The 88,047-nt window shown below is 72.6% G+C and carries 79 protein-coding genes and 1 pseudogene; 45 read left to right on the top strand and 35 right to left on the bottom strand.

Annotation, left to right across the window (positions count from 1 at the left end; all coding sequences use genetic code 11):
- Positions 1-465: 465 nt before the first annotated feature.
- Complete coding sequence (locus tag ACFWWU_RS32425; protein ID WP_317594027.1) at positions 466-1,248, bottom strand: hypothetical protein; 783 nt, start codon at positions 1,246-1,248, stop codon at positions 466-468.
- Between the two features lie 217 nt (positions 1,249-1,465).
- Here ACFWWU_RS32425 and ACFWWU_RS32420 point away from each other — a divergent pair, with 217 nt between their 5' ends.
- The 3 genes from ACFWWU_RS32420 (at position 1,466) to ACFWWU_RS32410 (ending at position 5,053) form a co-directional block, all read left to right on the top strand.
- Positions 1,466-2,164, top strand: coding sequence for a transglycosylase family protein (locus ACFWWU_RS32420; RefSeq protein WP_384151048.1), 699 nt, complete (start codon positions 1,466-1,468; stop codon positions 2,162-2,164).
- Between the two features lie 510 nt (positions 2,165-2,674).
- Entirely contained in the window at positions 2,675-3,970 is a 1,296-nt protein-coding gene (locus ACFWWU_RS32415; protein WP_384151045.1) for a glycosyltransferase family 4 protein, read from the top strand.
- 72 nt (positions 3,971-4,042) lie between these two features.
- Entirely contained in the window at positions 4,043-5,053 is a 1,011-nt protein-coding gene (locus ACFWWU_RS32410) for a helix-turn-helix transcriptional regulator (RefSeq protein ID WP_384151042.1), read from the top strand.
- Here ACFWWU_RS32410 and ctaD read toward each other — a convergent pair.
- Positions 4,968-6,704 (bottom strand): cytochrome c oxidase subunit I, encoded by a 1,737-nt coding sequence (ctaD, locus tag ACFWWU_RS32405; protein WP_384151039.1) that lies wholly within the window; start codon positions 6,702-6,704, stop codon positions 4,968-4,970. The genes ACFWWU_RS32410 and ctaD overlap by 86 nt on opposite strands.
- Positions 6,705-7,081: 377 nt before the next feature.
- Here ctaD and ACFWWU_RS32400 point away from each other — a divergent pair, with 377 nt between their 5' ends.
- Positions 7,082-7,297, top strand: coding sequence for an I78 family peptidase inhibitor (locus tag ACFWWU_RS32400; protein WP_384151036.1), 216 nt, complete (start codon positions 7,082-7,084; stop codon positions 7,295-7,297).
- 95 nt (positions 7,298-7,392) lie between these two features.
- On the opposite strand, the gene ACFWWU_RS32395 is transcribed toward ACFWWU_RS32400, so the two are convergent.
- Positions 7,393-8,208: a phosphatase PAP2 family protein gene (locus ACFWWU_RS32395; protein WP_384151033.1), complete on the bottom strand. Its 816-nt coding sequence runs from the start codon at positions 8,206-8,208 to the stop codon at positions 7,393-7,395.
- Positions 8,209-8,680: 472 nt separating this feature from the next.
- On the opposite strand from ACFWWU_RS32395, the gene ACFWWU_RS32390 reads away from it, so the two are divergent.
- The gene (locus ACFWWU_RS32390; RefSeq protein WP_384151030.1) at positions 8,681-10,405 is read left to right on the top strand and encodes an MFS transporter; all 1,725 of its coding nucleotides are present in this window, start codon (positions 8,681-8,683) and stop codon (positions 10,403-10,405) included.
- A 40-nt stretch (positions 10,406-10,445) separates the two neighbouring features.
- Here ACFWWU_RS32390 and ACFWWU_RS32385 read toward each other — a convergent pair whose 3' ends face one another.
- Positions 10,446-10,880 (bottom strand): cell division protein SepF, encoded by a 435-nt coding sequence (locus ACFWWU_RS32385; RefSeq protein WP_384151027.1) that lies wholly within the window; start codon positions 10,878-10,880, stop codon positions 10,446-10,448.
- Between the two features lie 311 nt (positions 10,881-11,191).
- Between ACFWWU_RS32385 and ACFWWU_RS32380 the strand changes: the two genes are divergently transcribed.
- A complete protein-coding gene (locus ACFWWU_RS32380; protein WP_384151025.1) occupies positions 11,192-12,502 on the top strand; it encodes a DUF5685 family protein in 1,311 nt (436 codons plus the stop codon).
- 50 nt (positions 12,503-12,552) lie between these two features.
- On the opposite strand, the gene ACFWWU_RS32375 is transcribed toward ACFWWU_RS32380, so the two are convergent.
- Positions 12,553-13,572 carry an ABC transporter substrate-binding protein gene (locus tag ACFWWU_RS32375; RefSeq protein WP_384151022.1) on the bottom strand — a complete coding sequence of 340 codons (1,020 nt, stop codon included), beginning with the start codon at positions 13,570-13,572 and terminating at the stop codon, positions 12,553-12,555.
- Positions 13,569-14,048 carry a GNAT family N-acetyltransferase gene (locus ACFWWU_RS32370; RefSeq protein ID WP_384151019.1) on the bottom strand — a complete coding sequence of 160 codons (480 nt, stop codon included), beginning with the start codon at positions 14,046-14,048 and terminating at the stop codon, positions 13,569-13,571. The genes ACFWWU_RS32375 and ACFWWU_RS32370 overlap by 4 nt, the downstream gene beginning before the upstream one ends.
- A gap of 408 nt (positions 14,049-14,456) precedes the next feature.
- Here ACFWWU_RS32370 and ACFWWU_RS32365 point away from each other — a divergent pair, with 408 nt between their 5' ends.
- The 8 genes from ACFWWU_RS32365 (at position 14,457) to ACFWWU_RS32330 (ending at position 22,882) form a co-directional block, all read left to right on the top strand.
- Positions 14,457-15,305, top strand: a complete 849-nt coding sequence (locus tag ACFWWU_RS32365) for an amino acid ABC transporter permease (RefSeq protein WP_384151017.1) — start codon at positions 14,457-14,459, stop codon at positions 15,303-15,305.
- Positions 15,302-17,215: an FAD/NAD(P)-binding protein gene (locus tag ACFWWU_RS32360; RefSeq protein ID WP_384151014.1), complete on the top strand. Its 1,914-nt coding sequence runs from the start codon at positions 15,302-15,304 to the stop codon at positions 17,213-17,215. The genes ACFWWU_RS32365 and ACFWWU_RS32360 overlap by 4 nt, the downstream gene beginning before the upstream one ends.
- Before the next feature lie 55 nt (positions 17,216-17,270).
- Positions 17,271-18,173: an amino acid ABC transporter permease gene (locus tag ACFWWU_RS32355; protein WP_384151011.1), complete on the top strand. Its 903-nt coding sequence runs from the start codon at positions 17,271-17,273 to the stop codon at positions 18,171-18,173.
- Positions 18,170-18,973 (top strand): amino acid ABC transporter ATP-binding protein, encoded by an 804-nt coding sequence (locus ACFWWU_RS32350; RefSeq protein WP_384151008.1) that lies wholly within the window; start codon positions 18,170-18,172, stop codon positions 18,971-18,973. The genes ACFWWU_RS32355 and ACFWWU_RS32350 overlap by 4 nt, the downstream gene beginning before the upstream one ends.
- A gap of 69 nt (positions 18,974-19,042) precedes the next feature.
- Complete coding sequence (locus tag ACFWWU_RS32345) at positions 19,043-20,017, top strand: ABC transporter substrate-binding protein (RefSeq protein ID WP_384151006.1); 975 nt, start codon at positions 19,043-19,045, stop codon at positions 20,015-20,017.
- A gap of 50 nt (positions 20,018-20,067) precedes the next feature.
- Positions 20,068-20,856 (top strand): DUF1684 domain-containing protein, encoded by a 789-nt coding sequence (locus ACFWWU_RS32340; RefSeq protein ID WP_384151003.1) that lies wholly within the window; start codon positions 20,068-20,070, stop codon positions 20,854-20,856.
- Positions 20,857-21,156: 300 nt separating this feature from the next.
- Complete coding sequence (locus ACFWWU_RS32335) at positions 21,157-22,065, top strand: S1 family peptidase (RefSeq protein ID WP_384151000.1); 909 nt, start codon at positions 21,157-21,159, stop codon at positions 22,063-22,065.
- A gap of 106 nt (positions 22,066-22,171) precedes the next feature.
- Positions 22,172-22,882, top strand: coding sequence for a hypothetical protein (locus ACFWWU_RS32330; RefSeq protein ID WP_384150997.1), 711 nt, complete (start codon positions 22,172-22,174; stop codon positions 22,880-22,882).
- Here the strand turns inward: ACFWWU_RS32330 and ACFWWU_RS32325 are convergent.
- From ACFWWU_RS32325 to ACFWWU_RS32315, 3 genes are all read right to left on the bottom strand, one after another.
- Positions 22,864-23,766, bottom strand: a complete 903-nt coding sequence (locus tag ACFWWU_RS32325; RefSeq protein ID WP_384150994.1) for an alpha/beta fold hydrolase — start codon at positions 23,764-23,766, stop codon at positions 22,864-22,866. The genes ACFWWU_RS32330 and ACFWWU_RS32325 overlap by 19 nt on opposite strands.
- 38 nt (positions 23,767-23,804) lie before the next feature.
- Complete coding sequence (locus ACFWWU_RS32320) at positions 23,805-24,002, bottom strand: hypothetical protein (protein ID WP_384150991.1); 198 nt, start codon at positions 24,000-24,002, stop codon at positions 23,805-23,807.
- Between the two features lie 174 nt (positions 24,003-24,176).
- Positions 24,177-25,214, bottom strand: a complete 1,038-nt coding sequence (locus ACFWWU_RS32315; protein WP_384150988.1) for a DUF3533 domain-containing protein — start codon at positions 25,212-25,214, stop codon at positions 24,177-24,179.
- A gap of 182 nt (positions 25,215-25,396) precedes the next feature.
- Here ACFWWU_RS32315 and ACFWWU_RS32310 point away from each other — a divergent pair, with 182 nt between their 5' ends.
- From ACFWWU_RS32310 to ACFWWU_RS32295, 4 genes are all read left to right on the top strand, one after another.
- Entirely contained in the window at positions 25,397-28,870 is a 3,474-nt protein-coding gene (locus ACFWWU_RS32310; RefSeq protein WP_384150985.1) for a DNA polymerase III subunit alpha, read from the top strand.
- Positions 28,867-29,826: a hypothetical protein gene (locus tag ACFWWU_RS32305; RefSeq protein ID WP_384150983.1), complete on the top strand. Its 960-nt coding sequence runs from the start codon at positions 28,867-28,869 to the stop codon at positions 29,824-29,826. Before ACFWWU_RS32310 ends, ACFWWU_RS32305 begins: the two co-directional genes overlap by 4 nt.
- Positions 29,827-29,993: 167 nt before the next feature.
- Positions 29,994-30,872 (top strand): esterase/lipase family protein, encoded by an 879-nt coding sequence (locus ACFWWU_RS32300; RefSeq protein ID WP_384150980.1) that lies wholly within the window; start codon positions 29,994-29,996, stop codon positions 30,870-30,872.
- 128 nt (positions 30,873-31,000) lie between these two features.
- Entirely contained in the window at positions 31,001-31,753 is a 753-nt protein-coding gene (locus tag ACFWWU_RS32295; protein ID WP_384150977.1) for a D-Ala-D-Ala carboxypeptidase family metallohydrolase, read from the top strand.
- Between the two features lie 19 nt (positions 31,754-31,772).
- Here ACFWWU_RS32295 and ACFWWU_RS32290 read toward each other — a convergent pair whose 3' ends face one another.
- Entirely contained in the window at positions 31,773-32,825 is a 1,053-nt protein-coding gene (locus ACFWWU_RS32290) for a lytic polysaccharide monooxygenase (protein WP_384150974.1), read from the bottom strand.
- A 648-nt stretch (positions 32,826-33,473) separates the two neighbouring features.
- Here ACFWWU_RS32290 and ACFWWU_RS32285 point away from each other — a divergent pair.
- Positions 33,474-34,385, top strand: coding sequence for an immunity 49 family protein (locus ACFWWU_RS32285; RefSeq protein ID WP_384150971.1), 912 nt, complete (start codon positions 33,474-33,476; stop codon positions 34,383-34,385).
- Positions 34,386-35,025: 640 nt separating this feature from the next.
- Here the strand turns inward: ACFWWU_RS32285 and ACFWWU_RS32280 are convergent.
- Positions 35,026-35,259: pseudogene (locus ACFWWU_RS32280) on the bottom strand (tyrosine-type recombinase/integrase); the annotation flags it as partial.
- 171 nt (positions 35,260-35,430) lie between these two features.
- Positions 35,431-36,099 (bottom strand): response regulator, encoded by a 669-nt coding sequence (locus ACFWWU_RS32275; RefSeq protein ID WP_317593995.1) that lies wholly within the window; start codon positions 36,097-36,099, stop codon positions 35,431-35,433.
- A gap of 133 nt (positions 36,100-36,232) precedes the next feature.
- Between ACFWWU_RS32275 and ACFWWU_RS32270 the strand changes: the two genes are divergently transcribed.
- The 5 genes from ACFWWU_RS32270 (at position 36,233) to ACFWWU_RS32250 (ending at position 40,168) form a co-directional block, all read left to right on the top strand.
- On the top strand, positions 36,233-37,216 hold the full coding sequence (locus ACFWWU_RS32270; protein WP_384150968.1) for a Bug family tripartite tricarboxylate transporter substrate binding protein: 984 nt from the start codon (positions 36,233-36,235) through the stop codon (positions 37,214-37,216).
- The gene (locus ACFWWU_RS32265) at positions 37,213-37,719 is read left to right on the top strand and encodes a tripartite tricarboxylate transporter TctB family protein (RefSeq protein WP_384150965.1); all 507 of its coding nucleotides are present in this window, start codon (positions 37,213-37,215) and stop codon (positions 37,717-37,719) included. The genes ACFWWU_RS32270 and ACFWWU_RS32265 overlap by 4 nt, the downstream gene beginning before the upstream one ends.
- 3 nt (positions 37,720-37,722) lie before the next feature.
- Positions 37,723-39,219 (top strand): tripartite tricarboxylate transporter permease, encoded by a 1,497-nt coding sequence (locus tag ACFWWU_RS32260; protein WP_384150963.1) that lies wholly within the window; start codon positions 37,723-37,725, stop codon positions 39,217-39,219.
- Positions 39,216-39,680 (top strand): GNAT family N-acetyltransferase, encoded by a 465-nt coding sequence (locus ACFWWU_RS32255; protein WP_384150960.1) that lies wholly within the window; start codon positions 39,216-39,218, stop codon positions 39,678-39,680. Before ACFWWU_RS32260 ends, ACFWWU_RS32255 begins: the two co-directional genes overlap by 4 nt.
- 77 nt (positions 39,681-39,757) lie before the next feature.
- Entirely contained in the window at positions 39,758-40,168 is a 411-nt protein-coding gene (locus ACFWWU_RS32250) for a DUF6299 family protein (RefSeq protein WP_384150957.1), read from the top strand.
- A 17-nt stretch (positions 40,169-40,185) separates the two neighbouring features.
- Here ACFWWU_RS32250 and ACFWWU_RS32245 read toward each other — a convergent pair whose 3' ends face one another.
- Positions 40,186-40,683 carry a DUF402 domain-containing protein gene (locus ACFWWU_RS32245; RefSeq protein WP_384150954.1) on the bottom strand — a complete coding sequence of 166 codons (498 nt, stop codon included), beginning with the start codon at positions 40,681-40,683 and terminating at the stop codon, positions 40,186-40,188.
- Positions 40,664-41,587: a GNAT family N-acetyltransferase gene (locus ACFWWU_RS32240; RefSeq protein ID WP_384150951.1), complete on the bottom strand. Its 924-nt coding sequence runs from the start codon at positions 41,585-41,587 to the stop codon at positions 40,664-40,666. The genes ACFWWU_RS32245 and ACFWWU_RS32240 overlap by 20 nt, the downstream gene beginning before the upstream one ends.
- A gap of 74 nt (positions 41,588-41,661) precedes the next feature.
- On the opposite strand from ACFWWU_RS32240, the gene ACFWWU_RS32235 reads away from it, so the two are divergent.
- Positions 41,662-42,036, top strand: a complete 375-nt coding sequence (locus tag ACFWWU_RS32235; RefSeq protein ID WP_384150948.1) for a GntR family transcriptional regulator — start codon at positions 41,662-41,664, stop codon at positions 42,034-42,036.
- An 8-nt stretch (positions 42,037-42,044) separates the two neighbouring features.
- On the opposite strand, the gene ACFWWU_RS32230 is transcribed toward ACFWWU_RS32235, so the two are convergent.
- The 4 genes from ACFWWU_RS32230 to ACFWWU_RS32215 form a co-directional block, all read right to left on the bottom strand.
- Positions 42,045-43,163 carry a DUF5925 domain-containing protein gene (locus tag ACFWWU_RS32230; protein WP_384150946.1) on the bottom strand — a complete coding sequence of 373 codons (1,119 nt, stop codon included), beginning with the start codon at positions 43,161-43,163 and terminating at the stop codon, positions 42,045-42,047.
- A 95-nt stretch (positions 43,164-43,258) separates the two neighbouring features.
- The gene (locus ACFWWU_RS32225) at positions 43,259-44,023 is read right to left on the bottom strand and encodes a polysaccharide deacetylase family protein (protein WP_384151168.1); all 765 of its coding nucleotides are present in this window, start codon (positions 44,021-44,023) and stop codon (positions 43,259-43,261) included.
- A 44-nt stretch (positions 44,024-44,067) separates the two neighbouring features.
- A complete protein-coding gene (locus ACFWWU_RS32220; protein WP_384150943.1) occupies positions 44,068-45,159 on the bottom strand; it encodes a glycosyltransferase family 2 protein in 1,092 nt (363 codons plus the stop codon).
- Positions 45,156-45,986, bottom strand: a complete 831-nt coding sequence (locus ACFWWU_RS32215; protein WP_384150940.1) for a glycosyltransferase family 2 protein — start codon at positions 45,984-45,986, stop codon at positions 45,156-45,158. The genes ACFWWU_RS32220 and ACFWWU_RS32215 overlap by 4 nt, the downstream gene beginning before the upstream one ends.
- A 655-nt stretch (positions 45,987-46,641) precedes the next feature.
- Between ACFWWU_RS32215 and ACFWWU_RS32210 the strand changes: the two genes are divergently transcribed.
- Complete coding sequence (locus tag ACFWWU_RS32210; protein WP_384150937.1) at positions 46,642-47,448, top strand: SGNH/GDSL hydrolase family protein; 807 nt, start codon at positions 46,642-46,644, stop codon at positions 47,446-47,448.
- Here the strand turns inward: ACFWWU_RS32210 and ACFWWU_RS32205 are convergent.
- Complete coding sequence (locus tag ACFWWU_RS32205; RefSeq protein ID WP_384150934.1) at positions 47,432-48,427, bottom strand: protein kinase; 996 nt, start codon at positions 48,425-48,427, stop codon at positions 47,432-47,434. The genes ACFWWU_RS32210 and ACFWWU_RS32205 overlap by 17 nt on opposite strands.
- Before the next feature lie 314 nt (positions 48,428-48,741).
- On the opposite strand from ACFWWU_RS32205, the gene ACFWWU_RS32200 reads away from it, so the two are divergent.
- Positions 48,742-49,014, top strand: a complete 273-nt coding sequence (locus ACFWWU_RS32200) for a hypothetical protein (protein WP_125749544.1) — start codon at positions 48,742-48,744, stop codon at positions 49,012-49,014.
- Between the two features lie 158 nt (positions 49,015-49,172).
- Here ACFWWU_RS32200 and ACFWWU_RS32195 read toward each other — a convergent pair whose 3' ends face one another.
- The 3 genes from ACFWWU_RS32195 to ACFWWU_RS32185 all read right to left on the bottom strand — a co-directional run bounded on the left by ACFWWU_RS32195 (position 49,173) and on the right by ACFWWU_RS32185 (position 52,148).
- Complete coding sequence (locus tag ACFWWU_RS32195) at positions 49,173-50,369, bottom strand: CaiB/BaiF CoA transferase family protein (RefSeq protein WP_384150931.1); 1,197 nt, start codon at positions 50,367-50,369, stop codon at positions 49,173-49,175.
- A gap of 67 nt (positions 50,370-50,436) precedes the next feature.
- Positions 50,437-51,213: an ABC transporter permease gene (locus tag ACFWWU_RS32190; RefSeq protein ID WP_384150928.1), complete on the bottom strand. Its 777-nt coding sequence runs from the start codon at positions 51,211-51,213 to the stop codon at positions 50,437-50,439.
- Positions 51,210-52,148 (bottom strand): ATP-binding cassette domain-containing protein, encoded by a 939-nt coding sequence (locus ACFWWU_RS32185; protein ID WP_384150925.1) that lies wholly within the window; start codon positions 52,146-52,148, stop codon positions 51,210-51,212. The genes ACFWWU_RS32190 and ACFWWU_RS32185 overlap by 4 nt, the downstream gene beginning before the upstream one ends.
- 62 nt (positions 52,149-52,210) lie before the next feature.
- On the opposite strand from ACFWWU_RS32185, the gene ACFWWU_RS32180 reads away from it, so the two are divergent.
- On the top strand, positions 52,211-52,942 hold the full coding sequence (locus ACFWWU_RS32180; protein ID WP_384150922.1) for a TetR/AcrR family transcriptional regulator: 732 nt from the start codon (positions 52,211-52,213) through the stop codon (positions 52,940-52,942).
- A 20-nt stretch (positions 52,943-52,962) separates the two neighbouring features.
- Here ACFWWU_RS32180 and ACFWWU_RS32175 read toward each other — a convergent pair whose 3' ends face one another.
- The 3 genes from ACFWWU_RS32175 to hmgA all read right to left on the bottom strand — a co-directional run bounded on the left by ACFWWU_RS32175 (position 52,963) and on the right by hmgA (position 56,366).
- The gene (locus ACFWWU_RS32175; protein ID WP_384150919.1) at positions 52,963-54,195 is read right to left on the bottom strand and encodes a type ISP restriction/modification enzyme; all 1,233 of its coding nucleotides are present in this window, start codon (positions 54,193-54,195) and stop codon (positions 52,963-52,965) included.
- A 14-nt stretch (positions 54,196-54,209) separates the two neighbouring features.
- Positions 54,210-54,959: a GntR family transcriptional regulator gene (locus ACFWWU_RS32170; RefSeq protein WP_356680331.1), complete on the bottom strand. Its 750-nt coding sequence runs from the start codon at positions 54,957-54,959 to the stop codon at positions 54,210-54,212.
- A 93-nt stretch (positions 54,960-55,052) separates the two neighbouring features.
- Positions 55,053-56,366, bottom strand: a complete 1,314-nt coding sequence (gene hmgA, locus ACFWWU_RS32165; RefSeq protein ID WP_384150916.1) for a homogentisate 1,2-dioxygenase — start codon at positions 56,364-56,366, stop codon at positions 55,053-55,055.
- A gap of 153 nt (positions 56,367-56,519) precedes the next feature.
- Between hmgA and ACFWWU_RS32160 the strand changes: the two genes are divergently transcribed.
- The 10 genes from ACFWWU_RS32160 to ACFWWU_RS32115 all read left to right on the top strand — a co-directional run bounded on the left by ACFWWU_RS32160 (position 56,520) and on the right by ACFWWU_RS32115 (position 73,818).
- Positions 56,520-58,652 (top strand): right-handed parallel beta-helix repeat-containing protein, encoded by a 2,133-nt coding sequence (locus ACFWWU_RS32160; protein WP_384150913.1) that lies wholly within the window; start codon positions 56,520-56,522, stop codon positions 58,650-58,652.
- Positions 58,649-59,491, top strand: coding sequence for a hypothetical protein (locus ACFWWU_RS32155; RefSeq protein WP_384150911.1), 843 nt, complete (start codon positions 58,649-58,651; stop codon positions 59,489-59,491). Before ACFWWU_RS32160 ends, ACFWWU_RS32155 begins: the two co-directional genes overlap by 4 nt.
- A complete protein-coding gene (locus ACFWWU_RS32150) occupies positions 59,488-60,801 on the top strand; it encodes a hypothetical protein (protein ID WP_384150908.1) in 1,314 nt (437 codons plus the stop codon). The genes ACFWWU_RS32155 and ACFWWU_RS32150 overlap by 4 nt, the downstream gene beginning before the upstream one ends.
- A 374-nt stretch (positions 60,802-61,175) precedes the next feature.
- Positions 61,176-66,080, top strand: coding sequence for an RICIN domain-containing protein (locus ACFWWU_RS32145; protein WP_384151165.1), 4,905 nt, complete (start codon positions 61,176-61,178; stop codon positions 66,078-66,080).
- Positions 66,081-66,229: 149 nt separating this feature from the next.
- Positions 66,230-67,582: a hypothetical protein gene (locus tag ACFWWU_RS32140; RefSeq protein ID WP_384150906.1), complete on the top strand. Its 1,353-nt coding sequence runs from the start codon at positions 66,230-66,232 to the stop codon at positions 67,580-67,582.
- 46 nt (positions 67,583-67,628) lie between these two features.
- Positions 67,629-68,333 carry a TetR family transcriptional regulator gene (locus tag ACFWWU_RS32135; protein ID WP_384150904.1) on the top strand — a complete coding sequence of 235 codons (705 nt, stop codon included), beginning with the start codon at positions 67,629-67,631 and terminating at the stop codon, positions 68,331-68,333.
- A 102-nt stretch (positions 68,334-68,435) separates the two neighbouring features.
- Positions 68,436-70,637, top strand: coding sequence for a molybdopterin oxidoreductase family protein (locus ACFWWU_RS32130; protein ID WP_384150901.1), 2,202 nt, complete (start codon positions 68,436-68,438; stop codon positions 70,635-70,637).
- A gap of 157 nt (positions 70,638-70,794) precedes the next feature.
- Positions 70,795-72,198, top strand: a complete 1,404-nt coding sequence (locus ACFWWU_RS32125) for a CitMHS family transporter (protein ID WP_384150898.1) — start codon at positions 70,795-70,797, stop codon at positions 72,196-72,198.
- Between the two features lie 218 nt (positions 72,199-72,416).
- On the top strand, positions 72,417-73,070 hold the full coding sequence (locus tag ACFWWU_RS32120; RefSeq protein ID WP_384150895.1) for a hypothetical protein: 654 nt from the start codon (positions 72,417-72,419) through the stop codon (positions 73,068-73,070).
- Positions 73,057-73,818: a class F sortase gene (locus tag ACFWWU_RS32115; RefSeq protein WP_384150892.1), complete on the top strand. Its 762-nt coding sequence runs from the start codon at positions 73,057-73,059 to the stop codon at positions 73,816-73,818. Before ACFWWU_RS32120 ends, ACFWWU_RS32115 begins: the two co-directional genes overlap by 14 nt.
- On the opposite strand, the gene ACFWWU_RS32110 is transcribed toward ACFWWU_RS32115, so the two are convergent.
- Positions 73,793-74,230, bottom strand: coding sequence for a hypothetical protein (locus tag ACFWWU_RS32110; protein ID WP_384150889.1), 438 nt, complete (start codon positions 74,228-74,230; stop codon positions 73,793-73,795). The two genes, ACFWWU_RS32115 and ACFWWU_RS32110, sit on opposite strands and share 26 nt — an antisense overlap.
- 528 nt (positions 74,231-74,758) lie before the next feature.
- Here ACFWWU_RS32110 and ACFWWU_RS32105 point away from each other — a divergent pair.
- Both ACFWWU_RS32105 and ACFWWU_RS32100 read left to right on the top strand, forming a co-directional pair.
- Positions 74,759-76,150: an aldehyde dehydrogenase family protein gene (locus ACFWWU_RS32105; protein ID WP_384150887.1), complete on the top strand. Its 1,392-nt coding sequence runs from the start codon at positions 74,759-74,761 to the stop codon at positions 76,148-76,150.
- A gap of 155 nt (positions 76,151-76,305) precedes the next feature.
- The gene (locus ACFWWU_RS32100; RefSeq protein ID WP_384151162.1) at positions 76,306-77,388 is read left to right on the top strand and encodes a Zn-dependent alcohol dehydrogenase; all 1,083 of its coding nucleotides are present in this window, start codon (positions 76,306-76,308) and stop codon (positions 77,386-77,388) included.
- 76 nt (positions 77,389-77,464) lie between these two features.
- Here the strand turns inward: ACFWWU_RS32100 and ACFWWU_RS32095 are convergent, their stop codons facing one another.
- Genes ACFWWU_RS32095 through ACFWWU_RS32085 form a run of 3 tightly spaced genes read right to left on the bottom strand, consistent with a single transcriptional unit; the run spans position 77,465 to position 79,604 of the window.
- On the bottom strand, positions 77,465-78,226 hold the full coding sequence (locus tag ACFWWU_RS32095) for a DsbA family protein (protein WP_384150884.1): 762 nt from the start codon (positions 78,224-78,226) through the stop codon (positions 77,465-77,467).
- Positions 78,227-78,260: 34 nt separating this feature from the next.
- A complete protein-coding gene (locus ACFWWU_RS32090; protein ID WP_384150881.1) occupies positions 78,261-78,617 on the bottom strand; it encodes a hypothetical protein in 357 nt (118 codons plus the stop codon).
- A 48-nt stretch (positions 78,618-78,665) separates the two neighbouring features.
- Positions 78,666-79,604, bottom strand: coding sequence for a DMT family transporter (locus ACFWWU_RS32085; protein ID WP_384150879.1), 939 nt, complete (start codon positions 79,602-79,604; stop codon positions 78,666-78,668).
- Positions 79,605-79,726: 122 nt separating this feature from the next.
- Here ACFWWU_RS32085 and ACFWWU_RS32080 point away from each other — a divergent pair, with 122 nt between their 5' ends.
- A complete protein-coding gene (locus tag ACFWWU_RS32080) occupies positions 79,727-80,392 on the top strand; it encodes a TetR/AcrR family transcriptional regulator (RefSeq protein WP_384150876.1) in 666 nt (221 codons plus the stop codon).
- Positions 80,393-80,403: 11 nt separating this feature from the next.
- On the opposite strand, the gene ACFWWU_RS32075 is transcribed toward ACFWWU_RS32080, so the two are convergent.
- From ACFWWU_RS32075 to ACFWWU_RS32060, 4 genes are all read right to left on the bottom strand, one after another.
- Entirely contained in the window at positions 80,404-81,222 is an 819-nt protein-coding gene (locus ACFWWU_RS32075; protein WP_384150873.1) for a TetR family transcriptional regulator, read from the bottom strand.
- Positions 81,223-81,436: 214 nt separating this feature from the next.
- On the bottom strand, positions 81,437-82,354 hold the full coding sequence (locus ACFWWU_RS32070; protein ID WP_384150870.1) for a DMT family transporter: 918 nt from the start codon (positions 82,352-82,354) through the stop codon (positions 81,437-81,439).
- Between the two features lie 395 nt (positions 82,355-82,749).
- On the bottom strand, positions 82,750-83,445 hold the full coding sequence (locus ACFWWU_RS32065) for an ArsR/SmtB family transcription factor (protein WP_384150867.1): 696 nt from the start codon (positions 83,443-83,445) through the stop codon (positions 82,750-82,752).
- A gap of 18 nt (positions 83,446-83,463) precedes the next feature.
- Entirely contained in the window at positions 83,464-84,144 is a 681-nt protein-coding gene (locus ACFWWU_RS32060; RefSeq protein WP_384150864.1) for a TetR/AcrR family transcriptional regulator, read from the bottom strand.
- Positions 84,145-84,214: 70 nt separating this feature from the next.
- Between ACFWWU_RS32060 and ACFWWU_RS32055 the strand changes: the two genes are divergently transcribed.
- The 3 genes from ACFWWU_RS32055 to ACFWWU_RS32045 all read left to right on the top strand — a co-directional run bounded on the left by ACFWWU_RS32055 (position 84,215) and on the right by ACFWWU_RS32045 (position 86,480).
- Positions 84,215-85,366, top strand: a complete 1,152-nt coding sequence (locus ACFWWU_RS32055; RefSeq protein ID WP_384150861.1) for an acyl-CoA dehydrogenase family protein — start codon at positions 84,215-84,217, stop codon at positions 85,364-85,366.
- Between the two features lie 96 nt (positions 85,367-85,462).
- A complete protein-coding gene (locus ACFWWU_RS32050) occupies positions 85,463-85,750 on the top strand; it encodes a YiaA/YiaB family inner membrane protein (RefSeq protein WP_384150858.1) in 288 nt (95 codons plus the stop codon).
- Between the two features lie 103 nt (positions 85,751-85,853).
- Positions 85,854-86,480, top strand: coding sequence for a TetR/AcrR family transcriptional regulator (locus tag ACFWWU_RS32045; protein WP_384150855.1), 627 nt, complete (start codon positions 85,854-85,856; stop codon positions 86,478-86,480).
- On the opposite strand, the gene ACFWWU_RS32040 is transcribed toward ACFWWU_RS32045, so the two are convergent.
- Positions 86,471-86,932 carry a MaoC family dehydratase gene (locus ACFWWU_RS32040; protein WP_384150852.1) on the bottom strand — a complete coding sequence of 154 codons (462 nt, stop codon included), beginning with the start codon at positions 86,930-86,932 and terminating at the stop codon, positions 86,471-86,473. The genes ACFWWU_RS32045 and ACFWWU_RS32040 overlap by 10 nt on opposite strands.
- 153 nt (positions 86,933-87,085) lie before the next feature.
- Here ACFWWU_RS32040 and soxR point away from each other — a divergent pair, with 153 nt between their 5' ends.
- Positions 87,086-87,559 (top strand): redox-sensitive transcriptional activator SoxR, encoded by a 474-nt coding sequence (gene soxR, locus ACFWWU_RS32035; protein ID WP_384150849.1) that lies wholly within the window; start codon positions 87,086-87,088, stop codon positions 87,557-87,559.
- Between the two features lie 7 nt (positions 87,560-87,566).
- Here the strand turns inward: soxR and ACFWWU_RS32030 are convergent.
- Positions 87,567-88,047, bottom strand: a 481-nt coding sequence (locus ACFWWU_RS32030) for a hypothetical protein (protein ID WP_384150846.1), incomplete at its 5' end; no start/stop codon positions are given.

Raw genomic sequence — 88,047 nt, 5'->3', positions numbered from 1 at the left:
CGGGTCCGCTGAGCCCGGCGGGTGCGTTCAGCCCGGTCAGACCGCTGAGCCCGGGTGGTCCGGCCAGCCCGGGTGATTCACCTAGCCCGGCTGATCCGCCCAGCCCCGGCGGTCCGGCCAGCCCAGCGGATTCGCTCGGCCGCGCGGGTCCGCTGAGCCCGGCGGGTGCGTTCAGCCCGGTCAGACCGCTGAGCCCGGGTGGTCCGGCCAGCCCGGGTGATTCACCTAGCCCGGCTGATCCGGCCAGCCCCGACGGTCCGCTCAGCCCGGCGGATTCGCTCGGCCGCGCGGGTCCGCTGAGCCCGGCGGGTACGTTCAGCCCGGTCAGACTGCTCAGCCCGGGTGATCCGCCGAGCCCGGCCGGTCCGTTCAGCCCCGGCGGTCCGCCGAGCCCGGCCGGTCCGTTCAGCCTCGCCGGTCCGTTCGGGGCCCGCGTGGGCCCTATGCCGGGCCGGCCGTCGTCCATCAGGTACCGGCCAGCGGCATCGCGGCCGCCACCAGGCGTCCGTTCGCCGCGGCCTTCTCCAGGGCGTCGCGCAGCAGGTCCTCGCGCGGCTGCTGGCCGATGGAGCCCACCGGGGCGGCGAAGACCAGGACCGTGTGCGACTTGTTGGCCGCCGCGCGCCAGCCCTCGGTGACCTGGAGGGGCTGGTGCGCCTGCCACCAGGCGGCCTGACCGGCGCCGTTCGGCCCCGGCTGGAGGACGGAGTGCAGCTGGCCCATGGCGACCAGGACCGACCAGCCCGGCAGGGCGGCGGGCTTCTCGTTGAGGTCGGTGACGGGCCGGAAGCCCTGCTCCGCGAGGAGCGGCAGGAACTCGTCGACGAGGCCGTCCGTGCCCGGGCGGGCCACGGGGGCGGTCGGCTCCACGACCAGCGCCGGGTGCAGCTCGCCCTCGATCAGGACGAGACCGCTGGTGACGCCGAGCACGGCCTGCTCGGGGTGGGCGGCGGACAGCGCGTCGGCGGCGTCCGACGCCGTGATCGAGGCGACGGCGCCCTGGAGCTGCGCCTCGGCGACCTTGACGACCTGCGACGGGATGCAGCTGGCGTGGGCGAACGCGAGGACCGCGGTCTCCTCACCGACGAACAGCACCGTGCTGGTGCGCTCCTGCTCGGAGTCTCCCGGCGTGCGGCAGGAGGTGCAGTCGTAGCTGCCCGGGGCGTTGTCGCCGGCAAGCAGCCGGTCGGCTTCTTCGTCGCCGATCTCGGCGCGTACGTCCTCGTGAACGTCGAGCATGCGCGGCACGGGGGGCTCCCTGGACTCGGTACGGGGGGACGCCGGGCCGATCCCGGGCGTCTCATGCCGAGCTCAACGGGTCAGGATCGGCCGGGGTCACGCGTGGAAGCGAGGCAACTTGCCGTTGGCTCTTGCGGCGGGGCCCGTGACTCCGACCGGGTGGGGTGTGAACAGTGTTCCGCGCGGCACGGGCCGGGGGTGCCGGGCGGCTGCCTAGCCTGCCCCGATGTCGAAGATCCGATTTTGGACGGCCGGTCCCGCGGTGGCCGCGGCGGCGGCGCTGATCACTCTCACGCCGGTCTCCGCGCAGGCCCGGGACGCGTCCGAGGGGCCGTGGGAGACCGCCGTCGCGCCGACGGCGGGGGCGGTGGCGGGAGCGGCGCCGGGGGCCGTGCCGGAGCCGGTGGCGGAATCGGTGGCCGGGGTGGTGGCCGAGGCGGTCACCGGAGCGGTCTCCTCCTCCGCCGACGCCGTGCGCGCGGCGGCCGCGGTGCCCGGCTACGCCTGCGCCGCCGACCAATGGCCGTGGGGATGCGTCGCCGAGTGCGAGAGCAGCGGCCGCTGGCACGTCAACACCGGTAACGGCTTCTACGGCGGGCTCCAGTTCTGGCAGCCGACCTGGGTCGAGCACGGCGGGACGAAGTACGCCCCGCGCGCCGATCTGGCCACCCGCCCGCAGCAGATCACGATCGCGGAGGAGGTCCTGCGCACGCAGGGCTGGGGGGCCTGGCCCGTCTGCTCCAAGCGGTACGGGCTGAGCGGCCGCGTCCACACCGTCCAGCCGGGGGACTCGCTCGGCTCGATCGCCCGGCGCTTCGCCGTCAAGGGCGGCTGGCAGGCGCTCTACGCGGCGAACCGGAGCCTCATCGGGCCCGACCCGAACCGGATCGTCGTCGGCACGATGCTGCGGATCGCGCCGCTCTGACGTCAGGCCGCCGTGCCTCCGGCGTACTCGACCCGCTCTTCGACGCGATGGACACCCACGGCGACGTGCGGCTCTGCGAGGCGATGGAGGCGCTCGGGGTCCGCCTCGACGCCAAGGCCACCAACGTCCAGAACGGGTCCTCGTCCGTCGCCCGCGACTACGCCCGCGCCTCCGGCTGCCTGAGCGCCCTGTGGGTGACCGGGAGCCGGCGCGCGGGGACTGCTGCTGCCCGTCCGCTTCGAGCACCTCACCGCTCCGCCCGAGACCCGTCACACCTGTCCGTCCGTGGCCCGTCGGGAGGACGGCCGGGGCCGGGTGAGCCGGGGCGACATGACGGAGAAGTGCGCGACCGTGCCCCAGCTCGGCAACCGCCCGTGAAACGGGGGCCGTGAACACCGGCCGTGAAACGGGGGTCCGGGGAACATCGGCCGTGAAACGGACGTCCGTCCCGGCAGTACAGTCGGCGCGACCGACCGACCGACAGACCGACCGGGGGGAACGGGCAGCGCGATGCGTATCTCCTTTCTGCTTCACAACGGTTACCACTACGGCGGCACGATCCGGACGACGTTCACGCTCGCCGAGGAACTGGCCACGCGCCACGAGGTCGAGATCGTCTCGGTGTTCCGCCACCGCGACCGGCCGCTCCTCGGCCTCCCCTCGGACGTGACGCTGCGTCATCTCGTCGACCTCCGCGCGGACAGCCCGGGCTACGACGGGGACCACCCCGACCTCCACCGGCCCGCCGAGGTCTTCCCGCGCGGCGACGGTCGCTGGAAGCAGTACAGCGCGCTCACCGACGCCCGGATCGGGGAGTACCTGCGCGGGGTCCAGGCCGACGTCCTCGTCGGCACCCGCCCCGGGCTCAACGTGCACCTGGCCCGGCAGGCCCGGCGCGGGCCGGTCCTCGTCGGCCAGGAGCACCTGGTCCTGGCCGGCCACAGCCGCCGGCTCCGGCGGGACATCCGGCACGAGTACCGGCTCCTCGACGCCGTCACGACGGTCACCGAGGCCGACGCCCGCGCCTACCGGGAGCTGGGGCTGCCCGGCGTACGGATCGAGGCCGTGCCCAACAGCGTGCCCGCGCCCGTCACGCCGCCCGCCGACCCCGCGGCGCGGACCGTCGTGGCGGCCGGCCGGCTGACCCGGGTCAAGCGGTACGACGTGCTCATCGACGCCTTCGCCGAGGTGGCCGCCGACCACCCGGAGTGGACCCTGCGGATCTACGGCACCGGCGACGCGGTCCAGGACCTCACGGGCGCGCTGGCCCGGCAGATCGAGGAACGGGGTCTCGGTCGGCAGGTCTTCCTCATGGGCGCCGTCCATCCGATGGAACCGGAATGGGCCAAGGGCTCGATCGCCGCGGTGACCTCGCGGCGGGAGTCCTTCGGGATGGCGATCGTGGAGGCGATGCGCTGCGGGCTGCCGGTGGTCTCGACCGACTGCCCGAACGGGCCGCGCGAGATCATCGAGGACGGGGTCGACGGGCGGCTCGTGCCGGTCGACGACGTGGCCGCGGTCGCGGGCGCCCTGCGCGGTCTCGTCGAGGACGACGAACTGCGCGCGAAGACCGCGCGGGCGGCACTGGCCTCCTCGGAACGCTTCGACCCCGTCCGGATCGCCGCCCGCCACGAGGCGCTCTGGACGGAACTCGTCGACCGGGGCGCGAGCCGGCGCACGTACGCGGCGGGGCGCGCGAAGCGGCACCGCGACATCGGGCGGGCCGTCGACGCGGTCTACGTCCTGAAGGCGAAGGCCGGCCGCCTGGTCCGCGGCCTGCTCCGGCGACTCCGGCGTGTCCGCTGACGGCCTTCGTCCATCGCCTCCGCCGTCGTATCGAGGACCGTAACTGTCCGCGAGGGCTGAGAGACTCGGGGCATGTTGGAGACCTCCGCACGGCTGCTGCGTCTGCTCTCGCTGCTCCAGGCCCACCGGGAGTGGTCCGGTGCCGATCTCGCCGACCGGCTCGGGGTGACCTCGCGTACGGTACGGCGCGACGTCGACCGGCTGCGCGAGCTCGGCTACCCCGTGCACGCCAGCCCCGGGACCGGCGGCGGCTACCAGCTCGGGGCCGGGGCCGAGCTGCCGCCGCTGCTCCTCGACGACGAGGAGGCCGTGGCGGTGGCGGTCGGCCTGCGCACCGCGGCCGGCCAGGGGGTCGAGGGCATCGGCGAGACCTCCGTACGCGCCCTCGCCAAGCTGGAGCAGGTCCTGCCGGCCCGGCTGCGGCGGCGGGTCGGCGCGCTCACCGAGTTCACCGTGCCCATGCTCCGTACCCCTCGGGAACGGGTGGACCCGGAGGTGCTCACCGAGCTGGCCAACGCCTGCCGGGACAGCGAGCGGCTCCGCTTCGCCTACCGCGACCACGGCGGCACCGCCACTCGCAGGACCGTCGAACCGCACCGGCTGGTCTGCACCGAGCGGCGCTGGTACCTGGTCGCCTGGGACGTGGACCGCGACGACTGGCGGACGTTCCGGGCCGACCGCATCGAGCCCAAGCCGCCGCACGGCCCGCGCTTCCCGCCCCGCGAACCGCCTGCCGACGACCTCGCCGCGTACGTGTCGAAGGGGGTGTCAGGCGCGGCCTACGCGACGGAGGTCACCGTCCGGCTGTTCGTCCCGCTCGACGAGGCCGCCGCGATCGTCGGCCCGATGGACGGGGTCCTGGAGCCCGAGGGCGAAGGGAGCTGCCTGCTGCGGGCGGGCGCGCACAACCTCCATGTGGCGGTGGTGCACGTGATGCTCATGGGCCTCGACTTCGAGGTGATCGAACCGCCGGAGCTGACGGAACGGGTCCGCGAGCTCAGGGACCGGCTGTCCCGCGCTCTTGATCGGACGGACCGTCGGTCGGACGGCCGGACGGCGGGGGAGACGGCGGGGGGCTCGTGATCCGCATCCACTCGTAGGTCGCGAACTCCGGGTGGTGCAGGTCGAAGGCGGGCGACTCGGAGCGGATCCGCGGCACGGCCTCGAAGTTGTGCCGGGGCGGCGGGCACGAGGTCGCCCACTCCAGCGAGCGCCCGAAGCCCCACGGGTCGTCCACGTCGACCTTCGCGCCGTACCGGTGGGTCCACCACACGTTGTAGAGGAACGGCAGCGTGGAGGCGCCGAGCAGGAAGGCGCCGATCGTCGACGCCGTGTTGAGCGCCGTGAACCCGTCCGCGTCCAGGTAGTCGGCGTACCGCCGGGGCATGCCCTCCGCGCCGAGCCAGTGCTGCACCAGGAACGTCAGGTGGAAGCCGACGAACAGCGTCCAGAAGTGGACCTTCCCGAGCCGCTCGTCGAGCATCCGGCCGGTGAACTTGGGCCACCAGAAGTAGAAGCCGGCGAAGGTCGCGAAGACGACCGTGCCGAAGACCGTGTAGTGGAAGTGGGCCACGACGAAGTACGAGTCGGTCACCTGGAAGTCCATCGGAGGCGAGGCGAGGATCACCCCGGTCAGCCCGCCGAAGAGGAACGACACCAGGAAGCCGACCGACCACAGCATGGGCGTCTCGAAGGAGAGCGAGCCCCGCAGCATCGTCCCGGTCCAGTTGAAGAACTTCACCCCGGTCGGCACCGCGATCAGGAACGACAGGAGCGAGAAGAACGGCAGCAGCACCGCGCCCGTCGCGAACATGTGGTGCGCCCAGACCACCACCGAGAGGCCGGTGATCGCCATGGTGGCCGCGATCAGCGTCGTGTAGCCGAAGATCGGCTTGCGGGCGAAGACCGGGATGATCTCGCTGACGATCCCGAAGAACGGCAGCGCGATGATGTAGACCTCGGGGTGGCCGAAGAACCAGAAGAGGTGCTGCCACAGCAGTGCCCCGCCGTTCTCGGGCTGGAAGATCACGGAACCGAGGCGCCGGTCCGCCTCCAGGACGAGCAGCGCCGCCGCGAGGACGGGGAAGGCGACGATCACCAGGACCGCGGTGAAGAGGACGTTCCAGGTGAAGATCGGCATCCGGAACATGGTCATGCCGGGGGCCCGCATCCCGACGATCGTGGCGAGGAAGTTCACCGAGGCCAGGATCGTGCCGAAGCCCGAGAGCGCGAGCCCCATGATCCACAGGTCGACGCCGATGCCCGGTGACCGCTCCAGGCTGTTGAGCGGGGCGTAGGCGGTCCAGCCGAAGGCGGCGGGGCCGCTCGGGGTGAGCAGCGAGCCGATCACCATCAGGCCGCCGAAGAGGAACAGCCAGTACGAGAACATGTTCAGCCGCGGGAAGGCGACGTCGGGGGCGCCGATCTGCAGCGGCACCAGCTCATTGGCGAAGCCGGCGAAGGTGGGCGTGGCGAACAGCAGCAGCATGATCGTGCCGTGCAGCGTGAAGGCCTGGTTGAACGTCTGGTTCGACACGAGCTGGAGCCCCGGGCGGGCCAGCTCGGCCCGCATCAGCATCGCCATGAGCCCGGCCAGCAGGAAGAAGGCGAACGAGGTGACCAGGTACAGGTGGCCGATCTTCTTGTGGTCGGTCGTGGTGACCCAGTCGATCAGGACGCGGCCGTGCCTCTGCCGGGCCGATTCGACGGTCACGGTCGCTGTCTCGGTGCCCATCGCTGCCTCCGCCTGCCCTCAGGGGTGTCGGGCGTCCGGACATGATGCGTGCGGCGGGCCGACGGGAGAGGGAGGCGGAAGGGGCGGCTGCTCCGGTCGGCGGACACTGCCCCGGCGGAGTCCGCGTAAGCATTGTGTAAGGGAAGCGTGAGGGTGCGGCGTGCGAGGTCCGGGTAATTCGTCGTGCGACGTGGGGGAACAGGGAATTCCCCGGGACTTATCGGCGCTGTGATCCTCTTCGTGTGAACTGCCGGAGGGTCTTCGGAATTGCTGGAGAATCGGCCGGAAAGTGTCCCATCGAGTGACCGTGGGCGTGTCAAACATATGTCGAGAACTTGTGACACAAGCGTGACCGCAAAGAGGCTAACGTGAGTCCCATGTCACCCACATCACGCACTCCCGAACCGCCCCGCGACGCTCCCGAGTCCTATGTGGGACTCGACTCGGGCGGTGCCGAGCGGCTAGCCAGGACACGGGGCTGGAAGGTCGTCAGGTCCCTGCCGCCCGGCTCGATCATCACGATGGAATACCTGTCGGGGCGCATCAACTTCGAGGTGGAGGACGGCGCCGTCACCCGCTGCTGGCTGGGCTGACAGGGCGGGGGCGGACAGGGGAAGGGCCCCGGCCGAGGACGGTCGGGGCCCTTCTCTTCTCCGACGCGGGGGCGGGTCGGCCGCGGGTCGCTGGGTCAGCCGCGGGTCGCCGGGGCGCGACCGCGGGCCACTCCCACGGTCTCGCGGACGGGCTCCTCGGCCCCGGCGGGACGCTGTGGGAAGAAGCCCGGGCGCGGGCCGCCGGAGGCCACGGGCAGGGAGGGCACCAGCCGGCGACGGTCGCGCAGCCGGTCGAGCAGCCGGTCGCGCAGCGCGAGGATCCAGGACTCCGCCACCGCGAGGGCCGGCTCGCACCAGGGCAGGGCGAGCAGGATCAGGAGTCCGGCGGCCCAGCCGAGGAGCACGTCGCTCAGCCAGTGCGTGCCCAGATAGACGGTGGTGAGACCGACGCCGAGCGCGACCACGGCGGAGAGCGCCGACAGGTAGCGCCTGGCCCGCGGGGTGGTCGCGAGATAGGCGAGGATGCCCCAGGTCACGACCGCGTTCGCGGTGTGGCCGGAGGGGAATATATCGCCGCCCGCGAAGAGTTCGGCGGAGCCGACCTGCGTCGCGTAGTGCGGGCCGAGACGGCCGAGGCCGAGCTTGACCGCGCCGACCGAGACGTTCAGCAACAACAGCGCCGCGCCGAGACACAGCAGTGGCCGCAGGGTGTGCTGGCGCCAGGAGCGCCAGCCCAGCCATGCGGCCACCATGACGGCCGTGGGGCCGCGCTGACCGAGGACGACGTAGTAGTCGAGGAAGCCATGGATCCCCGGCCACTGCTGATAGGGCCGGAACAACATGATCTTCCAGTCGAGGGTCACCAGCCAGGTCGACAGCAGCACCGCGACGACAATGCCCAGATAGAACGCCGACGTCCCGCCGAAGAGCGCGAGACGCGTGCGGGTCATCCGAGGGACCTCTATCTTCGGCGGTTCCGGCTCCCGGTCCAGCCGGGCAAAGATGTCGGTACGCACCCAATCGACGTTACAGGGAGTGAGAAGCCGTCCCGGTCGATCCGCTGTCTTCGTGATGACCATGTGATGTGGAGTAGGTCTCAGTCGCCGGACCATTCCCGACGTCCGTCGGTATATCCGATGACCTTCAGCCCTATTGGCGGCGTGGCTCTTTCCGGAAGAGTGTTTGAACGCAAGGGAATTGCTTCAAACAGATATACGTACGGAATTCCATGCGACGCGCGGCCCCCGCCGAGTGGCGTACGCCACACCCGGAGGCCTGTCGGGGTGAGAGCTGCACCACGCGCTCGGGGCGTGAACTCGCGTACGCTGACGGCTCACTCGCCCGTCGATGTCGGGCCGCCCCAGGGGCATACGCCCTGGTCGGCGCCTGCCGAGCGCGAGAGCTTCACTGGGAGGTACGTACATGTCGCGGACGATCACGGCCCGAGCACGAGAGCGTGCCGCCGACGGCGGAACCAATCGCTGGGTCGTCCTGGTCGTCCTCTGCGTCAGCCTTCTCCTGGTCGCCCTCGACGCGACCATCCTCCACGTCGCCGTCCCCTCGCTCACCGAGGACCTGCGCCCGAGCTCCACCGCGCTGCTCTGGATCGTCGACGCCTACCCACTGATCTGTGCCTCGCTGCTGATCCTCTTCGGCACCCTCGGCGACCGGATCGGCAGAAGGCGCGTCCTCCTCCTCGGCTACGCGCTGTTCGGTGTCGCCTCGGCGGTCGCCGCCCTCGCCACCGAGCCGGGGGTCCTCATCGCGGCCCGCGCGCTGCTCGGTGTCGGCGGCGCCATGATCATGCCCGCGACGCTCTCCATCCTCCGGGCGGTCTTCCCCGACCGCAGGGAACGTGCCACCGCCATCGGCGTCTGGACCGCGGTCGCCGCGATCGGGGCCGCCACCGGACCGGTGCTCGGCGGCTTCCTCGTCGAGCACTACTGGTGGGGTTCCGTCTTCCTCATCAACATCCCGCTCATGGCGCTGATCCTGCCGCTGGGCCGCCGGCTCCTCCCCGAGTCCCGCGGAGACTCCGACGGTCCCTGGGACGTCCTCGGCGCCCTCATGGCAGCCGCCGGAGTCCTCGGCTGCGTCCTCGGGGTCAAGCGCGCCGGGGCCGGCGAGCCGTTGCTCGCCCTGCCGACCGCGGGCCCGCTGCTCGTCGGCGTCGCGCTCCTCGTCCTCTTCGTCCGCCGGCAGAATCGGCGCCCGCACCCGCTGATCGACATGCGGCTCTTCTCCCGGGCGGCCTTCACCACCTCGGTCGGCTGCATCGTCCTCGCCATGCTGGCGCTCGTCGGCCTGGAACTCATCGCCGTCCAGTACCTCCAGCTCGTTCTCGGGCTGAGCCCACTGGAGACCGGTCTGCGGCTCCTGCCGCTCACCTTCGCCGCCATGGCGGCCGGCGCCACCGGCTCGTACACCCTGCGCAGGATCGGCCCGCGCCGGATGGTCGGCTGGGGCTTCGTGCTCACCGCCGCCGCGGTGCTGCTGCTCACCCTCATGGGGCAGGACGACCGGCCGCTGCTGCTCACGGTGGGCTTCGTGCTGCTCGGTTTCGGCCTGCAGACCACGCTCTTCTCGGCGTACGAGTCGATGCTCAGCGAGGCACCGCAGCGGAGTGCGGGCGGCGCCGCCGCGATCGGCGAGACCTCGTACCAGCTCGGTGCCGGCATGGGCATCGCGCTGCTCGGCAGCGTCATGAACGCCGCGTACGCGCCCGGTCTCGACTCCGTCCCGGGTGTGCCGACGGCGGCGAGCAGTGCCGCGTCCAACTCCCTCGGCGAGGCCTACCTGGTCGCCGACCAGCTCGGCGGCACGGCGGGCGCGGCCCTGTACCAGGCGGCCCGGCACGCCTTCGTGGACGGCCTGCACATCACGCTCTGCGTGAGCGCCGTGCTGCTGCTCGTCGGCGCGGTGATGGCCCGGCGGCTGCCCCGGGTCATGGATTGTCCGGCGGAACCGGACGAGTCGTTCGAGCCGTACGAGTCGTGTGAAGCGATCAAGACACGTGAAGCGATCAAGACACGTGAGGCGATCGAGAGGTGCGAGCCGGTGGCCGAGGCCCGTGAGCCCGCCGAGCCGCGGGTGCCCGCGACCCGGGAAGCGATCGAGCCCGCCGGCTCAGGTCGCCCGACGCACTGACCCGACCTTCGGAAGGTGCCCGGTCGGGCCGGCGGACCGCTCAGCTCTGGTTGAAGAAACCGTCCTGCGGACGCCGACGGCTCTCTCCGCCGATGATCTGGGTGTCGGCGGGGGTGAGCAGGAAGACCCGCGTCGCCACGCGCTCGATCGAGCCGCGCAGGCCGAAGGCGAGACCGGCGGCGAAGTCGACCACGCGCTTGGCGTCGTTCGGCTCCATCGCGGTCAGGTTCACGATCACCGGAACACCGTCCCGGAAGAGCTCTCCGATGCCCCGGGCGTCCCGGAAGCCGTCCGGGGAGACGGTGGCGATCCGGCGGCCCTGCTCCTGGGCGGTGTCCGTGGCCACCCGGACACGGGGGTCCGTCACCCAGGCGTCGCCGTTCTCGGCACCGTCGGCGTACTCGTCGTCGTAGTAACGCTCGTCGTTGTCCTCGACGAGTCCCAGCCAGGCGCTCGCCTTGCGCACCGATCCCATGGACGCCTCCTTTCAGCGCGGTCACTTGTGGTTCCGCAATCCCTATCGTCGTCCATGATGCGGATCGCGCGCCAAGTGGATACACGGCGCGCAGGGGATTCGTGACGGTACTGGTGCAGAACGTGAGCGTCGATTTCTGGCGATACGTCAGGAAACTTGCGGTATGCGGGGCCTGACGGAGGGGCGCGCAACTTAAAATATGAAAGTCGGGCCAGAAGGGTGACGGTGGGCGCGTACGGGTGAACGGCCCGGCTCGCTACGATGCCGCGAAGCCGCTCGACGGCACTTCGTACGGCTCACGGGGGCACCTCATGTTCGGAATCGTCAGACCCTGCACGCACCGGCTCACCGACGCGCTCAAAGTCGAGTGGATGGCCCACCTCTGCGGCCTCTGCCTGGCACTTCGCGCGGACCACGGGCAGTTCGCCCGGGTCGTCACCAACTACGACGGGCTCATCGTCTCGGTTCTGACGGAGGCTCAGACCGGCGCGGTGGCCAGCGGACGGCGCACCGCGGGACCCTGCCCGCTGCGCGGGATGCGGACCGCGCCCGTGGCGCAGGGGGAGGGCGCGCGCCTCGCCGCCGCCGTCTCGCTCGTCCTCGCCTCGGCGAAGGTACGGGACCACGTCGCCGACCGGGACGGCCTGTTGGCGCGCAAGCCGGTCGCCGCGGCGGCCCGCCGGGTCGCCCGCTCCTGGGACCGGGCCGGCGCCAGGACCGGCCGCGCCCTCGGCTTCGACACCGCCGTCCTGGTCGACGCGGTCGACCGGCAGACCGGGATCGAGTCCCTCGCCGGCCTCGGGACCCCGCTGCTCGCCGTCACCGAGCCGACCGAGACGGCGACCGCGGCCGCCTTCGCGCACACCGCGGTCCTCGCGGGGCGCCCGGGGAACGCGGCGCCGCTCGCCGAGGCCGGCCGGCTCTTCGGCCGCCTCGCCCACCTCCTCGACGCCGTCGAGGACCAGACCGCGGACGCGGCGGCGGGCGCCTGGAACCCGCTCACCGCGACCGGAACCTCCCGGGAGGAGGCCCGCCGGCTCGCCGACGACGCCCTGCACGGGATCCGCCTCGCGCTGCGGGACGCCGAGTTCGCCGACGGCAAGCTCGTCCACGTCCTCCTCGCCCACGAGCTCCGGACGTCGGTGGACCGCGCCTTCGGCACGACGAGCTGCTCGCACGGGACGCCGGGTCCGGGGCACGGGCCGGGGGCGGGGTCGGTGCACGGGCAGGGCCCGGTGCCGGGGAACCCGTACGCGCCCCAGGGGCCGGGACCCGTCCCGGACAACCCGTACGCCCCCGGCCCGGGTGGGCCCGGCGGGCCCTACGCCCCCGGCCCCGGCGGCCCGGGCGGCCCCGGCGGGCCGTTCCCGCCCGGGCCGCCGAACCGGCGCGGCCTGATAGCCGGGTGCGCCCTCTGGGTCGGTCTGGCCTGCACCTGCCAGATGTGCTGCGGGACCTTCGAGGACCCCTGGAGCAGGCAGCGTCGCGAGGGGCTCTGCCAGCAGTGCGACCCCGGCGCCTGCTGTGACTGCTGTGACTGTTGCAGCAACTGCAGCAACTGTTGCTCCTGCGGCGAGGGAGATGGCTGCTGCGGGGACTGCGGCTGCGGCTGCGACTGCTGACGCCCCGTCGGGCCCGGCGGGGCCCCCCGCCCCGCCGGAGGCACCCGTCGCTACTTCGTCGGCGCCGGGATCTCCGGCGGGGTGATCCGCGACTCCGCGATGCCCGACTCCGTCACCCCCCACTTCTTCACGATCCGGTCGTACGTCCCGTCGGCCTTCAGGCCGTTCACGGCCGCCTGGAAGGCGGGGGCGAGCGGGGTGCCCTTCTTGAAGGCGAAGCCGACGTCGAGCCGCCGGTACTCGTTGAGGAACTTCACGTTCTTCTGCTGCGTCACCGCGTACCGCACGCCGTTGATCGTGCTCATCACGACATCGCTGCGGCCCTGCTGGAGCGCCATCCAGACCGCTCCCGTCTCGTTGAAGACGTTCACCTCGTACGGCTGTTTCCCGGCCTCCGCGCACCGGCCCTTGTTCTGCTCCAGGGTCCGTTCGAAGGTGGTGCCGGCGCCCGTCGCGACCTTCAGGCCGCACAGCTGCGTGAGGTCGGTGACCGCCTTCAGCGGGCTGTCGGACCGGGTGGCGAAGCCCTGGCCGTCATTGACGTACGTGACGAAGTCGATGGTCTTGCGCCGCTCCTCGGTCACCCCGAAGTTCCCGGTGCCGACGTCGTACTTGCCGCTGCCCAGCGCCGGCAGGATCGCTTCGAAGCCGACGACCTCGCGCTTCACCTCCAGGCCGAGGGCCTTCGCCACGGCGCCCGCGAAGTCGGCGTCCACCCCGACCACGGTCCTGCCGTCGGGCAGATAGGCCGAGCTGGGCGGGGTCCCGACCGAGGCGGCGACCGTGAAGCTGCCCCGCTGCCGGACGTCGGCGGGGAGCAGTTTCGCCGCGGCCTCGTTCTTCTTCACCGCCGACACCACGTCCTCGCTCGGGAGCGCGCCCTTCGCGGCGCCCGGTGCTCCGGAGGCGCCGGCCGGCGCGGTCGTGGGCTCGCCCCCGGCGCAGGCGGTGAGCGTGAGCGCGGCGGCGGTGATCAGCGCGAAGCCGAGGGCCGTGCGGGTGGTGCCGGAAGGGGTGCGGGTGGTGCCGGAAGTCGTGCGGGTGGTGCCGGAACTCGTACGCGTACTCATGGTTTCGGGTTCTCCAGGAGCTTCTCGAACGGCAGGGGGCCGAGCGACTCAAGGTCGGCGGACACGTCGAAGAGCGGCCGGTAGCCGGTCGCCAGGTAGAGGCCCCTGGCCTCCGGCTGGCGCGCCCCGGTCGTCAGATGGATGCGGGTGTAGCCGCGGGCGGCGGCCTCGCGTTCGAGCACGGTGAGGACGCGGCGGGCGAGCCCGCGTCTGCGGTGCGCCGAGTGGGTCCAGATCCTCTTCAGCTCGGCGGTGTGTTCGTCGTAGCGGCGGTACGCGCCTCCGGCCACGGGCCGGCCCTGCTCCAGGAGGAGCAGGAAGGCGCCGTCGGGAGGGGCGAACTCCGTCGCCGGGTAGAGGCTCAGGTCGTGCGCGGAGCCGTACCGGGTCGTGTACTCGTACGCCAGCTCATCGAGGAGCGGGCGCGCCAGGGGGTCGGTGGTCGTGGTCCGGTACACGGACAACGCGAAGGTCATGACGGTCCTTCAGGACGAAGGAGAACAGCGGGGCAGGGCGAGGGGAGGGGAGAGCTCAGGCGCTCACGAGGGGCCTGTGTGTGAAGGCGCCGCGGAAAACAGCACGCGGGCAGGGGCAGAGCGGAGGGTCAGCTCAACAGGAAGAGGACCACACGCGACCGAAGTCGATGTGGGAGCGCGTGACCAGCTGCTGCTGCGGATGCATGGCCCCAGTGGAACAGGCATCCGTTTCCGCGTCAACCACGATGAGACGCTCGGCTCACCCTGTGGACACCCTTGACAGCGGGGCGTGTTGACCGCATAGCCTCGAAGGGCGGATCGGGCTGAGGGGCCCGGATCCGTGCTCTCTGCGCGTGTGAAGGCGCATCCCCGTGTTCGATCCGCCTCTGGCATCCACGGAGCCTTCGCATGTCCGCGACCCTCGTCAAAACCCCCTCCACGGCCCCGCCGACCGGGCCGCCTCCCCGTGTCGTCCCCACCCGTCGCGCCGGCCAGTGGGCCGCCGCGGCCGCCGTCCTCGTCCTCCTCGGCCTCGGACTCCTCTCGGTCGTCCGCAACAAGGCCTTCCAATGGGACGTCGTCGCCGAGTACTTCACGTCCGCGTCCGTCCTGCGCGGCCTCGGCCTCACCCTGTGGCTGACCGCCCTCGTCATGGCGCTGGGCTTCGTCCTCGGCACCCTGCTCGCCGTCCTCCGCCTGTCCGCCAACCCCGTCCTGCGCGCGGTCAGTTGGGGGTACGTCTGGTTCTTCCGGTCCACCCCGATCCTGGTCCAGCTGCTGTTCTGGTTCAACATCGGCGCGCTCTATCCGACCGTCCTCGGCGTGCACACGGTCAACCTCCTCGGTCCCGTCGCCGTCGCCGTCATCGGCCTCACCCTGCACGAGGCCGCCTACGCCGCCGAGGTCGTGCGCGGCGGCATCCTCTCCGTCGACCGCGGCCAGATCGAGGCCGCCCAGTCCCTCGGCCTCGGCCGGTGGCGCCGGCTCACCCGGATCGTGCTGCCCCAGGCGATGCGCTCGATCGTCCCGCCGGCCGGGAACATGCTGATCGGCACCCTCAAGGGCACCTCGATCGTCTCCGTCATCGCCGTCCAGGACCTGCTCTACTCGACCCAGCTCGTCTACCACCGCACGTACGAGGTCATCCCACTGCTCCTCGTCGCCACCCTCTGGTACGTCGCCGTCACCTCGGTCCTCAGCCTCGGACAGCACTACGTCGAGCGGTACTACGCCCGCGGCACGGGCAGCGCCCGATGAGCCCCCGTCCGTCCCTTGCCATCGTGGGCGCCGGGCCGCGGGGGACCGGTTTCCTCGAACGGCTCGCCGCCAGCCTGCCCGAGCTGTACGGCGACGACCCCCTCGACCTCCATCTCGTCGACCCGCACCCGCCGGGCCCGGGCCGGATCTGGCGCACCGAACAGTCCCCGCTGCTGTGGATGAACTCCCAGGCCGAGGACGTCACCATGTTCACCGACGAGACCGTGCGGCTCGACGGGCCCGTCCGGCCGGGCCCCACCCTCGCCGACTGGGCCGCCCTCGACGGCCGCGCCTTCCCCACCCGTCCCCAGCAGGGCGCCTACCTGCGCTGGGTGTACGAGCGGGCCCTCGCCGCCCTGCCCGCCTCCGTCACCGTCCACGAGCACCGCACCACCGCGCTGCGGATCGGCGGCCCCCGCGACGGACGCCAGCGGGTCTGGCTGGAGGCCGGCGCCGAGCCCCTCCTCGCCGACCTCGTCGTCCTCACCGTCGGCCACCTCGACGCCGAACCCGACCCGGAGCAGCGGGCACTCGCCGACTTCGCCGCCCGCCACCGGCTCGTCCACCTACCGCCCGACTTCACCGCGGACACCGACCTCTCCGCGCTGCCCGCCGGCGAGCCCGTCCTCGTACGCGGCTTCGGCCTCGCCTTCGTCGACCTGATGGTGCTCCTCACGGAGGGCCGCGGCGGCCGGTACGAGGGCGAGGGCGACGACCTCGTCTACGTACCCTCCGGCCGGGAGCCCGTGCTGCACGTCGGATCGCGGCGAGGCGTCCCGTACCACTCGAAGATCGGGTACGTCCTCGACGGCGAACGGCCCCCGCTGCCCCGGTTCTTCGGGGTCGAGCAGACCGACGCCCTGCTCGGACGGGCCGGGCCGCTCGACTTCCGGCGCGACGTGTGGCCGCTCGTCGACAAGGAACTCGGCTGGGCCCACTACCACCGGCTCTTCTCCACCCACCCCGAGCGGACCTCCCTCGCCTGGGGCGACTTCGCGCAGGCCTACGCGGAGGCGCCGCCGCGCGGGGCGGAGGTCGCCGCGCTCGTCGCCGCGGCCGTCCCCGACCCCGCCGACCGGTTCGACCCGGACGCCCTCGACCACCCCCTCGACGGGGTCCGCTTCGGCTCCGCCGAGGAGCTCCAGCACGGCCTGCGCGACTACGTCACCGCCGATCTGACCCGCCGCCACGACCCGGCCCACAGCCCCGACGCCGCCGTCTTCGCCGCGCTGCTCTCCGTCTACGCGCAGCTCCTCAGGCTCGGCGACCGGATCGACACCGGCGGCTGGTGGCACGGCTTCTTCAGCTACCTCGCCTCCGGCCCGCCCGGCCCCCGGCTGCGGCAGCTCCTCGCGCTCTCCCGCGCGGGCGTGGTCCGCTTCCTCGGACCCCAGGTCACCGTCGAGGCCGACGAGGAGCGCGGGGTCTTCCGGGCCGCGTCCACCGCCGTCCCGGGGGAGTGGACCGAGGCGCGCGCCCTCGTCGAGGCCCGGCTGCCCGACCCGACCCTGGAACTCACCGGCAGCCCGCTGCTGCGCGCCCTGTACGAGGACGGGGCCCGGGCCACCGCCAGCGGCCTCCTCGTCGTCGACCCCGCCGACGCCCGGATCCTGGAGCGCGACGGGCGCCCGCACCCGCGCCGCTTCGCGCTCGGCCCGCACACCACCGCCCGGGCCGGCGGGGCCTTCACCCGGCCCCGTACCGGCGGGATCGCCTTCGGGCAGAACGACGTCGCCGCGCGGGCCGCACTGACCTTCCTGCGCGAGCGCGGTGAGAGCAGCGACCGGAGTGACCGGAGTGACCGCAGTGACCGGAGTGACCGGAGCGACCGCAGTGGTCAGAGCGATCGGAGTGACGGCAGTGACCGCGGCGACCGGAGCTGTCGTCTTCCGGCCCCGCTGAGCGCCTGATCCGCGCCCTCCCCTCCCTCCCCTCTGCTTCCCGACCCGTTCCCGAGGAACCGCCATGGCTCTCACCAGCGATCCGCCCTCCACCGCCGCCCTCACGAAGGACCCGACCACCACTCGCGTCCCCTCCGCGTCCGCCGATCTCGTGGTCGTCCCCGTGCGCCACCCCTGGCGCTGGGTGGCCGTCGCCGCCACCGCCGTCCTGCTCGTGCAGTTCGCCCACGGGCTCATCACCAACCCCGGCTGGGAGTGGGACGTCTTCGCCGCGTTCTTCACCACCGAGACGATCCTCCAGGCCGTCTGGGTCACCCTCCAGCTCACCTTCTACGGCACGGCCCTCGGCTTCGCGATCGGCATCGTGCTGGCCTTCATGCGTCTCTCGGCCAACCCGTTCCTGCGGTCGGTCGCCTTCGCCTACATCTGGGCCTTCCGCTCCATCCCGCTCATCGTCCAGCTGCTCTTCTGGTTCAACCTCGCCTATCTCTACAAGGAGTTGAGCATCGGCATCCCCTTCGGGCCGGGCTTCCTCTCCTTCGACACGATGGGCCTCGTCGGCGAGATGAGCGCCGCCGTCCTCGGGCTCGCCCTCCACCAGGCGGCCTATGCGGCGGAGATCGTCCGGGGCGGCGTACTCGCCGTGGACGAGGGCCAGTCGGAGGCGGCGGCCTCCCTCGGCATCCCGAAGCTCCGGCAGCTGCGACGGATCGTGCTGCCGCAGGCGATGCGCTCGATCCTGCCCAACGCCGCCAACGAGATCATCTCGCTCTTCAAGGGCACCTCGATCGTCTCGGTCATGGCGATCGGCGAACTCTTCTACCAGGTGCAGGTCGTCTACGGCCGTAACGGACGGGTCGTCCCGCTCCTGATGGTCGCCACCGCCTGGTACGTCCTGCTCACCACCGCGCTCTCCGTCGTCCAGTACTACGTCGAACGCCACTACGCGAAGGGGAGCGCCCGATGAGCTCCGCGACCACCACCGTCCCCCAGACCACCGAGGCCACCACCACCAAGGTCGAGATCCGCTCCGTCCACAAGAACTTCGGCCCGCTCCACGTCCTGCGCGGCGTCGACCTCGACGTCCGGGCGGGTGAGGTCACCGTCGTCCTGGGCCCCTCGGGTTCCGGCAAGTCGACCCTCCTGCGGACCATCAACCACCTGGAGAAGGTCGACAGCGGCACGGTCAGCGTCGACGGCACCCTCGTCGGCTACCGCCGCTCCGGGAACAAGCTCTACGAGCTGCGGGAGCGCGACATCCTCAAGCAGCGCACCCGCATCGGCTTCGTCTTCCAGAACTTCCACCTCTTCCCTCACCTGACCGTCCTGGAGAACATCGTCGAGGCGCCCGTCTCCGCGCTGAAGCGCCCCCGCAAGGACGCCGAGGCCGCGGCCCGGAAGCTCCTGACGCGCGTCGGGCTCGCCGACAAGGCGGAGGCGTACCCCAAGCAGCTCTCCGGCGGACAGCAGCAGCGGGTCGCCATCGCCCGCGCGCTCGCCCTGGAACCGGGGCTGCTCCTCTTCGACGAGCCGACCTCCGCGCTCGACCCCGAACTGGTCGGCGAGGTCCTCGACGTCATCAAGGACCTGGCCGCCTCCGGAACCACCATGATCGTCGTCACGCACGAGATCGGCTTCGCCCGCGAGGTCGCCGACACCGTGGTCTTCATGGACGAGGGCCGGATCGTCGAGCAGGGCCCGCCGGCCGCGGTGCTGGACAGCCCGCGCCACGAGCGCACCCGCGCCTTCCTCTCCAAGGTCCTCTGACCCACCGCAAGTTCCTCTGACCTTCCCTGTTCTCCCTCTCACCCACACCACCGGCACAGGAGCACCGTCATGAAGTCCCGCCGCACCGTCCTCACCGCCCTCGCCTCGCTCACCGCCCTCGGGCTCCTCACCGCCTGCGGCTCGGGGGAGGCCGCCACCGGCGAGATCAAGCCCGAGGGGCAGCAGGGGAACGGCATCAACGTGGGCCCGGACCAGAAGCGCGTCCACACCGCCAAGGTCGACGCCATCGCCGCGCAGGTGCCCGAGGCCGTCCGCAAGAGAGGCACGCTCGTCGTCGGCGTCTCGGCGAACAGCAGTCCGCCGCTCGCCTTCCGCGCCACCGACGACAAGACGCTGATCGGCGCCGAGGTCGACCTCGCGACCCTGGTGGCCGACGCCCTCGGCCTGAAGCCCGAGTTCGACCCGGTCTCCTGGGAGAACCTCTTCGTCGGCCTCGACAGCGGCAAGTACGACGCCGTCTTCTCCAACGTCACCGTGACCGAGGAGCGCAAGGACACGTACGACTTCGCCACCTATCGCCTCGACGACCTGGCCTTCGAGGCGAAGAAGGGCTCAGGGTGGACGGTGAAGGGGCCCGAGGACGTGGCGGGGAAGAAGATCGCCGTGGGCTCCGGCACCAACCAGGAGAAGATCCTCGTCGAGTGGTCCGAGCGGAACGAGAAGGCGGGCCGGAAGGGCGTCGACATCACGTACTTCCAGAACACCAGCGACTACTACCTGGCCCTCCAGTCCGGCCGGATCGACGGATACCTCGGCCCCCATCCCGTCGTCGCCTACCACGTGGCCTCGGCAGGAGAGACCGAGGTCGCCGGGAAGTTCTCCGGCGCGGGTGCCGGGCTCCAGGGCAAGATCGCGGCCACCACGAAGAAGGACAGCGGTCTCGTCGCCGCCTACGCGGCCGCGATCGACCACATCGTCGGGAACGGCACCTACGCCCAGGTGCTCAAGCGGTGGGGCCTGGACGGCGAGGCAGTGCGGAAGTCGGAGATCAACCCGCTCGGCCTGCCCCGCACCAAGAACTGACCCACGCCGCGCCACGGGCTTCCCGAGCCCGTATGGAAAGGTGGAACACCATGAGTACGGATCCCCTGCAGGACTGGCAGCACTGGCACGAGCACCGTGAGGCCGCGGTCGCCTCCTCGTACGGCCCGCTCTCCCTCACGGGCACGCACTGGCTCTCGGATCACCCGGAGGGTCGAATTCCGGCCGTTCCCGGCGAGTGGCGGGAGGACGGCGACGAGGTGGTCCTGACGGCGGACGCCGAGGACGCGATCACCGTCGACGGGAAGCCCTTCGCCGGCACCGTACGGCTCACCGCCGACCACGCCCCGATCCACGAGTCCCGGGTCGAGTCGGCCGGCCGGCGGCTCGTGGTCCTGCGGCGCGAAGGGCTCTGGGCCGTACGGGACTTCGACCCCGGCTCGGCGGCCCGCCGCGCCTTCGCGGGCATCGAGGCCACCCCGTACGACGAGCGCTGGGCCGTGCGCGGCGTCTTCAGCCCGTACGAGGAGACGCGCAGCGTGCGGGTCGAGAACGCCGACGGACGGGAGCGCGGCCTCGGGCTCGCCGGGGAGCTGGCCTTCGAGCTGCACGGCGGCGAGCACACCCTCCAGGTGGCCGTCGAGGACGACGGCTCGCTGTGGGCGGTCTTCGCGGACGCCACCAGCGGCCGGGACAGCTACCGCTTCCGGTTCCTGCGACCCGAGGCCCCGGCGGCGGACGGCTCGGTGACGGTGGACTTCAACCGGGCGCTGCTGCCGCCGTGCGCCTTCGCCGACCACTTCATCTGCCCGTTCCCGCCGCCGGGCAACACGCTCGACACCGCGGTCCCGGCGGGGGAGCGGCGGCTGAACCCCTCGTGACCCCCTTCTGATTCCGGGAAGACGGGCGCCCCCGGCCATGACGGCCGGGGGCGCCCGTGCGTGCGGCGGGTCGTGAGGAGCGGGTCGTCCGGATAGGGATGTCCGGTGCGGGATGTCCGGAGATGCGTACCCGAACTTCCTTACGGCAAAGGCGCGTTGAGGGGAACGTACGGCCGAAACGCGCCCTTGCGGCCTGAAGTCGTACGGCCCGAGACTCCCCCACAGCGCAGGCCTCGTGCCGCGCCTCACGGGCCCGGCACCCCACGGCGGGCCCCCGATTCCCCTCTGGAGGAACGAGAAGTGAGGACCACGCGCACCACCCCCACGAGAACCATCCCCACCAGAACCGTCCGGATGCTCGCCGTCGCCGCCGGACTCGCCGCCGTCGCGGCGCTCGCCGTCCCCACCGCGAGTGCCGGCTCCACGCAGACCTTCGGCGCCGAGCGGCTCGCGGCGGCGAGCGACGCCGTGCTCGCCGCCGACGTGGCCGGCACCGCCTGGCACGTCGACACCGCCACCGGCGCGGTCGTCGTCACCGCCGACTCCACGGTCTCCGCCGCCGAGATCGCGAAGATCAAGCGGCAGGCCGGCGCCGACGCGGGCGCGATCCGGGTCGAGCGGACCCCCGGAAAGTTCACCAAACTGATCTCCGGCGGCGACGCGACCTACGCCGACGCCGGCTGGCGCTGCTCCCTGGGCTTCAACGTCCGGGACAGCTCGGGCGCCTACTACTTCCTCACCGCCGGTCACTGCACCGACGGCGCGGGCACCTGGTACTCCAACTCCTCGCGGTCGACCGTCCTCGGCTCCACCGCCGGGTCGAGCTTCCCGACCAACGACTACGGCATCGTCCGCTACACCAACTCCTCGGTCACCAAGTCCGGCACGGTCGGCAGCGTGGACATCACCAGCGCCGCCAATGCGACGGTCGGCATGTCGGTCACCCGCCGGGGCTCCACCACCGGCACCCACAGCGGCTCGGTGACCGGCCTCAACGCCTCCGTGAACTACGGCGGCGGGGACATCGTCTACGGCATGATCCGCACGAACGTCTGCGCCGAGCCGGGTGACTCCGGCGGCCCGCTCTACTCCGGCAGCCGGGCCATCGGCCTCACCTCGGGCGGCAGCGGCAACTGCTCCTCGGGCGGCACGACCTTCTTCCAGCCGGTGACGGAGGCGCTGAGCGCGTACGGCGTCAGCGTCTTCTAGGCGCCCTCTGGCCTTCGCGGGCCCGTGCGGAGCACCATGGTCACAGTCGAGGCACCCGGCCGCACTCCGGCCGGGTGCCTTCCACGAACCATGGGGGGAATCGTACGTGAGCGTCGCCAGGAACGGTGGGCCGATACCCGTCTCCGATGCCCAACGACGGGTGCGTCGCAGCCCGTTGCTCTTCACGGCGCCGATCGTGCTCCTCGTGCTGCTGACGCTGGTGCTGGGCTGGGAGGTCGTCCGGGCCAACATGTCGGCGGAGGCGCGGGCCGAGTGGCCCTGGCGGCTTCAGGTGCTCGACATGGAGCCGCTGGGCAGCCTCCTCGCGGTGGCGGCCGGCGCGGTCCTCGCCCGGGCCCAGTACGCCCGTACCGTGCGCCCGTTCCTCGGCTGGCGGTCGGACTGGTCCACCGGGAGTCTGCGGGGCGGCGTGCCCGAGTGGCAGGTCGGCCTGCTCAACGGCGGCTCGCACACGGTCATGGTGGAGGAGTACGAGTGCCTGGTCGTCCTCCGGGGCGAGCCCGAGTCCGCCGCCGCGCCGTGGGCGGACGTCCAGGGCGCGGCGGCGGTGCTGACCGCGGCCGGGCTCACCGCCGGGGAGGACTTCCAGCTGGTCATGATGGGCAACTTCCCGCTCGTGGGCACGGGAAGCTACGAGACGACGATGCTGGGGGCGTTCTCCCAGCGTTTCGTCGACCGGGTCGAGGCCCTGTACCTCAGGGTCCGGGTGGTCGACACCGTGGGCGACAGCCACGAGCGGATCCTGGACGCGCTCAAGGGCGCACGGTCGAGCGCGTATCAGCGCCCGGCCCCCTGACCGTCCGCCCCCTCGCACCACGCGAGGGCCTCGGGCAGCGCGTACTGGGCGGCGAAGTGACCGGCGTCCGGTACGAGGACGAGCTCGGCCCCCGGGATCTGCCCGGCCAGCCAGCGGGTGTGCGCGACGGGGGAGAAGGCGTCGTCGAGGCCGTGCCACAGCAGGACGGGCACGGTGACCGCGGCGACGTCGAAGCCCCACGGGCGGACGAAGGCCAGGCAGTCGTCCAGCCAGCCGTGATGGGAGACGCGCAGCGCCTCGCGATAGGTGCGCAGCAGCACCGTGCGCACCCGCGGATCCTCGACGACCGGCAGGTCGTGCGGGGAGAGCTCCGCGCGCAGGTCCTCGATCAGCCGGGCCGGGTCCCGCCGGATCGAGGCGGCGCGGGTCGCGAGGTCCCGGTCGAGGCCGCCGGGGTCCCGGCCGTCCAGGTGGGCGCGGGCCCGGCCGTACTCGTCGACGTTGAACGGGGTCATGCCGGCGAACCAGTCGAGGCCGGCCGCGTCCGGGGGAGCGAGCCCCACCAGGACGGCGGCCGCCCGAACCCGGTCGGGCACCAGGGCGGCGCAGGCGAGCGCGTGCGGGCCGCCGCCGGACCGGCCGACGACGGCGAAGCGGTCCACGCCGAAGGCGTCGGCGACGGCGGCCGCGTCCCGGGCGGCGTCGGCGACCAGGCGGCCGGGGCTGCGGTCGGAGTCCCCGTACCCGGGGCGGTCGTAGGAGAGGAAGCGGACGCCGGGGTGCCGGTCGGCGGTTCCGGGCAGCGCCGTGCCGAGGCGGGTGCCGGGCGTCCCGTGAAGCAGCAGTACGGGGGCCCCCGAGGGGTTTCCCCATTCCTCGGCCACCAGGAGGCGGCCGTCGTCGGTGCGCACTCGTTTTCCCATGGCCCGGGAGCGTAGTGGCGAAATTCTTGTGAAAGTCTTCACAAGCTCGCCGAGGGCGGCCTCGCGGCGCTCGACCGGTTCGAGACCTTCGACCAGGAGCAGGTCGACCACATCGTGAAGAAGGCCGCGCTCCCGCGCTGCCCGCGCACGGCGACCTGGCGAAGCTCGCCGTCGAGGAGACCGGGCGCGGTCTCTTCGAGGGCGAGGCCGTCAAGAACCTCTTCGCCTGCGAGCACGTCACCCACTCGATGGCCGGTCCGAGGGCCGCCGGAGTCATCCGCCGCGACGAGCTGAACGGCGCATCACCGAGATCGCCGAGTCCGTCGGCGTCATGACCCGGGCGTACTGCGGCGAGTAGGTCCTGACGTGAGGAAGGCCCCCGCCGTGGCGGGGGCCTTCCTCACGTCACCTTACGGGCGGACCTCGCTCAGCTCCTCCGCGATCGGCTCCGATCCGGGCTTGCGCTTCAGCGAGGACATCACCAGGGTGACGGCGGCACCGACGACCGCCCAGGCCGAGAGGACCAGCATCGAGGCGGTCATGTCGTTGCCCTTGAAGTACGCGATCGAGCGCGCCGCCCAGGTGCCGGCGCCCGGCGGCAGGGCCGGGCCGATCGCCTTCCAGAACGGGGGCAGCATCGGCAGCGGGAAGGCGCCGCCCGCGCTCGGGTTGCCCGCGACCACGATGAGGAGGATCGCCAGGCCGATGCCGACGATCCCGAAGACCGACTGCAGGGCGAGCGTCGCGGCGCCGACGGCGAAGACGACCAGGGTGCCCAGGCCCCACAGGGCCGCGATGCTGCCGGGCAGGGCGCCCAGGATCGGTCCGACGATGATCGCGCCGCCGAGGCCGCCGAGGGCCGCGTAGAGCGCCAGGACGCCGAGGCGGATGATCGCGCGCTCGCGGTTCGCGGGCCGGGAGCCCGCGCTGATCGCCAGGATCGCGGCGCAGATGTAGCCGCCGACGCACCAGCCGACGACGAGGTAGAAGGCGGAGAGTCCGTCGAAGTCCTCCGGCGACGCGGGGGCCACGTCGACCGTGCGCACGGTGCGCTGCTGGGTCGCCTCCACCGTGGTGAGGATCGACTCCAGGGCGGAGGAGAGCACGGTGCCGCCGCCGGAGGCGACGAGCAGGGTGTCGGTGCGGCCGGTCGGGTCGACGAGGAGGGCCCCGTCGATGTCCCGGTTCAGGATCTGGTTCCGCGCCTCGGCCTCGTCGGTGACGGCCCGGGGATCGAGCGGCGCGCCGGGGAGCTTGTCCAGCTGCCCGACGAGCCGGGTGGAGACCGCTGGGGGCGCGACGACGCCGAAGGGCACGTCCGTCGGCTTCGGGTGGTGCAGGGCGCCGACGTACGAGGTGATGAACAGCAGCTGGAGGGCGAAGACGCCGACGACGAGCAGGGCGGCTCGGGGGGTGACGGCGCTTTTCAGTTCATCGACGAGGCTCATGCCCCCCAGGCTCGGGGGAGGCGGGTGTTTCCGCAGGTGGGAGGGGGCCGAATGGCTGACCTGGGCAGGGGTGGGGTGCCCTGTGCACCGGTTATCGTACGCACGTTCGAAATGAGTTAGGGTGGGAGCGAGGGGGTGGGAACGTACGTACGAATTCGATGCGGGAGTGCGGGAGGTGCGCCATGCCGGGATTCACGCACCTGCACACCGCGTCGGGCTACTCCCTGCGCTACGGGGCCTCGCACCCCGAACGGCTGGCGAAGCGCGCCGCCGAGCGGGGCATGGACGCGCTCGCCCTGACCGACCGCGACACCCTCTCCGGCGCGGTCCGCTTCGCGAAGGCGTGCGCGAAGGAGGGCGTCCGCCCCCTGTTCGGCGTGGACCTCGCCTACGAGGTGCCGGAGCCGGCGAACGACGCGAGCCAGGGCTCCGCCCGCCGGGTGCCCGTGCGGGGCGGCGCCTTCGTCGACGAGTCCGCGCCGCGCGCCCTCTTCCTCGCCCGCTCCCGCGCCGGCTGGGCCTCCCTCTGCGCCATGATCACCGCCGCCCACGCCGGGGGCGGGACGGGTGGTACGTCCGGGACGGGTGGTACGGGCGGGCAGCCCCTGCTGCCCTGGACCGCCGGGCACGACGAGGGCCTGACCGTGCTGCTCGGCCCCGCGTCCGACGTCGGCCGCGCCCTCGCCGCGGGCCGCCCCGACCGGGCCGCCCGGCTGCTCGCCCCCTGGCGCGAGCGGTACGGCGACGCGCTGCGCCTGGAGGCCGTCCACCACGGCCGTACCGGCACCGGCTCCGGATCCCTGCGGCTCGCCGCCCGCACCGTCGGCTTCGCCGCCGAGCAGGGCGTCCTGCCCGTCCTCACCAACGCCGTCCGCTACGCCGACCCCGGCCAGGGGCCCGTCGCCGACGTCCTCGACTCCGCCCGTCGCCTCGTCCCGATCGACCCCCGCAAGGAGCTCGACAGCGGAGAGGCCTGGCTCAAGGGCGCCGAAGGGCCCGACGGCATGCCGGCCGCCGCCGAGCTGATCGTCGAGGCCGCCGGCTTCCGCCGGGACGCCGCCCACCGGCTGCTCGACCGGACCGCGGCGGTCGCCGCCGACTGCCTGGTCGACCCCGAGGACGACCTCGGCATCGGCTCCGCGCACTTCCCGGAGCCGTACCTCGTCGGCGCCGAACACCGCACCGCCCAGCGCGTCCTCGCCTCCCGGGCCGCCGCCGGCATGATCCTCAAGGGGTACGAGAGGCGTCGCGCCTACTGGGACCGCATGCACCGCGAGCTGGACGTCATCGCCCACCACGGATTCGCCACCTACTTCCTGACGGTCGCTCAAGTCGTCGACGACGTCCGGGACATGGGGATCCGGGTCGCCGCCCGCGGCTCCGGCGCCGGCTCCCTCGTCAACCACCTCCTCGGCATCGCCCACGCCGACCCGGTCGAACACGGCCTCCTGATGGAACGCTTCCTGTCCAAGCGCCGCACCGCCCTGCCCGACATCGACATCGACGTGGAGTCCGCCCGCCGCCTGGAGGTGTACCGGGCGATCATCGGCCGCTTCGGCGCCGCACGCGTCGCCACCGTCTCCATGCCCGAGACCTACCGGGTCCGCCACGCGGTACGGGACGTCGGCGCGGCCCTCTCCCTCGACCCGGCCGAGACCGACCGGATCGCCAAGGCCTTCCCGCACATCCGCGCCCGGGACGCGCTCGCCGCCCTCGACGAACTGCCCGAGCTGCGCGAACTCGCGGGGGAGCGGGGCAAGTACGGCCGGCTCTGGGAGCTGGTCGAGGCCCTCGACGCCCTCCCGCGAGGCATCGCCATGCACCCCTGCGGGGTCCTGCTCTCGGACGCCTCGCTGCTCACCCGCACCCCCGTGGTGCCCACCAGCGGCGAGGGATTCCCCATGTCCCAGTTCGACAAGGAGGACGTGGAGGACCTCGGGCTGCTCAAGCTCGACGTCCTCGGCGTGCGCATGCAGTCCGCGATGGCCCACGCCGTCACCGAGGTCGAGCGCGCCACCGGCACCCGGCCGGACATCGACGCGATCCCGGAGGGCGACCCCGAGACGTACCGGCTCATCCGCTCCACCGAGACCCTCGGCTGCTTCCAGATCGAGTCCCCGGGCCAGCGCGACCTCGTCGGCCGGCTCCAGCCCGCGACCTTCCACGACCTCGTCGTCGACATCTCGCTCTTCCGGCCCGGGCCGGTCGCCGCCGACATGGTCCGTCCCTTCATCGAGGCCCGGCACGGCCGCGCCCCCGTCCGCTACCCGCACCCCGACCTGGAGGGGCCGCTGAAGGAGACGTACGGCGTGGTCGTCTTCCACGAGCAGATCATCGAGATCGTCCGGATCATGACCGGCTGCCGCCGCGACGAGGCCGACCAGGTGCGGCGCGGGCTCTCGGACCCCGGGTCGCAGGGGCGGATCAAGGCCTGGTTCGCGCAACAGGCCTCGGCGCGCGGGTACGACACCGAGGTCGTCGCCCGCACCTGGGAGATCGTGGAGGCCTTCGGCTCGTACGGCTTCTGCAAGGCGCACGCGGTGGCCTTCGCCGTACCGACGTACCAGTCGGCCTGGCTCAAGGCGCACCACCCGGCGGCCTTCTACGCGGGGCTGCTCACCCACGACCCCGGCATGTACCCCAAGCGGCTGCTGCTCGCGGACGCGCGGCGGCGCGGGGTGCCGGTGCTGCCGCTGGACGTGAACCGCTCGGCGGTCGCTCACCGTATCGAACTGGTGTCCGATCGACCGGTGGTGTGGGGGCTCCGGCTCGGCCTCGCCGACGTCCACGGCATCGGCGAGAACGAGAGCGCCCGCATCGAGGACGGACAGCCCTACGCCTCCCTGCTCGACTTCTGGGAGCGGGCCCGCCCGCGCACCCACGTCGCCGAACGGCTCGCCCAGGTCGGCGCGTTGGACGCCTTCGGCGCCAACCGCCGCGACCTGCTGCTCCATCTGACCGAACTCCGGCGCGTCCACCGGGGCGCCGCCTCCCACGGCGGCCAACTCCCGCTCGCCCAGGGCGGGAAGACCGCCCCCGTCGGGCTGCCCGACCTCGACGACACGGAACGCCTCAGCGCCGAGCTCGGCATCCTCGGCATGGACGCCTCCCGCCACCTCATGGACGACCACCACGCCTTCCTCCGCGAACTCGGCGTCGTCTCCGCCCAGCGGCTGCGCGACACCCCCCACGGCCGGACCGTCCTGGTCGCGGGCGCCAAGGCCGCCACCCAGACCCCGCCGATCCGCTCCGGGAAACGGGTCATCTTCAGCACGCTCGACGACGGCACGGGCCTGGTCGACCTCGCCTTCTTCGACGACGCCCACGAGCGCTGCGCCCACACCGTCTTCCACTCCTGGCTGCTCCTCGTCCGGGGCGTCGTGCAGCGGCGCGGCCCGCGCAGCCTCAGCGTGGTCGGCTCGGCCGTCTGGAACCTCGCCGAACTGGTCGAACTACGGGCGTCCGGCGGCCTGGAGGCGGTGGGGGCGCGGCTCGCGGAGCCCGTACCGACCGGAGGGGACGGCGACTCCGGCCGCCGCATCGCGATGCCCACCGGCTACGAGATGAACCCCTGGGCCGACCTCAAGCCGGCCGGTGAAGGCGCGACGCAGCCGCCCAGGAAGCTCTGGCACAGCAGTCCGGGGAGCGCGGGATGATCCTCTGTGTACGCTTCCGCCTCGAACCGACGGGGGAAGCCCTGCTTCCCCGACTGGTCGAACTCCTCGGCGAGTTCACCCCGACGGTCGAGGTGGCCCCGCCCTCCGAGGTGCTCGCCGACGTGCGCGGCGCGCTGCGCTACTTCGACCGGAGCCCCGCCGAGCTCGCCTCGGTGATCCGGGTCAGGGCGCTCGCCCTGTACGGCGTCGACTGCGTCATCGGCGCCGGGCCCAACCCCATGCTGGCCCGGATGGCGGCCCGCGAGGCCCGGCCCGGCGTCACCCTCGTCGTCGAGGACCCGGCCGCCTTCCTGCGCGACCGGCCGGTCGTCGCGCTCGACGGCGTCGGCCGCACCACCGCCCGTACCCTCTGCGGCTACGGACTCGACTCCGTCGGCCGGGTCGCCGACGCGCCGCTCGGCGTGCTCCAGCGGCTCGTCGGCGCGAAGACCGGCCGCGAGCTGTGGGAACGGGCGCGAGGCATCGACCGGACCCCCGTCGTCCCGAACGCGGTCTCCCGGTCGGCCGCGGCCGAACGCTCCTTCCCGCACGACGAGATCGACCGGACGGAGCACCGCAGGGCCCTCCTCTCGCTCGCCGCCGAACTCGGCGCCCGGCTCCGGACGGAGGGACAGGTCTGCCGCTCGCTCGCGCTCACCGTGCGGTACGCGGACCGGAGCACGACGACCCGGAGCCGTACGCTGCCCGAGCCGACCGCCCACTCGGCGGCGCTCGCCTCCCTCGCGTACGCGCTCCACGACTCCCTCGGCCTCCAGCGGGCCCGGGTGCGCGGCATCGCGCTGCGCGCCGAGGGCCTGACGGGCGCCGAGGGGGCCGCGCACCAGCTGTCCCTGGACCCGTCGGACGAGAAGGCGCGGCGGATCGAGGCGGTGGCGGACCGGGCGCGGGCGAAGTTCGGGCCGAGGGCGGTGCTGCCGGGCTCACTGGCGGCCTGATCTCGCCCGGCCGCCCCGGTCTTGACGGCACATCACTTTTTACCGACGCGTAACTTCCCAGCCAAGGCTACCCGTGCGTAGCTTGGCTGAAGCGCATCCCCACTTGTGGTCCGGACCGCAGGGCACAGCACCCCCACCTTCCCCTTGAGCCGCAAGGAGATCGCCCGATGCTGCCCCGGAAGTCCTGGAAACACGCCGTCAGAGCGCTGTCCGTCCTGCTGCTGACCGCCGCCGCCACGCTCGCCCCCACCGCCACCGCCTCGGCCCAGACGGAGACCGCCACCTCCAGTCGTGGCTGGAACGACTTCTCCTGCAAGCCCTCCGCCGCGCATCCGCGCCCGGTCGTCCTCGTCCACGGCACCTTCGGGAACTCCGTCGACAACTGGCTCGTCCTCGCGCCGTACCTGGTCAACCGCGGATACTGCGTCTTCTCGCTCGACTACGGCCGGCTGCCGAACGTGCCCTTCTTCCACGGCCTCGGCCCCATCGCGAAGTCCGCCGAGCAGCTCGACGCGTACGTCGACCGGGTCCTCGCCGCGACCGGCGCCCCCGAGGCGGACCTCGTCGGACACTCGCAGGGCGGCATGATGCCCCGCTGGTACCTCAAGTTCCTCGGCGGGGCCGCGAAGGTGAACGCGCTCGTCGGGATCGCCCCCGACAACCACGGCACCACCCTCCTCGGCCTCACCAAGCTCCTGCCGTACTTCCCCGGGGCCGAGGACCTGATCAGCTCCGCGACCCCGGGCCTCGCCGACCAGATCGCCGGCTCGCCGTTCATCACGAAGCTCAACGAGGGCGGCGACACGGTCCCCGGGGTCCGCTACCACGTCATCGCGACCCAGTACGACGAGGTGGTCACCCCGTACCGCTCGCAGTTCCTGTCCGGCCCGAACGTCACCAACGTCCTCATCCAGGACAAGTGCGCGCTCGACCTCTCCGAGCACGTGGCGATCGGCACGGTGGACCGGGTCGCCTTCCACGAGGTGGCCAACGCCCTCGACCCGGCGCACGCGACCCCGACCACCTGCCTGTCGGTGATCGGCTAGGGCTTCCGCCATTGGGCCGACAAATGACGCTCGTCGTGCGTGGTTGACGCGCGTCGACGCGGCGGCCAGTCTCGGGGGTGGCCCGACGTCACGGGCCACCCCCGGTCTTGTGAGGCAATGGAGGCTCGATGCCCCGACGTACCGCACGTTCCAAGCCCGTCCGCCTTCTCCTATCGATTGTCATGCTCATGGCTTCCGTGGTGGGCGGAGTGGTGGCGACCGCCGGTACCGCCCACGCGGACGGCTGCTACACCTGGTCGCGCACCCTCTCCGAGGGAGCCTCCGGCTCCGATGTGACGCAACTGCAGATCCGGGTGGCCGGCTACCCCGGCTACGGCGCCGTCCTAGCGATCGACGGGGCCTACGGCCCCGGCACCGCCGCGGCCGTCAAACGCTTCCAGGCCGCCTACGGACTGGCCGCCGACGGTGTCGCGGGCCCCGCGACCTTCAGCAAGATCTACAGCCTTCAGGACGACGACTGCACACCGGTCCACTTCTCCTACGCCGAGCTGAACAACTGCAACACCACCTGGGCGGGCGGCGCGGTGAGCGCCGCCACCGCCAAGTCCAACGCGCTGCGCACCATGTGGAAGCTGGAGGCCCTCCGCCACGCACTCGGTGACCAGTCCATCCGCGTCACCAGCGGATTCCGCAGCCACGCCTGCAACGACGCGGTGGGCGGAGCCTCGTCGAGCCGTCATCTGTACGGTGACGCGGCCGACCTCGGCTCCGGACCCCACTCGCTGTGCCGCCTCGCCCAGCAGGCCCGCAACCACGGCTTCAACGGCATCCTCGGCCCCGGCTATCCCGGCCACAGCGACCACACCCACCTCGACCACCGCGCCGGTCGCTTCTGGTCCGCCTCAGGCTGCGGCATCTGACCCGACCGGCGCCCGGCGCCTAACGCTGGGTCCGGCGCCGCCGGGTCGTCCCGAAGAGCACGGCCGCGCCGAGCGCGAGCACGGCGGCGCCACCGACCGCGAGGTACGGGGTGGTGGCGTCGCCCCCGGTCTCGGCGAGGACCTCGCCGGAGCCGGCGTCGGAACCGGCGGCGGGAGCAGGCGCGTTGGGCGTCTCCGCAGAGGGCTCGGTCGCGTCGGCGGTCGCGTCGGCGGCCTCGGTGGCGGCCTCGGTGGCCGTCTGGGTGGCCGTCGCCTCGGCCGACCGGGTGGGCTCGGGAGCGGCGGCCGCCGTCTCTCCCGCCCCGGTCGACGGGTCGGCGTCCCCGTGCCCGCCGTGCTCGACGGAGGACTCGTCCTTCCCGTCCTCGATCTGCTCCTCGCTCGGCGCGGAAGCGGTCGGCGCCGGAGCCGTACCGCCGCTGTCCTTCCCGAACACCACGTCCGAGCACGTGTAGAACGCCTCGGGGGAGTCGGAGCGCTGCCAGATCGAGTAGATCAGGTGACGGCCGGACTTCGCCGGCACCGTCCCCTCGAAGACGTAGTCGCCGTTCTCCATCCGCGGGTCGGTCACCGTCGCGAACGGCTTCTCCTCCAGGTCCGACCACGCCAGCGGCTTCGACGGGTCGTACCCGTCCTTCGTCACGTACAGCTCGAACGAGCCCCGGTGCGGGGCGGTCCCCTTGTAACGGAAGGTGTGCGCACCGGAGTCCAGGGCGCTCGCCGGCCAGTCGGCCCGCGCCAGGTCGAGCCCGCGGTACTTGTCGTTGCCCGCGCTGCACAACTTGCCGTCCGGGATCAGCTCCCGGTGCTTCCCGGCGGCGTTCGCGATGTTCACCGCGTTCCAGTCGTAGAACGCCTGAGCCCCGCTCGCCGCCACCGCGGCCTGACAGGCCGCCGACCGCGGAGCCTCGGGCCCCTCCGCGTAACAGGCCGAGACCCGGCTCACCGGATCCGTCATCGACCCGTGCGCGAACGCGGGCCCGGACGCGAGCCCGGACAGGCCCAGCAGCGCGGTTGCGGTGACGGCCGCGGCCGTACGGCGAGAAGTCATGGGGGGACAGCTCCTTCACGAGGGTGAGGCGTGGGGGGTTGCCCAGCAAGCTAGCCGCCCGGAACCGCGAAAAAGCCGGTGGAGAGGGGGAGATGACGATCCTTAGGGCCGCTTTAAGGCGGAGGTAAGAGTGCCCTCAGGGAGCCCCTGCTGCCAGGCTCCGAGGTGCCGGGGCGCCGCGCCCTGTTGGTTCGTGGGCGTCCGCCCGCGTCCGCTGGATGTCGTGTGCGGTGGCTCCCTGCGTGGCTCTCTTGGGGAGCCACACAGGGAGCGGCAGCGTGGCCGTGGCACTCCCTCTGGACGACCGGTCACCCCTCCACGGCGCTCAGAGGGACGGACTGCAACAAGGCCAGCCGGGTGGCGCCGGTGCGGCGGGGTTGTGTCGGGAGGGTGCTGCTTGTTGCGGAGGAAGCGGCGTGCCACTGGAGCCACCTGTCGTGATGGGGCGCCGGTATGAAGGCTGTCACCAGCCGCAAACGGCGATGATCTTCCGCAGGCCGCCGACTGGCGGCCGCACGCTTGTGACCAGGGGAGTCAACGACCGGGGAAGTCACCTTGCCCGGCTCCAAGCACGTATCAGAGAAGCGAACCGCCGCTGGCCTGTCTCGTGGGACCGCGCTGTCGGTGGTCACTGCCAGGATGGCCGGCATGACGATCAAGGAAGTGACACGTCACGCAGTCGCAGAGCAGCGGATCGGACAGGCACTGGAGGGCATATGGAGTCGGGCCCACGGCCGGTGGCACGACATGCACTATGGCGACGTGCCACTGCGGCGCGGGCTCAGGGAGCTCGGTGAGGAGCTAGCCGACCACATCGCGGCGCGCACCGCGGCCGACTCCGATGACCTCGACCGTACGCCCGACTCGCGCGCCGTCCTGATCACGGCTGCGGAGTGCTCCTTGGGCGTGCTGAGCCTCGGCTGCTTCCCCGACGGTGACTTCGAGGTCCCCCTCCCGCTCGTGGGGGAGACGCTCAGCAGCGAGGAGCTTCACTACGAGGAGGAGTGGGAGCCGATCCACCCCGCGACCACGGCGCGGAGGTGGACCGACGCGTTCGCGTGGTCAGTGATCAGCGGACTCATATGGGAGCGGAATCGGGTGATTGGCCCCCTGCTGCGCGAGGACTATGCACCCGCCATCCGTGCCGGCGTTCCGTACTCGAAGCGGGAGTCGGTGTCCGACCCGGCCGACCTCGCCGAGATGGACGCGCTGTGCGGCTACCTGACAGTCGTGCAGGGGCGCTACCCCGGCGCACTCCCCGGCCCGGTGCCGCTGGCCAAGCCGGACGCCGCCGAGCGGGCGCGTACGGCCGAGCAGCTCGATACGGCCGGGATGCTGACACCGGACCAGCGGCTCCTGCGCGTCCTGCTCGACGACGACCAGTCCGCATTCGAGCGGGCCCTTGCTGAACGACTCGTCGCGCACCGCGAGAGTGCTGGCGCCGACCCGTCCGTCAGGAGCCTGCTGCCTGTGGGGGCCGTCACGCTCGCGGCCCTCGCTCGTGTCGCGCACGGCTGGCAGCTGCGTATCCGGTCCGCCTACCTGCCCGGAGCTTGGTGAGTGCCCCACAGCAGTAAACGGCTGGCGGGCCGCGCCGACCCAGTGTGCTGGGGGCCATCACCGTTTGCGGCTGGTGACACGATTCTTACCGATGCGACGGCCGTGGGTTCAGCGTGACTGAGGGACTTTGACCGGGAACCCACGGCGTCTTCGGCAGGCCGGCTCGAAAGTGCGGTGGGTTCGTCACTGCTGAATTGGCAGGATGCTCATTCGCTCTCGGTGATCAAGATTCTTGAAAACGGTCCATGAGACAGTCGGGCACGGTGGTGGGGTTGGCGAAGATCAGGCCGCGCTTCTTGGCGAAGCGGAACAGTGAGCGAAGTGCGGCGATGGCATTGCGACGCTGCCATCCGCGCAGGGGTGACAGCGCGGCCGTGACGTCGGCGACAGTGATCTCGCGCAGGTGCCCACGGGTCGTCGCCCAGTTCTCCAGCAGGGGTCGGACGCAGCATCTTCCCCGCGCTGATCGCCACGCCGCGTTCGGCGAGCATCCGCTGGAGTTCGCTGGCCTTCCAGATGCCGCGGTTGGCGGCCGCCAGACGAAGGTTCCACTTGACTGGGCCAGTCCTTTCCATCGGTCGGTGGCGCGCTGCTGTCCGGCGACCCAGGCGTCTTCGACATGGGTGCCGTGGACGTGGATATACCGGGCCGTGGTGCCGGTCCAGGTATGCCCGAGTAACTCCTGGATCGCGAACAAGGTCATGCCGGCGAGATAAGGCTGGGAGGCGCAGAAGTGGCGCAGCACGTGCGGGGTGAGCTTCCCGGCCCAGGTGGGCAGGTGCTGGACGGCGGCCTCGGCCAGCGACCGGCGGAAGACATCGGCGGTCGCCCGCGAGCAGGAGCCGTCCCGGTTCTTGCGCTCGGAGGGGAACAGCGGAGCGCCCGGCCGGGAACCGAAGAAGTAGGTCGTCTCCAGCGGTTTGGCTCCCTTGGCACACCCGTGGATGGCCGAAGCGGCGGGCGACCAGCGGATTCCCTCTTCAGAGCCGCTTACGGCGGAGGTAAGAAGCGCCTGAGAAACGGGCGTCCGAGGGCGTCCTCGGCGTCAGCCCAGGCGGCGGTACCGTCGTTCCGGGCGGCCCGTTCCGCCGTAGCGCAGGGTGATCTCCGCGCGGCCCGTCTGGGCGAAGTACTCCAGGTAGCGGCGGGCGCTGACACGGGACAGGGCGCCGGCTTCCGCGCATTCCGTCGCCGAGAGGCCCTCCGGGTGGGCGCGGAGGACCGAGTCGACCAGGTCGGCCGTGTGGGCGGCGAGGCCCTTCGGGAGCTCGCGGGAGCCGCGCGGGCGGGTGCCGAAGATCTGGTCCACGTCCTCCTGGCGGGCCTCGTCGAGGTCGTCGAGGCGGCTGCGCAGCGAGGCCACGTGGCGCAGCTGCTCGTGCAGCGCCGCCTGGCTGAACGGCTTGATCAGATAGTGCAGCGCCCCCGCCCGTAGCGCCTCACGGATCGTCGCCACGTCCCGTGCCGCCGTGATGAAGAGCGCGTCCGTGGCCAGGCCCGCCGCGCGCAGCTCCCGCAACACCTGGATGCCGTCCATGTCCGGCAGGAAGACGTCGAGCAGCACCAGGTCGGGCCGGAGCCGCTCGGCCGCGCGCAGTGCCTCGGCGCCGTTGTGCGCGACCCCGGACACCGTGAAGCCCTCCACCGCCGACACATAGCGGCAGTGCAGCTTGGCGACCATGAAGTCGTCGTCCACCACCAGCACATTCGTCACGCCGACACGCTAGGTCGCGACCACAACGACCACAACGTCCATTGATTGCGGAAGAGAGACAGCTTCTTCACGTACCGGCAACATGTGGGCCACCTCACACCCCCCATTCCCTCCTACCTGAGAGGCGGCACACGTGCGTCTGCGCACCCCCCTCGCTCTCCTCGGGTCGGCGCTGCTGGTCCTCGTGGGTCCGCCGCTGCTCACCACCGGCAGCGGATCCGACACCGGCACGCAGATACCCGGACTGCGCTTCATGGTCCCCAACACCCCCGGCGGCGGATACGACATCACCGCCCGCACGGCCGCCAGGAACGCCGAGGAAGCCGGTCTCACCGGCGACATCGAGGTCTTCAACCTGCCCGGCGCGGGCGGCACCGTCGGCCTCACCCGGCTCGTCGGCGAGCGCGGCAACGGCCGCCTCGCCATGTCCATGGGCCTCGGCGTCGTCGGCGCCGTCCACACCAACAAGACCCCCAGGACCCTCGCCGACACCACCCCGATCGCTCGGCTCACCGAGGAGCAGGACATCGTCGTGGTCGGGAAGGACTCCCCGTACAAGACCATCGACGACCTGCTCACCGCCTGGAAGAAGGATCCCGGCAAGCTGCCCGTCGGCGGCGGCTCCTCGCCCGGCGGACCCGACCACCTCGCCCCGATGCTGATGGCCCAGGCCGCCGGGATCGCCCCCAAGGACGTCAACTACGTCCCCTTCGACGGCGGCGGCGAACTCCTCGCCTCCATCCTCGGCAACAAGGTCGGCTTCGGCGTCTCCGGCGTCGGCGAGTACCTCGACCAGATCAAGGCGGGCGAGCTGCGCCTCCTCGCCGTCACCGGCCCGCAGCGGGTCCCCGGCCTCGACGCCCCCACGCTCCGCGAGGCCGGTCTCGACACCGAGTTCACCAACTGGCGCGGCATCGTCGCCCCGCCCGGCCTCTCCGACGCCGAACGCGAGAAGCTCGTCGGCCTCGTCACCGAGCTGCACGACTCGCCGCAGTGGCGCGAGGCCCTCAAGACCCACGGCTGGAACGACGCCTTCCTGCCCGGCGAGGAGTTCGGCGCCTTCCTCACCGCACAGGACGAGCGCGTCGGTTCCGTCCTGAAGGAGCTCGGCCTGTGACCACGAAACCGAAGGACCGGCTGCGCGGGCGTTCCGAGCTCGGCGTCGGCGCCCTCCTCTTCCTCCTCGGCGTCCTCGTCCTCACCGACGCCCTCACCCTCGACACCGACGTCACCGGCCGCGGGCCCGTCGGCCCCGCCACCGTCCCCCTCGTCGTCGGCTGCGGCCTCCTCGTCGTCGCCGTCCTCCTCACCGTCGACGTCCTGCGCGGCGGCCGCGGCGAGGCCGAGGCCGGCGAGGACGTCGACCTGACCGAGCCCGCCGACTGGCGCACCGTCCTGCTCCTCGCCGGGGTCTTCCTCGCCTTCGCCGTCCTCATCGGCCCCCTCGGCTTCCCCGTGGCCGGCGCCCTCCTCTTCTGGGGAGCGGCCTACGCCCTCGGCAGCCGTCACCACCACCGCGACCCGCTCATCGCGGCCGCCCTCTCCCTCTTCACCTACGCCGTCTTCGACAAGCTGCTCGGCGTCCCGCTGCCCGGCGGCCCGCTGATGGGAGTGATCTGATCCATGGATTCCCTGTCCTCCCTCATCGACGGCTTCGGGACCGCCCTCACACCGATGAACCTGCTGTGGGCCGCCGTCGGCGTGCTCCTCGGCACCGCCATCGGCGTCCTGCCCGGCATCGGCCCCGCCATGGCCGTCGCCCTGCTGCTCCCGGTGACGTACGGACTCGAACCGACCGGCGCCTTCATCATGTTCGCCGGCATCTACTACGGCGCCATGTTCGGCGGCTCCACGACCTCGATCCTGCTCAACACCCCCGGCGAGAGCGCCGCCGTCGTCGCCGCCATCGAGGGCAATCCGATGGCCAAGGCCGGCCGCGGCGCGCAGGCGCTCGCCGCCGCCGCCATCGGCCACTTCGCCGGCGGCATGATCGGCACGATCCTGCTCGTCGTCCTCGCCCCGACCGTCGCCGCGCTCGCCGTCGACATCGGCGCCCCGGACTACTTCGCCCTCATGGTCCTCGCCTTCATCGCGGTGACCTCCGTCCTCGGCTCCTCCCGCATCCGCGGCCTCGCCTCCCTCCTCGTCGGCCTCACGATCGGCCTCGTCGGCCTCGACCAGATGACCGGCCAGCAGCGCCTCACCTTCGGTTCGCTCCAGCTCGCCGACGGTGTCGACGTCGTCATCGTCGCGGTCGGCCTCTTCGCGATCGGCGAGGCCCTGTGGGTCGCCGCGCACCTGCGCCGCACGACGGGCGAGGCCATCCCCGTCGGCCGCCCCTGGCTCGGCAAGGACGACGTGCGGCGGACCTGGAAGTCCTGGCTGCGCGGTCCCTTCATCGGCTTCCCGCTCGGCGCGATCCCGGCCGGCGGCGCCGAGATCCCCACCTTCCTCTCGTACGTCACGGAGAAGAGGCTCTCGAAGCACAAGGAGCAGTTCGGCAAGGGCGCCATCGAGGGCGTCGCGGGACCCGAGTCGGCGGCCTCCGCCTCCGCCGCGGGCACGCTCGTCTCGATGCTCACCCTCGGCCTGCCCACGACCGCCGTCGCCGCCGTGATGCTCGCCGCCTTCCAGCAGTACGGCATCCAGCCCGGCCCCCTGCTCTTCGAGCGGGAACCCGACCTGGTCTGGGGCCTGATCGCCTCGCTCTTCGTCGGCATGGTGCTGCTGCTCGCCCTCAACCTGCCGCTCGCGCCGGTCTGGGCCAAGCTGCTGCGCATCCCGCGCCCGTACCTCTACGCCGGCATCCTCTTCTTCGCCGCCGTCGGCGCGTACGCGGTGGGCGGCGAGGCGCTCGACCTCGTGGTCCTGCTCGTCATCGGGCTCGTCGGCCTCGGCATGCGGCGCTACGGACTCCCGGTGCTGCCCGCCGTCATCGGCGTCATCCTCGGCCCGGCCGCCGAACAGCAGCTCCGCCGCGCCCTCCAGATCAGCGACGGCTCCCTGACCGGCCTGGTGAACACGCCGTTCTCGGTCACCGTGTACGCCGTCGTCGTCATCCTCCTCGCCTGGCCGGTGCTGAGGAAGGTGATCAACCGCCGTCGTAACGTGACGGTATGACAGACGCCTTGATCCGCCCGGCGGTCGCCGCCGACGTGCCCGCCGTGAAGGCCGTGATCGACGCGGCCTTCCACCCCTACATCGAACGGATCGGTCTCGTGCCGTCCCCGATGGAGGCGGACCACGCGGCGAACGTGGCCGCCGGGCTCGTGTTCGTCACCGGCGATCCGGTGCGGGGCCTGGTCGTCGTCGTCCCCGAAGCCGACCACCTCTACCTGGACGCGATCGCCGTCCACCCCGACGCCCGGGGCACGGGACTGGGCCGCGCGCTCCTGCGCTGGGTGGAGACGCGGGCGCGGCAGCTCGGCCGGCCCGAGGTGCGGCTGCTCACCAACGCGATGATGTGGGAGAACCGGAAGCTGTACGAGCGGTACGGCTACGAGGTCGTCGAGCGGCGCGCGGACGGACCGTACGATCGTATCCACTACCGAAAAGTCCTCAACGCGCCCCTGAAGGGGTGAGTTTCGGACATCGGGCGGCTTGATCCGGTATCCCTGGCGGGCAGCACCATCCCCCACGCCCCGAAGGGACCCCGCTCATGCGCGTCCGAACCGTCCTCGCCGCAGGCGCCCTGCTCGCCGTCGCCGTCGCCCCTCTCGCCCACGCGGGAGAGGCCGACGGTCTTTCCGTCCACGGACACGGGACCGTCGCCGCCGACAGCACCGTGACCCTCTCCGGCACGTACCGCTGCGTCGACGACAGCGCGGGTCCCGTCTTCGTGAGCTCCACCCTCCGCCAGGGGAACCGTTCCGCCGGGATCGGTGGCACCCGGGCCGTCTGCGACGGACAGATCCGCGAGTGGGTCAACACCTCCGTGGTGAAGGACCCCGCCTACCAGCCAGGCGCCGCCAGGGTCGAGGCCACCCTCACGCAGCTCACGGCCGGCGCGATGGGCCTGCCGACGCCCGGCTTCCTCGCGACGGAGGAGTCGGACGTCGAGCTGTACTGACCGCTACCGACCCACCGCTACCGACCCAAGAGGTCGATCAGGCCCTCACGGCCGAGCACTTCGAGCTCGTCGAGGGCCACGACGGCACGGGCCGCCGCCTCCGGGTCGGAGGCGGCGAGGCCGCTCGCCGCGAACTCGTCCTCGTCGAGCCGCAGCACCTCGCTGCCGTCCGCCGACACCCACAGGTCCAGGTCGAGGTCCTCGACCACCACTCCCGAGCCGTCGATCTCGGCCGGCCGGGTGATGTCGCAGTACCAGCCCTTGAGGATTCCGTCGGCGGACCACACCTCCTTGACCGTGTACCAGCGGTCGCGCCAGTAGTGCTCCACGAAGACGTCGCCAGGTTCGAACCGTACGAAGCCGAAGTCCCGTACCCCCTCGGCGGCCCACGGGGCACGGACCGACAGCCGGCCGCCCTCCTCCGTGAGCACCTCCTCCGTGAGGACTTCCGCCGGGTAGCGGATCTTCGTCCGTCCCGCCTTCACCAGGGTGATCTCAACCGATCGTCCGGACATGCCGTACCTCCACCGCACCGAGCTCGTATCCGAACCACTTGTTGATCGCCAGCATCGGCCCGTTGTCGGCGTCGTTGCTGGTGAACGCCTCCACGCAGCCCGCCGCACGGGCCCGGTGCAGGGACGCGTTCTTGGCGAGCTTCGCGAGCCCGCGGCCGCGGAAGGCGGGCGCCGTGCCCGTCATTCCCGAGTTGTACCGGCCGAGCCCGTCCGTCTGCGCCGCGCTGAACGCCGCGGGCACCCCGTCCACCACCACGACCGTCGTCAGCGCCCGGTCATGGAGGGGGTGGTTCCAGGTCGTCTCCCGCCAGTGCGCGTAGTCGTCCAGCTCGGCCCCCACGTCACCCGGCTCGTCGGCGGTCGTCACCGCGTCCAGCTCGAAGATCGGCCGCGGATCGGCCGCGAAGTGCTCGGCAGGCAGCAGTTCGACACCGGCCGGCGTCTCCTGGAGCGGCGGCAGTTCGGCCGTCGTCAGGTCGAGGCGGAGGAAGCGGGCGGAACGGCTGGGCGCGTAGCCCCGCCGCTCGGCCCACGCGCGGTCCTCCGGCGTGTCCATGACCCAGCTGTACAGGGTCCGCGCGCCCTGCTCCGCGAGGTGCTCCTCGGCGGCGCGCAGCAGCGACGTCCCGGCACCGCGCCGCTGACGCGCGGGGTCCACGTACACGTTGACGGACCCGATCCCGGGCTCCGGCGCGTCGTGGGCGATCCGCTGCTGGACGGTCCCGATGATCTCGCCGTCCTCGGTCACCGCGACGAGCGGCCTCTCGTGGCTGTCGGGGTGGGCGCGCGCCCAGTCGAACACGAGCTGTTCGGCGGTCGCGAGCATAAAGGGAACGGAGGCGCGTCGGACCCGGGCGAAACCTTCGGCGTCCTCGGCTCGTACATCACGGACGATCACAGTCATGTGGCCGCACGCTACGGGTGGAGGGTGCGCAGCCGCCTCCCATTTTCCCGGGGGGTGGGGGCAGAATCGGCGGCGTGACACTCACCATCGCCGTGGACCACGACTCCACCACCGCTCCGTACGAACAGCTGCGTGCCCAGATCTCGGAGCGGGCCCGCTCGGGCAGACTGCCGGTCGGATACAAGCTGCCGACGGTACGGGGACTCGCGGAGGAGCTGGGACTCGCCGCGAACACCGTCGCCAAGGCCTACAAGGCGCTGGAGGCGGACGGAGTGATCGAGACGCGCGGGCGCCACGGGACCTTCGTCGCCGCGGCCGGCGACGCGGCGACCCGCCGGGCCGCCGGCGCCGCCGCCCAGTACGCCGAGGAGGCCCATCGCCTCGGCCTGAGCCGCGAGGCCGCGGAGGCGGCGGTGAGCGAGGCCCTGCGCGCGGCGTACGACAACTGATCCGACCGCTACAGGTAGAGCCCCGCCCCCGCCGTACGGGGCTCCGGGAGTTCCGCCGGGGGCGTGCCGCGGCGCAGCGCGAACAGCTCCGCCAGCGTCGCGCCCTCGCGCGGCACGCCCTCCTCGCGCCCGAGCCAGGTGACGGACTCCGCCCTGGTCAGCGGCCCGACCTCGATCCGCGCCAGACAGCGGCCCGGGCGGACGACGGCCGGGTGGAGCCGCTCCAGGTCCTCGTTGGTGGTGACCCCGACCAGGACGTTACGTCCCTGCCCGAGCAGCCCGTCCGTCAGGTTGAGCAGCCGCGACAGGGCCTGCCCCGCCGTGTGCTTCGCCTCGCCCCGGATCAGCTCGTCGCAGTCCTCCAGGAGCAGCAGCCGCCAGCGGCCCTTCGCCGTGCCCTCGTCCTCCCCGATGGCGATGTCCATCAGATAGCCGACGTCGTTGAAGAGCCGCTCCGGGTCCAGGACGCAGTCCACCTGGCACCACTCCCGCCAGGACCGGGCCAGGGTCCGCAGCGCGGACGTCTTGCCCGTTCCCGGCGGCCCGTGCAGCAGCAGGAGCCGGCCCGCGATCGACTCGGGGGTCACCGTCATCAGCCGGTCCATGGACTCGGCCACCGGCGCCGAGTAGTTGGGCCGGACCTCGTCCCAGGTCCCGGCGCTGATCTGCCGGGTGGTGCGGTGCGGGCCGCGCCGGGGCGACACGTACCAGAAGCCCATCGTCACGTTCTCCGGCTGCGGTTCCGGCTCGTCCTTCGCCCCGTCGGTCGCCTCCTTGAGGACCCGGTCCGCGAGCTCCGCGTCCGAGGCCGTGACGGTGACGTCCGCGCCCCGGTTCCAGCGGGAGATCAGCAGCGTCCAGCCCTCGCCCTCGGCGAGCACGGCGCTGCGGTCGTCGTCCTTCGCGGCCCGCAGGACCCGGGCGTCGGCGGGAAGGAGCGTCGCCTCGGGCTTGACCCGGTCCAGGGTGGTGCTGTGCGCGTGGGGCTGCTCGCCGGTCGCGAAGCGGCCGAGGAAGAGCGCGTCGACGACGTCCGACGGCGAGTCGCTGTCGTCGAGGTTGAGCCTGATGGGCAGCGACCGCTGCGGCTCGGACGGTACCGCTGGGGTGTCAGCCATGGCGCCCATGATCCGGCAACCGGGCATTCCGTGCACCGTGTTTTGAACGGGACGTTCTCGCCGGTCGCCGGTCGCCGGTCGCCGGTCCCCGGACCGGCGGTACGTCAGATCCAGTGGCCCCGCGCGACGCCCCGGGCGCGCCGGACGAGCGCGTACCCCTTCGTCACGGCCCGGTCCGCCGCGAAGTTCCAGGCGATCGCCCGGCCTTCCACGAGCCGGGTGAACTCCTTGATCCCCGTCGACCGGCGCACGGTGACCCGCTCCAGGGCGTACGGCCCCTGGCCGCGGCAGGCCAGGGCGTTGCCCACGGCGAGCGCCTGGGTGAACCCGGCCTCCCGGACCGTGCGCCGGACCCGCCGGCTGGAGTATCCGTACGGGTACGCGAAGGAGGCCGGGGCGCTCCCGAGCTCCTCGCCCACGATCTCCCGGCAGCGCAGCGTCTCGAAGCGCAGCCGCCGCGGGTCGAGCTGGTCGAGCTGCGGATGGGTGTGGCTGTGGCCGCCGATCTCCGTGCCCGCGTCGGCCAGTTCGCGCACCTGACCCCAGTCGAGCATGGTGTCGAGCGCCCCGCCCTCGTCGTGCTTGCCGCGCAGCCAGCCGGTGGAGACGAAGACGGTGCTCGCGAAGGAGTGCTCGGCGAGCACGGGGAGGGCGTGCCGGTGCACGCCCTCGTATCCGTCGTCGAAGGTGACGAGGAGCGGCCGGGCGGGCAGCGGGCGGCCGGTGCGCCAGGCGTCGGCGAGCGCCGCGGTCGTCAGCGGGGTGAAGCCGCGCTCGGCGACCACCGCCATCTGCGCGGCGAACGCCTCGGGGGTGACGGAGAGCCCCAGGGTCGCGGGAGCGGGATCCCGGTCGACGGCGTGGTACATGAGGACGGGCACGCCTCGGTTGCGTACGGCTCCGGTCTCCGCGTTCACGAGGCGGCCCCCTCGACGGCGCTGTCCTTGGCCGTACGGTCGTCGGCCGTACGGTCTTTGTCCGTGGCGTTCCCGGCAGCACCGGCCTCGGCCCGCTCGATCGGTCCCCAGGAGAACGTCGGGTCGCCCCGCCGCGCCCGGAGCGTGCCGAGCGCGTAGCCGCCGGCCGCGACCGTCACCCCGGTCACGATCGCCCCGGCCCGGCCCGCGCCGCCGGACCGGCCGCGCAGCGCGTCGCGCACCCCGCGCAGGACCCCGGCGGGCAACACCCGTGTCGTGTAGCGCCGTTCGGACTCCAGCCCCTTCTGCGCGCCGACGCTCCGCGCGACGAGCGCCTTGGAGAGCCCTTCGGCGTACACCCGGGTACGGAAGTAGCCGAAGCGCTCACGGACGGCGGGCACCTTGTGGTGGATGACCGCCCGGTCGTCGATCAGCAGGATCGCCCCTGGCAGGGCCTTGGAGAGCCGGATGCACAGCTCGGTCTCCTCGCCGCCGAGGGGCCGCCGGTCGCCGTCCCGGCCGATGCCGGTGGCGAATCCGCCCGCCGCGTCGAAGGCGGTGCGGCGGAAGGAGGCGTTGCCGCCCAGGACGTTGCGCACCCGCGTCCGGCCCGGGGGCAGGCCCCGGTACGTACAGCCGACGACCCAGTCGAACTCCTCGGGGAACCAGGCCGGGCGGCGGCCGGAGGCCCAGGCGGGCAGGGTCCGGCCGCCGACGGCCATGACCTCGGGTCCGTCGTAGGCGGCGGCGAAGTGGTGGAGCCAGTCCCGCTCGGCGACGGCGTCGTCGTCGAGGAAGGCCACGAACTCGCCGCGGGCGGCGGAGATTCCGGTGTTGCGGCCGGAGGAGAGGCCGCGGGGGCCCGCGTTGGCGAGCACCCGCACCTCCTCATGGAGCCGCTCGTCCGCGTACTCCGCGGTGAGCCGTTCCAGGAGCCGCTCGTTGTGGTCGACCACGAGCAGCGTCTCCAGCGGCGGCAGCGACTGTTTCCGTACGGAGTCGACGGCGGCGAGGATGTCCTCCCACCGCTCCTCCGTGTAGACGCAGATCACCACCGAGAAGCCGTGCGGGGACGTGCGGTCGCTCAAGACACCTCTCCCCGGGGGACGTTGACCGAGAATGCCGCGGGCCGGCGACGGGCCGCCCTGCGGACGCCCTTCTCCTTCAGGATGACCTTGAGGACCCGGATCCCGTCGCGCACGGCGTTGAGGTTGCTCACGCCGTGGATGCGCAGGTATTCGTGGCTGGGTACTTCCTGGACCTTGAGGCCGGCCTTGACCACGCGGATGTTGATGAGCGTCTCGATCTCGAATCCGGTGCAGTCGAGCGTGACCTTGTCGAGGCAGTGGCGCCAGAAGGCGTTGTAGCCGTAGCAGAGGTCGGTATAGCGGGCGCCGAACTTGCGGTTGACGAGCGTGCAGAGCGCCCAGTTGCCGAGTCGGCGGATGGTCGTCATGTCGTCCGTGCCGCCGCCGTTGGCGAATCGCGAGCCCTTGGCGAAGTCGGCACCGCCGACGAGAGCGGAGACGTAGGAGACGATCTCCTGGCCGTCGGCCGAGCCGTCGGCGTCGACCATGACGATGATGTCGCCGGTGCAGGCGGCGAAGCCGCTGATCAGGGCGTCGCCCTTGCCCTTGCCGACCTGCTTGACCACCTTGACGTCCGGCCAGAGTTCGCGGGCGACATTCACGGTGTCGTCGGTGGAATTTCCGTCGACGAGGACGACTTCGTGGATCCATTCCGGCAGCGTCTTGAAGACGTACGGAAGATTTTCGGCCTCATTCATCGCGGGAATGACGACACTCACCGGGGGAGTGATCGCCAAATGCGAAGTGATGGCCCGATACTGGGCCGCTATTCGACTCGGCTCGGTCATTTCTTGGCCCGTAGTGGCCGGGCGCAGGAACGAGCTCATGGGTCTGGATTCCCTCTCGTCCGGTGGGCCGCCCACCCCTTGGGCGGTCCGATGGTGTGTCCGGTTCGAAAGGGGGGTGCTCGCCTCGCCCGCTCAGGATCGACACAGAGTCGATCTCCTTGCGGGATCGGCGAGTTGGCATGACTGGCCGCGCGGTACCCGCGACTCGGCGCACGTGCGAACACCGAGCACGGCACCCCCCTACCGCGCCCCGCACCGGAGCCATCGCGACGCTAGAGCCCTCCCCTGAGCCGCTTCTTGATGGTCCTGTGCGGGTGAGATGTACGACGGTATTGATGAATGGGACTGTATGGCAAGTCCCGGATCTGTGGCCCGCTTTTCCGTAGTTTGGCGAAGCTTCGTCGGTCAGATGTGCAACTGTCCCGGTCGGATTCGGTCAATCCGTTTGCGTGCAGGGAACAGTGATGCGGGATCACACTTCTGTGGTTTGTTGTGTGAATGTGTCGCGATCTCGTTCGATCGCGTATCGGGAGCGGAGGTTCCGCTTCCCCTCGTGGCCGGATCTCGACGGTCGCTGCCGGAGGATCGCCTGAGCGGCGCTGGAGTTCAGTCCCAGTTTTGACATGAACACTTCCGGTCCGGCGGATCCGATGCTACTACCTGGTAGCGCAGAGATCCTGCTACAGGAGGTTCCATGAGACTGTCCCGCTTCGCGGCCCTTTCGTCCTCGCTCCTGCTCGGCGCCGTCCTCGCCCTCACCGGGGCGAGCGCGGCTCAGGCGGCCGAAACCGCCGCCCTCGACTACGTGGCACTGGGAGACTCGTACTCCTCCGGCGTCGGCGCCGGCAGCTATGACAGCGCCAGTGGCGACTGCAAGCGCTCCACGAAGGCGTTTCCGGTGCTCTGGAAGAACGCCAACGCCCCCTCCTCCTTCGCGTTCACGGCCTGCTCGGGCGCCCGAACGGGTGATGTGACCGCCAATCAGCTCGGCCCCCTCTCCGCCGCCACTGACCTGGTCTCCGTCACGATCGGAGGAAATGACGCCGGATTCGCCGACGTCATGACGACCTGTGTGCTCCAGTCCGAGGCCACCTGTATCAACCGTGTGAATCAGGCCAAGGCGTACGTGGACTCGACGCTGCCCGGCAAGCTCGACTCCGTCTACACGGCCATCAGGAACAAGGCGCCCGCCGCCCAGGTCGTCGTCCTCGGGTATCCGCGCTTCTACAAGCTGGGCGGCAACTGCGTCGCCGGGCTGAGCGAGGGCGAGCGCAGCGCCATCAACGGCGCCTCGGACTACCTCAACGCGGCCGTGGCCAAGCGCGCGGCCGACCACGGCTACACCTTCGCCAGCGTCGTCCCGCCCTTCACCGGCCACGAGATCTGCTCGGGCTCCGCCTGGCTGCACAGCGTCAACTGGCTCAACATCGGCGAGTCCTACCACCCGACCGCCGCCGGACAGTCGGGCGGCTACCTGCCGTCCTTCAACGGGGCGGTGTAGCGGATCCGTCCCCCGTACCCGTGGAGCCGGGACCGGCCGGAGCGGTGCTCGTGACCCCGCCCGGACCGGGACCGGTGCCCGGTTCCCCGTCCCGTACGAGGTGGTACGTCAACGCCCCGGTGATCAGCAGGATCCCGACGAGCCCGGCCGCGAGGACCGGGCCCCGGCGGGGCCGTGAGGGTCGGCGGGGCGGCGGCGTACGGTCCGGCGGGGGCGTCGGACTCCCGGCCCGCGGGACCTCGTCGTCTCCCGTCCGCGGTGTGGAGGGCTCCGTCCTCAAGGGGCCCGTGCCCCGTGGTGTGGCCCCGGGGGCGATCCGCCGCAGCTCCCGCTCGGCCTGGTCCACGGTCAGGGCCGACTCCGGGTCCTCGCTCCGCAGCCGCTCGACCACGGCGGCCAGCGGCCCCGGCCGGCCCCCCGCGGCCACGTCGAGGAGCGCCCCGAGGGACCGCAGCTCCGCCGCCGTGTCCGGCGCGTCCTCCGGCGGGGTGGTGGATTCCGTACCGGTTTCCGTGCCGAACCCGGTGACGACGACCCGCCCGTCATTGGCGAGCAGGACGTCCCCGGGGTCGACGCCCGGATGGCGGACGCCCGCCTCGCGCGCCGCCCTGAGCGCGGCGAGGACCTCGGCGCCGACGCGCGCGGCCTCCGGCGGAGGCAGCGGCCCGGCGGCGTCCAGCGTCTCGGCGAGGCTGAGACCGCGGACCAGCTCCATCACGACCCACGGCCGGCCGTCCTCGGTGGCCACGCCGTGCACCGTCACCACCGAGGGGTGGGAGATCCGGGCGGCCGCCCGCGCCGCGCGCTCCAGGCGCGCGTACAGGAGGGGGACTTCGTCGGCCGGGAGTCCGGCCGGGGCGCGGAACTCCTTGAGGGCCACCTCGTGGACGAGCGTCTCGTCGAGGGCGCGCCAGACCGTGCCCGTCGCCCCTTCCGCGAGGACGTCCAGCAGCCGGTAACGACCCGCGATCACCGTCATGGGCTCCACGGTAACCGAACGGTGTCCGTCCGACTCCGTTCCGTACGGGACCGGACAGGGGAACGATCTTGGTGTCGGAGATCACATACGCCTCCGTGTACGGAGGTCGCGGCCTCGGGTGCAGGATGGTTCGTGACGGTTCGACAGGTGTTCGAGGCCTGTCCAACTCACCCTGGAATCAGATGGATTCGCACAGTGACCGTCAACGCTCGTACGGGTGCGGTGAATCCCGTCGGCGGGATACACGGGTGTGACGGTGGAGCGATAGGGTTAACCTGCCCGGGCCGGGTGCCCTTGTACGGGTGGGGAGTGACATGGAACAGATAGCAATGCGCAGCAGGCCGCGAGTGCCTGCCATCACCTGCGGGAGCAGCGCGACGAGTTCGCGACTCGACCGCCATCTCGCGGTGCTCGGCGGTCCCGCCGTGCCCCAGCGTGAGGTGGCCGAGGCGACGCTGCTGATGCGGGAACTGACGTCGCGTATGCCGGAGGCGCCGGTGCACAGTCACCGTGGCCGCAGCGCACGCGTCTCGCTCTTCGCTCCGCTCCGCCGTCTGCGTCGCTCGCTCTTCGGCGCGCGCCGCTAGAGGGCCGGGGGCCGGGCCGGGTACCCCGAGGTCACCCGCCCGCTTCCGCCCGGCCTCTCCCGTACGACTCGGCTCGCGACAGCGCCGGACGTGTCCCCGCCCGTCCGGCGTTCCGTCGTGTCCGAGCCGGTCGACCGTCGTCGTGCGACGGGTGGCCGTCAGGCGATCACACCCGCGCTCCTGAGCTCCTTCACCTCCGCCTCGGGCACCCCGAGCTCCCCGAGGACCTCGTCCGTGTCCTGACCGAGGGCCGGGATCCGGTCCATACGCGGTTCCGGGCCGTCCGGGAAGACGATCGGCGGCAGCAGTGAGCGCAGCGGCCCGACCGGGGAGTCCACCGGCCGCCAGCGGTCCCGGGCCGTCAGCTGAGGGTGCTCCGCGAGCTCCGCGACCGAGTTGAGCCGGGCGCAGGCGACGCCCGCCGCGTCGAGGCGCGCCAGCGCCTCAGGGGCCGTCAGCGGGGCCAGTGCCTCCGCCACCACCGCGTCCGTCACCGCGCGCCCCGCGACCCGGGCCGTGTTCGTCGCGAAGGCCGGGTCCTCGGCGAGCTCGGGGCGGCCGATGACCTGTTCGGCGAGCCGTCGCCACTCGCGGTCGTTCTGCACGGAGAGCAGCACCAGCCCCCCGTCGGCCGTCGGATAGGCGTCGTACGGGGCGATCACCGCGTGCGCGAGCCCCGTTCGCGCCGGGGCCGTGCCTCCATGCGCCCCGTGGTGCAGCGGATGTCCCATCCACTCGGCCAGCGAGTCGAGCAGGGAGACCTCCACGGGACCGCCGCGCCCGGTCGTGCCGCGCCGTACGAGAGCGGCGAGGACACCCGAGAAGGCGTACATCCCGGCGGCGATGTCGGCCGCCGGGATCCCCGACTTGACCGGCTGGTCCGGGGTGCCGGTCACCGAGACGAGGCCCGCCTCGCACTGGACGAGCATGTCGTACGCCCGCTTGTGCGCGTACGGGCCGGCCGCTCCGTACCCCGAGACGTCCACCGCGATCAGCCGCGGGTGTGCGGCGCACAGCGTGGCGGCGTCGAGGCCGAGCCGGGCCGCGGCGCCCTGCGCCAGGTTCTGGACGAAGACGTCGGCGCCGGCCACCAGGCGCCGGGCCAGCGCCAGACCCCGGGGGTCCTTGAGGTCGACCGCCACCGACTCCTTGCCGCGGTTGCACCAGACGAAGTGCGAGGCGAGGCCGCGGGCGGCCGTGTCGTACCCCCGGGCGAAGTCCCCGCCGTCGGGGCGCTCGATCTTGACGACACGGGCGCCGAGGTCCGCGAGCTGCCGGGTGGCGAAGGGGGCGGCGACGGCCTGCTCGACGGCGACGACCGTGATCCCTTCGAGGGGGAGTGGCTGAGTGCTCATGACAGCCCTGCCTACCCTGCCGGGCCGCCCCTGTCATCAGGGGATGCGTCACGTCCCCGGACGGGGGTCAGCGGCGGGCGTAGCGGCGGACCGCGAGCGGGGCGAAGAGCGCGATCAGGGCGAGCGACCAGAGCAGCGCCCCCGCCACCGGGTGGGCCACCGGCCAGGCGGCGTCCGCCGGTACGGGCGCGTTGCCGAAGAGCTTCCGTACCGCCGTGGTGACCGCCGAGATCGGGTTCCACTCGGCGACCGTCCGCAGCCACCCCGGCATGCCGTCCGTCGGGATGTACGCGTTGGAGAGCAGCGGCAGCATGAAGGTGGCGCTGCCCAGCTGGCCGGCCGCCTCCTCGCTCTGCGAGGCCAGGCCGAGCAGGATCCCGATCCAGGTCGTGGCGAAGCGGAAGAGGAGCAGCAGGCCGAAGGCGCCCAGGGCCTCCAGGGCGGTGCCCTCGATACGCCAGCCGATGGCGAGTCCGACGAGGATCAGCGGGACCGTGCCGACCGCGCTGGCCACCAGGTCGGCGAGCGCCTGCCCGAGGGGGACGGCGGCCCGGCTGACGGGCAGGGTCCGGAAGCGGTCCATGACGCCCCGGTGCGAGTCCTGCGCGGCCTGGAACATGCCGGTCATCAGGCCGCCGGCGGCCGTCGCGACGAGCATGCCGGGGACCAGGTAGGCCCGGTACTCGGCGCCCGGCATGGCGAGCGCGCTGCCGAAGACGTACCCGAAGAAGAGGAGGAAGACGATCGGCATCGTCTGGGTCATGACGGTGATGGCGGGGGCGTGCCGGATCCGCTGGAGGTGGCGGCCGAGGACGGCGGTCCCGTCGTGCACGAGTGCGCTCACGCGGCGAACTCCTTCCGGGCGGTGAGGCGCAGGAACACCTCGTCGAGGGTGGGCGGACGCAGGGACGCGTCGACGATGTGGACTCCGGCGGCGTCGATCTCGCGGACGATCCGGGGGAGGGTGAGCGTGGTGTCCACGGTCACCGCGCCGACCGTGCGCCGCTCGGCGTCCAGGGCCGGGGCCGCGCCGGTGAGCCGGTCGAGGACGGCGGCGGCCGCTTCCAGCAGGGAGGGGTCGGCGACGACGACCTCGGCGTAGTGGCCGATGAGCGCCTTGAGTTCGGCGGGTGTGCCGCGCTGGGCGACCCGTCCGTCGTCGATCAGGACGATGTCGTCGGCGAGCTGGTCGGCCTCTTCCAGGTACTGGGTGGTGAGCAGGACGGTCGTGCCCTCGGACGCCAACGCCCGTACGGCGTCCCAGATGCCGTTCCGGCTGTGCGGGTCGAGACCGGTCGTCGGCTCGTCGAGGAAGAGGACGTCGGGCCGGACGAGCAGGCTCGCGGCCAGGTCGAGGCGGCGCCGCATCCCGCCCGAGTAGGTGCGCGCGGGCCGGTCGGCCGCGGCGGTCAGGCCGAACCTTTCCAGGAGTTCGTCGGCGCGGGAGCGCGGGGCGCGCAGGAGCCTGGCGAAGAGGCGGAGGTTCTCGGCGCCGGTCAGGTCGCCGTCGACGGAGGCGTACTGGCCGGTGACCGCGATCTTGCGGCGTACGCCCGCCGGGTCGCGCACCACGTCGTGCCCGGCGACGCGCGCGCTGCCGGCGTCGGGCGCGACGAGGGTCGTCAGGACCAGGACGGCGGTGGTCTTGCCGGCGCCGTTGGGGCCGAGGACGCCGCAGACCGTGCCCTCGGGGACGGCCAGGTCGAGCCCGCGCAGGGCGTGGACCTCCCCGTACCGCTTCTGCAGACCCTCACTAAGTACAGCGTACGTAGTAGTCATGGCGCGACCCTACCCCACTACGTACGGTGTACGTAACTAGGATGGGGGCGAGGTGATGATCCATGGCGGGCCGAGCGGCCGAACCGGAAGTGATCTGGGCACGGCCCGAGCGCGCGGGCCGCGGCCCGAAGCCGGCGTACAACAGGAGCGACATCGTGGCCGCCGCGGTCCGCATCGCCGACGCCGACGGCATCGACGCGGTCTCGATGCGCCGCATCGCGGGCGACATCGGCTGCGGCACGATGTCGCTCTACAACTACGTCCCCCGCAAGGAGGACCTGTACGAGCTGATGGTCGACGCCGTCAGCGCCGAGTACGAACTCTCCGACCCGCTCGGCGCCTCCGGCGGTGACTGGCGCGCCGGCATGCTCGACATGGGCAGGCAGGCGCGCGGGATCCTGCACCGCCACCCCTGGGTGATCCGGCTGATGACCACCGGCTACGCCTACGGCCCGAACGCCCTGCGGTTCCTGGAACACTGCCTCGGCTGCCTGGACGGCCTCGACCTGCCCGGCGGCACCAAGATGGAACTCATCGCGAGCGTCAACGGCACCGTGATGACCATCGTCGCCAACGAGATCGCCCTCGCCGAACGCGCCCGCTCCCTGCCCTGGTCCGGGGAACAGGAACAGGCCGTCCGCACCGCCTACCTGTTGCGGCAGATCGCGGGCGGCGGCTACCCGAGGCTGGCCACCGTCCTCGCCGGGTCCGGGGCCGAACGCCTCGACCCCGAGGAGATCTTCGAGCGGACCCTGCGACGGGTGCTCGACTCCTTCGTGCTCCGGCCCGCCTGAGGCGCCGCCGCGGCAGCCGGCTAGAGCAAGGCGAACTGGCCCTCCGGACCCTCCTCCTGATGATCCAGTACGGACGCGGGGCGGCGGGCCCGGTCCGGCACCGGCAGCACCCCGGCCGCCCGCAGCTCCTCCCGGGACACGGCACGAGCCGTCGTGAAGGCGGCACGCTCCGGCTCCCGCGTGCCGAGCAGCGCCAGGACGGTGATCAGGTCGAGCAGCTCCGAGGTCCACTCCTGCGGCCAGGCGGCCGGCCCGAGCGCCTCCAGGGAGCCCGGCTCCGCCACCGCCGTCCGGTGCGCGAACCACTGCTCCAGGACGCGCACCCCGCCGACCCGGAACTCCCAGGCCTCCACCGGTACGGGGGAGATCCGGCCCTCCCCGAGCCCCAGGACCTCGTCCCCCGCGTCGTACGTCACGTCCCCGGGCCGCGCCGGGACCGCCGCCCGCACATAGGGGCGGCGCCCGCCCGGCAGCCTCGGCTTCGACCCGCTCAGGGCGCCCCGCAGCTGTACGTCGGCGAGCTCCCGGCCGAGCGCCACGCCCGCCGCCCAGACCTCCGGGTCCGCGGGGAGCGGGACGCGGCAGCCCGCGGGGGAGGGGAGGGCCGCCGCCAGCGTCCAGGCGACCCACTCGCGGGCGTCGACCCCCTGCCCGTACCGGTGGGTGAGGAACGGCAGCAGGCCCGGCGCGAGATTGGGCTCGCGGCCGCCCGGGCGCCGGAACAGCGGGCGGATCCGGCCGGGACGGCCCGCCGGGGAGCGCCCTTCGGGGAGCGTGGCCGTCACCAGGAGCGCGGGGCCGGCCGCGCCGGGGACGTACCCCTGCTCGACGGCGAAGACCTGCGGCTCCCCGGCGACCCGCCACAGCTCGGGGCGCGCGGTGTCGATGAGCCGGTGGTCGGGGAGCAGCCACTGCTCGTCGAACGGCCCGTGTGCGATGCGCACCGGCTCCGGGCACGGGCCCGACTCGCGGGCGAAGCGCACGGTCCCGGTGCGCTGACCGGGCAGGGCCGCCACCGCGCTTGCCGGGGTCCGGGCCCGGCTCGGCCGGAAGAGCGCCTCGCGCTCGGCCCCCTCCGCGGCGGTCAGCCGGTCCCAGCGGACCCGCAGCGTCCGCACGTCCGGCGCCACGATCCAGGACCGCCCGAAGCGCAGCGGCGCGACGGACCAGGGCATGAGGTCGTCGAGGAGGGGCAGGTCGTCGAGAACGGGCGGGTCGTCGTTCGCACCGGATGCTTCCGTCACGCCCCGCATGCTAACGACCGCCCTCAGTGCGCCTCCACCGTCACGGTGAAGGAGAAGCGGTCGCCGCGATACCGGATGCGGGCCACGTCGACGACCCTGCCGTCCTCGTCGTAGGTCACGCCGGTGTAGTGGAGGATCGGCGAGAGCAGCGGGACCTGGAGCAGACCCGCCGTCTCCGGGTCGGCGAGGCGGGCCTCGACCGTGTCCGTGATGCGGCTGATCCGCACCCCGACCACGTCCCGCAGCACCTTCGTCATCGGCCACCGCTCCAGGTCGGCCGGGTCGATCGCGGCGGCGAGCTCCGGCCGCACCGCGTTCTCCACCCAGTTGGTCGGCTCGCCGCTCTCCCCGTCACGGCGCAGCCGCCGGTACGCCACGATCTCCGTCACGTCCGGGAAGTACTCGGTGAGCTCGCCCGGCACCGGTCCCGCGCCGTGCCCGAGGACCGTCGTCCGCTCGCCCGACTGCTGGGCCACGATCGCGTCGATCGAGCCGAGCAGGCGGCGCGGGGTGGAGCGGCGGGCGCCCGGCTCGATGAAGGTGCCGCGCCGTCGGTGCCGGCTGATCAGGCCCTCCTCCTCCAGCTCCTTGAGGGCCTGGCGCATGGTCAGCACGCTCACGCCGTAGTGGGCGGCGAGCTGCTCCTCGGTGGGCAGCCGTAGTGAGGCGTCGGGCGTGCGGCCCAGTATCGAGGCGCGCAACGACTGTGAGACCTGATACCAGAGCGGCAGCTTGCGGTTCAGGACCAGCGAGTCGGGGGCGAAGGCGGTCACGTGTTCTCCGTACGACGGCTAGGGCCTGTTCGGCGGATCGGCGACCCCGGCCGTGATCCGCCGAACAGGGCCTACGGGCTTATGGCCGGGACACTACGGCCGGAAGTGGCGCTCAAGACCCTGCCATACGTCGTCGTACCCCTTCTGCAGATGGTCGGCGTTCGCGGCCTGCGGGGTCGCTGTCACCGGCCAGCGGGTCTCGAACATGAAGGCGAGGCCGTCGTCGATCCGCTGCGGCCGCAGCTCCGCCGCGCTGGCCTTGTCGAAGGTCTCCCGGTCGGGACCGTGCGCGGACATCATGTTGTGCAGCGAACCGCCGCCGGGCACGAAGCCTTCGGCCTTGGCGTCGTAGGCGCCCTCGATCAGGCCCATGTACTCGCTCATCACGTTGCGGTGGAAGTACGGCGGGCGGAAGGTGTCCTCGCCGACGAGCCAGCGCGGGGCGAAGACGACGAAGTCGACGCCCGCGAGCCCCGGGGTGTCGGACGGCGCGGTGAGGACCGTGAAGATCGACGGGTCGGGGTGGTCGTAGGAGATCGTCCCGATGACGTTGAAGCGGCGCAGGTCGTAGACGTACGGGGTGTGGTTGCCGTGCCAGGCGACGACGTCCAGCGGAGAGTGGCCGTAGGTCGCCGACCAGAGGTGGCCGCAGTACTTGTTGATCACCTCGACCGGTCCCTCGACGTCCTCGTAGGCGGCCACGGGGGCCCGGAAGTCGCGGGCGTTGGCGAGGCCGTTGGCGCCGATCGGGCCGAGGTCGGGGAGCTGGAAGGGTGCCCCGTAGTTCTCGCAGACGTAGCCGCGGGCGGTCTCGTCCAGGAGTTCCACGCGGAAGCGGACGCCGCGCGGGATCAGCGCGACCTCGCCCGGGTACGCGGCGAGCAGGCCCAGCTCCGTACGGAGCAGGAGGCCGCCGCGCTCGGGGACGATCAGGAGCTCGCCGTCGGCGTTGCCGAAGACCCGCTCCATGGAGGCGTTGGCGTGGTAGAGGTGCACGGCCATGCCGGTGCGCTGGGTCGCGTCGCCGTTGCCGCCGAGGGTCCACAGGCCGGCGAGCCAGTCGGTGCCGGGGGCCGGCTCGGGCAGCGGGTTCCAGCGGAGCCGGTTGGGGTCGGGCACGGTCTCGGTGAAGGGGGCCCCGCGCAGCGCGCCGTCGTCGGTCCGGGTGAACGGCGGGTGCGCGGCCGAGGGGCGGATCCGGTAGAGCCAGGAGCGGCGGTTGTGCGCCCGCGGCTCGGTGAAGGCGCTGCCGCTGAGCTGCTCGGCGTAGAGACCGAGGGGTGCGCGCTGCGGCGAGTTGCGGCCGTGCGGCAGCGCGCCGGGGACCGCCTCCGAGCTGTGCTCGTTGCCGAAACCGGTGCTGTAGGTGAGCGCCTCGGCCGTCTTGCCGGCCTGCTCCGTGGTCATCGCCCGCTCCTGTCCTGAGCCCGCAAGGGGAATCCTATGGATGACCGTAGGATTCCGCGGCGCTCCCGTCAACGGGGCACGGGTGCGAGGTGTTCCGGATTGGTGGCGCACGAGGGGGTCAGAAAAGATGAACAATGCTCTACTCTCACGCGCATGTCCTGGACCCGAAGATTCGTCCTCGCCCTTTCGGCCGTCCTCGCGGCCCTTGCCGCGACCCTGCTCACCGCGCCCGGGGCCCAGGCCCACGAGGAGCGGCCCGTCACCTTCCCCGACGGCTCCGGCAGCGTGCCGACGCTCCGTTCCGGAGAACCCGACCTCCTCGTCTGCAAGACCGACCGCGCCGACTTCGCGCGCCGGATATCCGCCTTCCCGGCCCCGCTCAAGGCCCGCAACCTCGCCCTCCTCGACCGCTGCGCCCGCGACGGGTACCGCCACCTCCAGCAGGCCGTCGACGCCGTCGACCGGCCGGGCATGACGATCGCGATCCTCCCGGGCCTCTACGAGGAGGAGCCCTCGCTGCCCGCGCCCACCGGCGCGTGCGCCTCGCTCAAGGCGCCGACCTCCTCGTTCGGCTACCAGATCCTCAGCTACGAGCAGCAGCGGCAGTGCCCGCACAACCAGAACCTGGTCGCGATCCTCGGCAAGAAGAACCTCCAGATCGAGGGCACCGGCGCCACCCGCATGGACGTCGTCATCGACGCCAAGTACCAGAAGCTCAACGGCGTCCGGGCCGACCAGTCCGACGGCGTCTACTTCCGCAACTTCACCGCCCAGCGCACCACCTTCAACTCGCTGTACGTGCTCGCCGCCGACGGCTTCGTCATCGACGACGTCCTCACCCGCTGGAACGACGAGTACGGCTTCCTCACGTTCGCCTCCGACCACGGCCTCTACAAGAACTGCGAGTCGTACGGCAACGGCGACTCCGGCATCTACCCCGGCTCGGCCTCGAACATCAACGACGGGCGCGGCTACGACGTACCCCGCTACTCCATCGAGATCACCGGCTGCCGCAGCCACCACAACATGGTCGGCTACTCCGGCACCGCCGGAGACTCGGTCTGGGTCCACGACAACGAGTTCGACCACAACATGGGCGGCGCCTCCATGGACTCCGCCTTCCCCGGCCACCCCGGACTTCCCCAGAACCACGCCCGCTTCGAACGCAACCTGATCCACGACAACAACCAGAACTACTACCCGTACGTCGCCGACGGCACCTGCGCCAAGCCGCCCGTCGACCGCGGCTACGAACGCGGCGTCGTCTGCCCCCAGATCTCCATGCCGCCCGGCACCGGCATCATCACCGCCGGCGGCAACTGGAACATCTACGAGGACAACTGGGTCTACGGCCACCAGCGCACCGCCTTCTACCTCAACGCCGTGCCCGCCTTCATCCGCGGCGAGTCCGCCTGGGGCAAGCAGACCGACACCTCCCACCACAACCGCTACGCCGCCAACCACCTCGGCGTCGACAAGGCCGGCAACTCCCGCCCCAACCGCTCCGACGTCTCCTGGGACGGCCAGGGCAGCGGCAACTGCTGGCAGTCCGACGCCGGCGCGTCCAGCCCCGGCGCCCTGCCCGGCTGCGGAGAACGCCGAGGCGACGTCTCCGGCAACACCGACCGACTCGTCGGAGAGCCCGTCAAGCTCGCCCAGCTCCTCGTCTGCGCCGACTACAGCGTCCCGGAGCGCCGCCTCCCGGCAGGTTGCGACTGGTACGGCGCCCGCGGCCTGGAGCGCGTCGAGACCCAACTCGCCCTCGGCAGCGCCCTCGTCCTCGCCCTGACCGGCTTCGCCCTGTGGTGGCGCCGCCTGCGCGGCCACCGGCTCGCGGGCGTGGCCACCCTCGTCGGCCTCGCGGGTCTGATCCTGGACGTGGTCGGCTCGACCCTCGCCCTCACCCCGACCGTCGTCCCGGCCCTCGCGCTGCTCCTCACGGGCGCGTGGTGGACCCTCATCGGCCTCGCCCTGCGGCCCACCCGCCCCGTCTTCGCCTGGACCACGGTCGCCCTCGGCGCCCTCACCCTGCTCGACGCCTTCGACAAGGCGGTCCTGATGCTCCCGGGCATCCCCCTCAGCCCCGCCTGGTTCCGCCTGCTGCTCGGCGTCGTCTGGGTCCTCTGGGCGGTGATCGCGGCAGGCACCCGCACACCCGGAACGGCCGACCCCGAGCCGGAGGCGGAACCCACGCGGGGGTCCGTCACCCCCCTCGCGGCCACCCCCTCCGCGGCCACCGCCCCCGAGTCCGCCGACGCCCGCCCCCGCGAGGAGGGAACGGCGTGACGCACCCCCGCGGGGCGGCGACGCCCCTGCTCTCCCTGGCGCTGGTCCTGGCCGCCGCGGTGTCCCTCGCGGGCTGCGGCGACCGGCCCACCACCCACCACAACCCCGGCACCAGCCACGAGGAGGCCACCGGGAGCAGTGGCACCCTGCTCCCGGCCCGCGACGAGGCCGGCCACCGGCTGCGGGAGGTCCCGGCGGCGACCGCGCCCACCGTCCGGATCGAGACCAGGCCCGACACCGAGGGCGGCTGGAACGTCCACCTCACGGTGGAGAGGTTCCGCTTCACCCCGGACAGCACCGGCGGCGCCGCCCTCCCCGGCCGCGGCCACGCCCGTCTCCTGGCCGACGGCAAGGAGACCGCCCGTCTGTACGGCGCCTGGGGGTACGTACCGCCCGGCATCCGCACCCTGACCGTCCGCCTCCACGCGGACGACCACACGGTCTGGGCCGTCGCCGGCGCCCCCGTACAGGCCACCGTCCGCCTGGACGGCGCCGCCCCCTCGACACCGCCGAGCCCCCGGCCCTCCGGCACGGCCACCGCCACCGCCGCGCCGCCGAGCCCCCAGCCGTCCGAAGCCGGCCGGACCGTCACGCTCACCATCACCGGAAAGACCGTCCAGCCACCCCCCTCCCGCATCGAGTTGAAGAAGGGCGAGCGCCTCACCCTCCGGGTCACCGGCGACCGCGCCGACACCCTCCACGTCCACGGCTACGACCGCGAACTCCCCCTCTCTCCCGGCGTCCCCGCCTCCCTCACCCTCACCGCCGACCGCACCGGTCTCTTCGAGGTCGAGACCCACGAGTCCGGACTCCTCCTGACCCAACTCGTCGTCCGATGACCGGCGTCCCGGTCCCCGTCCCCGGTCTCCCGCTCGCCCCGACGCCCGGCCTCCCGCTGGCCCACGGCGTCGGCTCGCAACACGACCTCCCCCTCTCGCCCTTCTACGCCTACGCGGGCGCCTTCACCGCGCTCCTCGTCTCCTTCCTCGCCCTCGGGCTGCTCTGGTCCTCGTCCCGCTTCCGCGGTGACGAGGCCGGGCGGCCCGTCCCGGCCGCCGTCCAGCGGGTGGCCGACGCGCCGGCCACGCGCACCGCGCTCCGGCTCCTCGGCACCGCCGTCGCCCTGCTCTTCCTCGCCCACCTCCTCCTCGGCCCCGACGACCCGGACCGCAACCCCGCGCCCGGCGCCCTCTACGTCCTCCTCTGGGTCGGCCTCGTCCCCGCCTCCCTCCTTTTCGGTCCCGTCTGGCGCCTCCTCAACCCGCTCCGCACCCTGCACTCCCTCCGCCCGCCACGGAGCCCCCGCCCTCTGCCCGCCGCCATCGGCATCCGCCCCGCCGCCGCCGGGCTCCTCCTCTTCACCTGGCTCGAACTCGTCGCCCCCGACAACACCTCCACCACCACCCTCCTCGTCGCCCTCGCCGTCCACGCCGGCGTCCAACTCCTCGGCGCCGCCCGCTACGGCGACCGCTGGTTCGCCCACGCCGACCCCTTCGAGGTCTACTCCTCCCTCCTCGCCCGGCTCTCCCCGCTCGGCCGCCGCGCCGACGGCCGCCTGGTCCTGCGCTCCCCCTTCCACAGCCTCGACTCCACCCCGCAGACCCCCGGTCTCGTCGCCACCGTCTGCGTCCTCCTCGGCTCCACCGCCTACGACGGCCTCTCCGACAACCCCCGCTGGATCACGACCCTCCAGACCTCCTCCCTCGACCCCGCCGTCACCGCCACGCTCGGTCTCCTCGCCGTCGTCGCCCTCGCCGCCGCCTGCTACGGACTCTGCGCGGGCGCCCTCCGCCTCATGGACCGGTCCCTCACCACACCCCTCACCTCCTTCGCGCACTCGCTCCTGCCCATCGCCCTCGGCTACCTCGTCGCCCACTACTTCTCGCTCTTCGTCACCGAAGGACCACGTACCGTCATCATGGCAGCGGGCACTGACAACGCCCTCTCGCCCGCCCCGCCACTGGGTCCCGGCGGCCTCGCGACCCTCCAGGTCGCCGCGATCGTCACCGGTCACGTCCTCGGTGTCGTCGCCGCCCACGACCGGTCCGTCCGGCTCTTCCCGCCCGCCCGGGCCGTCGCGGGCCAGCTGCCGCTGTTCGTGCTGATGATCGCGTACACCCTCGGAGGCATCGGCCTGCTCATCGCCTGACGCGAGGCGAACTCTTCAGTAACCCTCTTGAACAAGGGGGTTGGCCTGTGTCTATGGTGATCCCCGCGCGTCGGACGGAGCCTGACCACTCCACGACGGCACGCACATCACCGGCGGCCGGGGGAACAGTGCCGCCACGGGGAGGGATGGACCGCCATGCCGCGACGCAGGTTCGTCGTGCCCGCCATGCCGCGACGCAGGCTCGTCGTGCCCGCAGCGAGGGCCGTCACAGCCCTGTTCCGCCTGCGGTCCGGCGCGCCCGCGTGATCCGCGTGATCCGCGTGATCCGCGTGCAGAGCTTCGGCCTCTCCTGAGGGACGCCCCCACCGTCCTCGTTCCACACGAAGGATCCTCTCTTGCGTTTCAGACCAGGGATGTTCATACCCGGATCACGGTTGTCCGTGCTCCTCACCCCTCTCACCACCGCCGTGACCGGCCTCGCCGTGCTCGGCGGCCTCGCCGTCCAGCCCGGCGCCGTCACCCCGCGCATGGCCACGGTCGGCAACGACTACGACTGGTACGACGAGACCGCCGCGGAGGAACTGCGTCAGGACCAGTGCCTGATGGCGGACGTGCTGCGCGTGGGCGGGCCCGCCATGGCCGCCGTCGCCCAGGGCGGGCTCGACCTGCCGCCCGAGGGCCTCCACACCGCGGCCGACCGCAAGTACTGGGAGGACACGCCGCTCGCCACGGCGTTCACGAAGGACAAGGCCGCCGCCGACAAGGAGTTGGCGGACATCTACGCCCTCCGCGAGAGCTGGAAGAAGCCCGTGTACGGGCTGACCACCCCCGCGGGCATCAACAACGCCACCTTCCACTGGCCTCCCGGCGTCAGCGAGGGCGAGGACTTCCACACCCAGACCGGTCTGACCAAGTGGATCGCCGACCGGTTCTGGAAGGACGAGGGTGACTTCTACGTCGACCCCACGCCCAAGGCCGACGAGCAGACCCGCAAGGCCGTCACCGACCTGGGCACGCCCCTGTACGGCACGCCTCCCAACCCGCAGACGAGTACCGACTGGTACCGCGACGGAGCGGAGCACGAGGGCTTCAAGTGGCTGAAGGAAGCCACCTTCGAGCCCACGGGCGCCGACAACGCCCGTCTCTTCCTGGCTTCCGGTGGCTTCCCCCGTAAGGCCCCCGTACCGGGCTCGGCGGAGTTCCGCATCGCCGTCGAGGACATGAAGACCCGGTACTCGACCTGCGCCTGGCGCGACGCGATCGACCCGAACAAGGTCCTCGGCCCCGTCGCCGACACGGCCGCCGCGGAGTGGCAGCAGGAGATCACCTCCCAGGCCGCCCAGCGAAACCAGGTCGTGGACGCGAGCGAGAACGCCACCAAGGCCCTCGCGACCGGAGCCAGGGCCCTCGGCCAGATGCTCGGCCACTCGTGGGTCGCCGACCACCTCACCCGCTGGCAGGACTTCTGGTCCGCGGGCGGCGTCGGCTGGATCGGTGACGTCGAGTCCACGATCGAGCTGAAGGCGGCGCCGGGCAAGTGCCTGGAGTCCCAGGGCGGCGGCACCGCCAACGGCACCCCGGTCCAGGTCTACACCTGCAACGGCGGGGCCGGGCAGAAGTGGCGCATGGAAGGTGACGACCACGGTCTGCACCTGCGCAACGTCAAGTCCATGAGCTGCCTCGACGTCGCCGGCGGCGGCACGGCGGTCGGCACGAAGATCCAGCTCTACACGTGCAACAGCTCCCCGGCGCAGACCTGGGCGTACACCCCCCGCGCCACCACCGCGCTGAAGGGCGTCGGCTCGGGCAAGTGCCTGAACTTCCCGACGTACGACCTCAGCAGGGACGCGGTGCTCGCCACCTGCAACAACACCGGCCCGCAGCAGGTCGTCATCAAGCCGTCCGGTCGCAACGGCGAGGTGCAGCCCAAGGCCCACTTCGACCAGGCGACGAAGGGCGTCACGGACGCCCGCGCGGGCGCGAAGGCGCAGTTGGCGGTCATCAAGCAGCAGGCCGCCGCCGCGAAGACGGCCGTGGCCGCCTCCGACGCCGCCGAGCAGGCCGCGTACGCCATCGCCGATGCCAAGGGCGCTCCGCGTGGCCGCGGACTGCTGGTGGGTCTGCAGAAGGCCCAGGTCACCAAGGGTGTCGCCGCCGCGCTCGACGCGATGGTGAAGGCCGGCGAGACCGCCGAGGCCGCCACCCGCGCCGCCGCCGCGGACAGCGAGACGATCGCGCAGCGCGCGCTCGCCCAGGCCTCCCTGTCGAAGGCCGAGTTCCGCAAGGAGGCGGCCCGCGCCGCCGAGTGGCAGGCCAAGGCCGCCGCGGACGGTGCCAAGTTCCAGCGCGACACCGCCAAGAAGGAGAAGGAGACCGCCGAGGCCAAGCTGGCCGTCGCCGTTCAGGCGGAGGCGGACGCCAAGGCGGCCGCCGCCGACGCCCACGCCCGCAGGCTGTCGGCGGAGGCGGAGGAGAAGACCGCCGAGAAGGAGAAGCTGACCGCCGTCGCCAAGCAGGGCGAGGCGGCACAGCACCGCAAGAACGCCGAGGCGGAGGCGGTGAAGGCGGACGACGCCAGGAAGCTCGCCGAGTCCGCCGAATCCACCGCGGTCCAGAAGAAGAACGACGCGGTGAAGGCCAAGGACAAGGCCCGCGAGCTGCGGGACGACGCCTGGGCCGCCGAGCAGCGGGCGGACGCTTCCCGCGCCAAGGCCGACGCCAAGGAGGCCTTCGCCCAGGCCCACGAGTCCGATGACGCCGCCCAGGCGTCCCGGGCAGCCGCGGACGCCGCCGACACGCACGCGGACAACGCGGAGGCGGCGGCGGGCAGGGCACGTGGTGAGGCCGACGCGGCGACGCAGGCCGCCGCCGAGGCGGACGCCGCGGCCACCCGCGCCGAGGCCGCCGCGGGTCGGGCCCGTGCCGACGCGGACGCGGCCCAGGCAGCCAAGCTCAAGTCCGAGGCGGCGGTGAAGACCGCGACCAGCGCCGTCGCCGACGCCCTGGAGGCTTCGCAGCGTGCCGCCGACGCGGCGAAGACCGCGCAGAAGCTCGCCGACGAGGCGGAGACCAAGGCGAAGGAGGCCAAGACCCACGCGGACGAGGCCAACAAGGAAGCCGCCAAGGCCCTCGCCGCCGCCGCCAGGGCCGCCGGCTTCGCCCACGTCACGGCCCAGGCCGCCGTGGACGCGGGGAACTCCGCCGCACAGGTCGCCCAGCCGGCCAACGACGCGATCCAGCTCGGCTCCCCGTACGTCACGACCGACTCGGCCGCCGGCCTGGTCGTCCTGACCGGCCAGGCGTCGAAGACCATCGCCGAGCAGCAGAAGGCCGTCGCCGAGGCCCACGCCAAGAACGCGAAGGACGAGGCGGCCGCCGCCAAGGCCATCGCGGACGCGGCCACCGGTGAGGCCAAGCAGGCGTACGTGCACGCCGCCAACGCCGCCGCCCACGCGGCCGACGCGCGTACCTACGCCAAGGAAGCACTCGGCTACGCGGGCGACGCCGCCCGCGCCGCGGCCAAGGCCGCCGAGTCCCTGGCCCGCACGGTCGAGTACGACCGTCAGGCCGGCGAGGACGCCGCCGCCGCCGACAAGGCGGCCGGGCGCGCGGAGGGGCACGCCAAGACCGCCCGCGAATCCGCCGACCAGGCCGCCCTGGACGCCCAGGGTGCACGCGACGCGGCGGCCGCCGCCGAGCAGGCCGCCAAGGACGCCCGCGCGGCGGCCGACCGCGCCGACGCCGCCGCGACCGAGGCCGAGGAAGCGGCCAAGGACGCGCTGAAGTACGCCAAGGAGGCACAGGAGGCGGCCGACTCCGCCGCCCGGAAGCAGGCCAACCAGCAGATCAAGGACGGCGCGGGCACGGGCGGGCTCGGCGGCACGTTCTTCGTCGTCGACGAGGACAGCCTCAAGGTCACCGACTCCAAGCAGAAGAACCCCTGCGTCCTCGAACCCGGCTGGACCGGTTGCACCGTCACGTTCGACGTGACGTTCGACGTCGAGGTCGACTTCTTCCTGTGCACCAACCCCGATGTGCCGGCGACGGAGACCGGCTGCCCGTCCGAGGACACCCTGCTCCTCGAACGACAGCCGTTCAAGGGTCTGAAGAAGGAGGTCACCCGGTACTTCAGCAAGTGGGACCTCATCGAGGAGACCGTCGCCTACAAGGTCCTCAAGGCCATCCTGCTGCAGGACTTCATCGACTGCTGGAAGGGCAGCGCGGGCGGCTGCGCCTGGGCCGCGAGCAACTTCATCCCGGGCAAGCTGTTCACCAAGGCCGGCGAGGCGATCACCGCCCTCCACGCCGCGCTGAACACCGGGATCGGCGTCCGTGACGCGTTCAACACGCTCAAGGCGCTGGACGGGCTGGACCCGGCGACCCTCGCGCGGCTCGAGAACACGGTCAATCTGTACGAGGACCTGGTGACGTCCTGCAGGACCAACAGCTTCCCGGCCACCACCCGGGTGCTGATGGCGGACGGCAGCCACAAGGCGATCGGCGACGTCCGCCGCGGGGACCGTGTCCTCGCCGCCGACCCGGAGACCGGGGAGCGCCGCTCCCAGGAGATCTCCGCGACGTACGCGCACGACACCGAGCGGCTCGTCGACATCACCTTGGTCGACGGGTCCGTCCTGACGAGCACCGCCGGACACCGCGTGTACGTCGACGGGCGAGGCTGGACGATCGTCTCCGAGCTGCGCACGGGCGACGCCCTGCTCACCCCCGAGGGCACGTCGGTCGCCGTCGGCGGGCTCAAGGACCGCTCGGGGCTCACCCCGAGCACGGTGTACGACGTGACCGTCGACGGCCTGCACACGTTCTACGTGCGCCCCGAGGGTCCGCGCGCGAAGGACCTCCTCGTCCACAACTGCATGAACCTCACGGACGAACTGGCCTTCCCGAGCAGCGGGGCCCACACGCTGAGCCGGCACGTCAACCCGACGCCCCGGCAGGCGGCGGACTTCGCGGAGGCGAACCGGCTCGCGGGCAGGACCCCGACCAACAGTGTCTGGACCAGCCAGGAAATCGCCCAGCAGGCGATCGACCGTGTCGTCTCGGACTACTTCTTCCCGCACGGCAAGCGGCGGACGGCCAGCTTCGACGCACTGGACAACTTCCTCAACAAGCGGGGCCAGTGGCGGAACAAGGACACGTTCGAGATCACCGGTTCGTGGGACGCGTACCCTTCGCTCGGCAAGGTGTACCGGCCGGACGGATCGTGGACGGCGGCCGGGAACGAGGTCACCGTGGTGCTCAAGCGGATGAAGAAGAGCGGCCACATGGGATACATCATCTACACGTCGTATCCGGTCTGACCCGAAGAGCGTGCGTCGGTGGACGTCGAGGTCCGTGACCTGACGTCCACCGGCTGACCACGACAGTGGTGGGCCCGTCCCGGTTCCCGGGGCGGGCCCGTTCCATGGCCGGGCGAAACCCGCCCGGCACACGAGACGAGGAAGCGGTCATGGCGCGGCAGCGTGAGAGATACGGGGACTTCTACGAGGGGGACTTCGGTCTCGGCGAACTCGCCGCGCGCGTGTGCGCCGCCACCGGTCCGGTCGACCTTCCGGCGGCGCTCCGCCTGGCCGTGGATGTGGCGGGTCTGTGCGAGGGGGAGGGCGCCGTCGAGCTGGGGCACGACGTACGCCTCCTGCGGGACTCGGCGGTTCCGGACGCGGCGCTGCGCGCGGTGTGGCTGGCGGCGGCGGGGGGGCGCTTCGACCCGGGCGACCACGGCATGGACACGCGCGGTTGGCTGGGGCGGCTCGCGGAGCTGTACCCGGTCCGCGTGCGTACGGACGCGCCTGGGGGCGGCTTCACCCGGCCCGAGGTCGACGAGGCGCTGCTGCGGGAGGAGGTCGTCGCGGAGATCCGGACGTCGGCCGCCGAGGCGGCCGACCCTCGGACGTCCGACGCCCGGCCCCCTGCCGCTGCCGCCCAGCCTTCGCGGACCGCGTTTCCCACGGCGGCGCTCGAGTCGATCGCGACGGACGTCGACGCGGACCTGGCCCTCCGCCTCTGCCTCCGGGTTCTGAAATCCCGGCACATCGCCGTCGGCAAGGCGCAGTTCGACCGGCTGATGGCGCTCGACGAACGCCTCGCGTACCCCGGTCCGCTCGTCTACGACGGCCTCACCGTACGGTGGCCGCCAGTGGACCCCGCCCGCCGTGACGCCGAGGGGGACTTCGGCCTCACCGCGCTCGCGTCCCGGTTCGCCGGGCCCTGGTACGCGGACACGCCCCGCGACGTACTGGAACGGGCCGTGGCCGACGACGAAACCGGGCAGACCCCGGGCTCCGCGGCGGCCGTGCTGCTCCAGGACGCCCTCCGTCTCCTGGAATCCCCGGTGCCCACCGGCACGATCACCACGGTGTGGGGCGCCGCATCGGAACAGGGGTACGACGTCGAGCAGGCGGGGATCGACGGAAGGGAGTGGCTCCGGACGGTCGCCGCGGCCTGCCGCGACCACCTCGCCCGGGTCGCCCCCGCGTACGAGCCCCGTACGGCCCCGGTCCGCGCCGAACTCGCCGACGCCGTCCTGGACGTGCTGCGGGAGTCGGCTCCGGAGCTCGCGCGCCGGACCGTGAGCCCGCACGCGCGCCCCCTCCCGGGTACGGTCGCGGCCGAGGCCGTCGCGCGGGTCGTCGCCGAGGCCGACCCGGATCTCGGCTTCCGGCTGCTCGTCCGTCTCCTCGCGGTGCTCTCCGTGCCGCTCACCGAGGAGCGGTACGCCCGCTGCCGGGCGCTCGGCGAGCGATTCGGCTACGGCGCGTGGCATGTCTCCGAGGCGGTGGAGCGGTTTGTCCGATACGAGTGAGAACGGTGTCGCGGTCGGGCGAGCCGGGCCCGACGGGAGCGGCATCATGGCTTCTGTGTCCCAGACCAGCCCGAAGACCCCGCCGGTTCTCCGCCGAGCCCCCGTCCAGCAGCGCAGCGCCGAGCGGCTCGCCCGGATCCTCGACGCCTGCGCCGATCTCCTCGACGAGACCGGTTACGAGCAGCTGAGCACCCGCGCCGTCGCCGCCCGCGCGGGTGTCCCCATCGGCTCCGTCTACCGCTTCTTCGGCAACAAGCGGGCGATGGTCGCCGCCCTCGCCCACCGCAACCTCGACCAGTACGCCGAGCGGATCTCCACCCGCTTCGCGGCGACGCCCCTCCTCGACGCGTACGGGGCCATCGACGGCGTCCTCGACGAGTTCATCGCCATGAAGCGGACCGTCCCGGGCTTCGCGCTGGTCGACTTCGGCGTGCCGGGAGGCGCGCCGGGGGACACGGCGGCGGAGAGCGGTGAGGGGAAGGACGAAGGGGAGGGGGCCGGGGCGGGGCCCGGTGCCGAGACCGCCGTCGAGGACCCCAATCACCTCGTCGCCGAGCGGCTCTGCGCCCTGCTCGCCACCCACCTCGGCCGCACCGCCGACGAGGTCCTGCACCGCAAGGTCCTGGTCGGCGTCGAGACCGCCGACGCGCTCGTCCGGCTCGCCTTCCGTACGGACCCCGAGGGCGACGCGGCGCTGATCGCCGAGACCCGCCAACTCCTGTACGCCTACCTGGTGCCCTCGCTCGCCTAGCGCCCCGCTCCGCCTCGCCCCGCACCCGGATCCCGCGCCCCCCTCCCGTACGTGCCTACCGGTCGGTATGCTCGGCGCCACCCGACGCACCAGGGAGAAGCCATGCCCACCGCCCTGCGCATTTGCCCCCTCTGCGAAGCGACCTGCGGACTGACCCTGACGCTCGACGGCTCGCGGGTCACGGGAGCCCGCGGCGACCGCGAGGACGTGTTCAGCCAGGGGTTCATCTGCCCCAAGGGCGCCGCCTTCCCCGAGGTCGACGCCGATCCGGACCGGCTCCGCCGCCCGCTCGTCCGGAAGGACGGCCGACTCCAGGAGGCGAGCTGGGCCGAGGCGTTCGACACCATCACCGCCCGGATCAGGCCGCTGATCGAGGAGTACGGGCCGGACTCCGTGGGTATCGTCCTCGGCAACCCCAACGTGCACACGATGGCCGGCGCCCTCTACCCACCCCTCCTCATCGGCGCCCTGCGCACGCGGAACCTCTTCACCGCGTCCACGCTCGACCAGATGCCCAAGCACGTCTCCAGCGGCCTGCTGTTCGGGGACCCCTTCGCCATACCCGTCCCGGACCTGGACCGCACCCACCACCTCCTGATCCTCGGCGCCAACCCGCTGGACTCCAACGGAAGTCTGTGCACCGCCCCCGACTTCCCCGGCAGGCTCAAGGCGCTCAAGCGGCGCGGCGGCACCCTCACCGTCGTCGACCCCCGGCGCACCCGCACCGCGCGCCTCGCCGACCGCCATGTCGCGATCCGCCCCGGCGCCGACGCGCTCCTCCTCGCCGCCCTCGTCCACACCCTCTTCGAGGAGGGCCTCACCGACCTCGGCGCGCTCGCCGCCCATGTCGAAGGGGTCGAGGACGTACGGGAGGCGGTGAAGGAGTTCAGCCCCGAGGCCGTCGCCGCCGCCTGCGACGTGGACGCCGCCACCCTCCGCACGCTCGCCCGCGAACTGGCCGCGGCGCCCTCCGCCGCCGTCTACGGACGGATGGGCAGCTCCACCGTGGAGTACGGCACCCTCGGCAACTGGCTCGTCGACGTCCTCAACGTCCTCACCGGCAACCTCGACCGGCCCGGGGGCGCGCTCTTCCCGCTCTCCGCCACCGCACCCGCCCCGCGTCCGGCGGGCCCCGGCCGGGGATTCGCCCTCGGCCGCCGCCACAGCAGGGTCTCGCACCACCCCGAGGCCAAGGGGGAATTGCCGCTGGTCGCGCTCGCCGAGGAGATCGAGACGCCGGGGGACGGGCGCATCCGGGCAGTGATCACCGTCGCCGCCAACCCCGTCCTCTCCGCCCCCGACGGGAACCGGCTCGACGCCGCCCTCGGCTCCCTCGACCTCATGATCGCCGTCGACCCGTACCTCAACGAGACCACCCGCCACGCCGACGTCCTCCTGCCCCCGCCGCCACCCTCCCGGAGCGCCCACTTCGACTTCGCCTTCAACGGCTTCGCCGTCCGCGACCAGGCCCGCTACACCCCGGCGGCCGTCCCCCTCGAAGCGGACTCCATGGACGAGTGCGAGATCCACGCCCGGCTGATCCTCGCCGTCTCCGGCACACACGGCGCCCCGCCGTCCGCCGTCGACGAGCTCGCCATCGAGACCACTCTCGCCAAGGCCGTCACCCAGGAGCACTCACCGGCGTACGGCGCGGACCCCAAGGAGTTCGCGGAGCGACTCACCGGGACCACGGGACCCGAGCGCCGGCTCGACCTGATGCTGCGCCTCGGCCCGTACGGACTCACCCTCGACGAGCTGCGGGCCCACCCGCACGGCATCGACCTCGGCCCGCTCAAGCCGCGCGTCCCGGACCTCCTCAAGACCCGCAGCGGCCGGATCGAACTCCTCCCCGCGCCCCTCGCCGCCGATCTGCCCCGGCTGCGCGCCGCGCTGCACGCCGTACCGGCCCCGGGCACCCTCCAGCTCGTCGGCCGCCGGCACCTGCGCTCGAACAACAGCTGGCTGCACAACACCCCCGCCCTGGGCGGCGGCTCGAACCGCTGCACCCTCCAGGTGCACCCCGAGGACGCGGCCCGGTTGCGGCTCACGGACGGCGGGCTCGCGCGGATCACCGGGGAAGGCGGCTCCCTTGAGGTGCCGGTGGAGATCACCGACGGGGTGCGTCCGGGCGTGGTGAGCCTGCCGCACGGCTGGGGCCACGACCGGCCGGGCACCCGGCTGGCCGTGGCGGCCGCCCGCCCCGGCGTCAACGTCAACCAGCTCCTCGACGGCTCCCGGATCGACCCCCTCTCCGGCACCGCCGTCCTCAACGGCTTCCCCGTCGACGTGGCACCCCTCGGCTAGCGCCCCTCGCCTAGCCCCCCGCGTGGCCTCGGCTCTGACCTGGGGTTTTGCTCGTATTGCTCACGCGTCAACGTCTTGTTAACGGCAGAAGAGGGCACCTACCGTCATCCGGACCGCCGCTCGGCGGCAGTTCAAGGGTGAACGTGAGGTGTCCTCCATGCTGACCGTCCTCGGCTTCGCCATGATCGCGACCTTTCTGGTCCTGATCATGATGAAGAAGATGTCGCCGATCGCGGCGCTCGTGCTGATCCCCGCGCTCTTCTGTGTCGCGGTCGGGCAGGGGGCCCAGCTCGGCGACTACGTCATCGAGGGGGTCGGCAAGCTGGCGCCGACCGCCGCGATGCTGATGTTCGCGATCGTCTACTTCGGCGTCATGATCGACGTCGGCCTCTTCGACCCGATCGTCCGGGGCATCCTGCGCTTCTGCAAGGCCGACCCCGTGCGCGTCGTCGTGGGTACGGCGGTGCTCGCCGCGATCGTCTCCCTGGACGGCGACGGCTCCACCACCTTCATGATCACCGTCTCGGCGATGTATCCGCTCTACAAGCGGCTCGGCATGAGTCTCGTCGTCATGACCGGTGTCGCCGCCACCGCCAACGGCGTCATGAACACCCTGCCCTGGGGCGGCCCCACGGCCCGCGCCGCGACCGCGCTGAAGCTGGACGCCGCCGACATCTTCGTACCGATGATCCCCGCGCTCGGCGTGGGCCTGTTCTTCGTCTTCGCCCTGGCGTACGTCCTCGGGCGCCGCGAGCGCAGGCGCATCGGCTACCTCACGCTCGACGAGGCTCTGGTGCCGGAGACCGAGACCGTACTGGTCGCGGCCGGCGGCGGGGCGGGCGCGGACGCGAACGCGCCGAAGAAGTCCGTCGGCGACTCCGGCGCGGGCGCGGGCGAGGGTGACGGCGACGGCGACGGCTTCCAGGGTCTCGACCCGAACCGCGCGACCCTCCGGCCCAGGCTGTACTGGTTCAACGCCGGCCTCACGATCGTGCTGCTCACCGCCATGATCATGGAGCTGCTCCCGATCCCGGTGCTGTTCCTCCTCGGCGCCGCTCTCGCGCTCACCGTCAACTACCCGGACATGGCCGAGCAGAAGGCCCGTATCGGCGCCCACGCGGAGAACGTCCTCAACGTCTCGGGCATGGTCTTCGCCGCCGCCGTCTTCACGGGGGTCCTCACCGGCACGGGCATGGTCAAGCACATGGCCGACTGGCTCGTCGGCGCCATTCCCGAGGGCATGGGACCGCACATGGCCGTGGTCACCGGCGTGCTGAGCCTCCCGCTCACCTACTTCATGTCGAACGACGGCTTCTACTTCGGCGTGCTGCCGGTCCTCGCGGAGGCCGGCGCGGCCCACGGCGTGTCGCCCCTGGAGATCGCCCGGGCCTCGCTGGTCGGGCAGGCGCTCCACATGTCCAGCCCGCTGGTGCCCGCGGTGTACGTCCTCGTCGGCATGGCGAAGGTGGAGTTCGGCGACCACACCCGGTTCACGGTGAAGTGGGCCGCGCTGACCTCGCTGGTCGTGCTGGCGGCGGGGATCCTCTTCGGGATCATCTGAGGCCCGGCGCGGGCCCGCGCCGGGCCCGGGAGGGGGCTCGGGACGGGGCTCGGGAGGGCGTTCGGGCCCGGGAGGGGCTCGGGATCGGCCCGGGGCTCGGCCGGACGGGCGACTTCGGAGGGCGGCGCGCGCATGTCGCCACCCTCCGTGTTCATTCGGTGACTGATAGTCGGATTATCGGTTGAAATGTCCGACGAACTCCTTCCGGAGGAACCCGCATGACCGCTCGCACCCGCCGCCCTCTCGCCGCCACCGCCGCAGCCACGCTGGCCCTCGGCAGCCTCGCCCTCGCGGGCGCGCCCTCGGCGTTCGCAGCGCCCGGCGACAACGGCGACGTCAAGATCCACAAGGTCGGCACGCCCTTCGACGACCAGAGCAACGAGCCGAAGGTCTGCAAGTTCTACCTCGCAGCCTTCAACTTCGACACGCTCCAGGAAGTCGACTGGGAGATCACCCCCCAGCCACCCAAGGCGGACGACCCGAGCCTCACCGGCCACATCACGCTCGCCACCGGCAAGGGCCACACTGGGCCGCTGTCGCTGCCCAACGGCCAGTACAAGCTCGTCTGGACCTTCGAGGGCGAGAACGGGGCCGGCAAGCACAAGGTCTTCAAGGTCGAGTGTCCCGGTGACGTCGTCACCAACCCGACCCACCCGCCGACCTCCGGCGGCAACGGCCACGGCCCCGGCGGCAACGGTCACGGGAAGCCCCCGCACGGCCCGGTCGGCGCGGGCGGCGGCGGCAGCGCGCCGATCGCCGCCGAGGACTCCTCGACCTTCGGCATCGGGGCGGCCGTCGTGGCGGGCCTCGCCGGCACGGCCGGACTGGTCATGATCCGTCGCTCGCGCCGCCGCGACAATGGCGCCGCGTAGGTCCGGCCTCACGCCCCGGCCCCGCCTCACGCGCCGGCACCGGCGACTCCTCCGGCTCACCAGGACCGTCACGGTGACGTGCGTCCTGGTGGCCGGGGGCGCCTGGTGGGCCGCGGACGGGGAACCGGCCGACCCGCCCCTCGTCGCGGGACCGGTCACACCAGGCCCGGCCGCGGCGGGAGCGGCGGCCGGCGCCCCGGCCGCCCTCGATCACAAGGCGAAGCCCAGGGCGCTCCCCAAGGCCACGCCCCCGCCCCGGCCGGCACCGCCACCCCAGCCGCTGGCCCGGTCGCGCCCCACGGCGCTCGCCGTCCCCGCCATCACCATCGAGGCCCCGGTCACCGAACTCGGTCTCGACGGCGCCGGCCGGCTCGCCACCCCACCCGTCGACAATCCTCACGTCGTCGGCTGGTACGCGAAGGGTGCCACCCCGGGGGAGCGCGGCACCGCCGTCGTCGTCGGTCACCGCGACACCCGCAGCGGGCCCGCCGTCTTCCTCAACCTCGACTCGCTCAGCCCCGGCAACACCGTCCGGGTCGCCCGCGCCGACGGCAGGGTCGCCGTCTTCACGGTCGACCGCGTCCGGACGTACGCCAAGGCCGACTTCCCCGACAAGGAGGTGTACGGCGCCACAGGGCGGCCCGAACTGCGGCTGCTCACCTGTGGCGGATCCTTCGACCGCAGTACGGGCTACGAGGCGAACATCGTCGTCTTCGCCCACCTCACCGGCATCGACCGGACGATCTGACCGACGGACCCCAGCCGCGTCCGTCGCTCTCCCCGCGTCCCTCGTCTTGTCCGGGTCCGTCGTTCTCCCCGCTCCGGCGGGCTCCCGCCACCCGGTGGGCGCCCGCCGGATACGGCAGTTTCTCCGCCAGGGAGGCCGCCCGGTCGAAGCACTCCGCCGCCTCCCACTCCCGGCCGAGCGCCGTGAGCGCGGCGGCCCGCGCCGACCGCACCTCGTACTCGGCCTGGTGGTCACCCTGCGCCACGGCCGTCCGCTCGGCCGGGTCGAGCGGCCCGCTCCCGCCGGGTTCGTCCTCCCGCACCCGTCCGCGGGCGAGCGCCACCAGAGCGTACGGAGCGCACCACACGGCGTACGACTCCGAGTCCCGCACTGCCGTCCCTGCGAGCTCCCGGGCCTCCGCCACCTTCTCCACGAGGAGATGGGGCTCGTCCGGCCCGTGGCGCCGTCAAGGACGGTGACGAGCAGGGCGTCGGTGAAGCGGGCGGTGGCGCCCTTCAGCGGCGTCCCGGTGATGTCCCGGACCGTCCGGTGACGGCGTGCGCGGGCATGGCGTCCAGATCGAGGGCGTGGGCGAGGGACTGGCCGGCGGTGACGGTGAGCGCGTCCCCACCCCCGTACGGACCTGGGGGAAGGCCCTGGGGGAGGCGGGGCGGGCTCGGTCGGGGGCGCCGGGTCCGGGCCGTTGCTGGGGAATTACCGGAGGGCCGGGGCCGGGGCCCCAGTGCAAGGAGGCTTCCGCCAGTTCCGGGGGTGTACGGCTGTGCGGGGTGTCCGTGGACAGGGCCGGCGCCGGGGCGGCACGATCGGTTCGGTACTGAGACCTGGGGCACTCCGGGGACCCTGGCGCCTGAAAACTAACAGCGCTAGTTTGGGTCGGAACGGCGAACCCATCGGTAACGTCCGGTCGGCGACGCGAGTCGGCAAGGTGAGGAGGCAGCGGATGAAGGCCCACGACGCGATGTACATCGGCGGGGAGTGGCGCCCCGCCACCTCGGCGGAGACCATCCCCGTGATCAACCCGGCGGACGAGCAGGTCATCGGCCACGTCCCGGCGGGCACCGCCGAGGACGTCGACGCCGCCGTACGCGCCGCCCGCGCCGCGCTCCCCGGCTGGGCCGCCACCCCGCCCGCCGAGCGCGCCGCCCGCATCGCCGCCCTGCGCGACGCGCTCGCCGCCCGCGCGGAGGAGATCGCCGCCACCGTCACCGCGGAGCTCGGCGCCCCGCCGCAGCTCGCCGCCGCCGTCCACGCGGGCCTGCCGATCGCGGTCGCCGGCACGTACGCCGAGCTGGCCGCCACCCACTCCTTCGAGGAGAAGGTCGGCAACTCCACCGTCTACGCCGAGCCGGTCGGCGTCGTCGCCGCGATCACCCCCTGGAACTACCCGCTCCACCAGATCGTCGCCAAGGTCGCCCCCGCGCTCGCCGCCGGCTGCACCACCGTCCTCAAGCCCGCCGAGGACACGCCGCTCACCGCCCAGCTCTTCGCCGAGGCCGCGCACGAGGCGGGCCTGCCCGCCGGCGTCTTCAACCTGGTCACCGGCCTCGGCCCGGTCGCCGGACAGGCCCTCGCCGAACACCCCGACGTGGACCTCGTCTCGTTCACCGGCTCCACCGCCGTCGGCCGCCGCATCGGAGCCCTCGCGGGCGGCGCCGTCAAGCGGGTCGCCCTCGAACTGGGCGGCAAGTCCGCCAACGTGATCCTGCCCAGCGCCGACCTCCCCAAGGCCGTCGCCGTCGGCATCGCCAACGTCATGTCCAACTCCGGCCAGACGTGCAGCGCCTGGACCCGGATGCTCGTCCCCGCCGAGCGGTACGAGGAGGCTGTGGCCCTCGCCGCCGAGGCCGTCGCCAAGTACGTCCCCGGCGAGCGTGTCGGCCCCCTCGTCAACGCCAAGCAGCAGCAGCGGGTCCGCGGCTACATCGAGAAGGGCGTCGAGGAGGGCGCCCGGCTCGTCGCCGGCGGCCCCGAGGCCCCGCGCGAGACCGGCTACTACGTCTCCCCGACGGTCTTCGCCGACGTCACCCCGGACATGACCATCGCCCGCGAGGAGATCTTCGGCCCGGTCGTCTCGATCATCCGGTACGAGGACGAGGCCGACGCGCTCGCCATCGCCAACGGCACCGAGTACGGCCTCGCCGGAGCCGTCTGGGGCGAGCCCGCGGAGGCCGTCGCCTTCGCACGCCGCATGGAGACCGGCCAGGTCGACATCAACGGCGGCCGGTTCAACCCGCTGGCCCCCTTCGGCGGCTGGAAGCAGTCCGGCGTCGGCCGGGAGCTCGGCGCGCACGGCCTCGCCGAGTACCTCCAGACGAAGTCCCTGCAGTTCTGACCGTTTCGACCGTCCGACCGTTCCGGCTGTCCGACCGTTCCGGCTGTCCGACCGTTCCGGCTGTCCGACCGTTCCGGTCGTTCCGACTGTCCGACCGTCCGGCCGTTCTGATGGTTCCGACCGTTCCGAGTCCCCGAGGAGCACCGCACGTGAGCATGATCCGCGCCGCCGTCCTGCCCGCCGTCGGTTCTCCCCTGGAGATCACCGGCATCGAACTCCCCGAGCCGGGCCCCGGCCAGGTCAGGGTCCGGCTCGCCGCCGCCGGCGTCTGCCACTCCGACCTGTCCCTCTCCAACGGCACCATGCGCGTGCCGGTCCCGGCCGTCCTCGGCCACGAGGGCGCCGGCACCGTCGTCTCGGTCGGCCAGGGCGTCACGCACATCGCCCCCGGCGACGGCGTCGTCCTCAACTGGGCGCCGTCCTGCGGCAGCTGCCACCCATGCTCCCTCGGCGAGGTCTGGCTCTGCGCGAACGCCCTCACCGGCACCGCGAACATCCACGCCCGCACCGAGGACGGCACCGAGCTCCACCCCGGACTCAACGTCGCCGCCTTCGCCGAGGAGACGGTCGTCGCCGCGAACTGCGTCCTGCCCGTCCCCGACGGCGTGCCGCTCACCGACGCCGCCCTGCTCGGCTGCGCCGTCCTCACCGGCTGGGGCGCGGTGCACCACTCCGCGCGGGTGAGGGAGGGCGAGTCCGTCGCGGTGTTCGGCGTCGGCGGCGTCGGCCTCGCCGCGCTCCAGGCCGCCCGGATCGCGGGCGCGTCCACGATCGTCGCGGTCGACGTCTCCCCCGAGAAGGAGGCCCTGGCGAGGGCGGCGGGCGCCACCGAGTACGTCGTCGCCTCCGAGGCGACGGCGAAGGACATCCGGAAGCTGACGGGCGGCCAGGGCGTCGACGTGGCCGTCGAGTGCGTCGGCCGCGCCGTCACCATCCGCACCGCCTGGGACTCCACCCGGCGCGGCGGCCGCACCACGGTCGTCGGCATCGGCGGCAAGGACCAGCAGGTCACCTTCCACGCCCTGGAACTCTTCCACTGGGGCCGCACCCTGGCCGGCTGCGTCTACGGCAACTCGAACCCGGCCGTGGACCTGCCGGTCCTCGCCGAGCACATCAGGGCCGGCCGGTTCGACCTCGGCGCCCTGGTCACCGAGCGGATCACCCTGGAAGGCATCCCGGCGGCCTTCGACAACATGCTCGCGGGCAAGGGCGGCCGGGCCCTGGTGATCTTTCCCTGACGCACGCGTGCGGCCCGCACCGCCCGGCGAAGGCGGTGCGGGCCGAGGACGAGACCCTGCTCGGCCGTGAATGCGACTATTCGGTGGCGGCCCGCAAGAGGATGTCCTCGTACACCTTCGGGTCGTCCGACGCGATGACGGGCCAGCCGATGCCGTAGCCGCCCTCCCAGCTCACGTCGATGCCCGGATTGGCGTGGTCGGAGCCGTCGGACAGGAACAGGTGCGGGCTGCAGTTCACCCGGTCGGTACGGGACACGGAGGCGTGGTCCGAGAGCGTCCGGCGGGCCCGGCCGTCGTCCAGGGCCGCGCCGAGGGCGTCGACGTCGACCGCGCCGCTGTCCCGGGCCACGTCCAGGATCACCTTGCGGTGGCTGATGCAGCGCGACTCCGCCCAGAAGGCCCGGCGCAGCCCGAGGTCGAGCTGCTCCGAGGCGTGCAGGCTCTGCTCCTTCGCGGCGAGCACCGCCTCCAGGGCGGGCAGCGTCGTCGACGGGTAGAGCCAGTCCTTGGCCTGCCACAGCTGCCAGCCGGCGGCCGGCTCCAGGCTGGCCATCCGGGCGACCTCGCTGTCCGTGCCCGGGCGCGGGCTCGGAGCGTCGTTGAGCAGTTCCAGCGGGAAGGCCCGCAGGTCGAAGGAGACCTGCTCCACGAGGCCCAGCCGCGCCCGGGTGGCGTGCAGGCGGTGGATGGCGATGTGCGCGAAGGAGCACCAGATGTCGGAGAAGACGGTGACGACTCCGCGCGGCGGGGTCAGGTCGACGGTGGCCGGGTCGAAGGCGGCCGGAACACGGGTGCTCGGGTCGGGGCTGGTCGGGTCGGGGCTGGTCGGGTCGGGCATGGTTCTCCTCGGTTCGGAAGCGGCCGGGCGGGGCTCAGCCGGTGGTGGGCTCGTGGGCGTCGAGCGCCGCCTCGAGATCGAGGTCGGCGCCGGGGAGCCGGGCGGGCAGGGAGGGGATGCGGGCCATCGCCTCGAAGAGCCGCGGTACGGCCTCCTCGCGGACGGTCGGACCGTGGGCGCTGAGCAGCCGTGCGGGACGCAGCGCGGCCAGTTCGCGAACGGGCCGGAGGAACGTCGCCTCGTCGGCCGGCGCGGTCCACGGGGCAATGGCCCGGTTCAGGACGTCGAACCCGTGGAAGAACTCCGCCTCGTCGAGATCGCCGAGGTCCGGTAGGGGCAGCGCCGAGGGGAGGACGTGGATGTCCGGCCCTGCGGTGTAGGTGGCTTTCACGGCACGTCCCTCGGTCGGAGAGTCGGGCGGGGAGAGAGTCGGAGCGCGTCAGACGAGCTGGATGGTCAGGGAGCCGGCGATCAGCAGGACGAGGCCCAGGGCGCGCGGCTTCGTCAGCGAGCGCTGCGGCAGCTTGAACAGGCCCTTGTGGTCGATCAGCGCCGAGGTGAGCTGCTGCCCCGTCACGGTGAGCGCGATGGTCACCGCCGCGCCGATGGTGGGCATGAGCAGGAAGGTCCCGGTGACGTACGCGGCGGCGCACGCGCCACCGAGCCAGCCCCACCAGGGCATCTTCCTCAGCGGGGCGATCTTCGGCTTCGGCGTGCGGCGGGTCGCGTGGAGCACGAGCAGGACGACGGCGATCGTGAAGGTCGCCACGGCGAAGCTGATCACGGCGACGGTGAGGGGCTCCTTGAGCTGGGCTCGGAGCTGGGCGTTGACCGCGCCCTGTACCGGCAGGACGGCTCCGGCGAGGACGCCGAGGGCGAGCCATCCGGTGCGCCCGGCGCTCGACACCCGGGGGGCGCCGGGAGGGGCCGTCGTCTTCATGCTCCGGATGATCACGACGATGCCCGCGAGGACGGCGAGGGCGCCGATGACGATCCCGGCGCTGAGGTCCTGCCGCTCGAGACCCAGGAGGCCGAAGAGGTCGAGGGCGAGCGAGGCGAACATCTGGCCGGTCACGAAGAGTCCGACGGCGGCGAGGGCGCCGAGTCGGGGGAACAGCAGGATGCCGCTGGTGATGTAGAGCGGACTGGCCAGCCCGCCGAGCAGCTGCCAGGCCTCCACGTCGGGCAGTCTGCCGAGGGCGCCGAGCGCTCCGGCCGCCACCGCGAGCACGGTGAGCAGCCCGGTCGCGACGCCGAGCTGGATGGTCGAGGCGCCGTACGGGGTGCCGACGGCGGAGTTCAGCTGGAGGTTCACCGAGGCCTGGACGGCCAGGAGGCAGCCGACCAGCAGGGCCGCGGCGAGGAGCGCGGTGTGCATCTGGATCTCCCTGGGGCGGGATGACGAGCAGATAAGTGGACACTGAGTCCGTTTAGCATGGCACGCAACAACCCAAGCGGACAAGGTGTCCACTTATCGCGAAGGGAAGTAGGGTCTGGTCCATGAGCGACGACGAGCAGCGAGGCCGTGGAGCCTCCTCCGTGCACCGGGTCGGGCTCCTCGGTGATCTTCAGGCGGTGGACGAACAGCAGGTCGCGCCGCGCAGGCGCGCGGACGCGGAGCGGAACCGCGCCCAGATCCTGGCCGCCGCCGAGCAGCTCTTCGCCGAGCAGGACCCCCGGTCGGTCACCATGGACCGGATCGCCAAGGCAGCCGGCGTGGGCCGCGCCACGCTCTACCGGAGCTTCCCCGACCCGCCCTCCGTGGCCGTCGCGCTGCTCGACGAGCACGAGCGCCTGCTCCAGGGCCAGCTGATCTACGGGCCGCCGCCGCTCGGTCCCGGCGCACCCGCGGGGGAGCGGCTCGCGGCGTTCTATCTCGCCATGCTCGACCTGCTGGAGCGTCATCTGCCGCTGGCGCTGGGGGCGGAGACCGGGCCCGCGCGCTTCAGGACGGGTGCGTACGGATTCTGGCGCGTGCACGTCCGCACGCTGCTCGTCGACCACGGGGTGGAGGATCCGGACCCGATGATCGACATCGTGCTCAGCCCGCTGGCGCCGGAGCTCTTTCGGTTCCAGCGGCACGAACTCGGCCTGTCGACCGAGCGCATCGGCCGTTCGCTGACGGCCTTCGCCCGCCAGCTGCTGCGCTCCGGGAGCGGGAACTGACGGTGTGATGGTTACGGCGCCGCGGGCGAGGCGCCTGGCTCCTGGGCCGAAGGCGCGGCGGGGGCCGCGGTGGCGGCCGGAGCCGTGTTCGTAGCGGCCGGGGTCGCGACCGCGGACGCCGTGGCCGGAAACGTCGTCGGCGCCGGGAACGTCGTGGCGATGGTCTTGACCGTCGCCGCCGGGCCCCGCGGTCGCCGGGCGGCCGGGTGGACAAGCCCCGGCAGGATCAACTCCCAGATGCGGCACAGGCGTTCCTCGGCCGGGCCGAGGATGGCGCCGGTCCCGGTCGGCGGCCAGGTCTCGTCGTCGGCCGCCGTGCTCGGCGAGCGCCGCATCTCCAGCTCCACGCCGGTGATCACGTAGCCGATCAGGGCCGCCACCGCCGTCGCGTCCACTCCGGGGCGTAACGCCTGCTCCGCGGCGGCGTACCGGGCGAGCCGGGCGACTTCGAGGCGCCAAGGGCAGGGGTCGGCGGCGTCCAGCTCCCGGGCCAGCCGCTCGCCCGCCCGTGCCGCGTGGTCGGTCTCGAAGAGCCGGATCAGCGCGTGCGTGGTGAGCATCAGCTTGTCGATCGCGGTGCCGCCCACGCCCTCCGTGGAGAGGCAGGCCGACTCGACGGTGGTCCGGGTGACCGCGTGGGCCCGCCCTCGTACGGCGGCCGCCAGGTCCGCCTTCGTCGCGAAGTGGAAGACGAGGGCGCCGGTGGTCACCCGGGCCGTGCCGGCGATCCTGGCGAGCGACGCGCGTTCGTAGCCGAGTCCGTCGAAGACTAGCGCGGCCGCCGACAGGATCTCCTGTCTCGTCCGTTCCGCCCTCTGCTGCATCGCCATGAGCTCCCCCGTGGGTATACGAGAAGGTGCCAGAACGTGATGGTCCGGCTCGCTTCTGTGACGGTCTCGAAGCTATCCGGCCGGGCGGCGGCGAGACGTCTCGTCCGGCCCCTCGGGCCGGAAACGGAGCTTGACGGGCGTCCCCCTCCCAGGTCGCGGGCCGGTACGGAGTGGGACCCGCCCGCGAAGTGACCGGAACCATGGCTGTCGTCTGTCAGGTGGATTCGGCCGTTCCGGGACCGGTGACCGTCCGCGGCCGCGAACGGGACACGGCCACGCCCGCCAGGCAGAGCGCGCCCCCGGCGAGCGTGAGCGGTCCCGGCAGCTCGCCGAGGAAGAGCCAGGCGAGGAGGACGACGAGGGCGGGTACGGCGTACGTCGTCGCGCCCATCCGGCCCGCGGTCGTACGGGCCAGGGCGTACGCCCAGGTGGTGAAGGCGAGCGCGGTCGGGAACACGCCCAGGTAGAGCATGTTCAAGGTCGCCGACAGCGGGGCCCGGCCCGCCTCCTCGATCAGCTGCCCGGCGAACGGCAGGCAGGCCACCGCCCCCACCAGGCAGCCGAAGGTGGTCACCTGGAGCGCGCTGCCGTGCGCGAGCGCCGGCTTCTGGGCCACGACCCCGCCCGCGTACGCCGCCGCCGCGACCAGGCAGAGCACCACCCCGAGCACCGAGGCGTGCGCGCCGGAGCCGGAGTCGCTCGACATGGAGAGGCCCACGGCCACCGCGCCCGCGAAGGAGACGGCCATGCCCGCGACCAGCCGGGGCGGCAGCGACTCCTTCAGGAACCGTGCGCCGAGCAGCGCGATGAGGATCGGTCCGACGTTCACGACCATCGCCGCCGTTCCCGCGTCGACCTCCTGCTCGCCCCAGTTGAGGACGACCATGTAGACCCCGAACCAGAGCAGCCCCGAGATCAGGATCCCGCGCCAGGCCGCCCGGGGAGGCAGCCCCTCGCGCCGGATCAGCAGGACGCAGCCGAGGACCAGGGCCCCGGCGAGGAGCCGCCCGAGGGCGAGTGCGCCGGGGGAGTAGGCCGCCCCTGCGCTGCGGATGGAGACGAAGGCGGATGCCCAGAGGACGACGGTGACACCGGCGGCGGCGAGCGCGAGGCGCGAGGTTCGGTTCTGCATGGCCCGACCGTAGGGCGCGGACGGTTCGGCGTTCACCGCAATATCGCGACGTGGACGGTCGGCTGGTCGGTCGGTAGGCCGGTCGGGCTCGGCGCAGACCGGCGGGGGTGAGACCGGCGGGGGTGAGACCGGCGGGGGTGAGACCGGCGGGGGTGAGACCGGCGGGGGTGAGACCGGCGGGGGTGAGACCGGCGGAGCGAGACGGCCGAGCGAGACCGGCGGAGCGAGACGGCGGAGCGAGACGGCGGAACGGGGCGGCGGCGCGGGACCGGCGGAAGGGGGCAGCGGCGCGAGACCGGCCGAGCGAGATGGCCGAGCGAGACCCGCCGAGCGAGACCGGCGGAACGAGACCGGCGGAACGAGGCGTCGGAGCGAAGCGGAGAGCGGGCCCGCGCTCAGCGCAGGGACGCCGGAGCGATGCCCAGCGTCTCGTACAGCGCGGCCTCGCCCCCCGCCGTGACCTTCACCGCCCGTTCGGACCCGATCCGCACACACCAACCGGTGGCCAGCGCGTGCCGGCAGAGCGAGGCGCCCGCGATGCCCGCGAGGTGCGGCCTGCGCTCGGTCCAGTCGAGACAGCCGCGCGCGACGGGCCGTCGCCCCTTGCGTACGAGAGGGAGGCCCAGCTCCTCGAACCACGCCACGCCCCGGTCCGTGAGCGCGAACCCGGTGTCCTGGCGCAGCAGTCCGCGCACGGTCATCGCCTCGGTGATCGCGATCCCGAGACGCCCGGCGAGATGGTCGTAGCAGGTGCGCCCCCGGGCCATCGCCCGTCCGGCGCTCACGGCCCGCAGCGAGCGGGGCGGCCCGGCCGGTGCGGGCTCCGACCGACTCGCCAGGTCCTCGACGAGATGCGCGATCCCGGGGTCGGCCAGGCGGACGTACCGGTGCCTGCCCTGCCGTTCCTCCGCGAGCACCCCGCCCGCGACGAGCTTTCCGAGGTGCTCGCTGGCGGTGGACGGCGCGACGCCGGCGTGGCGGGCGAGCTCCCCGGCGGTCCAGGCCCGTCCGTCGAGCAGGGCGAGCAGGAACGTTGCGCGGCTCTCGTCCGCGAAGAGCGCCGCGAGCGCGGCGAGATCACTGGCTGCCATGGCCCCAGGGTCCCGCACTCACGGTTCGGCGGGCGCCGAACCGTCGCCTGCTGCCCCGGGCCGGACCAGGGACTCGTACTGGATCAGCAGTCCGTCGAGCAGCGCCCGCAGGCCCGTCTCGAAGGCGCGCTCGTCCACCTTCTGGCGGTGCTCGGCCAGGAGGTGGGCCTGACCGAGATGGGGGTAGTCGGCCGGGTCGTAGGCCGTCTCGTCGTCGACGAAGCCGCGGGCGAAGGAGCCGAGGGCGGAGCCGGTGACGAAGTACCGCATCAGCGCGCCGATCGAGGTGGCCTGGGCCGGGGGCCAGCCCGCCCTGACCATCGCGCCGAACACGGCGTCGGCGACGCGCAGGCCCGCCGGGCGGCGGCCGGGGCCCTGGGCGAGGACGGGGACGACGTGCGGGTGGTCGGCGAGCGCCGCACGGTAGGAGACCGCCCAGTCGTGCAGCGCCGTGCTCCAGTCGCGGCCGTCGGTCTCCGCGAACATCGACAGGTCGATCTTCGCGCTCACCGCGTCCGCGACGGCGTCGAGGATCTCGTCCTTCGTCCGGAAGTGGTTGTAGAGCGAGGGGCCGCTCACCCCGAGTTCGGCCGCGAGCCGCCGGGTGGAGAGCGCGGCGAGTCCCTCCGCGTCCACGAGCGCACCCGCCGTCTCCACGATGCGGTCTCGGCTGAGCAGGGGCTTGCGCGGTCGGGCCATGGCGCACATAGTAGGCCCGCACAGCAAAAACTAGCAGTGGTAATTAAATGGCCGACTGGGGTGGCACCGGATGAATCTGGAACTGAGCGAGGAGCAGGAAGCCGTAAGGCGGCTCGCCGAGGACTTCGTCGCACGCGAGGTCGCCCCGCACGCCGTCGCGTGGGACCGCGCCGAGGAGGTGGACCGGGCGATCGTCAGGAAGCTCGGCGCCGTCGGCTTCCTCGGGCTCACCATCCCGGAGGAGTACGGCGGTTCGGGCGGCGACCACCTCGCGTACTGCCTCGTCACCGAGGAGCTCGGTCGCGGCGACTCCTCCGTGCGCGGCATCGTCTCCGTCTCCCTCGGCCTGGTCGCCAAGACCCTCGCCGCCTGGGGCACCGAGGAACAGAAGCGGGCGTGGCTGCCCCGGCTCGCCGCCGGCGAGGCGCTCGGCTGCTTCGGCCTCACCGAGCCGGGCACGGGATCCGACGCCGGAAACCTCACCACCCGCGCGGTCCGCGACGGCGACGACTACGTCGTGAACGGCACCAAGATGTTCATCACCAACGGCACGTGGGCCGATGTCGTCCTGCTCTTCGCCCGCACCGGCGACACCCCGGGCCACAAGGGAGTCTCCGCCTTCCTCGTCCCGGCGGACACCCCCGGCCTCACCCGCCGCGCGATCCACGGCAAGCTCGGTCTGCGCGGCCAGGCCACCGCCGAACTGGTCCTGGAGGACGTCCGCGTCCCGGCCGCCGCCATGCTCGGCCCCGAGGGCAAGGGCTTCACCGTCGCCATGTCCGCCCTCGCCAAGGGCCGCATGTCGGTCGCGGCCGGCTGCGTCGGCATCGCCCAGGCCGCGCTCGACGCCGCCGTGCGCTACGCGGGGGAGCGCGAGCAGTTCGGCAAGCCCATCGCCTCATACCAGCTCGTGCAGGAGCTGATCACCGACATCGCCGTCGACGTGGACGCCGCCCGGCTCCTCACGTGGCGGGTCGCCGACCTGATCGACCGGGGCCAGGACTTCGCCACCGCCGCCTCCAAGGCGAAGCTGTACGCCTCCGAGGCGGCCGTCCGCGCGGCGAACAACGCCCTCCAGGTCTTCGGCGGCTACGGCTACATCGACGAGTACCCGGTCGGCAAGCTGCTCCGTGACGCGCGCGTCATGACCCTGTACGAGGGCACCAGTCAGATCCAGAAGCTCATCATCGGGCGGGCGTTGACGGGAGTCTCGGCGTTCTGACGTGGTCTCGGCGTTCCGACGACTGAGTACCTCGCCGGCCTCGCTGAGTACGCGGACGGATGTGGCGCCGGCCACATCCGTCCGATGCTGTCAGGCATGAGCGACACACCGGTCAAGCAGCAGAACACCGCCGCCTACTACATGCAGGCCGTCATCTCCTTCGGGGTCGCCGGCGCGGCCGTGACCATCGGCATCTACCAGCTGGAGGCCAGCGCCTGGGTGCGGGCCTTCCTCGCCGTCTCGGTCCTCTACCTCACGACCTCGGCCTTCACGCTCGCCAAGGTCGTCCGCGACCGCCAGGAAGCCGGCCAGATCGTCAGCCGGGTCGACCAGGCCCGGCTGGAGAAGCTCCTCGCCGAGCACGACCCCTTCCAGAAGCTCTGAGCCACCGGGCTCCGGCCACGGATCTCCGGCCACCGATCTCTAAGCGCTTGCTCACCCTCGTTGTATGGTGTTCGTTCCGACGGGGTCCGAGAAGGAGTGTGCGATGAGCGCGGCGGAGGAGACGCCCGGGGGCGAGGACATGCCCTGGGGCGAGGTCACGCCCGAGGCGGCCCGGCGACTGCTGGTGGCCGCCGTCGAGGCGTTCGCCGAGCGCGGCTACCACGCCACCACCACCCGGGACATCGCGGGCCGCGCCGGCATGAGCCCGGCCGCGCTCTACATCCACTACAAGACCAAGGAAGAGCTGCTCCACCGGATCAGCCGCATCGGCCACGACAAGGCCCTGGAGATCCTCCGGGCCGCGGCCGACGGCGACGGCACGGCCGCCGAGCGGCTCGCCGACGCCGTGCACTCCTTCGTCCGCTGGCACGCCGAGCGCCACACGACCGCGCGGGTCGTGCAGTACGAGCTCGACGCCCTGGGCCCCGAGCACCGCGCCGAGATCGTGGAGCTGCGCAGGCAGTCCGACGGCGCCGTGCGCCGGATCATCGACGAGGGCGTCGCGGCGGGCGAGTTCGTGGTGCCGGACGTGCCCGGCACCACGGTCGCGGTGCTCTCCCTCTGCATCGACGTCTCGCGCTGGTTCAACACCCAGGGCCGCCGGACGCCCGACGAGGTCGGCGCGCTCTACGCCGACCTCGTGCTCAGGATGGTCGGGGTTCAGAAGTAGTAGCGGGAGACCGACTCGGCGAAGCAGACCGGCTTGTCGGAGTCCTCGCGCTCCACGGTCACCGCCGCCGTCACCTGCACGCCGCCGCCCGCCTCCTCGACCTTCGTCAGGACGGCCGTGGCGCGCAGCCGCGAGCCGACCGGTACGGGGGCGGGGAAGCGCACCTTCTCGGTGCCGTAGTTGAGGCCCATCTTCATGCCCTCGACCCGCAGGACCTGCGGGACGAACAGGGGCAGCAGCGACAGCGTCAGATAGCCGTGCGCGATCGTCGAGCCGAACGGGCCGTCGGCGGCGCGCTCGGGGTCGACGTGGATCCACTGGTGGTCACCCGTGGCGTCGGCGAAGAGGTCGATGCGCTTCTGGTCGATCTCCAGCCAGTCGCTGTACCCCAGCTGCTCGCCGACCCCCGCGCGCAGCTCCTCGGCGGAGGTGAAGATCCTCGGCTCGGCCATGTTCCTCGTCCCTTCTTACGACATACCGCTACGACGTACCGCTACGACGCACCTCTACGACATACCGCTCGGTATCTAAGCGCTTGCTCAGCATGTCGGGGTGCGCAGGCCGCTGTCAACGGCCGCTCCCGGCGGACCAGTAGGGTTCGCCGGGTGCCGCAGATTCCAGAGAAGATCCACGAGCTCACCGTCGGCCAGCTCTCCGCGCGTAGCGGGGCCGCCGTCTCCGCCCTGCACTTCTACGAGGCGAAGGGGCTCATCAGCAGCCGCCGCACCACCGGCAACCAGCGCCGGTACGGCCGCGACACCCTGCGCCGGGTCGCCTTCGTCCGGGCCGCGCAGCGCGTCGGCATCCCCCTCGCCACGATCCGCGACGCGCTCGCCCGTCTCCCCGAGGAGCGCACCCCCACGAACGAGGACTGGGCGCGGCTCTCGGCGGCCTGGCGCACGGAGCTCGACGAGCGCATCAAGCAACTGGGCCGGCTGCGCGACCACCTGACGGACTGCATCGGCTGCGGCTGCCTGTCCCTGGAGAACTGCGTCCTCTCCAACCCCGACGACGTCTTCGGCGAGCGGATGGCGGGCTCCCGGCTGATGCCGCTCAGCCGACCCACCGAGGGGGCCTAGGGGGGCGTCACGCCGCCGGAGCCAGCGGCCGGCGCACGTCCCCCCGGGCGCGGGCCAGCGCGCCCGACGTGAGCACCGCTCGCGGGACGCCCACGCCGCAGTCCCCGCACACCGGACCGAGCCACGGTTCGTACGCGTCCGCCGTCCCCGGCCCCGCCCGCCACCCGATCCGCGGCCCCGCGCACACCGGACACCGCTCGCCCGGGCCGTCCTCCAGAGCGGCGATCAGCCGGCGCAGCACCTCCGGCAGCGGATCCGACGGGTGCACCGCCGGATCACCGCACCGCACGACCCCGTTGCCGCCCCAGACCCGCCGGTGCCAGTCGTCGACCGCGCCGAGCCCGCGCAGCCCGTCGTGTTTCTCGCGCCGGCGCCGCGCGGCGAACTGCTCCTCGTACGCGAGCCACACCGTCCGCGCCTCCTCCAGCTCGTCGAGAGCGGCCACCAGCCGCCCCGGATCGAGCTCCCGGTCCTCGGGACCGAACCTG

This window comes from Streptomyces sp. NPDC058650, assembly GCF_042717315.1.
Classification (GTDB): domain Bacteria; phylum Actinomycetota; class Actinomycetes; order Streptomycetales; family Streptomycetaceae; genus Streptomyces.
Note: the sequence above shows the minus strand (reverse complement) of the source record. Positions and strands in the feature narration are given on the sequence as shown.

Bases quoted from the DNA above. Each gene is read 5' to 3' on its own strand.
- ACFWWU_RS32420 (WP_384151048.1), top strand. From the start codon at position 1,466: ATGTCGAAGATCCGATTTTGGACGGCCGGTCCCGCGGTGGCCGCGGCG.
- ACFWWU_RS32415 (WP_384151045.1), top strand. From the start codon at position 2,675: ATGCGTATCTCCTTTCTGCTTCACAACGGTTACCACTACGGCGGCACG.
- ACFWWU_RS32410 (WP_384151042.1), top strand. From the start codon at position 4,043: ATGTTGGAGACCTCCGCACGGCTGCTGCGTCTGCTCTCGCTGCTCCAG.
- ctaD (WP_384151039.1), bottom strand. From the start codon at position 6,704: ATGGGCACCGAGACAGCGACCGTGACCGTCGAATCGGCCCGGCAGAGG.
- ACFWWU_RS32400 (WP_384151036.1), top strand. From the start codon at position 7,082: ATGTCACCCACATCACGCACTCCCGAACCGCCCCGCGACGCTCCCGAG.
- ACFWWU_RS32395 (WP_384151033.1), bottom strand. From the start codon at position 8,208: ATGACCCGCACGCGTCTCGCGCTCTTCGGCGGGACGTCGGCGTTCTAT.
- ACFWWU_RS32390 (WP_384151030.1), top strand. From the start codon at position 8,681: ATGTCGCGGACGATCACGGCCCGAGCACGAGAGCGTGCCGCCGACGGC.
- ACFWWU_RS32385 (WP_384151027.1), bottom strand. From the start codon at position 10,880: ATGGGATCGGTGCGCAAGGCGAGCGCCTGGCTGGGACTCGTCGAGGAC.
- ACFWWU_RS32380 (WP_384151025.1), top strand. From the start codon at position 11,192: ATGTTCGGAATCGTCAGACCCTGCACGCACCGGCTCACCGACGCGCTC.
- ACFWWU_RS32375 (WP_384151022.1), bottom strand. From the start codon at position 13,572: ATGAGTACGCGTACGAGTTCCGGCACCACCCGCACGACTTCCGGCACC.
- ACFWWU_RS32370 (WP_384151019.1), bottom strand. From the start codon at position 14,048: ATGACCTTCGCGTTGTCCGTGTACCGGACCACGACCACCGACCCCCTG.
- ACFWWU_RS32365 (WP_384151017.1), top strand. From the start codon at position 14,457: ATGTCCGCGACCCTCGTCAAAACCCCCTCCACGGCCCCGCCGACCGGG.
- ACFWWU_RS32360 (WP_384151014.1), top strand. From the start codon at position 15,302: ATGAGCCCCCGTCCGTCCCTTGCCATCGTGGGCGCCGGGCCGCGGGGG.
- ACFWWU_RS32355 (WP_384151011.1), top strand. From the start codon at position 17,271: ATGGCTCTCACCAGCGATCCGCCCTCCACCGCCGCCCTCACGAAGGAC.
- ACFWWU_RS32350 (WP_384151008.1), top strand. From the start codon at position 18,170: ATGAGCTCCGCGACCACCACCGTCCCCCAGACCACCGAGGCCACCACC.
- ACFWWU_RS32345 (WP_384151006.1), top strand. From the start codon at position 19,043: ATGAAGTCCCGCCGCACCGTCCTCACCGCCCTCGCCTCGCTCACCGCC.
- ACFWWU_RS32340 (WP_384151003.1), top strand. From the start codon at position 20,068: ATGAGTACGGATCCCCTGCAGGACTGGCAGCACTGGCACGAGCACCGT.
- ACFWWU_RS32325 (WP_384150994.1), bottom strand. From the start codon at position 23,766: ATGGGAAAACGAGTGCGCACCGACGACGGCCGCCTCCTGGTGGCCGAG.
- ACFWWU_RS32315 (WP_384150988.1), bottom strand. From the start codon at position 25,214: ATGAGCCTCGTCGATGAACTGAAAAGCGCCGTCACCCCCCGAGCCGCC.
- ACFWWU_RS32310 (WP_384150985.1), top strand. From the start codon at position 25,397: ATGCCGGGATTCACGCACCTGCACACCGCGTCGGGCTACTCCCTGCGC.
- ACFWWU_RS32305 (WP_384150983.1), top strand. From the start codon at position 28,867: ATGATCCTCTGTGTACGCTTCCGCCTCGAACCGACGGGGGAAGCCCTG.
- ACFWWU_RS32300 (WP_384150980.1), top strand. From the start codon at position 29,994: ATGCTGCCCCGGAAGTCCTGGAAACACGCCGTCAGAGCGCTGTCCGTC.
- ACFWWU_RS32295 (WP_384150977.1), top strand. From the start codon at position 31,001: ATGCCCCGACGTACCGCACGTTCCAAGCCCGTCCGCCTTCTCCTATCG.
- ACFWWU_RS32290 (WP_384150974.1), bottom strand. From the start codon at position 32,825: ATGACTTCTCGCCGTACGGCCGCGGCCGTCACCGCAACCGCGCTGCTG.
- ACFWWU_RS32285 (WP_384150971.1), top strand. From the start codon at position 33,474: ATGACGATCAAGGAAGTGACACGTCACGCAGTCGCAGAGCAGCGGATC.
- ACFWWU_RS32260 (WP_384150963.1), top strand. From the start codon at position 37,723: ATGGATTCCCTGTCCTCCCTCATCGACGGCTTCGGGACCGCCCTCACA.
- ACFWWU_RS32255 (WP_384150960.1), top strand. From the start codon at position 39,216: ATGACAGACGCCTTGATCCGCCCGGCGGTCGCCGCCGACGTGCCCGCC.
- ACFWWU_RS32250 (WP_384150957.1), top strand. From the start codon at position 39,758: ATGCGCGTCCGAACCGTCCTCGCCGCAGGCGCCCTGCTCGCCGTCGCC.
- ACFWWU_RS32245 (WP_384150954.1), bottom strand. From the start codon at position 40,683: ATGTCCGGACGATCGGTTGAGATCACCCTGGTGAAGGCGGGACGGACG.
- ACFWWU_RS32240 (WP_384150951.1), bottom strand. From the start codon at position 41,587: ATGACTGTGATCGTCCGTGATGTACGAGCCGAGGACGCCGAAGGTTTC.
- ACFWWU_RS32230 (WP_384150946.1), bottom strand. From the start codon at position 43,163: ATGGGCGCCATGGCTGACACCCCAGCGGTACCGTCCGAGCCGCAGCGG.
- ACFWWU_RS32225 (WP_384151168.1), bottom strand. From the start codon at position 44,023: ATGTACCACGCCGTCGACCGGGATCCCGCTCCCGCGACCCTGGGGCTC.
- ACFWWU_RS32215 (WP_384150940.1), bottom strand. From the start codon at position 45,986: ATGAGCTCGTTCCTGCGCCCGGCCACTACGGGCCAAGAAATGACCGAG.
- ACFWWU_RS32210 (WP_384150937.1), top strand. From the start codon at position 46,642: ATGAGACTGTCCCGCTTCGCGGCCCTTTCGTCCTCGCTCCTGCTCGGC.
- ACFWWU_RS32205 (WP_384150934.1), bottom strand. From the start codon at position 48,427: ATGACGGTGATCGCGGGTCGTTACCGGCTGCTGGACGTCCTCGCGGAA.
- ACFWWU_RS32200 (WP_125749544.1), top strand. From the start codon at position 48,742: ATGGAACAGATAGCAATGCGCAGCAGGCCGCGAGTGCCTGCCATCACC.
- ACFWWU_RS32195 (WP_384150931.1), bottom strand. From the start codon at position 50,369: ATGAGCACTCAGCCACTCCCCCTCGAAGGGATCACGGTCGTCGCCGTC.
- ACFWWU_RS32185 (WP_384150925.1), bottom strand. From the start codon at position 52,148: ATGACTACTACGTACGCTGTACTTAGTGAGGGTCTGCAGAAGCGGTAC.
- ACFWWU_RS32180 (WP_384150922.1), top strand. From the start codon at position 52,211: ATGGCGGGCCGAGCGGCCGAACCGGAAGTGATCTGGGCACGGCCCGAG.
- ACFWWU_RS32175 (WP_384150919.1), bottom strand. From the start codon at position 54,195: ATGCGGGGCGTGACGGAAGCATCCGGTGCGAACGACGACCCGCCCGTT.
- hmgA (WP_384150916.1), bottom strand. From the start codon at position 56,366: ATGACCACGGAGCAGGCCGGCAAGACGGCCGAGGCGCTCACCTACAGC.
- ACFWWU_RS32160 (WP_384150913.1), top strand. From the start codon at position 56,520: ATGTCCTGGACCCGAAGATTCGTCCTCGCCCTTTCGGCCGTCCTCGCG.
- ACFWWU_RS32150 (WP_384150908.1), top strand. From the start codon at position 59,488: ATGACCGGCGTCCCGGTCCCCGTCCCCGGTCTCCCGCTCGCCCCGACG.
- ACFWWU_RS32145 (WP_384151165.1), top strand. From the start codon at position 61,176: ATGTTCATACCCGGATCACGGTTGTCCGTGCTCCTCACCCCTCTCACC.
- ACFWWU_RS32140 (WP_384150906.1), top strand. From the start codon at position 66,230: ATGGCGCGGCAGCGTGAGAGATACGGGGACTTCTACGAGGGGGACTTC.
- ACFWWU_RS32135 (WP_384150904.1), top strand. From the start codon at position 67,629: ATGGCTTCTGTGTCCCAGACCAGCCCGAAGACCCCGCCGGTTCTCCGC.
- ACFWWU_RS32130 (WP_384150901.1), top strand. From the start codon at position 68,436: ATGCCCACCGCCCTGCGCATTTGCCCCCTCTGCGAAGCGACCTGCGGA.
- ACFWWU_RS32125 (WP_384150898.1), top strand. From the start codon at position 70,795: ATGCTGACCGTCCTCGGCTTCGCCATGATCGCGACCTTTCTGGTCCTG.
- ACFWWU_RS32120 (WP_384150895.1), top strand. From the start codon at position 72,417: ATGACCGCTCGCACCCGCCGCCCTCTCGCCGCCACCGCCGCAGCCACG.
- ACFWWU_RS32115 (WP_384150892.1), top strand. From the start codon at position 73,057: ATGGCGCCGCGTAGGTCCGGCCTCACGCCCCGGCCCCGCCTCACGCGC.
- ACFWWU_RS32105 (WP_384150887.1), top strand. From the start codon at position 74,759: ATGAAGGCCCACGACGCGATGTACATCGGCGGGGAGTGGCGCCCCGCC.
- ACFWWU_RS32100 (WP_384151162.1), top strand. From the start codon at position 76,306: ATGATCCGCGCCGCCGTCCTGCCCGCCGTCGGTTCTCCCCTGGAGATC.
- ACFWWU_RS32095 (WP_384150884.1), bottom strand. From the start codon at position 78,226: ATGCCCGACCCGACCAGCCCCGACCCGACCAGCCCCGACCCGAGCACC.
- ACFWWU_RS32085 (WP_384150879.1), bottom strand. From the start codon at position 79,604: ATGCACACCGCGCTCCTCGCCGCGGCCCTGCTGGTCGGCTGCCTCCTG.
- ACFWWU_RS32080 (WP_384150876.1), top strand. From the start codon at position 79,727: ATGAGCGACGACGAGCAGCGAGGCCGTGGAGCCTCCTCCGTGCACCGG.
- ACFWWU_RS32075 (WP_384150873.1), bottom strand. From the start codon at position 81,222: ATGGCGATGCAGCAGAGGGCGGAACGGACGAGACAGGAGATCCTGTCG.
- ACFWWU_RS32070 (WP_384150870.1), bottom strand. From the start codon at position 82,354: ATGCAGAACCGAACCTCGCGCCTCGCGCTCGCCGCCGCCGGTGTCACC.
- ACFWWU_RS32065 (WP_384150867.1), bottom strand. From the start codon at position 83,445: ATGGCAGCCAGTGATCTCGCCGCGCTCGCGGCGCTCTTCGCGGACGAG.
- ACFWWU_RS32060 (WP_384150864.1), bottom strand. From the start codon at position 84,144: ATGGCCCGACCGCGCAAGCCCCTGCTCAGCCGAGACCGCATCGTGGAG.
- ACFWWU_RS32055 (WP_384150861.1), top strand. From the start codon at position 84,215: ATGAATCTGGAACTGAGCGAGGAGCAGGAAGCCGTAAGGCGGCTCGCC.
- ACFWWU_RS32050 (WP_384150858.1), top strand. From the start codon at position 85,463: ATGAGCGACACACCGGTCAAGCAGCAGAACACCGCCGCCTACTACATG.
- ACFWWU_RS32045 (WP_384150855.1), top strand. From the start codon at position 85,854: ATGAGCGCGGCGGAGGAGACGCCCGGGGGCGAGGACATGCCCTGGGGC.
- ACFWWU_RS32040 (WP_384150852.1), bottom strand. From the start codon at position 86,932: ATGGCCGAGCCGAGGATCTTCACCTCCGCCGAGGAGCTGCGCGCGGGG.